The sequence below is a fragment of the Gillisia hiemivivida genome, assembly GCF_007997295.1.
In the GTDB taxonomy this organism is placed as follows: Bacteria; Bacteroidota; Bacteroidia; order Flavobacteriales; family Flavobacteriaceae; genus Gillisia; species Gillisia hiemivivida.
This window is the reverse complement of the sequence record NZ_VORY01000012.1, coordinates 1-95,740: the sequence shown is the minus strand read 5'-3', so window position 1 is coordinate 95,740 and position 95,740 is coordinate 1. Positions and strand designations below refer to the sequence as shown.

Annotated in this window: 81 protein-coding genes and 1 tRNA gene; 55 read left to right on the top strand and 27 right to left on the bottom strand. The window is 34.9% G+C overall.

The window, feature by feature from the left end:
* Window positions 1–202: 202 nt before the first annotated feature.
* A tRNA-Pro gene (locus tag ES724_RS11020) sits at window positions 203–280 on the bottom strand.
* A gap of 328 nt (window positions 281–608) precedes the next feature.
* On the opposite strand from ES724_RS11020, the gene ES724_RS11015 reads away from it, so the two are divergent.
* The 14 genes from ES724_RS11015 (at window position 609) to ES724_RS10950 (ending at window position 16,631) form a co-directional block, all read left to right on the top strand.
* The gene (locus ES724_RS11015; RefSeq protein WP_146932955.1) at window positions 609–1,730 is read left to right on the top strand and encodes a PQQ-dependent sugar dehydrogenase; all 1,122 of its coding nucleotides are present in this window, start codon (window positions 609–611) and stop codon (window positions 1,728–1,730) included.
* A gap of 3 nt (window positions 1,731–1,733) precedes the next feature.
* Entirely contained in the window at window positions 1,734–2,189 is a 456-nt protein-coding gene (locus ES724_RS11010) for a c-type cytochrome (RefSeq protein ID WP_170249883.1), read from the top strand.
* A gap of 117 nt (window positions 2,190–2,306) precedes the next feature.
* A complete protein-coding gene (udk, locus tag ES724_RS11005; RefSeq protein ID WP_146932953.1) occupies window positions 2,307–2,915 on the top strand; it encodes a uridine kinase in 609 nt (202 codons plus the stop codon).
* A 19-nt stretch (window positions 2,916–2,934) separates the two neighbouring features.
* Complete coding sequence (locus tag ES724_RS11000; RefSeq protein ID WP_146932951.1) at window positions 2,935–3,249, top strand: FtsB family cell division protein; 315 nt, start codon at window positions 2,935–2,937, stop codon at window positions 3,247–3,249.
* A 43-nt stretch (window positions 3,250–3,292) separates the two neighbouring features.
* Window positions 3,293–4,669, top strand: coding sequence for a methylmalonyl-CoA mutase subunit beta (locus ES724_RS10995; protein ID WP_146932949.1), 1,377 nt, complete (start codon window positions 3,293–3,295; stop codon window positions 4,667–4,669).
* Window positions 4,670–4,810: 141 nt separating this feature from the next.
* Window positions 4,811–6,940 carry a methylmalonyl-CoA mutase gene (scpA, locus tag ES724_RS10990; RefSeq protein WP_146932947.1) on the top strand — a complete coding sequence of 710 codons (2,130 nt, stop codon included), beginning with the start codon at window positions 4,811–4,813 and terminating at the stop codon, window positions 6,938–6,940.
* Between the two features lie 61 nt (window positions 6,941–7,001).
* Window positions 7,002–7,877: an SDR family oxidoreductase gene (locus ES724_RS10985; protein WP_146932945.1), complete on the top strand. Its 876-nt coding sequence runs from the start codon at window positions 7,002–7,004 to the stop codon at window positions 7,875–7,877.
* Window positions 7,878–8,114: 237 nt separating this feature from the next.
* Window positions 8,115–10,955: a M16 family metallopeptidase gene (locus ES724_RS10980; RefSeq protein WP_246136861.1), complete on the top strand. Its 2,841-nt coding sequence runs from the start codon at window positions 8,115–8,117 to the stop codon at window positions 10,953–10,955.
* A gap of 241 nt (window positions 10,956–11,196) precedes the next feature.
* On the top strand, window positions 11,197–11,961 hold the full coding sequence (locus ES724_RS10975; RefSeq protein WP_026838968.1) for a ParA family protein: 765 nt from the start codon (window positions 11,197–11,199) through the stop codon (window positions 11,959–11,961).
* Between the two features lie 3 nt (window positions 11,962–11,964).
* Window positions 11,965–12,867: a ParB/RepB/Spo0J family partition protein gene (locus ES724_RS10970; RefSeq protein WP_146932943.1), complete on the top strand. Its 903-nt coding sequence runs from the start codon at window positions 11,965–11,967 to the stop codon at window positions 12,865–12,867.
* On the top strand, window positions 12,857–13,450 hold the full coding sequence (locus tag ES724_RS10965; protein ID WP_146932941.1) for a DUF5683 domain-containing protein: 594 nt from the start codon (window positions 12,857–12,859) through the stop codon (window positions 13,448–13,450). The genes ES724_RS10970 and ES724_RS10965 overlap by 11 nt, the downstream gene beginning before the upstream one ends.
* A 2-nt stretch (window positions 13,451–13,452) precedes the next feature.
* Window positions 13,453–14,157, top strand: coding sequence for a 4-hydroxy-tetrahydrodipicolinate reductase (dapB, locus tag ES724_RS10960; RefSeq protein WP_146932940.1), 705 nt, complete (start codon window positions 13,453–13,455; stop codon window positions 14,155–14,157).
* A 274-nt stretch (window positions 14,158–14,431) separates the two neighbouring features.
* The gene (gene lepB, locus ES724_RS10955; protein WP_146932938.1) at window positions 14,432–15,994 is read left to right on the top strand and encodes a signal peptidase I; all 1,563 of its coding nucleotides are present in this window, start codon (window positions 14,432–14,434) and stop codon (window positions 15,992–15,994) included.
* Between the two features lie 19 nt (window positions 15,995–16,013).
* A complete protein-coding gene (locus ES724_RS10950; protein ID WP_146932936.1) occupies window positions 16,014–16,631 on the top strand; it encodes a WbqC family protein in 618 nt (205 codons plus the stop codon).
* A 5-nt stretch (window positions 16,632–16,636) separates the two neighbouring features.
* Here ES724_RS10950 and ES724_RS10945 read toward each other — a convergent pair whose 3' ends face one another.
* The 7 genes from ES724_RS10945 to ES724_RS10915 all read right to left on the bottom strand — a co-directional run bounded on the left by ES724_RS10945 (window position 16,637) and on the right by ES724_RS10915 (window position 22,841).
* Complete coding sequence (locus tag ES724_RS10945; RefSeq protein ID WP_170249882.1) at window positions 16,637–17,662, bottom strand: endonuclease/exonuclease/phosphatase family protein; 1,026 nt, start codon at window positions 17,660–17,662, stop codon at window positions 16,637–16,639.
* Window positions 17,663–18,562, bottom strand: coding sequence for a rhomboid family intramembrane serine protease (locus ES724_RS10940; protein ID WP_146932934.1), 900 nt, complete (start codon window positions 18,560–18,562; stop codon window positions 17,663–17,665).
* Window positions 18,562–19,305, bottom strand: a complete 744-nt coding sequence (locus tag ES724_RS10935) for a rhomboid family intramembrane serine protease (RefSeq protein ID WP_026838976.1) — start codon at window positions 19,303–19,305, stop codon at window positions 18,562–18,564. Before ES724_RS10935 ends, ES724_RS10940 begins: the two co-directional genes overlap by 1 nt.
* A complete protein-coding gene (gene mutL / locus ES724_RS10930; RefSeq protein WP_146932932.1) occupies window positions 19,306–21,159 on the bottom strand; it encodes a DNA mismatch repair endonuclease MutL in 1,854 nt (617 codons plus the stop codon).
* Between the two features lie 6 nt (window positions 21,160–21,165).
* Entirely contained in the window at window positions 21,166–21,453 is a 288-nt protein-coding gene (locus ES724_RS10925; RefSeq protein ID WP_146932930.1) for a hypothetical protein, read from the bottom strand.
* Between the two features lie 110 nt (window positions 21,454–21,563).
* The gene (gene ribH / locus ES724_RS10920; RefSeq protein WP_026838979.1) at window positions 21,564–22,061 is read right to left on the bottom strand and encodes a 6,7-dimethyl-8-ribityllumazine synthase; all 498 of its coding nucleotides are present in this window, start codon (window positions 22,059–22,061) and stop codon (window positions 21,564–21,566) included.
* Window positions 22,062–22,070: 9 nt separating this feature from the next.
* A complete protein-coding gene (locus ES724_RS10915; RefSeq protein WP_146932928.1) occupies window positions 22,071–22,841 on the bottom strand; it encodes a tetratricopeptide repeat protein in 771 nt (256 codons plus the stop codon).
* 145 nt (window positions 22,842–22,986) lie between these two features.
* On the opposite strand from ES724_RS10915, the gene recF reads away from it, so the two are divergent.
* Genes recF through ES724_RS10900 form a run of 3 tightly spaced genes read left to right on the top strand, consistent with a single transcriptional unit; the run spans window position 22,987 to window position 24,777 of the window.
* On the top strand, window positions 22,987–24,066 hold the full coding sequence (recF, locus tag ES724_RS10910; protein ID WP_146932926.1) for a DNA replication/repair protein RecF: 1,080 nt from the start codon (window positions 22,987–22,989) through the stop codon (window positions 24,064–24,066).
* Complete coding sequence (locus ES724_RS10905) at window positions 24,063–24,500, top strand: hypothetical protein (RefSeq protein ID WP_146932924.1); 438 nt, start codon at window positions 24,063–24,065, stop codon at window positions 24,498–24,500. Before recF ends, ES724_RS10905 begins: the two co-directional genes overlap by 4 nt.
* The gene (locus ES724_RS10900; RefSeq protein WP_026838983.1) at window positions 24,481–24,777 is read left to right on the top strand and encodes a DUF721 domain-containing protein; all 297 of its coding nucleotides are present in this window, start codon (window positions 24,481–24,483) and stop codon (window positions 24,775–24,777) included. Before ES724_RS10905 ends, ES724_RS10900 begins: the two co-directional genes overlap by 20 nt.
* A 208-nt stretch (window positions 24,778–24,985) precedes the next feature.
* Here ES724_RS10900 and ES724_RS10895 read toward each other — a convergent pair whose 3' ends face one another.
* The gene (locus ES724_RS10895; protein WP_146932922.1) at window positions 24,986–25,405 is read right to left on the bottom strand and encodes a nucleoside-diphosphate kinase; all 420 of its coding nucleotides are present in this window, start codon (window positions 25,403–25,405) and stop codon (window positions 24,986–24,988) included.
* Between the two features lie 257 nt (window positions 25,406–25,662).
* On the opposite strand from ES724_RS10895, the gene ES724_RS10890 reads away from it, so the two are divergent.
* The 4 genes from ES724_RS10890 to ES724_RS10875 all read left to right on the top strand — a co-directional run bounded on the left by ES724_RS10890 (window position 25,663) and on the right by ES724_RS10875 (window position 29,844).
* Complete coding sequence (locus tag ES724_RS10890; RefSeq protein ID WP_146932920.1) at window positions 25,663–26,922, top strand: choice-of-anchor B family protein; 1,260 nt, start codon at window positions 25,663–25,665, stop codon at window positions 26,920–26,922.
* 209 nt (window positions 26,923–27,131) lie between these two features.
* Window positions 27,132–28,148, top strand: coding sequence for a DHH family phosphoesterase (locus ES724_RS10885; RefSeq protein ID WP_146932918.1), 1,017 nt, complete (start codon window positions 27,132–27,134; stop codon window positions 28,146–28,148).
* Window positions 28,145–28,714 carry a gliding motility-associated peptidyl-prolyl isomerase GldI gene (gldI, locus tag ES724_RS10880; protein WP_146932916.1) on the top strand — a complete coding sequence of 190 codons (570 nt, stop codon included), beginning with the start codon at window positions 28,145–28,147 and terminating at the stop codon, window positions 28,712–28,714. Before ES724_RS10885 ends, gldI begins: the two co-directional genes overlap by 4 nt.
* Window positions 28,715–28,719: 5 nt before the next feature.
* Window positions 28,720–29,844 (top strand): peptidylprolyl isomerase, encoded by a 1,125-nt coding sequence (locus tag ES724_RS10875; protein ID WP_146932915.1) that lies wholly within the window; start codon window positions 28,720–28,722, stop codon window positions 29,842–29,844.
* Between the two features lie 625 nt (window positions 29,845–30,469).
* On the opposite strand, the gene ES724_RS10870 is transcribed toward ES724_RS10875, so the two are convergent.
* Window positions 30,470–31,930: an aminoacyl-histidine dipeptidase gene (locus ES724_RS10870; protein ID WP_146932913.1), complete on the bottom strand. Its 1,461-nt coding sequence runs from the start codon at window positions 31,928–31,930 to the stop codon at window positions 30,470–30,472.
* An 86-nt stretch (window positions 31,931–32,016) separates the two neighbouring features.
* On the opposite strand from ES724_RS10870, the gene ES724_RS10865 reads away from it, so the two are divergent.
* The 8 genes from ES724_RS10865 to ES724_RS10830 all read left to right on the top strand — a co-directional run bounded on the left by ES724_RS10865 (window position 32,017) and on the right by ES724_RS10830 (window position 43,865).
* Window positions 32,017–33,090: a DUF3810 domain-containing protein gene (locus ES724_RS10865; RefSeq protein ID WP_146932911.1), complete on the top strand. Its 1,074-nt coding sequence runs from the start codon at window positions 32,017–32,019 to the stop codon at window positions 33,088–33,090.
* Window positions 33,091–33,171: 81 nt separating this feature from the next.
* Window positions 33,172–36,147, top strand: a complete 2,976-nt coding sequence (locus ES724_RS10860; protein ID WP_146932909.1) for an amidohydrolase family protein — start codon at window positions 33,172–33,174, stop codon at window positions 36,145–36,147.
* A gap of 11 nt (window positions 36,148–36,158) precedes the next feature.
* Window positions 36,159–37,472, top strand: coding sequence for an amidohydrolase family protein (locus tag ES724_RS10855; RefSeq protein WP_146932907.1), 1,314 nt, complete (start codon window positions 36,159–36,161; stop codon window positions 37,470–37,472).
* Between the two features lie 238 nt (window positions 37,473–37,710).
* Window positions 37,711–38,517: a TrmH family RNA methyltransferase gene (locus ES724_RS10850; RefSeq protein WP_146932905.1), complete on the top strand. Its 807-nt coding sequence runs from the start codon at window positions 37,711–37,713 to the stop codon at window positions 38,515–38,517.
* A gap of 93 nt (window positions 38,518–38,610) precedes the next feature.
* Window positions 38,611–39,843 carry a M48 family metallopeptidase gene (locus tag ES724_RS10845; RefSeq protein ID WP_146932903.1) on the top strand — a complete coding sequence of 411 codons (1,233 nt, stop codon included), beginning with the start codon at window positions 38,611–38,613 and terminating at the stop codon, window positions 39,841–39,843.
* Window positions 39,844–39,885: 42 nt separating this feature from the next.
* A complete protein-coding gene (locus ES724_RS10840; RefSeq protein ID WP_146932901.1) occupies window positions 39,886–42,099 on the top strand; it encodes a RelA/SpoT family protein in 2,214 nt (737 codons plus the stop codon).
* 29 nt (window positions 42,100–42,128) lie between these two features.
* Entirely contained in the window at window positions 42,129–42,587 is a 459-nt protein-coding gene (locus ES724_RS10835) for a Fur family transcriptional regulator (RefSeq protein WP_026838998.1), read from the top strand.
* A 6-nt stretch (window positions 42,588–42,593) separates the two neighbouring features.
* Window positions 42,594–43,865 carry an adenylosuccinate synthase gene (locus ES724_RS10830; protein ID WP_146932899.1) on the top strand — a complete coding sequence of 424 codons (1,272 nt, stop codon included), beginning with the start codon at window positions 42,594–42,596 and terminating at the stop codon, window positions 43,863–43,865.
* An 80-nt stretch (window positions 43,866–43,945) separates the two neighbouring features.
* Here the strand turns inward: ES724_RS10830 and ES724_RS10825 are convergent, their stop codons facing one another.
* Window positions 43,946–44,797: a ferritin-like domain-containing protein gene (locus ES724_RS10825; protein ID WP_146932897.1), complete on the bottom strand. Its 852-nt coding sequence runs from the start codon at window positions 44,795–44,797 to the stop codon at window positions 43,946–43,948.
* Between the two features lie 27 nt (window positions 44,798–44,824).
* Window positions 44,825–45,589 carry a ferritin-like domain-containing protein gene (locus ES724_RS10820; RefSeq protein ID WP_211362762.1) on the bottom strand — a complete coding sequence of 255 codons (765 nt, stop codon included), beginning with the start codon at window positions 45,587–45,589 and terminating at the stop codon, window positions 44,825–44,827.
* 291 nt (window positions 45,590–45,880) lie between these two features.
* On the opposite strand from ES724_RS10820, the gene ES724_RS10815 reads away from it, so the two are divergent.
* The 7 genes from ES724_RS10815 to ES724_RS10785 all read left to right on the top strand — a co-directional run bounded on the left by ES724_RS10815 (window position 45,881) and on the right by ES724_RS10785 (window position 55,442).
* The gene (locus ES724_RS10815) at window positions 45,881–47,683 is read left to right on the top strand and encodes an OstA-like protein (protein WP_211362761.1); all 1,803 of its coding nucleotides are present in this window, start codon (window positions 45,881–45,883) and stop codon (window positions 47,681–47,683) included.
* Between the two features lie 5 nt (window positions 47,684–47,688).
* Window positions 47,689–48,876, top strand: a complete 1,188-nt coding sequence (locus ES724_RS10810) for an aspartate aminotransferase family protein (protein ID WP_146932895.1) — start codon at window positions 47,689–47,691, stop codon at window positions 48,874–48,876.
* A 99-nt stretch (window positions 48,877–48,975) separates the two neighbouring features.
* Window positions 48,976–50,373, top strand: coding sequence for a tetratricopeptide repeat protein (locus tag ES724_RS10805; protein ID WP_146932893.1), 1,398 nt, complete (start codon window positions 48,976–48,978; stop codon window positions 50,371–50,373).
* A gap of 159 nt (window positions 50,374–50,532) precedes the next feature.
* Window positions 50,533–51,480, top strand: a complete 948-nt coding sequence (locus ES724_RS10800; RefSeq protein ID WP_146932891.1) for a DUF368 domain-containing protein — start codon at window positions 50,533–50,535, stop codon at window positions 51,478–51,480.
* A complete protein-coding gene (locus tag ES724_RS10795; RefSeq protein ID WP_146932889.1) occupies window positions 51,458–52,474 on the top strand; it encodes a DUF368 domain-containing protein in 1,017 nt (338 codons plus the stop codon). Before ES724_RS10800 ends, ES724_RS10795 begins: the two co-directional genes overlap by 23 nt.
* Window positions 52,471–53,208 carry a shikimate dehydrogenase family protein gene (locus tag ES724_RS10790; RefSeq protein ID WP_146932887.1) on the top strand — a complete coding sequence of 246 codons (738 nt, stop codon included), beginning with the start codon at window positions 52,471–52,473 and terminating at the stop codon, window positions 53,206–53,208. The genes ES724_RS10795 and ES724_RS10790 overlap by 4 nt, the downstream gene beginning before the upstream one ends.
* 107 nt (window positions 53,209–53,315) lie before the next feature.
* Entirely contained in the window at window positions 53,316–55,442 is a 2,127-nt protein-coding gene (locus ES724_RS10785) for a DUF349 domain-containing protein (protein ID WP_146932885.1), read from the top strand.
* A 68-nt stretch (window positions 55,443–55,510) separates the two neighbouring features.
* Here the strand turns inward: ES724_RS10785 and mazG are convergent, their stop codons facing one another.
* The 4 genes from mazG to ruvX form a co-directional block, all read right to left on the bottom strand.
* Window positions 55,511–56,284, bottom strand: coding sequence for a nucleoside triphosphate pyrophosphohydrolase (gene mazG / locus ES724_RS10780; protein WP_146932883.1), 774 nt, complete (start codon window positions 56,282–56,284; stop codon window positions 55,511–55,513).
* 124 nt (window positions 56,285–56,408) lie between these two features.
* Complete coding sequence (locus ES724_RS10775) at window positions 56,409–56,852, bottom strand: DUF5606 family protein (protein ID WP_146932881.1); 444 nt, start codon at window positions 56,850–56,852, stop codon at window positions 56,409–56,411.
* A gap of 58 nt (window positions 56,853–56,910) precedes the next feature.
* Window positions 56,911–57,501 (bottom strand): peptide deformylase, encoded by a 591-nt coding sequence (gene def, locus ES724_RS10770; RefSeq protein ID WP_146932880.1) that lies wholly within the window; start codon window positions 57,499–57,501, stop codon window positions 56,911–56,913.
* A gap of 35 nt (window positions 57,502–57,536) precedes the next feature.
* Window positions 57,537–57,944, bottom strand: coding sequence for a Holliday junction resolvase RuvX (ruvX, locus tag ES724_RS10765; protein ID WP_146932878.1), 408 nt, complete (start codon window positions 57,942–57,944; stop codon window positions 57,537–57,539).
* An 87-nt stretch (window positions 57,945–58,031) separates the two neighbouring features.
* On the opposite strand from ruvX, the gene ES724_RS10760 reads away from it, so the two are divergent.
* The 3 genes from ES724_RS10760 to ES724_RS10750 are packed head-to-tail and all read left to right on the top strand — an operon-like array spanning window position 58,032 to window position 60,971.
* Window positions 58,032–58,847: a 2,3,4,5-tetrahydropyridine-2,6-dicarboxylate N-succinyltransferase gene (locus ES724_RS10760; protein ID WP_026839012.1), complete on the top strand. Its 816-nt coding sequence runs from the start codon at window positions 58,032–58,034 to the stop codon at window positions 58,845–58,847.
* Between the two features lie 30 nt (window positions 58,848–58,877).
* Window positions 58,878–59,936, top strand: a complete 1,059-nt coding sequence (locus ES724_RS10755; RefSeq protein WP_146932876.1) for a glycosyltransferase family 9 protein — start codon at window positions 58,878–58,880, stop codon at window positions 59,934–59,936.
* Window positions 59,937–60,971 carry a CDP-glycerol glycerophosphotransferase gene (locus ES724_RS10750; protein ID WP_146932874.1) on the top strand — a complete coding sequence of 345 codons (1,035 nt, stop codon included), beginning with the start codon at window positions 59,937–59,939 and terminating at the stop codon, window positions 60,969–60,971.
* A gap of 44 nt (window positions 60,972–61,015) precedes the next feature.
* On the opposite strand, the gene ES724_RS10745 is transcribed toward ES724_RS10750, so the two are convergent.
* The 3 genes from ES724_RS10745 to ES724_RS10735 all read right to left on the bottom strand — a co-directional run bounded on the left by ES724_RS10745 (window position 61,016) and on the right by ES724_RS10735 (window position 63,351).
* Window positions 61,016–61,861 (bottom strand): glycosyltransferase, encoded by an 846-nt coding sequence (locus ES724_RS10745; protein WP_146932872.1) that lies wholly within the window; start codon window positions 61,859–61,861, stop codon window positions 61,016–61,018.
* A 71-nt stretch (window positions 61,862–61,932) separates the two neighbouring features.
* Window positions 61,933–62,601: a lipopolysaccharide kinase InaA family protein gene (locus ES724_RS10740; protein WP_246136860.1), complete on the bottom strand. Its 669-nt coding sequence runs from the start codon at window positions 62,599–62,601 to the stop codon at window positions 61,933–61,935.
* A gap of 105 nt (window positions 62,602–62,706) precedes the next feature.
* Window positions 62,707–63,351, bottom strand: coding sequence for a class I SAM-dependent methyltransferase (locus tag ES724_RS10735; protein WP_146932868.1), 645 nt, complete (start codon window positions 63,349–63,351; stop codon window positions 62,707–62,709).
* 493 nt (window positions 63,352–63,844) lie between these two features.
* Between ES724_RS10735 and ES724_RS10730 the strand changes: the two genes are divergently transcribed.
* From ES724_RS10730 to ES724_RS10700, 7 genes are all read left to right on the top strand, one after another.
* Complete coding sequence (locus tag ES724_RS10730) at window positions 63,845–64,606, top strand: DUF5672 family protein (RefSeq protein ID WP_146932866.1); 762 nt, start codon at window positions 63,845–63,847, stop codon at window positions 64,604–64,606.
* A 244-nt stretch (window positions 64,607–64,850) separates the two neighbouring features.
* On the top strand, window positions 64,851–65,960 hold the full coding sequence (locus ES724_RS10725) for a glycosyltransferase family 4 protein (RefSeq protein ID WP_146932864.1): 1,110 nt from the start codon (window positions 64,851–64,853) through the stop codon (window positions 65,958–65,960).
* Window positions 65,950–66,522, top strand: coding sequence for an L-threonylcarbamoyladenylate synthase (locus ES724_RS10720; protein WP_146932862.1), 573 nt, complete (start codon window positions 65,950–65,952; stop codon window positions 66,520–66,522). The genes ES724_RS10725 and ES724_RS10720 overlap by 11 nt, the downstream gene beginning before the upstream one ends.
* A gap of 3 nt (window positions 66,523–66,525) precedes the next feature.
* Window positions 66,526–67,956 (top strand): CCA tRNA nucleotidyltransferase, encoded by a 1,431-nt coding sequence (locus ES724_RS10715; protein WP_146932860.1) that lies wholly within the window; start codon window positions 66,526–66,528, stop codon window positions 67,954–67,956.
* Window positions 67,957–68,188: 232 nt separating this feature from the next.
* A complete protein-coding gene (locus ES724_RS10710; protein ID WP_146932858.1) occupies window positions 68,189–69,214 on the top strand; it encodes a COX15/CtaA family protein in 1,026 nt (341 codons plus the stop codon).
* 25 nt (window positions 69,215–69,239) lie between these two features.
* A complete protein-coding gene (locus ES724_RS10705; RefSeq protein WP_146932856.1) occupies window positions 69,240–69,743 on the top strand; it encodes an IS1096 element passenger TnpR family protein in 504 nt (167 codons plus the stop codon).
* A 104-nt stretch (window positions 69,744–69,847) separates the two neighbouring features.
* A complete protein-coding gene (locus tag ES724_RS10700; RefSeq protein WP_146932853.1) occupies window positions 69,848–70,906 on the top strand; it encodes a nucleoid-associated protein in 1,059 nt (352 codons plus the stop codon).
* On the opposite strand, the gene ES724_RS10695 is transcribed toward ES724_RS10700, so the two are convergent.
* Window positions 70,903–71,967: a hypothetical protein gene (locus tag ES724_RS10695; RefSeq protein ID WP_146932851.1), complete on the bottom strand. Its 1,065-nt coding sequence runs from the start codon at window positions 71,965–71,967 to the stop codon at window positions 70,903–70,905. The two genes, ES724_RS10700 and ES724_RS10695, sit on opposite strands and share 4 nt — an antisense overlap.
* A 91-nt stretch (window positions 71,968–72,058) precedes the next feature.
* On the opposite strand from ES724_RS10695, the gene ES724_RS10690 reads away from it, so the two are divergent.
* The 7 genes from ES724_RS10690 (at window position 72,059) to ES724_RS10660 (ending at window position 81,899) form a co-directional block, all read left to right on the top strand.
* Window positions 72,059–72,961, top strand: coding sequence for an ABC transporter ATP-binding protein (locus ES724_RS10690; protein WP_146932849.1), 903 nt, complete (start codon window positions 72,059–72,061; stop codon window positions 72,959–72,961).
* Complete coding sequence (locus ES724_RS10685) at window positions 72,962–73,798, top strand: ABC transporter permease (RefSeq protein WP_146932847.1); 837 nt, start codon at window positions 72,962–72,964, stop codon at window positions 73,796–73,798.
* Between the two features lie 30 nt (window positions 73,799–73,828).
* Window positions 73,829–75,436, top strand: coding sequence for a T9SS type B sorting domain-containing protein (locus ES724_RS10680; RefSeq protein ID WP_146932845.1), 1,608 nt, complete (start codon window positions 73,829–73,831; stop codon window positions 75,434–75,436).
* Between the two features lie 65 nt (window positions 75,437–75,501).
* Window positions 75,502–77,505, top strand: a complete 2,004-nt coding sequence (gene uvrB, locus ES724_RS10675; RefSeq protein ID WP_146932843.1) for an excinuclease ABC subunit UvrB — start codon at window positions 75,502–75,504, stop codon at window positions 77,503–77,505.
* A 137-nt stretch (window positions 77,506–77,642) separates the two neighbouring features.
* Window positions 77,643–78,854 carry a hypothetical protein gene (locus tag ES724_RS10670; protein ID WP_146932841.1) on the top strand — a complete coding sequence of 404 codons (1,212 nt, stop codon included), beginning with the start codon at window positions 77,643–77,645 and terminating at the stop codon, window positions 78,852–78,854.
* A gap of 914 nt (window positions 78,855–79,768) precedes the next feature.
* Window positions 79,769–81,079: a DUF2254 domain-containing protein gene (locus tag ES724_RS10665; protein ID WP_146932839.1), complete on the top strand. Its 1,311-nt coding sequence runs from the start codon at window positions 79,769–79,771 to the stop codon at window positions 81,077–81,079.
* Window positions 81,072–81,899, top strand: a complete 828-nt coding sequence (locus ES724_RS10660; protein ID WP_146932837.1) for an alpha/beta hydrolase — start codon at window positions 81,072–81,074, stop codon at window positions 81,897–81,899. Before ES724_RS10665 ends, ES724_RS10660 begins: the two co-directional genes overlap by 8 nt.
* Window positions 81,900–82,032: 133 nt before the next feature.
* Here the strand turns inward: ES724_RS10660 and ES724_RS10655 are convergent, their stop codons facing one another.
* From ES724_RS10655 to ES724_RS10630, 6 genes are all read right to left on the bottom strand, one after another.
* On the bottom strand, window positions 82,033–83,862 hold the full coding sequence (locus ES724_RS10655) for a DUF885 domain-containing protein (protein WP_146932835.1): 1,830 nt from the start codon (window positions 83,860–83,862) through the stop codon (window positions 82,033–82,035).
* Window positions 83,863–83,918: 56 nt separating this feature from the next.
* The gene (locus tag ES724_RS10650; protein WP_146932833.1) at window positions 83,919–85,772 is read right to left on the bottom strand and encodes a CocE/NonD family hydrolase; all 1,854 of its coding nucleotides are present in this window, start codon (window positions 85,770–85,772) and stop codon (window positions 83,919–83,921) included.
* 256 nt (window positions 85,773–86,028) lie between these two features.
* The gene (locus ES724_RS10645) at window positions 86,029–88,029 is read right to left on the bottom strand and encodes a protein-disulfide reductase DsbD family protein (protein ID WP_146932831.1); all 2,001 of its coding nucleotides are present in this window, start codon (window positions 88,027–88,029) and stop codon (window positions 86,029–86,031) included.
* Window positions 88,026–89,339 carry a tRNA lysidine(34) synthetase TilS gene (gene tilS / locus ES724_RS10640; protein WP_146932829.1) on the bottom strand — a complete coding sequence of 438 codons (1,314 nt, stop codon included), beginning with the start codon at window positions 89,337–89,339 and terminating at the stop codon, window positions 88,026–88,028. Before tilS ends, ES724_RS10645 begins: the two co-directional genes overlap by 4 nt.
* Window positions 89,340–89,420: 81 nt before the next feature.
* Window positions 89,421–90,725, bottom strand: coding sequence for an aminodeoxychorismate synthase component I (gene pabB, locus ES724_RS10635; RefSeq protein WP_146932827.1), 1,305 nt, complete (start codon window positions 90,723–90,725; stop codon window positions 89,421–89,423).
* A complete protein-coding gene (locus ES724_RS10630) occupies window positions 90,726–91,262 on the bottom strand; it encodes an NADPH-dependent FMN reductase (protein ID WP_146932825.1) in 537 nt (178 codons plus the stop codon).
* Between the two features lie 164 nt (window positions 91,263–91,426).
* Between ES724_RS10630 and ES724_RS10625 the strand changes: the two genes are divergently transcribed.
* Window positions 91,427–92,776, top strand: coding sequence for a DEAD/DEAH box helicase (locus tag ES724_RS10625; RefSeq protein ID WP_146932823.1), 1,350 nt, complete (start codon window positions 91,427–91,429; stop codon window positions 92,774–92,776).
* A 28-nt stretch (window positions 92,777–92,804) separates the two neighbouring features.
* Window positions 92,805–93,692 carry an aldose 1-epimerase family protein gene (locus ES724_RS10620; RefSeq protein WP_146932821.1) on the top strand — a complete coding sequence of 296 codons (888 nt, stop codon included), beginning with the start codon at window positions 92,805–92,807 and terminating at the stop codon, window positions 93,690–93,692.
* A gap of 437 nt (window positions 93,693–94,129) precedes the next feature.
* Here the strand turns inward: ES724_RS10620 and lpdA are convergent, their stop codons facing one another.
* Window positions 94,130–95,536 carry a dihydrolipoyl dehydrogenase gene (gene lpdA, locus ES724_RS10615; RefSeq protein ID WP_146932819.1) on the bottom strand — a complete coding sequence of 469 codons (1,407 nt, stop codon included), beginning with the start codon at window positions 95,534–95,536 and terminating at the stop codon, window positions 94,130–94,132.
* Window positions 95,537–95,740 lie beyond the last annotated feature (204 nt).

Sequence of the window (95,740 nt, the reverse complement as noted above, 5' to 3'; positions counted from 1 at the left end):
TTAAATGAAACAATCAGTTTGCAAAGACGAAAGTCAAATCAGTTAATTGCCTTATGAAGTTACGTAAATATCTGTAATAAAATGATTCACCGAATGATTCACCAGACTTATGTATTTAAATGATATTATTTGATATCATTAAAAACAAAAAACACTGATAATCAAGAGATTAACAGTGTTTTGGTGGGTTTTGATACCCATTTGGTCGGGGTGGCAGGATTCGAACCTGCGGCCTCCTGCTCCCAAAGCAGGCGCGATAACCGGGCTACGCTACACCCCGAATTGGTCATCTATATTTCTTTTTGCTCCTCAATTAAGATTCACTAAAAAGAGTGTGAATATTCATATTTGTCAAATATTGACCCAACAATTAAATTGCGGTCTTCCCGCTGAAGGCGGGACGCGATAACCGGGCTACGCTACACCCCGATGGTTATCTAACTAATAAACAACAAGTGCTTATCTTCATAGCGGCTGCAAATATAAGAATAACTTTTAATCTACCTACACGCAATTAAATTTAAATGAATTATTTTTATCTTATATTAATTCCTGTATTTCTATTAAAATCAGAATTCGATTTTTATTATCATTCAAAAAACATTCTCATGAAATTCAATTTCCTTATAATTAATGTTTTACTCTTAGTCTTTTCTGCCTGTGCACAAAAAGACACCACTATAGAAGCCAGCACTTATACTTATTCTGTTGAAACTGTAGTAGAAGATCTTCAAATTCCGTGGGGATTGGCATTCCTGCCAGATGGGAGTATGTTAATCACGGAAAAAAGTGGGGAGTTGATCCTATTTAAAGATGGTGCCAAACAAGTAATTACAGGTGTTCCCGAAGTTTATAACAGAGGGCAAGGTGGGTTAATGGATGTTGTTTTGCATCCAGACTATAAAAATAATGGCTGGATCTATATCTCCTATGCTTCTCCTGAAGGGAATGGAGATGGAGGAAATACCGCTATTATGCGTGCAAAATTAAATGGAAATGAACTCATTCAAAAGGAAGTTCTTTATAAAGCTAACCCAAATACTACAAAAGGCCAGCATTTTGGTTCTCGAGTTGCCTTTGATAAGGAGGGTTATTTATATTTTTCAGCGGGAGAACGTGGGGAAAGAGATATTAATCCGCAGGATATCACCCGAGATAATGGGAAGATCTATAGATTAAATGACGATGGGAGTATTCCTGCCGGCAACCCTTTCGTTGATGAACCAAATGCCAAAAAAGCCATTTATAGTTACGGACATAGGAATCCGCAGGGAATGATCCTTCACCCAACTACTGGGGAAATCTGGGTACACGAGCATGGCCCAAAAGGCGGAGATGAAATAAACATCATTAAAAAAGGCGCGAATTATGGCTGGCCTGTGGTAACCTATGGACAGAACTATAGCGGAACTTCTATTACTTCAGAAACATCCAGACCAGACATGGAAGGTCCTATTTATTACTGGATCCCATCTATTGCTCCAAGCGGGATGGTCTATGTTACTTCAGATAAATACCCACATTTAAAAAATAATTTGTTAATTGGTTCTCTAAAGTTCCAGTATTTAGAACTTGATATTCTTGAAGACGAAAAAGTTGTGAAAAGAGAACGATTGCTTGAAGGGATTGGAAGAGTGAGAGATGTAAAGCAAGGACCAGATGGGTTTATCTATGTAGCGGTAGAAGGTCTTGGAATAGTAAAATTAATAACCATGGAAACTAAAAAATAATTTATGAAGTTACTGCCTATACTAATTGCAGCAAGCCTATTTGTGTCTTGTAATTCAGGAAAAAAGAAAGATCAATCCAATGTAAATTCAGAGAAAATTACTATTTCTGACTCTCCCGTTCAAAAGAAAGTTTCAGAAAGCTTTAAAAGAGGAGAAGAGGTTTTCTCAAATTTTTGCGTAACCTGCCATCTACCAAGTGGAAAAGGAATACCTGGCAATTTCCCACCATTAGCAGGATCAGACTGGTTAACAGATAAAAGAACAGAAAGTCTTAGAGCTATAAAATATGGTTTATCTGGCCCTATCGTAGTGAATGGAGAAAATTACAACAATGTTATGGCCGCTCAAGGCTTGAGTGATCAGGAAGTAGCAGATGTCATGAATTATATCTCTAATTCTTGGGGGAACACCTCTAAAAAAGAAGTGACAGTAGAAGATGTGAAAGCGCTCTCTAAATAAAATTTTATAATCTATTCACCTATTCTAGATAAACGGGGGAAATCTAAATTCAATAAAAATGATGGACCGCTCCCCTATTTCAAACTAATAATTAACTTTGCGTCAAAATATTTATAGATGCTTATTATTGGAATAGCCGGTGGTACCGGTAGTGGAAAAACCACGGTTGTGAGTCAGATCATTGAAGAATTAAAGAATGAAGAGGTAGCTGTTATTTCTCAAGATTCTTATTATCAAGATACCAGCCATTTATCTTTGGAAGATCGTGTGAAGATAAATTTTGATCACCCTAAATCCATCGATTTTGATCTTCTCGTTTCTCATCTTAAAGAATTAAAAAGCGGGAATTCTATAGAGGAACCTGTATACTCCTTTACAGAACATAATAGAACGGGGGAAACTGTAACAATTCAGCCTAAAAAAGTGATTATTGTAGAGGGTATTCTTATTCTTACTCATGCAGATATTCGTGACATGTTCGATATAAAGATCTACGTGCATGCTGACAGTGATGAGCGTTTAATTAGAAGATTGAAACGCGATATCAACGATCGCGGAAGGGATCTGGATGAAGTTTTATGGAGATATCAAACCACCTTGAAACCTATGCACCAGCAGTTTATTGAGCCTACTAAAGAGTTTGCAGATATCATTATTCCTACCAATAGATATAACAATGTGGCGGTAGATATTGTTCAAACAATCATCAAGGACAGATTAGCGTAATTTTGTATCTTTAAATCTTATGAAACTAAAGGAGCTTCGCAGTAAAAAATGGTTCAAGTTTATTAGCAATAAATACGTGCTGATCTTACTTATTTTTGGGGGCTGGATGCTATTTTTAGATAGTAACTCTTGGATGATCCATAGAGAACTGGATGAAGAAGTAAATAAGCTAAAAGTAAATAAAGAATACTACCAAAAGGAGATCTCTAAGGATAAAGCTATCATAGAAAATCTCAACGATTCTTTTGAATTAGAAAGCTACGCCAGGCAACACTATTACATGAAAAGAGCCAACGAAGATATTTATATCATCCATTACGATACTATAGACTAAGCAACCCCTTGGTTTTACATATTATATTTTTAAAAAATAAATTATGAGTCACACCTTATTCAACGAATTCCAAGAAGTTTCTGCCAAAGAATGGAAGCAGAAAATTCAATTCGATTTGAAAGGAGCAGATTATAATGAAACCCTTATTTTCCATAGTAAAGATGGGATTTCAGTAAAACCCTTTTATACTGCTGAAGATCTAAAAGATCCTATCTCTGTTGCAAATCCAATTTCATGGAATGTCTGTGAAAAGATTTATGTTGCTTCAGATATTAAAAGCAATGAAAAAGCTTTAAGAGTATTAAAAAAAGGAGCGGAGAGTTTATGGTTTGTTATCTCTTCTAAAGAATCAGACTTTAAAGTCCTATTCAAAAATATAGAGCTAAACGCTATTCCTATCTATATTTCATTTGAATTCCTTTCTGAAGAATTCCTTAATTCCTTAATTATATTTTTAGCAGGAAAGGATCATCAGATAAGTTTACAAATAGATATTATCGGAAATTTAGCACGTTCCGGAAACTGGTATCAAGACCTGAAAAAGGATCATGAGATCTTGAACAAAATAGTTGTTAAAGCTGAAGATTTTAAATCGGCAATTAGCGTAGATGGTACTTTATATCAAAATGCAGGAGCGACCATCCCACAAGAATTGGCCTATATGCTGGCACATGCAAATGAATATTTGAATCATTTTGATAATGACGAGAATATTAAAGCTGAAACTAAGCTTCAATTTTTAACTGCTACAGGGTCTAATTACTTTTTCGAGATCGCTAAATTGAAAGCACTTCGCTTATTATATGCAAGTCTAGCTTCAGAATATAAGATTTCCGAAAAATGCAGCATTTTAGCTCAGCCTTCAAAAAGGGACAAAACCTTGTACGATTATAATATAAACTTGCTTAGAACCACCACGCAAAACATGAGTGCCGTTCTTGGTGGTGCAGACGAAGTTTATAATTCTCCTTACGATGCAATTTACCATAAGAATAATGAGTTTGGAGACAGGATTGCGCGCAATCAGCTATTAGTGCTGAAAAACGAAAGTTATTTCGATAAGGTTTCCAATGCTTCAGATGGGGCTTATTATATAGAGACCCTTACACAACAATTCGCAGAAAAAGCCTTGGAGATCTTTAAAGAGATAGAAAATGGCGGTGGATTTTTGAAGCAACTTAAGGAAGGGATTATTCAACGAAAGATTACTGAAAGTGCTGTTAAAGAACAGGAACTTTTTGATTCTGGAAAAATCACACTTGTTGGAACCAACAAATTCCAGAATCCGGATGATAGAATGGCAAATGACTTAGAATTATATCCGTTTCTAAAAATGAATCCAAGGAAAACATTGCTTCAGCCAATTTTAGAAAAACGCATTGCAGAAAAATCGGAGCAGGAAAGACTGAAAACAGAATAATAACAGCGTTTATATAAACTCAGTGGCAAGCCTCCGAGTTAATTCCCGATAAGGATCGGGAAGATAATAGTTTTAAAAATTCAAGTATCCCGATAAATATTGGGACAAAAATTAAACCCTCAATGAGGGAAGCATATTAAAATGTCTAGAAAAAATCTTCAACATATAAAACTTAAGAAAGAGATTTCTCCAAGTTCTTCGAATAACAATTCGGATAGCACTTTTATGACGGCAGAAGATATTCCGCTTAAAAAAGTGTATTCAAAAAGTGATATTGAAGAAGCAGAGCATTTAGATTTTGCAGCTGGAATAGCGCCTTATTTACGCGGACCTTACAGCACTATGTACGTAAAGAGACCTTGGACCATTCGCCAGTATGCAGGTTTTTCTACTGCTGAAGAAAGCAATGCTTTTTACAGAAGAAATTTAGCAGGAGGCCAGAAAGGACTTTCTGTAGCTTTCGATCTACCAACACACAGAGGTTACGATAGTGATCATGAACGTGTGGTTGGAGATGTTGGAAAAGCTGGAGTTGCAATAGATTCGGTGGAGGATATGAAGATCCTTTTTGACCAGATCCCGCTAGATAAAATGTCAGTTTCAATGACCATGAATGGTGCAGTGCTTCCAATTATGGCATTTTATATTGTGGCTGCAGAGGAACAAGGTGTAGATCTTTCTTTATTATCTGGAACAATTCAGAATGATATTTTAAAGGAATTTATGGTGCGTAATACGTACATCTACCCTCCTACTCCATCCATGAGAATAATTTCTGACATCTTTGAATACACCTCTGCAAAGATGCCGAAATTCAATAGCATTAGCATTTCAGGATATCATATGCAAGAAGCGGGAGCAACTTGTGACATTGAATTAGCATATACCCTAGCCGATGGTTTAGAATATATTAGAAAAGGACTGGAAGCCGGAATGGACATAGACAGTTTTGCACCAAGACTTTCTTTTTTCTGGGCAATAGGAATGAATCATTTTATGGAGATCGCCAAAATGCGGGCAGCTAGAATGCTTTGGGCTAAATTGGTGAAACAATTCAATCCTAAAAGCGAGAAATCTTTAGCTTTAAGAACACATTGCCAAACAAGTGGCTGGAGTTTGACCGAGCAAGATCCCTTTAACAATGTTGCAAGAACCTGTATAGAAGCAGCAGCAGCAGCATTTGGTGGGACACAATCTTTGCACACAAACGCTCTTGATGAAGCAATTGCATTACCAACAGATTTTTCAGCAAGGATTGCCAGAAACACTCAATTATATCTTCAACAAGAAACAAATATCACCAAAACTGTGGATCCTTGGGCGGGGAGTTTTTACGTAGAAAGCTTAACTTATGAAATTTCCCAAAAGGCCTGGAAGCTTATTCAGGAAGTAGAAGAATTAGGTGGAATGACCAAAGCAATTGAAGCTGGAATTCCTAAGCTGCGCATTGAAGAAGCTGCAGCAAATAAACAAGCGAGAATAGATAGCGAGACCGATATCATTGTTGGAAACAACAAATATAGATTAGAAAAAGAAGATCCTTTAGTAACTTTAGAAGTAGATAATCAAACGGTCCGCTTACAACAGCTGGAAAGGTTAAAGCAAATAAAAGAAAGCAGGGATCAAGAAAAAGTGACTTCCGCATTTAAGGCCTTAACTAGTGCTGCCAGAAACAAGGATGGAAATTTGCTGGAATTAGCAGTATCAGCTGCTAGAGAAAGAGCTACCTTGGGGGAGATCAGCGATGCTTTAGAGGACGTTTACGGAAGATATAAAGCGAAAATTCAAACCTTTAGTGGCGTTTATTCAAAACAAATGAAAGACAACGTATCCTTTATTAAAGCTAGGGAGCTAGCCGATAAATTTGCGGAACAAGATGGAAGACGTCCTCGTATCATGATTGCAAAAATGGGTCAGGATGGCCATGATCGTGGAGCAAAAGTGGTTGCCACAGGTTATGCCGATCTTGGTTTTGATGTGGATATTGGGCCTTTATTCCAAACTCCTGCAGAAGCTGCAAAACAAGCTATGGAAAATGATGTTCATATATTAGGAGTATCTTCATTGGCTGCAGGGCATAAAACATTAGTACCACAAGTAATTGAAGAATTAAAAAAGCATGGCAGAGAAGATATTATGGTGATCGTTGGTGGAGTTATTCCATCTCAAGATTATCAATTCTTATTCGATGCCGGAGCTGTCGCTGTTTTTGGCCCGGGAACTAAAATAAGTGAAGCTGCCATTCAGCTTTTAGAAATATTATTAGATTAAATAACCAAAAAGTATGCAGTCACAGTTAGCACTGCCAACTGAATACTAAAAACTGAAAAACATGGATTATACTAAAAAAATGCTTCGTGACGATGCCTTGAAAGGGAAAACGATCGTTGTTACCGGTGGTGGTAGCGGACTTGGAAAATCAATGAGCACATATTTCTTAGAATTGGGTGCAAATGTTGTAATCACTTCCAGAAATCTGGAAAAATTAGAAAATACTGCAAAAGAATTAGAAGCTGCAACTGGAGGTACTTGTTTACCCTTACAGTGTGATGTTCGTCATTATGACCAAGTAGAAGCTATGCTAGAAGCATCGGTGGCTAAATTTGGAAAAGTAGATTCTTTGTTGAATAATGCAGCCGGAAACTTCATCTCTCCAACCGAGCGATTAAGCGCAAACGCCTTCGATACTATTATAGATATTGTTTTAAAAGGAAGTAAGAACTGTACTTTGGCTTTTGGAAAACATTGGATAGACAAAAAAGAAGTAGATAAAACTATTTTAAACATCGTAACTACCTATGCCTGGACAGGTTCTGCTTATGTGGTACCAAGTGCAACCGCGAAAGCTGGAGTTTTAGCTATGACGCGATCATTAGCTGTAGAATGGGCAAAATATGGAATTCGTTCTAATGCTATTGCGCCGGGACCATTTCCAACAAAAGGAGCTTGGGACAGGTTATTACCAGGGGATTTGAAAGAGAAGTTCGATCTTGCTAAAAAAGTTCCCTTAAAAAGAGTTGGAGAACACCAGGAACTGGCAAATTTAGCGGCCTATCTAGTGTCCGATTTTTCTGCTTATGTCAACGGTGAAGTTATCACTATAGATGGTGGGGAATGGCTAAAAGGAGCTGGACAATTCAACTTATTAGAAGCAATTCCGGAGGAAATGTGGGATCAACTTGAAGCTATGATTAAGGCTAAGAAGTAAAAACAAATAAGGATTTTTACCATTAAAATAGACTAAGCAGTTTCGGAATTATCTGAAACTGCTTTTTTAGTGGAAAGATTTCATGTTAAACAATTAAAACATACAGGTAATCAACTTATAAACAAGTATTTATATTTAATATTCGAGAAATAAAAAAAAACGTAACTTCCTCTTATTATTTTTCTTAGCTGCCCTACTGGTTAATTTAATTTTATAAAAAAAACAAGTAAAACGAGTATGAAAAAAATTGTGATGAATTCTATCGCTGCCCTTTTGTTCATTTCCGCCGGAAATAGCATAGCACAGGTCGACAGTAAAAATGAAGTAAAAAAACTTCCCTCGGAAAACATTCCTACAGATCCTAATGTAAAAATAGGCAAGCTGGAAAATGGTCTCACCTACTACATCCGGAACAACGGTAAACCCGAGGACAAGGTGGAATTACGCCTTGCCATTAATGCGGGGTCTATCCTTGAAAATGAAGATCAGCAAGGACTTGCTCACTTTGTGGAGCATATGAACTTTAACGGAACTAAAAACTTTGAGAAAAATGAACTTGTAGACTACCTACAAAGTATTGGGGTGAAATTTGGTGCCGATCTTAATGCGTACACAGGTTTTGATGAAACCGTTTATATTCTGCCAATTCCAAGTGATAATCCAGAAACCTTGGAAAAAGGCTTCCAGATCCTTGAAGACTGGGCGCACAATGCGTTAATGACAGATAAGGATATCGACGAGGAACGAGGCGTTGTTATGGAAGAATACCGACTTGGACTTGGACCAGATAAGCGAATGATGACAGAATATTTACCTAAACTTATGTACGGGTCTCAATATGCTGAAAGACTTCCTATTGGAAAACAAGAAGTTATAGAAAACGCCGATTATGAAACGGTAAGAAATTATTATAAAGATTGGTACAGGCCAGATTTAATGGCTGTAGTAGCAGTAGGAGATCTGGATCCCGAAGTGATGGAACAAAAGATCAAAGATCATTTTTCAAAACTTATACCGGTTGAGAACGCTCGGGAACGAAAAGTGTTCGATCTTCCAAATCACGATGAAACTTTTGTTGCAATAGCTTCAGATAAGGAAGCTCCATTTAGCCAGGTACGGGTTTATTACAAAGACCTTGAAAATGCTGAAGATATAGTTACAACCAATGATTACAGAGATCAGTTAGTTAAAAATCTTTTCTCTACCATGATAAATAACCGTTTGGACGAACTTCGAAATAGTGCAAATCCACCGTTTACCTATGGATTTTCAAGCTATGGGGGAACCTATGCAAGGTCCAAGAATGCATACCAGTCATTTGCAATGAGCGGAGCCGGCGAGCAGTTGAAATCTCTTCGCGCTTTACTTGAAGAAAACGAACGTGTAAAACGTTATGGCTTTAATTCGGGTGAACTGGAAAGGGCTAAAAAAGAGTATCTTGCCCAGTTGGACCGTCAATTCAAAGACCGCGACAAGCAGGAAAGTGGTAGGATAGTTGGCTCCTATGTGAGTCATTACTTGTCCAATTCTCCAATTCCTGGAATTGAATGGATTTCTCAATTTGCCAGCGCTAACCTACCTGGAATAAAGCTGGAAGAGGTAAATAAACTTATCAATGATTTTCTTCATGAGGAAAACAGGGTAATCATTCTTACCGGACCAGAAAAAGAAGATATTACTCAGGTAAAAGAGGAGGAAGTTCTAGCCATGCTAAAAGATGTTGAGAATTCTGAAATTGAACCTTATCAGGAAACAGACATTCGCGAGAACTTAATTACCAATGCTCCTAAGGCTGGAACAATTACAAAAGTTGAAAGCAATGATAAAGTTGGATTCAAGAAGCTGCTTCTTAGCAATGGCGCGACCGTAGTGTATAAAAATACTGATTTCAAAAACGATGAAATTTTATTTTCTGCATATAGCCCTGGTGGAACCTCGTTGTACTCAGATGAAGATTATCTTAATACCGGATTTGCCAATAGCGGCTTAGCTGAAGCTGGTATTGCAGACCTCTCTCTAAACGATATGAGTAAAATGATGAGTGGGAAGTTGGTTTCTGTTAGCCCAAATATCGGAAGTATTTCTGAAGGTTTTAATGGATCCTCGACGCCTCAGGATTTGGAAACTTTGTTCCAGATGGTACATTTATATTTTACAGATCTTAATAAAGATGAAGAAGCTTATAATTCATTTGTGACCAAGCAGAAAAATTTTCTTGGAAACTTATTATCCAATCCTAATTTCTATTTTCAAAATGAGCTCGGAAAATTTAGAAACGAAGGAAATCCCCGTTACTTAGGGTTTCCAACTCCTGAAGCTTTTGACAGCCAAGACTATGATCTTGCCTATGAGAAATACAAGGAACGTTTTTCCAATGCCGGAGATTTCACCTTCTACTTTGTGGGTAACATTGATGAAGCAAAATTAAAAGAATTTGCCTCAACATACCTTGCCAGTTTGCCATCCAGTGGTAAAAAGGAAGAATATAAGGTATCGGCATTTAGAGAAGTTAATGAATATCGCAAAAAGGTAATAAATAAAGGTACCGACCCTAAAAGTCAGGTTACTATTTTGTGGAATGGGGAAACAGATTATAACCAAGAAGAAGATTTTGCCCTTGGAGCATTGGGAGAGGTTCTAACCATAAAACTAGTAGAAAAACTTCGTGAAGAAGAAGGTGGAGTATATGGTGTTGGAGCCAGGGGAAATATGTCTAAAATTCCTTATGGATCTTACAACTTCAGCATTTCTTTCCCTTGTGGACCTGAAAATGTAGATAAATTGACTGCAGCCGCTTTAGCTGAAGTCGAAAAAATTAAAAAGGAAGGTCCTTCAGAAAAGGATATGGCTAAAATAAAAGAATCCCTTTTATTGAACAGAAAAGAAAGCATTAAGCAAAACCGTTTCTGGTTAAACCAACTTTCTGCTGCAGATAGGGAAGAAAAAAACATAAATGAACTGTTGCGATTTGAAGAAAAAGTTGCTGCACTCACGGCTAAAGAAGTAAAGGATGTTGCCAATACTTTTTTAAATGAGAAGTATCTTTTAGGTATACTGATGCCGGAAGAAATGGAATAAGAGAATAAAACCTAATTTAAAACCTGACAGGAATAAACCTGTCAGGTTTTTTTGTTCTAGACTGAATGTAAACCAATTACCTTAATTTAAGCCTGTTTAAATCTAAGGGGGCGTAAGTTAATTGAGCCTAGATTTAGGAGAAAATCGCATTCCCTATATATTAATGTATAAGCTGTTAACAAAATCATTTTCTAAACCTGTAATAAATTGTATTTTTACCTTCTAAAATAGAATACAATTAATGGGTAAAATCATTGCTATTGCAAACCAAAAAGGAGGGGTCGGTAAAACGACTACTTCAGTAAACTTAGCAGCCTCCTTAGGGGTTCTTGAAAAAAAGGTATTACTAATAGATGCAGATCCTCAAGCCAATGCAACATCTGGTTTAGGGATAGATGTAGAAGCTGTAGAATTAGGAACTTATCAACTTTTAGAGCATTCTTGCAAAGCCGAAGAAGCTATAGTAAAGACTAATTCTCCCAATCTTGACATCATCCCATCTCATATAGACCTTGTAGCTATTGAAATAGAATTGGTAGATAAGGATGAGCGGGAATACATGCTTAAAAAAGCTATCACCCATTTAAAAGATACTTACGATTATATCCTTATAGATTGCGCGCCTTCTTTAGGTCTATTAACATTGAATGCTTTAACTGCTTCAGATTCTGTGATTATTCCTATCCAATGTGAGTATTTTGCACTAGAAGGTCTTGGAAAGCTTCTAAACACCATTAAAAGTGTACAAAAGATCCATAATGATAAGTTAGATATAGAAGGGCTTTTATTAACCATGTACGATTCTAGATTAAGACTCTCTAATCAGGTAGTAGAAGAAGTTCAGAAGCATTTTAATGAAATGGTATTTACCACAATCATTCAAAGAAACGTGCGTTTAAGTGAAGCCCCTAGTTATGGGGAGAGCATTATAAATTATGATGCTGCAAGTAAAGGAGCCAGTAACTATTTAAGTCTGGCACATGAAATAATTAAGAAAAATAGTTAAGCGATGGCGAAAGCTACCAAAAAGCAAGCATTAGGACGTGGACTTTCAGCCCTTCTGAAAGATCCCGATCACGATATAAAGTCTGCAGAAGATAAAAATGCCGATAAACTTGTAGGTCACATTGTTGAACTGGAACTTACTTCCATAGAAGTAAATCCATTTCAGCCAAGAACAAGTTTCAATGAAGAATCCTTACGGGAATTAGCCTCTTCCATTAAAGAATTGGGAGTTATCCAGCCAATTACCGTTAGGAAATTAGATTTTAACAAATTTCAATTAGTTTCTGGAGAACGAAGATTTAGAGCTTCCAAACTTATTGGTCTAAAAACTATTCCTTCTTACATACGTATCGCAAACGATCAGGAATCTTTGGAAATGGCATTGGTAGAGAATATCCAACGCCAAGACTTAGACCCCATTGAGATCGCAATTTCTTACCAACGATTGATCGACGAGATAAACCTGACTCAGGAACAATTAAGTGATCGGGTTGGAAAAAACAGATCTACCATTGCAAATTATTTAAGATTGCTAAAACTAGACCCGATCATTCAAACAGGAATGAGAGATGGATTTTTATCTATGGGCCATGGTAGAGCAATTATCAATATTGAAGATCCACAAATTCAGCTAGATATTTACGAAAAGATCCTGGAACGTTCCTTATCTGTTAGAGATACAGAGAAATTGGTGAGGGAATTAGCTGGTGGAGACACAAAGAAACCTGCTCCAAAAAGCCCAAATCTTTCTCAGGAATACAAAAAGGGTATTAAAGAGTTTTCTGAATATCTCGGAGCCAAAGTAGATATCAAGATCGCTTCAAAAGGAAAAGGAAAGCTTATCATTCCGTTTACTTCAGAAGAAGATTTTAATAGAATCAAAAAAATGATCCAGGGTGAATCTTAAATATCTATTAACTGCGCTTGTCTTTTTTATGGTGACTACTATTGTAGTGGCGCAAAAAGACAGTTTGCAGATTAACACCAATCAAGATACTATTGTAGAAACCAAAAAGGATTACAAGGAATATAACCCCCTTGCACCAGCTAAAGCTGCATTTTTCTCTGCAATCTTACCCGGCTTGGGACAAGCTTATAACGGGAAATATTGGAAGATCCCTATTGCTTATGCCGGTCTAGGTGTAGGTATTTATTTTTATTTGGAAAACGATAAGCAATATGATAGATACCGTAATGCTTATAAAAGAAGACTTGCTGGTTTTAAAGACGATGAATTCTACGTAAATCCGACAAATCCTAGAGTTTCTACAGATGCTTTGATCAGAGCTCAAAAATTCTACCAACGGAATAAAGAAATTTCCTTATTAGTTACTGCAGCAATTTATGTTCTAAATATCATAGATGCAAACGTAGATGCCCATCTTCAGCAATTTAATGTGAGCGAAGATCTCTCATTTAAACCTGCCGTTAATTTTGATGAGTATTCTGGGAAGACTCGATATGGTTTATCTTTAAATTTTAATTTCTAATTATGAAGATCGCACTTTTAGGTTATGGAAAAATGGGTAAGACCATTGAAAGAATAGCGATAGAAAGAGGGCATTCCATATCACATAAGATAAATGGAGATATAGAAAACATAGACCTTTCTGAAGCCCATGTCGCAATAGATTTTAGCATCCCAAAGGCGGCCTTTACAAACATAAAAACTTGTATAAACAATAAGCTCCCTGTAATATCTGGAACTACAGGATGGTTGGAGAATTACGAGTCTGCAGTCAAACTTTGTGAAGCTGAAAATTCAGCTTTTTTATATGCTTCGAATTTTAGTATTGGTGTGAATTTGTTTTTTGAACTAAATGAGAAGTTGGCTAAGATCATGGATCCTTTTCAGAATTATTCAGTAGAAATCGAAGAAACACATCATCTTCAAAAATTAGATGCTCCAAGTGGTACTGCTATCAGTTTGGCACAACAAATAATTACCAATTCCAGAAAAACGGGTTGGCAATTGGATCACGCAGAAGAAAATGAAATTCCTATTACCGCAAAAAGAGAAGAAAACGTTCCCGGAACTCATACAGTTTCTTACAGTTCAGATATCGATTCAATAGAAATTAAGCATACGGCTCATTCTAGAGAAGGCTTTGCCTTAGGTGCTGTTATTGCTGCAGAATGGATTAGAGATAAAAAAGGGGTGTTTTCTATGAAGGATGTCCTTCAAAATTTGACATAAAGCAAGCACCTCCTTGGCCCGCCCGAACGCTACGGGAGGCCGGCGAGGTATATAAATCAAGAACCTCGGGGCAAGCCCACGAGGTATGACTTGGAAAATACTTTTAAAAATTCGAGGCAAGCCTCGGGGAATTAAACCCTCAATGAGGGATTAAAAAATATTATTAAAAATTGACGCATCCGGATAGCTATCGGAACAGGAGTTTTAACCCACAATAGGGATAAAATGTAACGGTACCGGTTTTTTAGACACTTATACGCTAAACTTAAGATATATGACTATTACGCAGTGGTTCTTATTTTTCCTGATCATTCAGGTGATTCATTTTCTAGGAACTTGGAAATTATATGTAAAAGCAGGACGACAAGCTTGGGAAGCTGCAATACCAGTATACAATGCCGTAATTTTAATGAAAATAATCCACAGACCATGGTGGTGGACTATCTTATTATTTATTCCTATTGTAAACCTGATCATGTTTCCTGTAATTTGGGTTGAAACTATTAGAAGTTTTGGGAAACATAGTTTGATGGATACTATTTTAGTGGTAATTACCTTTGGATTATATATCTACTATATAAATTATTTGGCAGATGTAACTTATATCCAAGATAGAAGTTTACACCCTAGAACTGCTGCTGGAGAATGGATAAGTTCTATTCTATTTGCAGTGATTGCGGCAACTTTAGTCCATACCTATCTTATTCAGCCATTTACAATCCCTACTTCTTCCTTAGAAAAAACATTGCTGGTAGGCGATTTTCTTTTCGTTAGTAAATTCCATTACGGAGCTAGAACTCCTTTAACAGCTGTGGCTTTCCCTATGGTTCATGATACTATTCCGGTTTTAGGAGTGAAATCATATCTAGAAAAACCTCAGATTCCATATTTCAGATTACCGGGCTTCGAAAAAATTGAACGCTCAGATATCGTTGTTTTTAACTGGCCAGTGGATACAATGAAAAACATGTTTTTTACAGATAAATACTATTACAAGCCAATAGATAAGAAAACGAATTATGTAAAACGTGCTGTAGGAGTTGCCGGGGATTCATTAAGAATTGTAGATGGTAAGATCTTTATTAATTCTGATCCACTTAAGTTACCAGGAAGAGCAAAATTGCAGTATAACTATTTAGGAACTTCTAAAGGAAAAGGCTTTGATCCTTACTATCTATATGAACGTTACGATATTACAGATCCTACTAGATACTATCAAAATTCCAATAAGTTTGTGATCAACCTTACAGAAGAGTCTTATAAGAAATTCAAGGATCATCCTAATGTTGAAACTCTTGAACGCATAATCGATTCGGCTGGAAATAGGGAATTAGGTCTTTTTCCCAAGTCTAAAAGTCTATCATGGAATAAGGATAATTTAGGCCCGATCTTTATTCCGAAGAAAGGAGCGACCACTAAATTAAATCTGGAGACTTTACCTTTCTATAAAAGACTTATAGAAGTATATGAAGGATCGGAATTAGGAATTGACAATAAACTGAGCGTAAATGGCACACAGGTGCTGCTTAACGGTCAACCTACCGACACATATACCTTTAAGATGGATTATTACTGGATGATGGGAGATAATCGCCATAACAGTCTTGACAGTCGTTATTTTGGATTTGTACCAGAAAATCATGTAGTGGGAAAACCTGTATTTGTTTGGTTTAGTTGGGATACCAATGGAGATGGTATTATGAATAAGATTCGTTGGGAACGCTTATTTACAACTGTAAGTGGAGACAAAGAGCCTACTTCCTATTTGCCATATTTCTTAATTGGACTTCTTGTTTTATTCGGTTATAATTTCTTCAAGAAGAAAAGAGATTCATAACTAGCAAATAGTAATCCTAATGAAAGAGATCTTAGTAAGTCTTCCATATTTTGGGCCTATCTCTCAGTTTAAGGAATTAGTAAATCCACTTAAAGTTTGGGTTGAGAAAGAAGATAATTTCCAAAAGCAAACCTATCGCAACCGAATCTATATTTATGGAGCGAACGGAAAGTTAAGCTTGAATATTCCTATAAAACACTTGCCAAAAACCAAAGTTAAGGTTCATCAAAAATATAGCGAGGTTAAAATAGATAATGATGACAAGTGGCAAAGTGTACATTGGAAATCTCTGAAATCTGCTTACCAAACCTCTCCCTTTTTTGAATTTTATGAAGATGAACTTTCCCCATTATTTAGGAAAGAATATCTAACACTATATGAGTTTAATAGGGATTGTCTTGAAACCGTGCTGGAATGTCTTCAGGTAGATCTGGATTTTGAATACACTTCTGAATATAATAAACAACCAGAGAAGATAGCTGACCATCGGAATTTGATCAATGCCAAAAGCAGAATATCACTTCCAGAATACATACAGGTGTTTCAAGAAAAACATGGCTTTATATCCAACCTCTGTATCTTGGATCTCCTTTTTAATGAGGGACCAAATGCGGTAGCATTTCTAAAAACTATGTAGTTTTTTTACCAGCTTATAGTTGAAAATATTGGATAATGATCTGATAATTTCACAGGAAACACCTCAAAAGTCTGTGTTGTCAAGCCTTCATCTATCATCATAAAATCAATTCGGAGTGGAAAATAACTTAAGTTGAAGGTCTTCCCAAAGCCACTACCCTCTTCCTGAAAAGCGTCTTTAAATCTATCACCCTTAACCAGCTTGTAAATATAAGAGAATGCAGTATTATTAAAATCTCCCAAGATCAAGGTCTTGTAAGGAGATTTCTCCACTTCGGCCATCATCATTTCTGCTTGTTTTTGCTGAAGCTTAAAACCATAGCCTATTCTTCCAAATAGCTTTTTAGAATCCTCTTTTTGAAGATCGTTTATTCCTGGTTTTATATTTAGGGATTGAAAATGAACATTGAAAATACGCAGCGTATCTTCATTCTTAACAACATCTACAAAGATCGCATTGTTATTTCCGTTTTCGGGAAAATCTACGGAATGGGTATTTATAATAGGATATTTTGAAAAGATCGCGGAGCCAAATTCTGAGCCACCATCTTTCAGCTTTATAAATTTATAAGGATAGCTTTTCACCATTCCGGAAACTCCAACGAAATGTTCTTGCGTCGCTAAGATATCTGGATCTTTTTCAGCAATAAAACTGGTGATCTTTTCTGGGATCTTATCATCTTCTACCCATTTATAGGCATTGAACATCCGCACATTATAACTCATCAAGGAGATACTGTTTTCTCCTTTAGTTTCTGGCTCACTCGAAAATTGGATCCAGGAAAGTACATAATTATAGCCTAGCAATAAAACTATCAAAGAAAGCAATAGCTGTCTTTTAAAACGAATTGCCCAAAAGAGCAAAAAAATGAAATTAAAAAGAATTAGCAATGGCACCCCTAAGCTGAGTACAGAAAGTAAAGGAAATGTTTTTGGAGGTACGTATGGTAATAGGTAAGAGAGCAATAGCGCGAACGCCATAATAGAGTTCAGGATAAATATCAATTTATCCAACAAGCCTAATTTCCTCATTTAATTGTCTTTACCGGCATGAAACAAGAAATCTTTCTCCTGTTTAGTTAAACTATCATACCCACTGGTGCTTATCTTATCTAGAATAGCATCAATTTTTTGTTGTTTTTCATCCTTATTGATGATTGGAACTTTTGTTTTATACGGGCTTGCTCCTTTTTTCTTATAAACAGTTTTCATTATGGGTTTAGACTTTTTTGAGGAGTCAAATAAGGAAACAAACCAATTGATCAATTTCTCGAAGCCACTTCCTATATCATTTCCCATTGCTAATTGCTTGGTATACATATATCCAAAGAAAGCACCTCCTAAATGCGCAAAGTGCCCACCCGCATTACCAAATGGAATTTGAATAATATCTATTACTACCAGAAAAGCAGCGATATACCAGAACTTTATAGATCCTATAAACATCAACCTGATCCTCATATTTGGGACCTTTGTTGCTACCCCAACCAAAACAGACATCACTCCAGCAGAAGCTCCTACTAAATAAGATTTTCCTGTAGCTTCAAAAGCAGGAAATAGGTTATAGCTCAACATATAAACCAAAGCACCAATTATAGCACCAAGGAAATAAAAAGTAAGCAGTTTTTTTGAGGAGAAATAACTAAGGAAATATATACCTGCATAATAAAGAATAAGCATGTTAGAGAGAAGGTGCCAGATTCCTGAATGCAAAAATGAATAGGTAATTATAGACCAGGGTTTAAAAATAAATTCTCCTAGCTCTTTTGGAAAAACCAACCACTCAGTTATAAAATTGGAAGGAAGGTTAAAAAGAAAAGCGATAGTTTTGAGCAGAAAAAAAAGGATAAATACCAAAACATTTATCGCAATCAGTTTTTCAACCACTGTTGCTGTTTGTAATTTATATCTGAATTTATCTGCTGGTCCCATTAATCCCACCTATTTTGTTCAAATTGATTCTTTTTCCAATACCACATCATAATAAACCCAAATAGGGCTCCACCTACGTGTGCAAAATGAGCTATTCCTCCACCAAACAAGGAGTACCCGGTAACCCCGGAGAATAGATCTATTGCAATTAATATAGGGATAAATATCTTTGCTTTGATAGGAACTGGAACGAATAGTAAAAATAATTCAACATTTGGAAATAACATACCAAAAGCGACTAAAACTCCATAAATTGCTCCAGAAGCTCCAACTGCCGGAGTATTATAGGCCGTAAACATACTTTCTAAGGTGTCTTTAGAAACACTACCTAATATAGAGGTATTATACTGCCCGGTTTCCAATAATTGCTGAATGTCCATGGGATTCATTCCCGCATCCACTAATGCATTATAACCAGATTCTACATGAAAATAATTAACTAACGAGTGTATTATTGCAGCTCCAATCCCACAAGAAAAGTAAAAGAATATAAATTTATTCTTCCCTAACATTTCCTCTATAGGACCTCCAAAAGCCCATAATGCATACATATTAAAAAGGATATGCATAAACCCACCATGCATGAACATGTGAGTAACAACCTGCCAAACTCCAAAATTTTCATTTTGAAAGAACCAAAGGGAAAACAATTTATAAGTATAATCTCCGATGAACATAGTGCCAACAAAAAATATGGCATTTATGATAATAAGTATTTTAACGGTATCTGTAATTCTTCCCATTTACATGAATTTTTTTTCCAGTTCTTCCACTGGCAAGGTAATAAAAACAGGTTTGTTAAACGGGGTTAAACTCGGCTCTTTACAAGCAAATAAACCATTAACAATATGCTGTTGTTCTGTAAAATTTAACAAATTCCCAGACTTTACCGCCATACTCTTTGCTAAAGATTTGGCAAGCAGATCTGTATGAGAAAAATTGTTTTCTGGTACTTCATTCTGAAAATCTACCAGAAGTTGTTCCAGTAACATTTCTACTTCACTTTCAGAAATAGAAGTTGGAATCCCTATAATTTCTGCGGAATTAGATGTTATTTCTGAAAATATAAATCCGGTTTGTTCCAGTGAATCTTTAATGCCTTTCAATAATTCAGTTTCCTGTTGATTAAACTGAAGCACCAATGGAAATAATAACTGCTGACTCACAGCTGCTGAAACTGTTATACTCTTTAATAGTTCTTCGTATAGAATTCTAGTATGCGCTCTATGTTGGTCTATTACTAACATTCCATTTTTAAGCGTGCTAATAATAAATTTCTTATTTAACTGAAAAGTAGAGCTTTGTGCTTCCTCAGTTTTAGAAGCACCAAAAAGATTCCCTGTTACTTCCTCACTTTCAAATTCTATTTGGCGAACATCTACATCGTCGTTTCCAATAGTTTCAGATTGTAGGCCAGTGTAAAGACCTTCCCAACTAGAAGATTCCTTTTTGAAATTACTTTTAAAATTAGAAGAAGTTAGAGCTTCATTTTTGAATGGATTAAAACTTCTATCTACTTCTACTTGAGGAGTAGAAGCTCGTTTATTTTCATAATTATATGGCGTATCCAGATTTGGATCTCGCTCAAAATCCAACACAGGGGCAACATTAAATTGTCCCAAACTATGTTTAATTGCACTTCTTAAAATGGCATATAACGCATGCTCATCGTCGAACTTAATTTCAGTCTTGGTTGGATGAATATTGATATCTATACTCTTAGGATCTACCTGAAGGTATAAAAAGTAGCTAGGATAAGCTCTATCCTTCAAGAGACCTTCAAAAGCAGCACTTACAGCATGATTCAAATAAGGGCTTTTGATAAACCGATCGTTCACAAAAAAGAATTGCTCTCCTCTGGTACGCTTTGCATATTCTGGTTTCCCAACGAAACCGGAAATTTTCAAAATTTCTGTCTCTTCGTTTACAGGAACCAATTTTTCATTGGACTTTCCTCCTAAAATATTGGTAATACGTTGCCTGTAATTAGAAGCGGGAAGATTAAATAATTCCCCGACATTATGGACTAACGAAAATGAAATTCCTGGATGTGCTAATGCTACCCGTTGAAATTCATCTATGATATGACGGGTTTCTACAGTATCCGACTTTAAGAAATTTCTTCTGGCAGGAATATTATAAAATAGATTCTTAACACTTATAGAAGTTCCTTTTGCGGTTACACAAACTTCCTGAGAAGTAATTTCGCTTCCTTCAATTTTTATGCAAGTTCCAACTTCATCTTCCTCTCTTCTGGTTTTTAGTTCCACATGTGCAATTGCAGCTATAGATGCTAATGCCTCTCCCCTAAATCCTTTGGTTTGAAGTTGAAAAAGATCTTCAGCTGTTTTAATTTTTGAAGTGGCGTGGCGCTCGAAACTTAATCTGGAATCGGTGATGCTCATCCCGGAACCATCGTCTATCACACTAATAAGGATCTTCCCAGCTTCCTTGATATATACCTGAATTGTAGAAGCTTTCGCATCTATTGCATTTTCCAGTAATTCCTTAATAACAGAAGCAGGCCTTTGAACTACTTCCCCAGCAGCAATTTGATTAGCCACATGGTCTGGCAGTAGGTGAATAACATCGGTCATGGAAAATTACTTCGAAAAGATGGATAAATCAAAATCTATGATCCATAAGAAAATTAATATCAAAACGATAATAATATAGATCACGCGCTTATTAATCTCGCGATTACCTCTGGTTCTACTGGAACTTCGTGCATCTGCCCATTGTGCGCCGAAATCATTAGAATTTGTGGTGTTTTTATATTTGTTGAATTTGGAATCGAAGTCGTAAATATTCCCTGTGTCTTTTCCTTTATAATAACGGGGAGTGTAATTATAGCGGGTGTTCTTCTTGGATTTATAGAGACTGAATTTCAAAATACTCGGTGTTTCTTAATAGAACTTCAAATTTACTTAAAAAGCGAGAGAAAAGAAAGCTTGTTCAAGCAAAAAGAAAAGAACAAGAATAATGCCGAAAGATCTAAGTTTTAAAACTTGGCGTCTATTCTTAATTGTGCCATTTTAATGGCTGTTACTGCAGCTTCAGAACCTTTATTTCCAAATTTACCACCGGAGCGATCTATAGCTTGCTGCATGTTTTGATCTGTTAGCACACAAAAAATTACAGGGATGTCATTTTGAATGTTTAGATCTTTGATGCCCTGAGTTACTCCTTGGCAAACAAAATCGAAGTGTTTGGTTTCTCCTTCAATCACACTTCCAATGGCAATAATAGCATCCAGCATATCGTAGCTTTGCTGCATTTTTTTACAACCATAAATAAGCTCGAAGCTTCCTGGAACATCCCAACGAACAATGTTTTCGTTAATCACTCCATTTTCCTTCAAGGTATCAAAGGCACCTTTAAAAAGTCCTTCGGTAATATTTTCATTCCATTCGGCTACAACAAGACCAAACCGGAAGTTCTTAGCTTCCGGCATTTGGCTTTTATCGTATTCGCTAAGATTTTTTCCTTGTGTTGCCATAGAAAATCTTTAGTTCATTGCTTCCGACTTACCTAAATAGATAGCCACTTGATTTGCTTCTGGAGTATTCGCAAATTCGTTTTTAATTCTATTTAAATATTCAGCAGCTTGTTCACCTTCACCCAACTGGATAGCAGTAATTGCAGCTTTTAGTAAAAATCTAGGCGTAGTAAATTCGTTAGAACGCATTGTTGCAGCCTTCTCGTAATAATTTAAAGCTTCTTCAGGCTGATCTAACTGAAGAAATGCATCTCCCATACCACCAACTGCTAAAGCAGATAAGATCTCATCGTCACCATCAAAATCTTCTAAATGATCTATAGCTTCCTGATACTTATTGGTGTTCAAATATGCAAATCCAGCATAGTAATGTGCAAGATTTCCTGCATTTGTGCTTCCGTAGTTATCTATGATATCAAGGAAACCATATTTTCCTTCACCACCATTTAATGCCATAGTATACAAAGAATCACTCTCTGCACCTGTTCCAGCTAAAGCAGTGTCAAAATATTGTTGAGCTTGAAACATTTCGTTAGAAGCTTCTAATTCTTTAGGCTCTTGAATAAAACGTTGCCATCCTAAATATCCTAAAGCAACAACAGCTGCCAATCCTACAATAATATAGATCCATTTTTGATTTTTTGCAACCCACTCTTCTGTTCTACCAGCACCTTCATCTAAGGTGTTAAAAACTTCTGCGGTTGTAGATTCCTCCTCTACTTGATTCTTTCTTTCTTCCTTAGTAGACGGTTTAGAACCTTTTTTCTTGTATGTAGCCATAAAATTGGTTTAATGAGTCGCAAAAATAAAATTTTTATTCTTATTTGAAAGGGAAATTATTTCTTATTTTTTAATAGTTTCTGTGTGTTTCTATTACCTTTATAAAAATATAATTAATAATTATTAAGCTGAATACCAGCATTTTATGTATCTAAAAACGCTTTCCCTAGTCAATTATAAAAATTTAGATTCCTCCAGTTTTGATTTCGACTGCAAAATAAATTGTTTTGTAGGTAGAAATGGCGTTGGAAAAACCAATATTTTGGATAGTATCTATCATCTATCTTTTGGGAAGAGTTATTTCAACCCAATTACCAGTCAAAACATCAACCACGACGCCGACTTCTTTGTTATTGAAGGCTCCTTAGAAAAAAATGAGCGGGAAGAGCATATCTTGGTAAGCGCCAAACGCGGACAAAAAAAGGTGATCAAAAGAAATAATAAACCATACGAGAAATTTAGTGAACATATAGGTTTTATTCCTGCCGTAATGATCTCTCCTGGCGATCGCGACCTTATTATTGAAGGCAGCGATACCCGAAGAAAATTTATGGATGGTGTGATCTCCCAAAGCGATCAGCTTTATTTAAATTCATTGATCTCCTATGGAAAAGTGCTCGCCCAGAGAAATGCACTCTTAAAATATTTTGCTGCAAATGCGAAATTCGATAGGGACACCTTGGAGATTTATAATGCGCAACTTACAGAGTTTGGAAATATCATTTTTGAAAAGCGAAAGGCATTTTTAAATGAATTTATCCCGATCTTCAATAAGCGCTATTCAGAAATTGCTAACAATCAGGAGGAAGTAAGCCTAGAATATAAGAGCCAATTATTTGAAAGATCCATTTCAGCTTTGTTGGAAGATAATCTTCAAAAAGACATGCTCCTTCAATACACCAGTGTAGGTTTGCATAAAGATGATCTTAGTTTTGAGATAGATGGGCACCCTATTAAAAAATTTGGTTCTCAGGGCCAACAAAAATCCTTTCTTATTGCATTAAAGTTGGCGCAATTCGACTTTATTAAAAAAGTGAGTAAGGTAAACCCGATACTATTGTTAGATGATATTTTCGATAAGTTAGATGAGCAACGCGTCGCACATATAATAACGCTGGTTGCTACGGATGAACTGGGACAGATCTTTATTAGCGATACGCATGCAGACAGAACCGAAAAAGTGATGATAGAAAGCAACCAAACCTTTAAAATATTTAAACTATGATGAGAATTAGTATGCTTTTAATTCTAATGATCTTTTTAAGCAGTTGTAATAATAAACCTGAAGATCATTTAGAACATATTAATGGCTATTGGGGAATCGAAAAAGTTGAATTCACAAAGGATTCAGTTCGGGATTTTAAGATCAATGAAATAGTAGATTATATAGAAATCGTTGATAGCGTAGGATTCAGAATAAAAGTGAAACCACAATTTGATGGTACTTATATCCCGGCCGGAGAGCCAGAAGACATACAAGTGAAAATTGAAGATGAAAAAGTGGCACTATATTATTCTACCCCTTTTAATGAATGGAAAGAAATTATTGTAGCTTCCAAAGAAGACGAACTTAGTTTAAAAAATGAGCGAGGATTTATATACCATTACAAAAGGTATAAACCTTTAAAATTAGATCTGGATGAAAAAGAGAATGAATGAGAATATGAAGTTGAGTGAGGCATTAGAAAGTTTTGTCTCTTCAAATAAGCTTCAGAAAGGATTAGATAAAGTAAACGTAAAAGATGTTTGGAATGACCAAATGGGACCTGCAATTGTAAAGTATACCACCGCCATAAAGCTAGAAGGCAGCACCTTATTTATTCAACTTAGTTCTTCTGTATTGAGGGAAGAGTTGAGTTACGGAAAAGAGAAGATTATTAAGAACTTGAATGAAGCTCTTAAAAAGGAATTGATCACCAAGCTGGTGCTTAGATAAGTATGAAATAATTATGCCACCCTGAGACCCGTTTTTGAAATAATTTATCTAGCGTAGGAAATTGACGTATGAAAGATGCTGAAACTCCAGATGCTTCGGGACAGCATGACGGAAGTTAAAACCAGTATCGAGAAAATGATTTGAAATATATAAAGCAAAAAAGCCGTTTCATTTCTGAAACGGCTTTTTAAATTCTATCTAAAAAGTTCTAGAATAATTCTCTTCCTGCAAAGTGAAAAGCAGCTTCAATATTAGCATTCTCATCGCTATCACTTCCGTGAACTGCATTTTCTCCAATAGAAGCAGCATATTTCTTACGGATAGTTCCTTCTGCAGCTTCAGCTGGATTTGTAGCTCCAAATAAAGTTCTAAAATCTTCTACAGCATTATCTTTTTCCAATACAGCAGCAACAATAGGTCCTCTTGTCATGTATTCTACTAATTCCCCAAAAAATGGACGTTCGTTATGAACAGCATAAAAAGTTTCAGCATCTTTACGAGACATCTGAGTTAATTTCATTGCAACAATTCTAAATCCTGAAGTATTAATAAGTTCAAGGATCGCACCGATGTTTCCGTTTTCAACTGCATCGGGTTTAAGCATTGTAAAAGTTCTATTCTTAGCCATGTTATGGTTTTTAAAATTTTTGCAAAAGTACGCATTTGAACACTTTATGCAAGATTATCTTTTTCTTTTATGATTATTATAGATTTTTATCTCTCCATAACCTTGGTGTTTAATATTTGTGCCAGTATTAATAGTTTTCCTCGATAAGGTACTATTATTGATGTATCTATAAACCTTAGGTTTGCGGAATCTCTTAATGCCTTTATCATTAATATTTAAGAAGACTTACTTTTACAATTTTAAAAAACCCTTAATAAATGAATATTAAAACCCCAATAAATCAGGTCTCCCTAACAAAGTCCACTTTAATTTTCTTTCTCAGCTTTTTATTGTTTTCATGCTCTAATGATGATTCCTCAATCCCATCAGAAGAAACTGAAGAAATCATAGAGCCTCCTTTAATTCCAACTGCCTCATGTGAAAATGGAATGGCTGGAATTTATCCTTGCAAGGATTATGATCTAATGGCACATATGAGTCTTTCTGAATTTGATGCTATCTCTGCAAACGATTCCTGGGGATGGACAGATCCTAGCACAGGGAAAGAATATGTTTTAATGGGGCTTGGAAATGGTACTGCATTTATAGATATATCCAATCCTACAAAACCCGTTTATCTAGGGAAATTGGTTTCTCAAACACCTCCTGCTTTGCATCGGGACATCAAGGTATATCAAAATCATGCCTTTGTTGTAAGTGAGTCTGAAGGTCACGGATTGCAGATCTTTGACCTAACTAAACTAAGGAATGTTGCTAATGCCCCTGCTACGTTTCAAGCAGATGCTACTTATAATGAATTTGGACATGCACATAATATTGTGATCAACGAATCTACAGGCTTTGCTTATGTCGTAGGCTCTGATACTTTTGCTGGTGGCCCACACATTATTAATATCCAAAACCCATTGAATCCAACCTTCGCGGGAGGTTATGCCTTAGATGGATATAGTCACGATGCACAAGTTGTTACTTATAATGGACCAGATACAGATTATATTGGTAAGGAAATCTATATTGGAAGCAATGAAAATGAAGTTGCTATTGTAGATATTACCGATAAATCCAACCCGAAAAATATTTCATCAATTACTTATGAAAATGTGGGATACACCCACCAAGGTTGGTTGACAGAGGATCAGAAATTCTTTTTAGTGGGAGACGAGTTAGATGAATTAAAATTTGGAAATAATACCAAGACCTTCATTTTAGATTTCACAGATTTAGACAATCCAAAATCACATACAAACTATACGGGTTCCTTACCCGCTATAGATCATAATGGATATGTTAAAGACAATTTGTTTTATCAGGCTAACTATACTGGAGGAATGCGAGTATTAGATATTTCAGATATTGAAAACAAAAACATAAGCGAAGTAGGGTTCTTTGACAGTTACCCTTTAACTAATTCTAATGATTTCAACGGAGCATGGAATGTTTATCCTTTTTTTGAAAGTGGAAACATAGTAATAAGTGATATAGATAATGGTCTTTTTATTGTGAAGAAAAAGAAATAGATGTATTAATCTCTTTATAATATCACAATTTCAAATAGCACTATCATCATCATTTTATAAAATATATATTTTGTAATTTCACCATCAAATTTAAAGTTTGCATCAGCAGTTTTTATAATAGAAAATTTCTCAACGAGTTTGATTTTTTTTTGAAATTGGAATAGAATATTTCACCTTTGCTGTAATTGCGCTTTAATTGGAATTAAAATATGATTGAACAAAGCATTTTAGAGATCACCTCGGACCTATCAACGGCCAACAACATTGTAATAGTACCGCATAAAGGACCAGATGGAGATGCTATTGGATCTTCACTTGCAATGTATCATTTCCTAAAAGGAAAAGGACACGACGTTACAGTGATTGCTCCTAATGATTATCCAGATTTCCTAAAATGGCTGCCGGGACAGGAGGACATCATGATCTTTGAAAAGGATTATATGCTATGTAAACCCCTGATCGCTAACGCAGATATTATCTTCACCTTAGATTTTAACGATCTTTCAAGAACCGGTGATATGCAGGATTCTTTAATAGAAGCTGAAGCCACCTTTATAATGATAGATCACCACCCAGAACCTTCTACATACGCACATCACACGTACAGTGATGCTACTATGAGTTCTACTTGCCAAATGGTGTATCAATTTATAGACAAATTAAGAGCTGTCAAAAGTATCACCCCAGAAATTGCGACCTGTTTGTATACTGGAATAATGACAGATACAGGATCTTTTAGATTTAGATCTACTTCTAGTGAAACCCACAAGGTAATTGCAGATCTTATTAAAAGAGGTGCCGATAATGCCAAAATTCATCAGCAAATCTATGACACTTCTTCTGAAAGCAGATTGAAGTTATTGGGTGTAGCACTTCAAAACCTAAGAGTAAATAAAGAATTAAGAACAGCTTACATAACCCTTTCTCAGGAGGAATTAGATCAAAATAACTTCAGAAAAGGAGATACCGAAGGTTTTGTGAATTATGGATTATCACTAGAAGGAATTATTTTTGCTGCCATATTTATAGAACATAAAGTAGACGGAATTATTAAAATAAGTTTCCGTTCTAAAGGGAGTTTCAATGTAAATCAATTTTCCAGAGCTCATTTCCAAGGAGGAGGTCACATAAATGCTGCAGGTGGAAAAAGCGATATTTCTCTAGAAGACACCATTGTTAAATTTAATAGCGTGCTTCCAGAATATAAAGAAGACTTAGGTTTATGAAGCTAAAACTTTTATATATAATAGCATTAATACTAGGTGTAATGGGATGTAAATCCCCGGAAGCCAGAAGACCTGTTACCCAAAATTCGGGTTCATTTATCAATGAATCTATCCAAAGAAATAAAAAACTGGTCGCGAAGGAAGAAGCGATTATTCTCAAAATGATCCAACAGGATTCTACTCAAGATTATATTGCTTCCAGCAATGGTTTCTGGTATTACTACAACAAAAAATCTACAGATTCTTTAAATGTTGAAATGCCGGAATATGGTGATGTTGTTAGATTCGATTATAATATAAAAGCCTTGGATGGAAATTATATCTATGATGTTGGGGAAATTCCCACAAAAAGATATGCTATGGATAGGGAAAATCTTTTCGGAGGTTTAAGAGAAGGTTTAAAACTTATGAAGGAAGGCGAAACCGTCACTTTTATCTTCCCTTCTCACAAAGCATTTGGTTATTATGGTGATAAAGATAGAATTGGTACCAATATCCCTATAATTACAGAAGTAACATTACATTCGATTACCCAAGAAATAAATACTAATAAATCTGATAATTAATTAATATGAAAAGATTAAGCATGCTTTTGGTTTGTGCCATTCTACTTGGCCTAGTAAGTTGTAAAGAGGATTATCCAGACCTTAAAGACGGTCTTTATGCCGAATTCAACACTAATAAGGGTTCTTTTATAGCTGAACTCTATTATAAAGCAACACCTACTACAGTTGCCAACTTTGTTTCTTTAGCCGAAGGCGATAGTCATAAAATGGTAGACAGTACAGCTAAAGGTAAAAAATATTACGACGGTCTAATTTTTCACCGCGTTATAAAAGACTTTATGATCCAAGGTGGAGATCCAACCGGAACAGGAAGTGGAGATCCTGGTTATAGATTCCCAGATGAAATAGTAGATACTTTAAGTCATACTTCAAAAGGAACATTATCTATGGCCAATGCAGGACCTGGCACTAATGGAAGTCAGTTTTTTATCACCTTGGCTCCCACTCCTTGGTTAGACGGAAAACATACTATTTTTGGTGAAGTTATGGAAGGACAAGCGGTTGTGGACAGTATCGGAATGGTTAAGACTGTTGCCAGTGACAAGCCAGAACAAGATGTAGTTTTAGAAAGCGTAAAGATTATCCAAAAAGGAAAAGATGCTAAAGATTTTAAAGCTGCGAAAACATTCGAATCTAATTTGGCAGACGCTAAAGTTAAAGAAGAAGAAGTGGAAGCTGCTAGATCTGAAATGAAAAAAGAGAACACTTCAAAATTTATGGCTCTAAAAGAAGAAGCTAAAGAATTGGAAAGTGGCATTAAAATTCATTACCTAGAAAAAGGAGAAGATGTGAAAATTCCAGAAGGATCTATGGTAATGGTAAATTATGCTGGATATTTTGAGGATGGTACTTTATTTGACACCAGCTGGCAAGATGTTGCTGAACAAAATGGAGCACTCAATATTGCTAAAAGAGATCAAGGCGGATACCAACCAATGCCTACAAAATATGGTCCAGATGCACCTATGATACCTGGATTTCGGGATGGTATAGCTGCGATGAATGTTGGAGACCGTGCATTGGTTTTTATTCCTTCCCATTTAGGATATGGAGAAAGAGGAGCTGGCGGAGTAATTCCTCCAAATACTGATCTAATTTTTGAAATAGAAATAGTAGAAATTCAGAAATAAACTCTGATTTTCATAATATTAAAAATCCCGCTTCCAATATGGAGTGGGATTTTTTTTGTATCTCATTGTCATAAGCTTGTCATTCCGACGAAGGAGGAATCTCATTCAAAACTATGTACTTCGTTGAGATTCTTCAATTCGCTACGCTACTTTCAGAATGACATTTTTTGTCATTCCGACGAAGGAGGAATCTGAATGCAAACTATAAACTTCACTGAGATTCTTCAATTCGCTACGCTACTTTCAGAATGACATTTTTTGTCATTCCGACGAAGGAGGAATCTGAATGCAAACTTTGAACTTCACTGAGATTCTTCAATTCGCTATGCTACTTTCAGAATGACATTTTTTGTCATTCCGACGAAGGAGGAATCTCATTTGAACTATGAAGTTCATTGAGATTCTTCAATTCGCTATGCTACTTTCAGAATGAAATTTTTTGTCATTCCGACGAAGGAGGAATCTCATTTAAACTATGAAGTTCATTGAGATTCTTCAATTCGCTACGCTACTTTCAGAATGACAGGTAAAAGCAATTGTCATATTGAACTTGTCGAAATATGAAATCAAACCCTTTACTGATAAAAGGTTTCGACAGGCTCAACCTGACATCTGTACTTACTAATTATTTCTTCGGAATATTTTTAAGGATCTCTAAAACGAATTTCCAATATTTCTGTGAAGAAGAAATACTAGCACGCTCATCTGGAGAATGCGCTCCTCTAATGGTTGGACCAAAAGAGATCATATCCATTTCTGGGTAGTGACTTCCAATTATTCCACATTCTAATCCTGCATGACATGCAGCCACATCTGCTTTTTCATTGAATAATTTAGAATACAAATTATCTAATACTTCTAAAATATCAGAATCTCTGTTTGGTGCCCAGCCTGGATAATCACCAGAAAGATTTACTTCACAGTCAGCAAGTTCCAAACCGGCTCTTAAAGAGTTTGTAAGATCGTCCTTAGAGGACTCTACAGAAGATCTTGTTAGGCATTTAAGGTTTATGCCTCCATCTTTAATTTCAACTTTTGCTAAATTATTAGAAGTTTCAACTAAACCTTCAATCTCTGGACTCATTCTAAATACCCCATTGTGTAAGGCATAGATAGCTTTTAAAATGGTTTCCTGAGTATCTGGATCCATAACCTTCATTGAAGTCTCTACCTTAACAAGGTCTAACTTCATATTTGGTTCCAGCTTTGCGAATTCAGTTTTAATAGCTTCAAAATCCTCCATTAATTCAGACTCGAAAGCTTTGATCTGGAAATCATCTATTAATACCACAGCTTCACTTTCTCTGGGGATAGCATTTCTAAGTCCTCCACCTTTTATTTCAGCGATACGAATTCCGAAGTTCTCAGAAGCATTGTACAACAAGCGATTCATCAATTTATTGGCATTTCCCAATCCTTTGATTATGTCCATTCCGGAGTGTCCACCTTGTAAACCATTCAAAGTGACCTTAAAAGCACTCATATCTTCTGGAGCATCTTCTTGGGTATACTTCCTAGTTGCAGTTACATCTACTCCACCTGCACAACCTATTCCTATTTCATCATCCTCTTCAGTATCCAGATTTAAAAGAATATCTCCTTTCAACATTCCTGGTTCTAAACCTTTAGCACCCGTCATTCCAGTTTCTTCATCTATAGTAAATAAAGCCTCGATAGCAGGATGTTCTATTGTATCACTTTCTAGTATCGCCATAATAGTAGCAACCCCTAACCCGTTATCTGCACCTAATGTAGTTCCTCTTGCTCTTACCCAATCTCCATCTACATACATTTCGATTCCCTGAGTATCAAAATCGAATTTGGTATCATTATTTTTCTGATGCACCATATCTAAATGAGACTGCAATACCACCGCTTTTCTATCCTCCATTCCTGCGGTTGCCGGTTTTTTAATTATCACATTCCCAACTTTATCTACAAGCGTTTCTAATTTGAGTTTATTTCCAAAGCTTTTTATAAACTCTATTACCCTTTCCTCTTTTTTAGACGGTCTGGGAACCTCATTAAGATCGGCGAATTTATTCCATAAAACTTTAGGTTCTTGTGCTCTTATTTCTTCATTCATAGTATTAATATTTGGTATATTCACAAAGATATTGGTAATTCACAAACCACGAAATTTTTAGCAGCATATTAGAATTTATTTAGGAAGTGAAAAACAAAACAAGCCTCATTTTAGCCATTTTATTGCCAGTACAAATTATTGCTATTAAAATAATTTCGGCGTATCCAACTTTTGTAGAGACTTGGTACAGCACAGGACTCTATCCTTATATCGCTAAAATAATGCGATTCTCTCTTGGGATTTTCCCTTTTTCTCTTGGTGATTTGCTTTATACATTTTTTATTATCTCCATATTCCGATGGATATATCTCCGATTTAAAACTAAGTTCAAAGATTTTAGAAAATGGTCTTTAGACCTACTTGCTACTTTTTCTATTATCTATGCTTGTTTCCATATTTTTTGGGGCTTCAATTACTATAGGCTTCCACTGCACCGCACCTTAAAGATCAAAAACACTTATACTACAGAAGAATTGATTCTTTTAACAGAAACCTTAATTAAAAAATCGAATCAGGTACATACTGGTTTAGTGGATAATGATTCTCTTAAAGTTGATTATAAATTTAAAAAGACAACACTCTTCAGAAAAACAATTGAAGGCTATGAAAGTTTAGGAAAAGATTTTCCAAAATTAACCTATCAAGGGAAAAGTTTGAAGCGTTCCTTATATAGCATTCCGCTAACATATATGGGTTTTAATGGGTATTTGAATCCGCTTACAAACGAAGCACAAGTTAATACTCAGATCTTAAAATATAAGATCCCTACAACTGCAAGTCATGAAATAGGTCATCAGTTAGGATTTGCCAAGGAAAATGAAGCCAACTTTATTGCCTGTTTAGCCACTATGAATCATCCTGACCCTTATTTTCAATATTCAGGTTTTACTTTTGCATTGCGCTACTGCTTAAACGAGCTTTATGTCCGAGATCGAATAAAGGCAGATGAACTTTTAAAAACAATACATCCCGGTATTTTAGCCAATTATAAAGAAGTGAGGGATTTCTGGGAAATACATAAAAACCCTTTTGAGCCCATTTTTCAAGTTACTTATAATGGTTTCCTTAAAGCCAACAATCAAGTGGAAGGAATGAAAAGCTATAGTTATGTGGTCGCATTACTCGTTAATTATTTTGACGATGTGGAGAATGCTTTCTAAGCCAATTTATCGTTCCACAAATAATCCTTAAATTCCGCTTTCTAATTTTCAAAAGCAAACTACTTTTAAACAACTAATTTTATGAGATTAAAATTCCTACTCTTATGCCTAGTCTTTTCTTCTGGGTTAAACTTGTATGCGCAAGATTACTTTCCAAACAATGATGGTGTAAATTCTAAAAATACCAATTACACCGTTTTCAAAAACGCTAAAATTCATGTAGACCCTAACACTATTATAGAAAATGGGATGATCGCGGTTAGAGAAGGTAAATTGACTGCTGTTGGCAAGAGCATAGCAATTCCTAAAAACAGTATCGTTATAGACCTAAAAGGCAAAGCGATTTATCCATCTTTCATTGAGATCTACAGTGATTTTGGGATGAAAAAACCAACAAAAGCTGAAAGCGCGAACGGACAGCCACAATATAATGCAAGCCGAGAAGGCTATTACTGGAATGATCATATACGTCCCGAAACAAATGCATTGGAGTCTTTTACCTTTGATAAGACCGAAGCAGAAAAATTTCAGAAAAACGGATTTGGAGCGGTGAATACTCATCTTGCTGATGGAATTATGCGTGGAACCGGAATGCTGGTAAGCTTGAATGCTGAAGGGTCTGAAGGAGATCGTATTTTAAAAGACAAATCGGCTAATTTTCTTTCCTTCGATAAAAGTGTAAAATCTATACAATCCTATCCTACTTCTATAATGGGTGCTATGGCATTGTTAAGACAAACCTATATAGATGCAGCATGGTATGAAAAGGGGAATATTTCAAACAAAGATCTGGCATTAGAAGCATTAAATAGAAACAAAACCTTACCCCAGATTTTTAAGACCGATAATTTATTAGATGAATTAAGAGCCGATAAAGTTGGAGATGAATATGGGATCCAATATCTCATTTTTGGAAGTGGAAATGAATTTGAAAGAATTGCTGAAGTAAAGAATACCAACGCCACATTTATTATTCCTTTGGATTTTCCCGAGGCTTATGATCTTGAAAATCCATTTATGGCAAGCAACGTGAGCTTGCAAGATATGAAGCGATGGAATCAGGCTCCAACTAACCTGATGCAGCTTGCCAAAAACAATATCCCTTTTATCTTAACAACACAAAATTTAAAAGATGAAAAGAAATTTAGGGAAAACCTTTTAAAAGCTATTTCTTATGGCTTAGATAAAAAGAAAGCACTTGCGGCTTTAACTACAACTCCAGCAAAATTTCTAGGAGAAGAAAATAAACTTGGGGTAATAAAACAAGGCGCTTGGGCGAATTTTTTAATTACTTCAGGAGATATTTTTGACAAAGAAACGGTACTATTTGAGAACTGGATACAAGGTCAAAAAGTGGTTTTAGAAAACATGAATACCGTAAATCTTGAAGGTAAATATTCTTTGGCAGTAGACGGAAAGAAGTATGATCTGGAAATTACAGGAAAACCAAATTCTCCTAAAGCCGAAGTGAAATTGGGAGATGCAAAGATCAAATCTAAGTTATCTTATACAGATACCTGGATGCAATTATTATTGTCGTCGCCAGATTCAACCAAAACTGAATATACAAGATTGATTGCAAAAGTAACTGATGACACTAATATAATAAATGGCCGAGCTATTTTAAGTAATGGTCAAGAAACTTCGTTCACTGCCTCCAAATCTTTAGATAAATCAAAAGAAAAGGACGAAAAGAAAGAAGATAAAAATGACAGTATTCTTCCAATTGTGTCCCTAAGCTATCCAAATATGGCATACGGTTTCAAGGAACTACCAAAACAAGAAGATATTTTATTTAAAAATGCAACTGTCTGGACCAATACTGAAAAAGGGATTCTGGAGAAAACAGATGTTTTAATAAAAGACGGAAAAATCGCTGAAATCGGAGCAAATATTAGTTCTGGAAAAGCGAAAGTTATAGATGCTTCTGGGAAACATTTAACTACCGGAATTATAGATGAACATTCCCATATTGGAGCTTCTGCGATTAATGAAGCAGGGCAAAACTCTTCAGCAGAAGTAACTATGGAAGATGTTATAGACCCTACAGATATCAATATTTATAGAAATCTTGCCGGTGGTGTTACATCAATTCAGCTATTACATGGTTCGGCCAATCCTATTGGAGGGCGTTCTGCGATCATGAAATTAAAATGGGGCTCAAATGCAAAAGATATGATCTTTCCAGACTCCCCTAAATTCATAAAATTTGCGCTTGGGGAAAATGTAAAACAATCCAATTGGGATAGTAAAAGCAGGTTTCCACAAACAAGAATGGGTGTAGAGCAGGTGTTTACAGATTATTTTAGTCAGGCGAGAGATTATGAAGCAGCTAAGAAAACCGGAAATTACAGGAAAGATATAGAAATGGAAACCTTGATCGAAATTCTGAATGGCGAACGTTTTGTAAGTAGTCACTCGTATGTTCAAAGTGAGATCAATATGCTTATGAAGGTTGCCGAAGCTTTCGATTTTAGAATTAACACGTTCACCCATATTTTAGAAGGATACAAGGTTGCCGATAAAATGAAAGAACATGGTGCGGGAGCATCTACGTTTTCAGATTGGTGGGCTTACAAATACGAAGTAAAAGACGCTATTCCTTATAACGCAGCAATAATGCATAATGCAGGTCTTACTGTTGCTATTAATAGTGATGATGGAGAAATGAGCAGAAGATTAAATCAAGAAGCTGCAAAAAGTGTAAAATATGGAGGGATTTCTGAAGAAGAAGCTTGGAAATTTGTGACTCTTAATCCTGCGAAATTATTGCATATCGACAATCGCGTTGGAAGTATTGAAACTGGCAAAGACGGAGATGTAGTTTTATGGTCTGGAAATCCACTTTCTATTTATAGCAAAGCTGAAAAAACGCTTATTGAAGGAACTGTTTATTTTGATATTGAAAAAGATAAGGAACTTCGAAAAGAAATTGCTCAGCAAAAAAATATGCTAACGGGACAAATGCTATCCGCGAAGAACGGGGGAGCAAAAACACAAGCTGCTACCAAAAAAGAAGATCAAAAAATGGGTTGTGACACTTTGGAAACTTACTAATATTGAAAAAGATGAAAAGATTAAATATATTATTTATACTGGGAATTTTAATAATTACTAGTTCAATAAACGCACAGCAAACTCCTGCTGCTTCACAATCTGAAGCCATCACTATAGTTGGAGCTACAGCGCATATTGGGAATGGAGAGCTTATAGAGAACAGCCTTATAATTTTTGAAAATGGAATCTTAACTCAGGTTTTAGATGCTACCACTACAAAAATGCAATACCGCGGGACTATTATAAATGCTGAAGGCAAGCATGTGTATCCAGGTTTTATTGCACCTAATACTACACTCGGTCTAGTAGAAATTGCGTCTTTGAGACCTACAGACGATGAAGACGAAATTGGTGAAATGTTGCCACATATTAGAAGCTTAGTGGCCTATAATGCTGAAAGTCAGATCGTTGAAAGTATGAGGCCAAATGGAGTTTTAATTGGAGAAATAGTTCCAAGAGGAGGAACTATTTCTGGGACTTCTTCTATTGTTCAGTTTGATGCCTGGAACTGGGAAGACGCTGCAATAAAGAAAGACAATGGATTACATATTAATTGGCCAAATAGCTTTAAACGAGGAAAATGGTGGTTAGGTGAAGAAAGAGGTTTGAAGCCAAATGAAAAATATGCTGAAGACATTTTAAAACTATCACAATTCTTCAATAATTCCAGAGCTTATATGGCGGGAGAACAAAAGCAAGAAAACCTGCCTTTTAAATCTATGGAAACTGTTTTTACCAATGGAAAAAAGGTGTTTGTTCATGTAGATGGAGAACGTGAAATTGTGGATGCTATTCAGTTTAAAAAAGATCAGAATTTAAAAGATATGGTTATTGTGGGTGGATATGATGCAGTAAAAGTTGCAGATCTAATAAAAGCTGAAAATATAGCTGTTTTAGCTACACGTCCTCACAGCACTCCAAACCAGGATGATGAAGATTATGACTATAATTATAAACTGGCAAAGCTACTTAGTGATAAAGGAATTTTAGTAGGATTGGAAAGCAGCGGACAAATGGAACGAGCCAGTACCCGAAACTTGCCTTTTTATGCAGGAACCGTTGCAGCAAGTGGAATGGACAAAGAAGAAGCCTTAAAACTGATCACCTTAAACAATGCAAAAATATTAGGAATAGATGATAGATTAGGAACTTTAGAGAAAGGAAAAGATGCGACTCTTTTTATTAGTGAAGGTGATGCCTTGGATATGAGAACTAATAAGTTGACAAAAGCATTTATACAGGGAAGAGAATTGAGTTTAGAAAGTCATCAAACTGAATTATATCACCGATATTCTGAAAAATATGAAAATCAGAAAAAAGAATAGTTTTGAAAACGTTTCTGAATATTCGAAATTAGAAAAAGGTTGTCATTCAGAGCGCAACGCAGTGGAGCGAAGAATCTCAACGAAGCAAAATCCAACTCAATAAGAGATCCCTCCTAAGGTCGGGATGACAAATAGACATCGGGACAGAATTTAAATTATTTTCATTTTTAATCAAAAACCTCTGATAATTTCAGAGGTTTTTTAGTTGTAACTATCAATAAGTATTTATTTTTACAGGATGATCAAACAAATATCTAGCGCACAGAATCCGGCTGTTAAAAGACTGCTTCAGCTTCAGGAGAAGTCCCGAAATAGAAAAAAAGAAGGTGTTTTTATAGTTGAAGGACTTAGGGAAATTCAGCTTGCTTTTAAAGGAAAATTCATTTGCGAAGAATTCTTTTTTTGTGATTCTTTATTTCCCGCTGAAGGATTGAGAGAACTGAACACGAATACTAAAAACAAGCCTTTGATTACTGAGCTCTCTAAAGATGTTTATGAAAAGATCGCTTATCGTGGTAGCACAGAAGGGGTGATGGCTTTATTTAGATCTAAAGAATTATCTCTGGATTCGCTTCAGCTAAGCTCAAAGAATCCATTATTGTTGATTGCTGAAGCTCCTGAAAAACCAGGGAATATTGGAGCGCTCTTAAGAACTGCAGATGCTGCGAATGTGGATGCTGTAATCATTGCCAATCCCAAAACCGATCTTTTTAATCCTAATATTATTAGATCTAGTGTAGGTTGTGTTTTCACAAATAACATTGCAGTTGGAACTACTTCAGAAATCATCAGTTTTTTAAAGAAACATAAGATCTCTATTTATACTGCTGCACTACAAGCTTCAAAAAATTATTCTGAAATAGATTTTACTAATTCTTCAGCAATAGTTGTTGGAACTGAAGCAACAGGCTTAAGCAAAGAATGGATAGATCATTCTACTCAAAACATCATTATTCCTATGAGTGGAGAAATAGATAGCATGAATGTATCTGTAGCGGCTGGAATTTTAATTTTCGAAGCCAAACGCCAACGAGGTTTTTCCTAGTAAAACTGAAAGTAGCATCATTTATGCTAATTATCGTTATTCATTCAATTATATCACATATATTAATCTTTTTCTCCAAAAAAAATATTCTACGTGAGCGCTGAAATCTTATTTTATATAATTGTTACAATCATTTTAATCGATTTTATAATCGATAAAATTTTAGATTCTTTAAATGCAAGTCGGTTTAACGATCCAATCCCAAAAGAATTGGAAGATGTATATGATGATGCAGAATATCGAAAATCTCAGGATTACAAGAAAGAGGTATATAGATTCGGTGTAGTTTCTTCTGCTTTCTCATTGATTATTTTATTGGGTTTTCTCTTCTTTGAAGGCTTTGCATATGTAAATGAAGTTGCTGGTAGTTTTACTGAGAATCCTATTTATAAAGCCTTAATTTTCTTCGGGATAATCATGTTTGCCAGTGATATACTCACACTTCCCTTTTCCTATTACAGCACCTTTGTGATCGAGGAGAAATATGGATTTAATAAAACCACAAAGAAATTATTTGTATTAGATAAATTGAAATCCTGGGGTTTGCTGATCATCGTTGGAGGTGGAATTTTGGCATTGATCGTATGGTTCTACCAATTAACTTCCACCGATTTTTGGTGGTATTCCTGGATCATGGTTACTGCTTTTATTGTGTTTACCAATATGTTTTATGCAAAGCTCATTGTTCCACTTTTCAACAAACAATCTCCACTTCAAGATGGATCGCTTCGGTCTAAAATTGAAGCCTATGCCCATGAAGTAGGTTTTCAGTTAGATAATATTTTTATAATAGATGGCTCAAAGAGGAGCACTAAGGCAAATGCCTATTTCTCTGGCTTTGGTAAAGAAAAGAGGATCACTCTTTATGATACACTGGTTAATGATCTTAGCGAAGAAGAAATTGTTAGTGTTTTGGCGCATGAAGTAGGACATTATAAGAAAAAGCATATAATTGTAAATCTACTGGCTTCCATATTAACCACAGGATTAACTCTGTGGGTATTGTCCATATTTGTTGGAAATGAGTTACTCTCTCAAGCCTTAGGAGTAGAAAATCCGAGTTTTCATATTGGGTTGATCGCTTTCGGGATTTTATACAGTCCTATTTCAGAAATTACTGGTTTGCTAATGAATTATTTATCTCGAAAATTTGAATATCAGGCAGATGATTTTGCTAAAAACACTTATAATTCAGAATCATTGATTTCCAGTCTTAAAAAATTATCCAAATCTAGTTTAAGCAACTTAACCCCACATAAAGCTTATGTTTTTATGCATTATTCGCACCCAACCTTATTACAGCGAATTAAAAACTTAAGCTCTTAGTTTGTAGTTGTTTCTTTACAATGTTAATCGTAATTTTAAGCTATGACAGAAGCTGCAGTAGTAAAAGAAAATAAAGAAATTGCGCGCCAGTATAAAGAATTGTTACGCATAAGTTACAGATCCCTATCTAAAGAAGATAAAAATTTAATTAGATTGGCATTTGATACTTCTGTAGAGGCGCATAAAGATCAGCGTAGAAAATCTGGAGAGGCTTACATATTTCATCCTATCGCGGTTGCAAAAATAGTTGCTTCAGAAATAGGATTGGATGCTACTTCTATTGCTGCCGCATTACTTCACGATGTAGTAGAAGATACCACGTATTCTATAGAAGAAATTGAAAAGATTTTTGGTAAAACTGTTGCGTTAATCGTAGACGGACTTACCAAGATCTCGCACTTACAGCAACAACAAGATAAAGATGTTTCTCTACAAGCAGAAAATTTCAGAAAAATGTTGCTTACCCTTAATGACGATGTTAGGGTAATCATCATTAAAATTGCAGACAGGTTGCATAATATGCAAACTATGGATGCTATGAAACCGGATAAACAGGTTAAAATAGCTTCAGAAACACTATATATTTATGCGCCTCTTGCACATAGAATTGGTTTATATAGCATTAAAACTGAACTTGAAGACCTCAGTTTAAAATATACAGAACCTGAAGTTTACAATGATATTCTTCAGAAAATTAGAGAAAGTAAACAAGAGCAAGACGCATATATTGATGCATTTACACAGGTTATAAAAGACTCTTTAAACCAAGAGCAATTAGAGTATACTATTAAAGGAAGGCCAAAGTCTATCTATTCTATCTGGAGAAAAATAAAGACTCAAAATATCACTTTTGATGAAGTCTTCGATAAGTTTGCCGTTCGTATAATCTATAAAGGTGATATAGCAAATGAAAAGTTCTTAGCCTGGAAAATATACTCGATAGTAACTGATCACTTTAGACCGAATCCTATTCGATTACGGGATTGGATCTCTTCACCTAAATCTACTGGTTACGAAGCTTTGCACATTACTGTTATGGGGCCTAAAGGAAGATGGGTAGAAGTCCAGATTAGAAGTGAGCGAATGAATGAAATAGCCGAAAAAGGATATGCGGCTCATTATAAGTACAAACAAGGCGTCGAGCAGGAAGAAAAGACCATGGAAGAATGGTTAAACAGATTACAGGAAGCTTTGGAAAATTCTGAAGCCAATGCTGTAGATTTTGTTGAGCAATTTAAACTGAATTTATACGCCAAGGAGATCTTTGTATTTACTCCACAAGGAGATCTAAAATCTTTGCCAAAGGGAGCAACTCCTTTAGATTTCGCATTTAGCATACATACGGCCATAGGCCTACATACTCGTGGTGCGAAGGTAAATAACAAATTGGTACCGCTAAGTCATGAATTAAAAAGTGGCGATCAAATAGAAATCATCACTTCAGACAATGCAAAGCCCAATGTTAACTGGTTAGACTATGCAAGCACGGCTAGAGCTAGAGCTAAGATAAAATCTTCGTTAAGAGAAGAGAAAAAAGAACTTGCAGAAGAAGGTAAAGCTGTTCTTGCAAGGAAGTTAAAATCCCAAAAACTCAGTTTTAACGAGAGTATGATTAATGAGTTGGTGATTCACTTCAAATTAAAAACCAGCTTAGATCTCTTTTATAGAGTTGGAATTGGGAAAATAGATAATAAAAGTTTAAAGGAATTTACAGCCAATAGAAGTAATGCTTTTGTGAGCTACTTTAAAAATAAGATCAGAAAAGCACCTGTAGCAGAAGATCTTAACAAAGAAGAGATCACCTCCAAGTACGATCAGATAGTATTTGGTAAGGAAGAAGAGGTTCTTGATTATAAATTAGCTAATTGTTGTAACCCTATTCCCGGAGATCGGGTGTTCGGTTTTATTACTGTTAGTGAAGGAATAAAAGTTCATAAAAAGGATTGCCCCAATGCCATTCAGTTTCAAAGTAATTATGCCTATCGAATTATTCAGGCAAAATGGATAGATTCGTCACAACAAGATTTTAAGGCGGTCATAAATTTAAGAGGAATAGATAATTTAGGATTGGTTAGTGAGATCACTAAAGAAATTTCAAAAAGCATGAATGTAAATATGCGAAGTATTAATTTTGATAGTGCAGATGGTGTATTTACTGGTAAAATAACTGTTATTGTAAAAAACAATTCGATCTTAGACACACTAATAGAACATCTTAAAAAAATAAGTGGGATAGATAAGGTGTCAAGAGAATAAACCAATACCTTTGCAAACGAAGCAATATTATGAGCAAGAAAAGTGGAAATAAGAACGATCAGGCTGTAGTAAAGAATGTATTTACCAAATTTTTGGAAGATAAAGGGCATCGTAAAACCCCGGAACGTTTTGCTATTTTACAGGAGATCTATAATAATGAAGAGCATTTTGATATTGAGTCGCTTTATATTAGTATGAAAAATAAGAAATATAGAGTGAGTCGAGCCACCTTATATAATACTATAGAATTGCTTTTAGATTGCGGTTTGGTGAGAAGACATCAATTCGGCCAAAATCAATCGCAGTATGAAAAATCTTATTTTGATAGGCAACACGATCATATAATCTTAACTGATACAGGAGAAGTAATAGAATTTTGCGATCCTAGAATTCAAAGTATAAAACAAACAATAGAAGAAGTTTTTAATATTGAAGTTTCTAAACATTCTTTATACTTTTACGGCACAAAAAAACAATCAACTAATTAGATATTTATGGCAGTAGACTTACTACTCGGATTACAATGGGGAGATGAAGGAAAAGGTAAAATTGTAGATGTATTTACCAAAAAATATGACATAATCGCTAGATTTCAAGGAGGGCCAAATGCAGGTCACACTTTGGAATTTGATGGTCAAAAACATGTTCTTCACACGATTCCATCCGGGATTTTTCATAAAGACACCATAAATCTTGTTGGAAATGGGGTGGTTATAGATCCTGTTATTTTCAAAAAAGAACTTGAAAATCTAGATGCTTTCAAAACGGATTATAGAAAAAATCTTTACATCTCAAGAAAAGCTCACTTAATTCTTCCTACTCATAGGTTGCTAGATGCAGCTTCTGAAGCTTCTAAAGGAAAAGCCAAGATTGGCTCTACACTTAAAGGGATTGGACCAACTTATATGGACAAGACTGGAAGAAATGGGATTCGTGTTGGGGATCTTGAACTGGACAATTGGAAAGAAAAATACAGATTATTGGCAGACAAGCATGAAGCTATGATAAGCTTCTATAATGTAGATGTACAATATAATCTAGCCGAATTAGAAACAGAATTTTTTAAAGCTGTTGAACTATTAAAAACCTTGAAGTTTATAGATAGTGAGCAATACTTACAAACAGCACAAGAAGATGGGAAATCTATTTTAGCTGAAGGTGCTCAGGGTTCTTTATTAGATATAGATTTTGGTACTTATCCTTTTGTGACCTCTTCTAATACCACTGCAGCAGGAGCTTGTACAGGACTAGGAGTAGCGCCAAACAAAATTGGAGATGCTTTTGGGATCTTTAAAGCATATACTACCAGAGTTGGAAGTGGCCCCTTCCCTACCGAGCTTTTCGATGAAGATGGAGAAAGAATGGGTAGAATTGGAAATGAATTTGGAGCTACAACAGGGCGTCCAAGAAGATGTGGATGGTTAGATCTTGTTGCGCTAAAATATGCAGTGCAAATAAACGGGATCACTCAATTGATCATGATGAAAGGGGATGTACTAAGTGGTTTTAAAACTTTAAAAATATGCACTTCTTATGAATATAAAGGAGAAGAAATTACACATTTACCTTATAACATAGAACCGGAAAATGTTACTCCTGTGTATACAGAATTCAAAGGCTGGAAAGAAGATCTTACTAAGATGACTGAAGCTTCCGAACTACCAAAAGAATTTATGGAGTACGTGAAATTTTTAGAGGATGAATTAAAAACTCCTATTTCTGTAATTTCTGTGGGACCAGATAGAAAGCAAACTATCCATAGATAGTTTCATTTAATATATTAAATAAAAAAATGCCTTTCATTTCTGAAAGGCATTTTTAATATAAATCAAATCTAGCTTAACTTCTAGTTATCACTATCAGTCTTTATAAACAAGCTTGCAATAGCTGTTGCAGTTTCACCAGTCATTGGCTCATCAAAAGATTGAGATACTGATGTTGCACTAAATCCAGTTGCAGCTACAAGATCTACACCACCTTGTGATATATTCTCTTCACCATCATATACTGCTTGTGTAGCTTCTGGCATTCCTGGTCCTCTATTGTTAAGAGTAATCCATCCTAAAGCATTATCGTTTAAGGTTTCTCCTAAAACAAATGCTCTTAACCTTCTAATTTCAGAAGCATGCTTTGCCTCTACAGAGTGAATTTGTAGCGCAGGTGTTAAAAAAGCAGTTCCCATTAAATTTGGGGCTTGTCCCTTATAAGCTCTTACTCCAGTATCCTCAAAAGCTTGTGCTAATGCCAACAACTGAGCGTAAGCTGTTTCTTGCCCAATTCCATTTTCATTAAATGGATCAAACATTCCACCTACAGTAAAATCAAATTCTGGTGATTCTACAGCAGCATCTCCCAAATTTGTTTTCAAAAATTCTACGTGAGCTGTCTCATGTTTAGAAATCTGGTTGTAAACATCTTCTGGTCTTCCAGCAGGAAGCACTCCAGAATCTAAAGCTCTAATGTAAAATTCAGCTTCCAGATACTCAAGGGTTAATGCAAGGTTTAAGGAATCTATAGGAGTATTCCCATTTGTTTGTGCAAAAGCTTTTCCTGATCCTGCAGCCATTCCAAAGGGAATTGCAGCTAATGCAGCTTTTTTTCCTAAAGAACCAAATGTTCCAAAAACATCTCTTCTAGAGGAGACCTTTTGAGTTAAGCTTTCCGAAGTAAATTCGTCTAAAAATTTTATAATATTCATAATGTTGTTTTTTAAGTTTAAATTAGATTATCCTACCATAGGTGCTGGTAAGTTGTTTGCCGTAAATGGAGTTGTAAGAAATCCTGTTGCTACAACAGCTGCAAGTACATCTGCAGGGGGAGTTGCAGGGTCTAAACCATTTGCATCAATTACATCATCTCCAGCAAATTCTGTATTCCCTGGTAGGTAAATAGATCTAATAGCAGCAGCATGACGCGCCTCTACAGATACGATTTTACCCGCAATTGTAAGGTAAAGTGGAAGTTCTATTCTTGCACCTGCTCCATTGTATGCAGATACTCCTGTATCTTCCAGAACTTGAGCAGTTCCTAAAACAGCATCTCTACTACCAAAATCTACACCACTAAAGTCAAATTCTAATTCTGGTAATACTTTACTCATATCACCGCCTACTGCTCCTGTGATTGCAGCCTTAAAAAATTCACGATGAATTACCTCGTGATCATAAAGATCTTGTAAAATCAATTTTTCTTCAGGATCAGCACTAGCGAAATAAGATCCTGCGATAACTTGGGTATAAAATTCTGCTTCAAGCTGCTCTAATGCATAAGCATAATTTAAAATACCTACATCTCCGCTTCCTAAATCGAAAGGTTCTCCAGGTGTTGGAGTAACAGGGCCTGAAATGTCATCGTCATCGCTACATCCGTATAAAAGTAGGCTGGAACCAACTACTGCCAATCCTCCCATTTTTAAAAATTTTCTACGCGAGTTATTACTTTTTGAGTGGGTTTCCGAAGATACTTCCACTTTCATCATTGGTTTTTTCATAATTAAGTTTTCTAGATTATATCCAAACTTACGGGAGAAAGACAGATTCGGTTTTAAACAGAGAGTTAATATTTCCTTAAAGCAATTTTATAACTATTAATTATAGTTAAAATTTAGAAAAGTTTATGAGTATTAGCTATTCTCTAACATTTCTAGGCATTCCTTTTGAAATCAATTTAATGGGGATCTATTCTTTAAGAATTATTCAAATATCTTCAGTTTAAATTATTTTTAATTAACCAGCTCTATCATTATATGGCTTTTCCTTACTTTTGATTCAAATTATTCAGTTTGAAAAAATCCACCTATTATATAGTTACCTTAATTCTATGTTTTTGCTGTAATGGTAACTTCTATGCCCAAACATCCAAAAAAATAGATTACACCAGTGATAGAACGTTGAAAGATGAAAACAAATATCCCGGCGCCATTATCTTGAGCAAAGTGACCAATCAGGTTCATTTTATTCATGAAGGGATAGAAATATGGTGTGATCAGGCAATTCACTACGACGAAGCGAATTTTTTTAAAGCTTATGGAAATGTGAGGATGCAGCAGGGAGATACCGTTACCATGCAAAGCAAGTATGCAGAGTATAATGGAACTACTCAGTTCGCCTTTGCGAGCGGTAATGTAAAAATGAGCCGCCCCCAATCTTCCATAGAAACAGATACTTTATTCTTTGATAGAGTAAAACAACAAGCCTATTACAGGAGCGGCGGAACTGTTCGCGATACTGCCAGCGTGCTTACCAGTAGAATAGGTAGGTATTATATGGATCAGGATAAGTATTCATTCCTCAGCGATGTAAAAGTAACCAACCCTAAATACACTATAAATTCTCAGCAATTGGATTTCTATTCAGATAGTGGTGCTGCTTATTTATATGGACCAACAACTATAGTAAGTGAAACAAGCACTGTTTATTGTGAGCGTGGATTTTATGACACCAGAGGGGATGTTGGGTATTTTGTAAAAAATTCCAGAATAGATTATGAAAACAGAGTTCTTGAAGGAGACAGCTTATATTTTAATCGAGCTAAAAGTTTTGCTTCAGGCACAAACAATATTAAAGTAACCGATACTTTAAATAACAGTTTAATAACTGGTCATTATGCTGAAGTCTATCGCGAAAAAGATTCTGTCTTTATAACCAAGCGTGCTTTAGCTGCTACAATTCAGGATAAGGATTCTATATTTATTCATAGTGACACGCTAATGATCACAGGAAAACCAGAAAACAGGATCGTAAGAGGTTTTTACAATGTTAAGCTCTTTAAAAGTGATATTAGCGGAAAAAGTGATTCTATTTATGTGAATCAGAAAAAAGGAATCACGAAGCTTTTAAATATTGGGAATGTGCCTTCAACCTCTGTTTCTACAAAACGAACACCAGTAATTTGGTCAGATAATAACCAGATGACTGGAGATACCATTCATATTCTAAATAATCCTGTAACAGAAAAACTTGATTCTCTCAAGGTCTTTTATGATGCATTTCTTATTCAGAAAGATAGTATAGAAGGTTATAATCAAGTAAAAGGAAAAGAACTCACTGGATTATTTGTTAGTAATGAGCTGTATCAGGTAGATATCATAAAAAATACTGAAACTATATATTACAGTAGGAATGAGGAGAATGAATTGCTAGGAATTAATAAAACATTGTCTAGCTCTATAAAGATCCTTTTTGAAGATAAAACAATTCGAGACATCTATTATTACAAACAAGTAGACGGTACTCTTACGCCCCCTGAAGAATTTCCCTCAAATGCAAGAGAACTACCCGGCTTTAATTGGCGTGGAGAAGAACAGTTATTAGAAAAATCTGATCTATTTAAAGGCGAAGAACCCCCAAAATTAACGAAGATCAAAGGCATACCCTTACCCGAGGAGCAAGAGGACTTCTTTGATGAAACTAACGGAGAACCATCCTTATTGAATGAGAATTCCAGATTAACTCCAGATGATCTAAAAGACACCAAAGTTGATAGTTTAGGAGTTCCTATAAAAAAAATTGATTCTCTTTTATTAGACAAGAAAAAAAAATTAGAGAAAAAGAAGAAATCTGGAAAAGGAACTACTAAAATTTAAGATAGTTGAAAGAAGATTTTTTAAAATATCAAGCGCAAACTACTCCGCATCCCTTAGCTATGGAAATATCTCATGCTAAAGGCTCCTATATTTATTCAATACAGGGGAAAAAGTATTTAGATTTTGTAGCCGGAGTTTCGGCATGCAGCTTAGGGCATTGTCATCCTCGTGTGGTAAACGCTATTAAAGATCAAGCCGAAAAATATTTACATGTGATGGTATATGGTGAATATGCCTTATCCCCTGCCGTTGATTTAACCAAACTTCTCGCCAAGAAATTACCAAAATCTTTAAGCAAAACATACCTCACTAATTCTGGAACCGAAGCTATTGAAGGTGCTTTAAAATTAGCTAGAAGATCTACAGGAAGGTCTGAAATAATTGCAGCAAGAATGGCCTATCATGGAAACACAATGGGTTCCCTAAGTTTAATGAGCTTTGAAGAGCGGGTCGCTCCTTTTAGACCTCTTATTGGAGACGTTAGCTTCCTAAATTTTAATGCTGAAGAAGATTTTCAAAACATTACAGAGAATACCGCAGCAGTAATACTAGAAACTATCCAAGGAGGTGCCGGATTTATAGTTCCCAAAAATAACTACTTACAAAAACTAAAATCACACTGTGAACAAGTTGGCGCGTTGTTGATCTTAGATGAAATCCAGCCTGGCTTTGGACGTACTGGTAAATTATTTGGATTTGAGCATTACAATATGGTTCCAGATATTTTAGTAATGGGAAAAGGCATGGGTGGCGGGCTGCCTATTGGCGCCTTTACTGCTTCAGAAAAAGTGATGGATACCCTAATGGACAATCCGAAATTGGGACATATCACCACATTTGGAGGTAACCCTGTAATTGCCGCAGCAGCATTAGCCACTTTACGAGAGATCACAGAATCTGACCTTATGGCAGAGGCTCTTCAGAAGGAAAAACTATTCAGAGAACTCCTTATACACCCACTTATTAAAGAAATCCGTGGAATAGGACTTATGCTGGCTGTGATAACCACTTCAGAAGAAATGGCGACTAAAATTATTTTGAAAGCACAAGAGAAAGGTCTAATTTTGTTTTGGCTTTTATTTGAAAAAACTGCCATTAGAATAACCCCTCCCTTAACAATTACAAATCAGGAAATTAAAGAAGGATGTGGCATTATTATTGACATTTTAAACGAAATTGAAAGTCAATTCTAACTTGTTAATTACTTTGTTAAAAACAATATAGATACCCTTACAGTTCATGTGTTATCCTTTATAACTTTAGTACTGTAGAAATCACGTAATCCCCAGTGTATGCAATTAAGCCATAACGAAGAAAACAATTTCTCACTTACCCGTTTTGAATCTATGCTAAAAACAAACGATGTGTTGTTTTTTGATTCAGAAGAATTTGAGGATATCATTCACCATTATTTGGAGAATGGAAAGATTGCATTGGCTAAAAAAGCTGTGAAATTAGGATTGGCACAACATCCCACTTCCACGAACCTGAAACTATTTAAAGTTGAGATCCTCGTATTTGAGGATAAATTGGACTTAGCAGATGGTCTCTTGAACGAACTACATACTCTGGAATCTTCCAATGAGGAGATCTTTATTCAGAAAGCCAATATTTTTTCCAAAAGAGATGATCACAAAAAGGCGATCCAAATGCTGGAACTTGCCCTTGAAATAACTCTAGATACCGCAGATGTCTATTCCTTATTAGGAATGGAATATTTATTCTTAGAAGATTTTGAAAATGCCAAGCTAAGCTTCATGCAATGTTTAGAGGCAGATGAAGAAGATTATTCTGCGCTATATAATATCATGTATTGTTTCGATTTTCTGGAGCAAAAAAATGAATCTATAGATTTTCTAAATGCGTTTCTTAACAAGAATCCATATTGCGAAGTTGCATGGCACCAAGTTGGAAAGCAATATTTTGACCTTAAACAATTAGATAAGGCTTTAATGGCATTTGATTTCGCCATAATTAGCGATGATTATTTTATTGGGGCTTACCTTGAAAAAGGAAAGGTCTTAGAGAAATTAGGTAGATATAATGAAGCAATAGAAAACTATAACATAACCTTAGATCTAGATGATCCCACCTCTTTTGCTTACTTAAGAATAGGTAAGTGCTTTGAGAAATTAGGCATGGACGAATATGCTTTGGAAAATTATTCCAAAACCGTTCATGAAGATCCTTTGTTAGATAAAGGATGGATTGCAATTACCGATTTTTATTTCAAGAAGAAGAATTATCAAAAAGCACTTTATTATATTAATAAAGCAATTAATATTGACGAGGAAAATGTGCTTTATTGGAAGCGTTTTGCTAAGATCAATAGCAGGCTTAGTTTCTTTGAAGAAGCGGAACGCGGGTATCAAAAAACTATTGAGCTTGGTAATTATGAGCTAGAAACCTGGATTAGACGTTGCGACATACTTATTAATCTTGGCGAATATGAAACTGCAATTCAAAACTTAATGCAGGCAGTAGAATTTTATCCTGATTCTTCAGAAATTGAATATCGATTAGCTGGCTTATATTTTAATTTAAATGAAGGCGATAAAGGATATTTCCATTTAAATAACGGACTTAAATTAGATTCTGAATATTATATTATTATAGAGGAGCTTTTCCCACAAATATTCAGTAGAAAAAGCGTGAAAGAAATTATTAATTCTTACCTAAAGACATCCTGATTTTTTAATTACTTTTGAAAAGAATTTTTTAATCCCTCAATGAGGGTTTAATTACCCGTCCCGATAGCTATCGGGATTCCTAGAAATTTAAAAGTATTTTCTTCCCGAACTATCGGGAATATTTTGTGGGCTTGCCCCGAAGATCTTGATTATATAAAAATGCAAAGAAGCTTAAAAGATTACCTTACAATTACTCTTAAAGGAATGGCAATGGGTGCTGCAGATGTAGTTCCGGGAGTGTCTGGAGGAACTATTGCATTTATTACAGGCATTTACCAGGAACTAATTAATACCATAAGTGGGATTAATTTAGGCCTGATTAAAACTTGGAAAGAGCAAGGTTTTGCTGCGATGTGGAAAGAAGCCAATGGTTCTTTTATAGTTGCTCTTCTCTCTGGAATTTTGATCAGTATATTCACCGTAATGCGTTTAACCAATTATTTATTGGAAGCGCATCCGATAATGATCTGGTCCTTTTTCTTCGGACTTATTCTAGCAAGTATCTGGTATGTAGCTAAACAAATCCCTAAATGGAATTTTAAAATTGTTCTAGCCTTGATAATAGGTGCCGCAATTGCAGTTTACATTGTAACCTTACCTCCTATGGGGACAAATACTAGTCTTTGGTTTTTATTCTTGGCTGGTTCCATTGCTGTTTGTGCTATGATTTTACCAGGTATCTCTGGAGCTTTTATATTGGTGCTTTTGGGATCTTATAAAACGATAACAGAAGCTGCCCACGATTTCGAGTTTAAAACCCTAGGTGTAGTTGCTTTAGGTGCTATTGTAGGACTTTTATCCTTTTCCCGTGTTTTAAAATGGCTATTTGATCACTATAGCAGTATCACTTTGGCTGTTTTAACAGGTTTTATAGCTGGCTCTCTAAATAAAATATGGCCATGGAAAGAAGTTCTAGAATCTAAACAAATAGGAGAAAAGACCATTATTCTCAGGGATGCATCGGTATGGCCAACTAATTATCAAGGTGAATCGCATATAATTGCTGCTATTGCATTAATTCTTGCAGGATTTACTTTAATTCTTATCTTAGAGCGCGTAGCCAACCAAAAACCAATCGCTCAAAATGCAACAAACCAGGACCTTTAGTGACAAAGTATTTCTAGTACTTAAAGGTTTAGCAATGGGAGCCGCAAATAAGGTTCCCGGAGTTTCTGGCGGAGTTGTAGCATTTGTTGCCGGCTTTTACGAAGAATTTATATATTCCCTTCAAAAGATCAATTTTAAAGCTTTTAAACTGCTAATAAATGGCAGATTTAGAAGTCTCTATCATTACGTAAACGGGAAATTTCTAGGTCTTCTAATTCTAGGAATGGTGATAAGCTATTTTAGTGTTTCCCAGTTGCTAGACTTTTTAATTGTTCATTTTGAGCTCTATGTTTGGGCTTCCTTTTTTGGGATGATCATAGGATCCATTTACTACATAAGTAAAGAATTCAAAAACTGGTCTAGACGAAGTATTACCTTTATGATGATGGGTGTTGTTGCAGGGATCGCAATCAGTTTTTTGGAGCCTGCCAGAGAAAATGATAATCTTTGGTTTGTTTTTATTTGCGGAATAATTGGCGTTTCGGGAATGACACTCCCAGGACTCTCCGGCTCTTTTATTCTAATCCTTCTTGGTAATTATGTGTTACTGCTGGTAAATTCTGTAAATGCCTTATATGATACCATAGGAGATATATTACTTATGGATTTCTCCTTTGTAGATAATTCGCAAAGAATACGTTTACTGCAGGTGCTTGTGGTCTTTTCTTTAGGATCTTTAGCAGGACTCGTCTCGCTTTCACATCTGTTAGGATTCGTTCTTAAACGTTATAAAAAAGAAACCTATGCCGTTATCATCGGGTTTATCACTGGCTCTTTAGGGGTGGTTTGGCCTTGGAAAGAAAAGGTCTATAAGCTAACTGCCGAAGGCAACTTCAGGCTAGATATTCATGGAAATAAAGTACTGGATAATTATGACAGATATTTTCCAATATTTACCACTTCAGAAACCTGGATCGCAGTCTTTTTCATTATAATTGGTGTTTTTATCGTTTTAGGTTTGGGTTGGTATGAAAATCGAAATAAAGCAGTATGAAAATCTTTGGACTCATTGGAAAGAATATCGATTATTCATTTTCCAGAACGTATTTTAATCAGAAATTTTCTTCTGAAAAAATCGAAGCAACTTATAAAAATTTCGATCTAACAGATATAACTCAATTCCCAAAGCTTCTTAGCGACAATCCTGGGATTAAAGGTTTTAATGTTACTATCCCATATAAAGAAGCTATTATCCCATTTTTAGATGAAATAGAGATTACTGCAAAAGAAATTGGAGCTGTAAATACAATTAAAATAAAGCCCGATGGAACATTAATTGGCTACAATACAGATTTTTTTGGTTTTTCTGAAGCTCTTAAACCGTATTTAAAACCACATCATACCAAAGCATTGATCTTAGGAACCGGAGGTGCTTCTAAGGCAGTTTCTTATGCACTTCAAAAATTAGGTATTGAAGCAACCTATGTATCCAGATCTAAATCTTCTCACAACCTTATTTATTCAGAAGTAATTCCAGAAATTATGGAGGAATATACGCTGATTATTAACTGTACACCACTGGGAACTTTCCCTAATATCGAGCAGTACCCTCCTATTCCAACACAATTACTTACGTCAAACCACTTGGTTTTCGACTTAATTTATAATCCTTCGCATACAAAATTGATGAAACTTGCGTTACTTCAAAACGCGGAAGTTACAAACGGACTAGCTATGTTAGAGTCTCAGGCAGAAAAAGCTTGGGAAATCTGGAATCAGAAATTTTAACACGCCTATTCTTTCAAGCCATAAAATGATATAAAACCTTGTTAGGTTTTTACGGAGTTGTTATCTTTCAGAAATTAATATTTTGACGAACCTTAACATTGAAAAATATGTCTCAGCAAGAAAATGAAAACATGAAGAATGACGACCTCCCAAAAGAAGATAAAAACACTTCTGAAATAATTGCTTCCGCTAGCAAAGACATTACTTCAGAAAAAAACAAGGAGAGCAATGAAGATGAATCCAAGGAAAATTCATTTTCAGATTCTGAAAAATCCAAACAAACTACTTCAGAAAAGGAAAAGTACGAATTGGAGAACGCAATGGTAGATGAAAGTGAAACTCTTGGCAAGTCCTCTGAAACTAAAGAAAAAGAACACGAACTTAGCAAAGATCAAGATCTGGAAGATGAAGAAGAGGAAACTCCGGTATCAACAGAAAAGAAAAGTGTTCAATCTGAATTTGAAGATTCTGTAGCAGAAGATAGCGAGGACGAAACAACTACGGAACGTCACGGAATTGAGAAGAAGGATTTCCATGCAATGACAAAAGAGGCCTTGGTTGCAGAACTGGAACAACTTATAAAGTCTCAGAAAATTCAGGCAATAAAGGAGCATGTTGAAGAAATTAAAGCTGAATTCAATGCTAAGTTCGATGAAGAACTAGAAGAGAAAAAAGAAGAATTTCTAGCAGATGGTGGAAATATTATAGATTTCCATTATTCTACCCCAATTAAAAAGGAGTTCAATTCTATATATTTTGATTATAAAGAAAAAAGAAACAAGTACTATCAGCAACTAAAACAAGATCTTAATAAGAATCTAAATCTTAGGTTAGAGATCATAGAGGAGCTGAAAGGTCTTTTGGGAGTAGAAGAAAATATAAACACAACCTATAAACATTTCAAGGAATTACAGGACAAATGGCGTACTGCAGGTGCTATTCCTAGAGATAAATACAATACGGTCTGGAACACTTACCATCACCACGTTGAGAATTTTTATGATTTCCTTCATCTCAACAGGGATTTTAGAGATATGGATTTTAAACATAATCTAGAACAAAAATTAAAGATCATAGACCGTGCAGAAGAGTTAACTCTTGAAACAGATACCAATCGTGCGTTAAGGGAATTACAAATGCTGCACAAAATGTGGAAGGAAGAACTTGGCCCTGTTGCAAAAGAATTCAGGGACGATATTTGGGATCGTTTTAGTGAAGCTACACGTAAAATTCATGACCTAAGACAGTCCTATTATGATGATCTAGAAAAGACATTTGAAAAAAATCTTGAGTTAAAACAAGAGATCATAGAAAAGTTAAAGGCAACTGCAGAAACTAATTTTAGTTCACATAACCAATGGCAACAAAAAATAAAGGAGATAGAAGTTTTAAGACAATCCTTTTTTGATGCTGGTAAAGTTCCAAGAGAAAAGAATGAAGCCACTTGGAGTGCTTTTAAACAAGTAGTAAGACAATTTAATCGTAATAAGAATGCCTACTACAAATCCTTGAAAAAGGAGCAATATGAAAATCTCAATAAGAAAAAAGAGCTAATTCAGATTGCAGAAGATAATAAGGATAACGAAGATCTTAAGGCGACTATGCCTTTGATGAAAAAGATACAAACCGACTGGAAAAAGGTTGGACATGTGCCTAGGAAGGATAGTGATAAGGTTTGGAAACAGTTTAAAGCTGCTTGTAATCATTTTTTCGACAAACTTCATAAATCAAGTAATGAAGAAAATGAGGAAGAATCTAAAGCATTCGATCAGAAAAAAGAATTATTAGATTCTTTAAAAGCTATGGAATTTGAGGGTGATAAGAAAAAAGATCTCCCTAAGATAAAAGCGGCTATAGAAGAATGGAAGAATATTGGAAAAGTACCTTATAATAAACGTTTTATTGAAGGGAAATTCAATAAAGTCCTGGATCAATTATTCTCTAAACTGGATGTAGATCATACCAAGGCTGAGATGATGAAGTATGAAAATAAAATTCAGGCTATTAATGATTCCGATGACGAGAAAAAATTGCGAAATGAGCATTATTTCTTGAGCAAAAAAGTGGAAGAAACAAAGGCAGAGATCCGTCAGTTAGAGAACAACTTGCAATTCTTTTCTAATGTAGATAACGATAATCCTTTAGTCCAGGCAGTTCACAAGAATATAGCAGAGCATAAAGAGCAATTAATTATCTGGAAAGAGAAATTACAAAAAGTGAAGTCTTTATATTAACAGAAAATTATTTTATAATTAAAAAGGCGAAGTTTTAAAACTTCGCCTTTTTGTATTTGAGCCTATTTTTAAAGGGACTTAGCTTCTTCCCAAAAAACATCCATTTCTGCCAAACTCATATCGCGTAATGGCGTATTTCTTTCATGTGCTTTGCCTTCAAGATACTGAAAACGTTTTATAAACTTTTTATTAGTACGTTCTAAAGCATTTTCCGGGTTTATATTGAGGAACCTGGCATAATTGATCATAGAGAACAGCACATCTCCAAATTCAGCCTCCATTTTATCTTTATCGGCTACATCCACCTCGTGCTGTAGTTCCTCTAGTTCTTCCTTTAGTTTTTCAAAGACCTGTTGGGGTTCTTCCCAATCGAATCCTACACCGGCTACTTTCTCTTGAATTCTACTTGCCTTTACTAGGGAAGGCAAGGAAACAGGAACTCCTTCTAAAACACTTTTTTTACCCTCTTTTAGTTTTAGTTTTTCCCAATTCTGTTTTACCTCTTCTTCACTTGCTACTTTTACATCTCCATAAATATGTGGATGCCGTTCAATAAGCTTGTCACAGATACTATTTGTAACATCAGCAATATCAAACTCACTTTTCTCGCTTCCAATCTTTGCATAAAACACAATATGCAATAGAATATCGCCCAGTTCTTTCTTTATTTCCTCAGAATCATTGTCCAATATGGCATCGCCCAACTCGTAAACTTCCTCTATGGTAAGATGCCGCAGAGACTCCATAGTTTGTTTTTTATCCCAAGGACATTCTGCCCGGAGCTCATCCATTATAGTTAAAAGTCTGTCTATAGCTTTTAATTGATCTTGTCTTGTATTCATAATGATGCTTTTTGTAAAAATACAATTGTGAATTTATTTCTGAAGAGAAATATTTCAATAAATAGCATAAAAAAGCAGCTTTAAAATATTTAAAGCTGCTTTTTTATATGATAAAATCTGTAATTTATTCCTCCTCGCCAGAAGTAGTTTTTTCTTCTGAAGTTGCTTTATCTTTCTCCTCTACAGAAAAATCGGTAAATCCATTACTGATCAATAAATTATACCATTGGATCACTTTTTTAATATCGCTTTGATATACTCTATCTGAATCGTAATCTGGTAAGACTTCAGAAAAATAAGCTTCTAATTCTTTCTTTGAAGCTTTCGCGCTTATTGCTTCTTTTCCATCTTCCTTTTCAAACATTTTCTGAAAAATAGTACCTAAAGGAACTTCTTCAGTATATGTATAAATAGCGATCTCACTTAATAAACTTACGTTATGCCGCACATTCACTGCGATCTTTTTCTGATCTATAATAGATTTAGCGATAAAACCACCTCTAGTCTGTGCTGATAACTCATATAATCCCGGTTTTCCGGAAATTGATAAAATTTTTTCTAAACCCATATTGTGTTATAAATTTTGGCTGACAAATATCACATCTCTGCTTTTAATATCAAAAGGATTAACGTCCTTTTTTCATAAGTGGAAAATGCATTCTATAATCAGCATGTACTTTTCCTTTTGAGATATTTGTCAATTTTCCTTTAATTAAACGTTTTTTTAGACTGGATAGTTTATCTGTAAACAAGATCCCTTCAATATGATCATATTCATGCTGAATTACCCTTGCTCCTATTCCTTCGAATGTCTTTGTATGAGATTTAAAATTCTCATCCAAATATTCGATTGTAATGGTAGGTTTTCTAAAAACATCTTCCCTAACATCTGGGATACTTAAGCAACCCTCATTGAATGCCCACTCTTCCCCTTCTTCAGCAATGATCTTTGGATTGATAAAAACCATTTTCATTTCTGCGAGTTGTGCATTTTCTTCTTCACTAATATTTTCGTCATCTGCAAATGGTGAAGCATCTATTATAAACAATCGAATAGCTTTATTTACTTGCGGTGCTGCTAAACCAACTCCGGCGGCCTCATACATGGTTTCCCACATGTTTGCAATAAATTCTTTTAATTTTGGATAATCTTCCGAGATCTCAATTCCCTTCTTCCTTAACACAGGATCTCCGTAGGCTATAATGGGTAAAATCATTTTAAAATAAATATTGAAAGTTTGATATTGAATTTTTAAGAATATAAATAAGACTGTAAAATTATGGTTGCGCTTATTTCGTCTACTAAGGCCTTATTTTGTCGTTTTTTCTTTTTTAGTCCGCTATCTATCATGGTTTTAACTGCCATTTTTGATGTAAAGCGTTCGTCCACTCTTTTTAATTGCATCACTGGAAACTTCAGCGTGAACTTTTTGATAAATTCTGAAATTGCAACTTCACTTTGCGAAGCAGAATTATCCATTTGCTTAGGTTCCCCTATAAGAACTAATTCCACATTTTCAGAAATAAAATAAGATTCCAAAAACTTCATTAACTCTCTAGTATCAACAGTAGTGAGACCTGAAGCTATAATTTTCATTTCATCAGAAACTGCAATGCCCGTACGTTTTGTACCATAATCCAAGGCCAAAATTCTTGCCATAGTAAATTTTAAGCAAAGGTAAGGTTTATATCCCTATGCATCCAAAAATTGGTGTGAAGCAGTTATATTTGCTAAAAACTATATACAATGCAATCATTAGAAACTCAAATATCAGAAGCCTGGGAAAACAGGGAGCTATTAAAAGAAGAATCCACTATAAATGCCATTAGGAAAGTGATCAATCTTTTGGATGAAGGAGAATTAAGAGTCGCTGAGCCTACAGCTAAGGGTTGGCAGGTTAATGAATGGGTTAAAAAAGCGGTTGTGCTTTACTTCCCTATTCAAAAAATGGAAACTTTAGAAGCAGGGATTTTTGAATATCATGATAAAATGCCCCTTAAGAGAGGATATAAAGAAAAAGGAATTCGTGTAGTACCAAATGCAGTTGCGAGACATGGGGCCTATATTTCTAGTGGAGTGATCTTAATGCCGAGTTATGTAAATATTGGTGCTTATGTAGATGAAGGAACTATGGTAGATACTTGGGCAACTGTTGGTAGTTGTGCTCAGATTGGTAAGTTTGTTCATTTAAGCGGTGGAGTTGGAATTGGAGGAGTTCTTGAACCTCTACAAGCAGCCCCGGTGATTATTGAAGACAATGCTTTTATTGGTTCGCGTTGTATCGTGGTAGAAGGAATAAGAGTAGAAAAAGAAGCTGTTCTAGGAGCAAATGTAGTACTTACAGGTTCCACTAAGATCATAGATGTTACAGGAACAGAACCTAAAGAAATTAAAGGATATATTCCTTCCAGATCTGTAGTGATCCCGGGAAGCTATACCAAGAAATTTCCTGCAGGTGAATTTCAGGTTCCATGTGCATTAATCATCGGAAAAAGAAAAGAGAGCACTAATAAAAAGACGTCTTTAAATGATGCTTTGAGAGAATATAATGTAGCTGTTTAAAAAAAGATGTTTTCCTCAAAAAATTCCCCAATGAAAATATTAGTGATTCAACAGAAAATGATAGGAGATGTCTTAACATCTTCTATACTCTTTGAAGCACTTAGAAATGAATATCCCAATGCAGAATTACATTATCTGGTTTATGCCCATACTACACCCGTGCTGGAGCATAATCCGTTTATAGATAAGATCCTTCATTTTGATGAAAACACCAAAAAAGCGATTCAATTCACCTCTTTTCTGAAAGAGGTGAAAAAGGAGAAATATGATGCTGTGATAGATGTTTATGCTATGTTGGGATCTGCAATCACCTCTAAATATTCCAGAGCAAGTATTCGAGTTTCTTTTAAAAAGTGGTACACAAAGCCCTTTCATACCCATCATTTCAGTAGAAATATCACATCACAAACCAACGCAGGACCAGCGATAGAAAAGCGCTTAAGGATGTTAGAACCTATTCTAAAAAACATTCCTAAGGAAATTAAGCCCAAGATTTACTTAACGGAAAAGGAAAGATCAAATGCCAAGGAAAGCTTAGCTTCAGCAGGAATTGTTGATCGTAAATTATTATTGATGATCTCTGTATTGGGAAGCACCGATTCTAAAACATTCCCTTTTAAGTATTTAGCTGAAATTTTAGATCTAATAGCAGCAAAAACAGATGCACAATTCCTTTTCAATTATATTCCAAAACAAAAAGAAGATGCATTAAAAGTTTATGAGCTGTGTAATGCTCACACTCAAAAATCGATTTTTTTAAAGAGCTTTGGACACGATCTTAGAGAATTTTTGGCACTAACCTCTCATTGTGATGCCTTAATAGGAAATGAGGGCGGTGCTGTAAATATGGCCAAGGCCTTAAATGTTCCTACCTTTGCGATATTCTCACCAGGAGTTCCTAAAGAAAACTGGAGTATGTATGAAAATGGTACAACAAATATTTCTGTTCACATAAAAGATTATCACCCAGAGTTGTTTGATAAGTACTCCGCTAAAGAAGTGAAACAGAAATCAAAAGAATTGTATAATCTATTTCAGCCTTCCTATTTTGAAAAGAAACTATTAAATTTCATAACCCCTTATCAGTAAATGAATTATCGTTTTTTAATTTATATAAGTCATACTTACGCATTGCCTATAGGTGGTCCACTTCAAAAAGAAATTTTGAGGCAAGGATATGAAGTGAAGTGGTTTTCAGATCAAGAATATACCAAAGTATATTTTCCGGAACAAGGAGAACTGCTAGATTCTATAGAAGATGTGATTTCTTATAAACCGGATATTGTATTAACAATTACCGATAGTTTGGCAGATTTTATACCAGGAATAAAAGTTCAGATTTTTCACGGGTTTTTAGCGAATAAACATAGTTTTAAAAAAGGCCATTTCAGAATTAGAGGATTCTTTGATCTTTATTGTACCCAAGGACCTTCTACCACAGGACCTTTCAAAGAATTACAGAAACAACACAAGCATTTTGAAGTGATAGAAACAGGATGGTCTAAAGTAGACCCATTGTTCCCTATAGAGAGGAATTCTATCGAAAAACCGGTAATATTAATCTCCTCTACCTTCTCTCCTAAATATAGTTTGACGTATGACGAAGAGGTAGTAAATGAAATTGAACGATTATCTAAAATAGGAAAATGGGAATTCAAGGTTGTTTTACATCCAAAACTGGCTAAGGATAAGATTGAAATTTTCAAAGCCATACAGAATGAAAATCTAACCTATTACGATACCACAGATATAATACCCCTCTTTAAAAAGGCAGATATAATGTTTTCTGACACAACCTCGGCCATTACAGAATTCATTCTTCAGCAGAAACCAGTGGTCACTTTCAAAAACAATAAACCCGGTGAACATTTTATTGATATTGCTGAAGTTTCTGAAATTGAAGACGCCATTACCAAAGCTTTAAGCAGACCGCGACCTGTAATGCTAGCAATTCAGAATTATATTGATGTTACTCACCCCTACTCCGATGGAAAATCCAGCCAACGAGTAATAAATACTTGTATTGAGTTTTTAAATAGCGATAGATCTTATCTAAAAAAGAAACCTCTCAATTTGATTAGGAAATTCAAAGTGAGAAAACAGCTAAATTATTTCAAATTATAAATTAAGATAATTCAGCTGCTGAAATTGGCTACTAGCTTAAATAGCTATTTTTTATAAACACCAATATAAGTTTTAAGATCTTTATAGTGCCGCTTAGAAGTAAACTTCAATCTGTTTTTAAAGCTCAGAAATCTCCAAGAATTAAAGCTGATTAAACTTTCAATAATCTCTGCAGTTCTTTCCTTTGAAATATGGAATTCATAGAGTTTTATAGGGTTTACATTACCGTAACCAGAAAATCTGTTCACCTTATTTTTGGAGTGAATAACACTTAACCAAAGTCTCTGATTTTTAATTTTGGTCATGTTTTTCTCATACTTCCAGGAACCATGACGTTCTCTAAACCAAACTGTCTTAAAATCATCCTTCTTTTCTATAAGACTAATAAAAGGATTATTCAATTTCATTAGAACACCCAATCGAGTATTTTTTCCTGTTTCCAAGGTATAGCCATCAATTATATCGAGTGCGTGATGATCTTGTTTTTCAAAATAACTTTGGATAACCTCTGTGTAATTTTCGTGGATACAATCGTCATTATCTAGACGAGAGGTAATAATGTATTCTTCGGAATCGAGTTCTTTTATATTCTTAACGATTTCAGGCAAAAAGTTAGTCATTCCATCAATAAAAAAGGGTAAAAAATTCTCGTAAGACTTTCTATATTCTTCCACTTTTTGCTTGTAAACCTCCGGTGTATTAGTATCAAAAAAGACTAACCATTTAAAGTTTTGATTGGTTTGATTCTTTACAGAACTAAAGCAATAGTTTTCAAAAAGGTCAAAACGCTCTTCTAACCATTCTTCTGTAAGGACTTTGTCATTATTTTTTGTGGTAGTCCAGTCTTCAGCTCTTAAGTTAAAGCGGGTAAGAATATAATGTTGAAACATAACTTTTATTTATAATATAGATTTTGATTTCCTTTTTTAGACCTTCTACAAGCTAAGTCTTTAGGTATACACTATAGTTTGAATTTTTTCTTCAACCTTTTTTTTCTGAGATGATTCTCCTGAAACTTTTTGGTATAGAACCACATTTTCTCAAATACTTCGCTACTATCCTTTTCAATTAATTTCGAATACTCGTTTGCCATAACTTCCACCATTTCCTTTTTTGGAGTTAAACGGGAAAAGTTTTTCATGCGATCATCAAAATTCATTTGTTTAAAATTCATCCTATTCAAATCTACAAGAAAGAAATCATAAGCATTCTCTTTAATCTGAATAAGAGTATTTCCAGGAGAATGGTCTAAAAATTCTATTTGATTTTCATGAAGTTTATAGGTGAAACGGGTAAAGGCACGCAATATCTGCTCATGATCCTCAAATTCTGGATTGGTAACAAGTTCCCTATAAGTTAGGTCGTATTCCAAATGTTCACTTATATAATAACTCTCATTAAAAAGGACAGATGAGTTATTTTCAGCATAAGCGATAGGAAGCGGTGTGCCAATTTTTTTAGATATTAAAGTTTGGGCATAACTAAAAGATCTCTCTGCTTTAGATTTTCTTAAAAACCTATAAACTAACTTATTAATTGCATTTGGAATCTTAAAAGATTTAATATTGATCTTAATTCCAATTAAGTCAAATACTTTAATACTATTACGCTTGCCATCATTGACATGCATACCCTTGCGATTAAAATTTTTAATTAATTGAAGAATCTTATCTTTTGACCCTTGGTAATTATTTGAAATGACAATCTTCATTTTTAAAATTATCTTTTCCGAAAATTATTTACAACTTGCCACGGTGGCATATTGGAGATAACGTATATCCAATTGAGTGAACAAAAGAGGAATATTATAAAGGTAAGGCTTAAGAGATCTACTCTTATTAATTCCCTCGTGAACCTTAACTTTATAACCTAAACGATCATACATTTTTAATATACTTTTACTGGTAAAAAATCGCAGGTGTGTTTTATCCATTACTCCAGATCCCTCATATTCCCAATCCTTATTAAACAATAGTTTAATAATTGCATTATGATAACGTATATTGGGAATGGAACTTATAACAACCCCATCAGGTTTTAGAAGGGTTTTTATTTTTTCGAGAACCGTATATGGGTCAACCAGATGTTCGAGCACATCATTGAAATAAACAACATCAAAATAATGTTTTGGTAATTTATCAAGATGGTCTTCACAAGGACCAAAATAGACTTTATCTAGCACTTTTTCTGCCCTAAGTGCTTCTCCCTTCATGTATTCTATACCCCAAACTTCCGCGTTGGTCCTTTCTTTGATAACTTGGGCAAAAGAGCCGTCTCCACATCCTATATCAATTACTGCATTTGTATCCAGCGGCAAATATTTCAACATTTCAAAACGAATGTTGCTGTAATAACCTTCTGGTTTATTTTCGTAATCCATATCCATTTATAATTAATTCAAAACTAATTTATTATATTCCCTTATCAAGTGTTAAGATTTTAAACACAAAATTTAATTGAAAAATTTTGATTTATCGTCTTTTATATAAAAACCAGTAGTTCTGTAAGCTGCAAACTTAACATAATTAATTAAATCAACATTCGACTTTGCAATATCATAAAAAGGAAACAGTAATTTATTAAGCTTGTTTTTCTCTCTTAAATTATTGATAAAACGGGTTCTCTTTTTTAAACGCATTGTTTAAAAAGATATCTGGTATTTTGAATAATTTTATATCAATCATCATTACATCAAGATCAAAAAGTTTAATTTATTTCTAGCACCTTTCCTTATCCATGCTCCCAAATTAAAATTTTCTAAATAAATTAGATTTCCCCTACGATCCTTAAAAAGCTGTACTAATTTAATTTTCATCCCAAAATTTATACTCCAAATTTAATATTATATTCGTGACCCAATCAGAATTGACAAAATGAAAGTTGCTATTGTAATCCCCGTTTACAAAAATAAATTATCCAAAACTGAAGAATTCTCTCTAAACCAGTGCGTTAAAATTTTAGGTGATTATGATATCATTTTAGCTTGCCCCAGTGGGCTAAATCCAATATATCAAAGATCAGGTGTGAAAATAGAGGAATTCGACCCTGATTATTTCCAAGACATCCAAGGATATAATAAGCTTATGTTGGAAAGCCACTTTTATGAGCGATTTTTAAAATATGATTATATCCTACTTCATCAATTAGATGCTTTTATATTTCGGAATGAGCTTATTTCCTGGTGCGATAAAGGATACGATTATATTGGAGCCCCATGGATTGCTACTAATTCGATTATCTCTAAAATACTTCAACCGTTTAATTCTAAAAGTATAAAGAGAAGAAAACCTATTTTCTTTAAAGTTGGTAATGGAGGTTTGTCTTTACGGAAGACAAAAACTTTTTTTAAAATATCAGAAAAATTAAAAAATGACATTAAGATCCAACTAACTGAAAAAAAACATGAAATTTATGCTATAGAAGACGTATTCTGGTCTTTAAAAGTTCCAACCCTTTTTAGTGATTTCTCTATCCCAAATTATAAAGAAGCTTTGAAGTTTGCGATGGACAGAAAACCAGCTTTGTCATTAAAAATGAACAATAATGAACTACCCTTTGGATGTCATGGGTTCGACAAGCCTAAGGTCACAGATTTCTGGAAACCAATTATTGAACGAGAGTATCAAAAGAAATAGTTCTCAGCTCTATTTAAATTTTCTAAATCTATTTTTAATATTGGCGAATCCATCTTTAATAGCTTCAGCCATAACTATACCTAGCCTATATTTTTCAGTTGTATTTCTAAACATTGAAAAAGAACTTTAATATATTGAGCTTTAAATATGTAATTTTGTAGAAATAGTGACACCTATCTAGATATTTCAAATTGCAGATTCAATTACCGCAGCCGCATTTTACAATACGAAAAGTAAATCTTTCATGAAAATCCTTCATATCTCCGCAGTGAAAAGTTGGGGTGGTGGTGAGAACCATATAGAGAACCTTTGCAATGAGCTTCATCAAATATCTCCTTCAACACAGAATACTATTTTATGTTTAAAAAATGGCCTTTTTTATAAAAAGCTTCAAAATTCAGGAATATCTTTTGAAACTGTTACAATTAATTTCAAAATGGATCTAAGATTCTGTTTTAAATTGATTGAAATCTGTAAAAAGCAAAAAATTGATCTCATACATATTCATGATAGTACGGCCTTAACCTTATGTATTATGGCAGATCATCTATATAATTTGCCCTCATTTATCTTCAGTAAAAAAACCACATTTCCAATAAGGTCACGAAGACAAACACTTTATAAATACAATTATAGAAAAATAAAAAAAATACTTTGTGTTTCTGAGGCTACTAAAGCCATTACTAAAACGAATGTGAATGATCCCAACCTATTAGTATCAATCTATCATGGTACAAATGTCAAGGGTTACAATTCTAATAATACAATAGACTTAAAAGATCAATTTAACATCGAAGCAAATAAACGGATCATTGGAAATATTGCGAATCATAATTGGCCGAAAGATCTAGATACTTTTATTAAAGTTGCTTATAATTTAGTACACGAAAGGGGGATTAAAGACTTTCATTTTGTTCAGATTGGTAATTATACCACAGAAACCCCTGCTCTTATTGAAAAAATAGAAAGATTAAATCTATCTGATTATATCACTTTAACGAATGTAATTCCAAATGCATCTTTTCTAATTCCTCAATTTGATATTTCTTTGGTTACCTCTAAAAGTGAAGGTATTCCACAATTTATTTATGAATCTTTTCTAAACAAAGTCCCTGTAATAAGTACAGATGTTGGGGGTATTTCAGAAATCATAGCGCATGGAATAAATGGATTTTTGGCTCCTTCGGGGAATTACGAAGTACTCGCAAATCACATACTCGAACTATTAAACAACCCAGAGTTGATCGAGAGATTCATAACTATTTCATATAAAAATGTTCATGAAAAGTATACTACTGAAATGATGGCAACAAAAACATTACAAGAATATAAATTAGTTCTCAATGGAAAATAATATAAAACAGGAAATAGAAAACACTCTTGAAGTTTTAAAAAAGGGAGGGTTAATCTTATATCCAACAGATACAGTTTGGGGAATTGGTTGCGATGCAACAAACCCGGAGGCAGTTGCAAAAGTTTACAAGCTCAAAAAAAGAGAGGAAAAAAAAGCGATGATCTGTTTGGTTAACTCTGTGAAGATGCTTGAACAGTACGTAAATAAAATTCCCAATATAGCATATGATCTAATAGATTTCGCGGTTAAGCCTACCACCATCATCTACGATGATCCTATAAAAGTTGCAAATAATCTAATTGCAGAAGATGAAACCTTGGCAATTCGAGTGGTAGCCGATAAATTCTGCGAACCATTGATCTATAAATTCAGAAAAGCATTGGTGTCTACCTCTGCAAATATTAGTGGAGAGCCAACTCCAAAATCTTTCTCTCAAATAAGCCCGGAAATTTTAAAAGGTGTAGACTATATAGTAAATTTGCAGCATTCAAAAACATCAGACCAACCCTCCTCTATTATCAAAATTGGTAAAGATGGAAGTGTTAAAGTGATTCGACAATAAGATATGCCTAAAAATACAAACTACAAGTCAGCTTTAAAACATCCCATTTTTAAGATCATCTCTCAAGCAGCAGAGAATTTAAATCTGGAAAGTTATGTAATAGGCGGATTTGTACGAGATTTTCTGCTTGATCGTGGAGAACCAAAAGATATAGACATCGTTGCGATTGGAAGTGGTATTGATTTAGCAACTGAAGTATCCAAGTTGTTACCCAATAATCCCAAGATCCAGATTTTTAAAACCTATGGCACTGCAATGCTTAGAGCTTTCGATCTAGAGATCGAATTTGTAGGTGCCAGAAAGGAAAGTTATACAGAGGATAGTAGAAACCCGGTTGTAGAAAACGGAAGTCTTGAGGACGACCAGAGAAGACGGGATTTTACTATAAACGCCTTAGCATTGAATTTAGGAGAGGCAAATTTTGGAGACTTAGTAGATCCATTTAACGGTATCGAAGATTTAAAACAACAACTACTTCAAACTCCTCTAGATCCAGATGTCACTTATTCTGATGATCCTTTAAGGATGTTAAGAGCAATACGCTTTGCGACTCAACTTCATTTCAAAATTGAACCGAAATCATTGGCTTCAATTTCTAAGAACAAGAACCGAATCAAGATCATTTCTAAAGAGCGGATTATAGACGAGGTCAATAAAATTCTTCTTTCAGAAAAACCATCTATAGGATTCGCTTTGTTGCATAAAACGGGTCTCTTGCCTATAATTTTTCCGCAGTTAACTGCTTTAGAAGGAATTGAAGAAATTGAGGGGCAAAAACATAAAGACAATTTTTGGCACACGCTGGAAGTGGTAGATAATATTTCTGAAAACACAGATGACCTTTGGTTGCGATGGGCAGCACTATTACATGATATAGGAAAAGCGCCAACCAAGAAATTTCATAAAAAGATTGGATGGACCTTTCATGGGCACGAATTTGTAGGTTCTAAGATGGTCTACAAGCTTTTTAAGCAAATGAAAATGCCATTGAATGATAAGATGAAACTGGTGCAGAAACTCGTTTTAATGAGCTCCAGGCCTATTGTTATTTCAGATGAAAATGTAACCGACTCTGCAGTAAGAAGATTGGTTTTTGATGCTGGTAACGATATTGAAGATCTTATGACACTTTGCGAGGCAGATATCACCACCAAAAACCCAAAACGATTTAAGAAATACCATAACAATTTTAAAAAGGTTAGGGAGAAGATAAAAGAAGTTGAAGAGAAAGACCATATTCGTAATTTTCAGCCACCGGTTTCTGGTGAAGAGATTATGGCTTTTTTCAATTTAAAGCCATCCAGAGAAATTGGAATTATTAAAGAGGCTATAAAAGAAGCAATTTTAGAAGGAGAAATTCCAAATGAATATGAGGCTGCCAAAGCCTTTATGCTAAAAAAAGGAAAAAAGCTTGGTTTAAAATCTGTAGGTTAATTTTTTGAAACTTACTAGTTGATTAATACCATCAAAATAGTTCTTTTGTCAATTAGAGCGCAGCCGAGAACTATTGGGATATAAAATTTAGGTTTCGAATTTATCCTGTATTGAGCGAAGTCGAAATGCTCAACCTGACATTCGAAAGACTAATAAATATTGAATACGAAACTATCGACTGACATCTATGTATAATATTCAAAAGTAACATTTAACGCTTAATTCATATAAAGTGTATAGAAAATTTATAAAAATCTCGCTGATTCTGGTTTACTTGGTAATCGTTGCCGGAGCGATTGTCCGCATGACAGGATCTGGGATGGGTTGCCCGGATTGGCCAAAATGTTTCGGATATTATATTCCTCCAGTTGAGATCACTGAGCTTCAGTTTCAAGCAGATAGAACTTACAAAAAAGGTCAGGTTATCATCGTGGATGAAAGCTTAATGACTGCCGAAACAGATTTCACTACCGGATCTTCATATAACCCAAAGAATTGGGTTAAATATACCAAACACGATTATGCGATTTTTAATCCTTGGCATACCTGGATAGAATATATAAATCGGTTGTTAGGGGCTTTGGCTGGGCTTGCAGTTTTGATCATGGCATTTTTATCTTTAAAATACTGGCGAGAAAACAAGAAGATCACCTTGTTTTCATGGCTATCTGTATTTCTAATGGGTTTTCAAGGATGGCTAGGGGCAACAGTAGTATATTCTGTCCTTTCCCCTGTTAAGATCACCATACACATGGTAATGGCTCTCGTTATTGTTGCGCTCATTTTGTATTTGCTTCATATTTCAAAGGCCAAATCTCAAACTAAAATTGGGCTAAAAAGCTTCAGGAATCTCACGTTTTATGCTGTTATTTTGACATTAATTCAAATAATTCTGGGAACACAGGTAAGAGAATTTGTAGATGAACAAATAAAAATTATTGGTTATAGCATGCCAGAGCAATGGCTTTCCGAACCTTCGGTTATATTCTACATCCATAGATCTTTTTCAATTTTAGTCCTTGTTTTGAACCTCCTTATCTGGTGGCAAAACAAAAAATTAAAATTAGGATTCACTAAAGTAAATTGGGTATTAGCTATTATTGGTTTAGAAATTATCACTGGGATCGCAATGTATAATTTCGACTTTCCAGCTTTATCTCAGCCCTTACATCTAGTAATTGCAACCTTATTATTTGGGGTACAGTTTTATATATTATTGGAAGCTTTGCGTGCTCCTATTCGCATAAAAAGTTTGTAACTTTGCCCCCACAAAAATTATCATAATGGTTTATAGATTTAGAGTTATTTTGGATGCACAGGATGACGTTTTTAGAGATATTGAAATTTTAGAAGAGGACACCTTGGAGGATTTTCATAACTCTATCGTGAATGCTTTTGGTTTTGATGGAAATGAAATGGCCGCTTTTTATATTAGTGACGATGAATGGAATCAGGGTGAAGAAATATCTCAGTTCGATCTTGGCGAAGAACTCGATTCTGTTAGGTTAATGAATGAAACCACTTTAGACAGCGTAGTTTCCAAGAATCAAAGAAAACTGATCTATGTTTACGACTTCCTAAGCATGTGGACTTTCCTTATTGAATTGGCAGATATTGCTGAAATTGAAGATGGTCGTGATTATCCAAACCTAATGTATGTCCATGGACAAATACCTGCCGATGCACCAGACAAAGAATTTGTAGCCGATAAGAATGAGTATGATGAAGACTCCGATTTAGATCTGGATAATTTTGATGACCTGTCTTATGACGATATTTGGAATTAAGCCTTCGGCTAGGCTCAGGGTGACTTTTCTGGCCTAATGTTCACTCAATTACTGAAAACCAAGCACTAAACTTTTCTTTCATTATTAATATCTGAATATTACTTATGATCAATCTATATAATGCGCAAATTGAATCTCTTTCTATTCATAGAGTTGGGAACAAAAGTAGAAACGAAAATATTTTCCTTTCTGGTGCTCCTTTTGAGCTGAATGATGAAATTACTCCATTGATCAAAGAATATTTTTTAAAATCTTTCAGAGAAAAGGAAGAGAATTATTACCAGTTTACTCATGAAACAGATCTAGAATTCAACGAGCTATATAATTTTACAAATCAAATTTTTGATGCTCCAGATACAGTACATGAGGTTTCAAAGAAAATAACAACTTTGTTATTTGAGCAATCTTCCCATCCTCATATCAAAAGTGGAGAAGTGTATGTTGTTTATTTTGAAAATATGCTTTTGGATAATGAAAAGGTTTCAGCAATTGGGATCTTTAAATCTGAATTAAAACATGATTTCCTTCAGTTTCAAGAAAAAGGTTCTTTGTTAGAAATGGTAATTCAGCAAGGGATCAATCTTCAAAAAATGGATAAAGGAGCCTTGATCTTCAATAAAAATAGAGCTGAAGGCTACAAGATCCTTTCTGTAGATTCTAACAGATATGACACTAAATATTGGTTAGAAAACTTCTTAGGGGTTGATGTGTTGGCAGATGAAAATTTCTACACAAAGAAATATCTTAAGTTTTGCCAGAACTTCGCAAAAGATGTAGTTCTTCCTGCTGAAGACAAAAAAGAGGAAGTAATGTTTATGAACAGAAGTGTAGATTATTTTGCAAAAAATGACTCCTTTGAAGAAAACAACTTTTTAAGTTCTGTAATAGATAATCCAGATCTTATTCCAGAATTCAAAAATTACAAACAAGAGAAGGCACCAAAATATAAGATTGAAGATCTTACTGAGTTCCCAATTGCGAATGCAGCGGTAACTTCAGCAAGAAAATCTATTAAGAATACTATCAATCTAGATACCAATATTCAGATTAAAATGGATTTTATCAATCCGGAATCTGCTCAAAAATTTATTGAAAAAGGTTGGGACGAAGAAAAGCAAATGTATTACTACTTAGTTTATTTCAATAAAGAAGAAAAGAGTTAAACTCTTCTCTTCTTTATATTTACATTTTCGTAATTTCTTTTTACAAATTCCAATGCAGTTCTTAAGATTTGCCCCATTGTCTTAGCTCTCTTAAATTTCATATCATTGGTAAATAAATAGAGGTCTTTTCTAAGCATCTTAACATTTTTAGGAGTAGAAACATGATCGTTAATCATACACCTAACCAATTCCTTAAAACGGGATTGTGCATTGATCATTCGCTTAGCAAGTAAGGAGCGCTCTTCCTTTCTATATTGTTCAATAGAACTACTTTCTAATTTTTCGGTTACCAACTCAACCATCTTAAAATTCTCCTTAAAAAATTGCGGACGGTACACTTTTAAATTACCTTCATAACACTGCTGATCGAAATCTATAGCCCGAATAGTATATTCCACATGATCAAAATCGTGGGTTGGGATCACTACATAATTGTAAGAACGCATATCGCCTAACAAACGAATGGTACATCGTTCATTAAATTTCACAAATTGTTTAGCGATCTGGGTTTTGGCGCGATCATTACATAGTGGCAATTTCTCCTGAATAAAAACATCTCCTGGTATTCCAGCAATATGCTCCTCAATTAAGGTTTCTTTATATACCAGAAAATTGATCCTGTTTGGAGAGAGTATGTGTTCGAACTCTAAACCATAAATCCTGGAAGCATCTGCTATTTTTACATAAAAATAAGTAAAACTATCATTTAGAGTATTTCTTACCCGAATTCTGAAGGGTTTAGAATTTCCAAAAGTGCAATAATCTATAGCATCAATATTTAGATAAGGCAAAGAATCGTCACTCCCATCGGAATGCAAAATGGTATAAACTTGCTTTAAAGATTCATCAATTTCTACACGCTCGCTATCAGAATAATAGCAACGCACCCAAAGTGTATCTTCATCATTTTGATCGTAAACAACAATGGATCCAGAAAATCTAAGCAGATCGTCATAAAAAACATGGATTGTAGTAGCTCTGTTATATTTCTCCAAATATTTATGTAAACGGTCATTTACAGGAAAGGAAGGTTTTTTCCTGGACATTAACTTTTCTTCCATTCTTAGGATTTTTTCAAAAATACATTATCTGTTTCACTTCTGAAGTAACAAAACGTTAACTTCGACGTCCTATTAAAAAATTCATAATAATTTGGAAACAATTCTTACTATAAATCAGCTTACCAAAAAATATGGAAGTTTAACTGCGGTAAATAATCTCTCCTTTACAATTAAGAAAGGGAATGTTTATGGCATTTTAGGACCAAACGGGAGTGGTAAATCTACAACCTTAGGAATGGTTCTAAATGTAGTAAACAAGACCAGTGGAGATTTTCATTGGTTTGACGGATCTGATTCTACCCACACAGCATTAAAGAAAGTAGGAGCCATTATAGAACATCCTAATTTTTATCCATATATGACCGCCTCACAAAATCTTGCATTGGTATGTAAGATCAAAGGGGTATCCAAAAATAAGATCGATGAAAAACTCGAGATAGTTGGATTGCTGGAACGTAAGGATAGTAAGTTCAAAACTTTTTCTTTAGGGATGAAACAGCGCTTGGCCATCGCTTCTGCCCTATTGAATGATCCTGAGATATTAATTCTAGATGAACCTACCAATGGATTAGATCCTCAAGGGATCCATCAAATTAGAGAGATCATCAGGAAGATCGCATCTATGGGAACCACTATTCTCTTAGCATCTCATTTATTGGATGAAGTAGAAAAAGTTTGTTCTCACGTAGTGATCATTAGAAAAGGAATAAAACTGTATAGCGGAAGAGTTGATGAGATGAATGCCAGTCACGGCTTTTTCGAGCTAAAAGCAAATGACCTTGTTAAGCTTCAGCAGTTATTGGAAGAACATCCTTCTATTGGAAAGATCACGCTAAACGAAGATTTATTGACTGCCATTTTAGAAGAACCTATGGGAGCTGATGATTTAAACTCATTTCTTCATCAAAGAGGTATGGTACTTTCCTATTTGGTAAAGAGAAAGGAAAGCCTAGAAGAACAATTTTTACAATTAACCAACGAAACTGCACTTTAAATGTTACGATTATTAAATATAGAATTACATAAATTAAAATATAGCAGATCGGCTAAGATCCTTATTAGCACCTATTTTATTTTAATCACTTTCATCGCTTTGATCGCTTCTATTGAATTTGATTTGGGGCCTATACATTTTAGATTGGCTGATCAAGGGATCTTTAATTTTCCTTTTATCTGGCATTTCAATAGTTATATAGCGGCAATTTTAAAGCTCTTTCTTGCAATAGTAATAGTTTCTATGATGTCTAATGAATACAGCCATAGAACTTTGAAGCAGAACCTTATTGATGGGTTGAGCAAAAAAGAATTTGTCTTATCAAAATTTATAACTGTTCTTTTGTTTGCTGTGATTTCAACCTTTTTCCTAATGATTGTTTCACTTATTCTAGGATATTCATTTTCAGATTTCACAGAATTGTCCATAGTTTTTTCAGACATGGAATATATAGTGGGCTATTTTATTAAGCTTCTTGGATTTTTTACATTCTGTATGTTTATAGGAATTTTAATTAAACGATCCGCTTTTGCTTTAGGTTTTCTATTTATCTGGTGGATCTTTGAAAATATTCTATATGGAGTATTGAATTTCAGATTGTTCAGAGATAGTGACATTCCAGAAAACATTATGCAATTCTTTCCGCTTACTGCAATGAGCAATATAGTGATTGAGCCATTTTCTAGATTAAATTTTATTAAAACAGCAGCTAGTCAAATTGGAGAAGAATTAGATAAAGATTATGGCGTGCATTGGTATCAATTGTTGATCGTAATTGTATGGACAGTTATCTTCGTCTATTTATCGCTTGCCTTACTAAGAAAACGAGATTTATAAATAATTAACTCGGTTTTTTTTGATTGAGCTATGAGAAAAGGCATTTTAAACTTCGTTTTTATTTTGTGCTGCACATTCAATTTGTGGTCGCAAGCCAGCATAAATGATTGTAGTGGTGCCATAAAAGTTTGTGGAGATGGAGCATTAAGCACCAATGCCAATGGAGTTGGGATCCAGGAAATAAGTGGTTTAAATTCTTGCAGCAGCCAAGAAAATAATAGTATCTGGTTAGAAATTGAAATCACTAAAAGTGGAACTCTAGGTTTCGACTTAATTCCCACCCGATCTGATATTAACGTGGATTATGATTTCTTTATATTTGGTCCGAATGCAACCTGTGGAAATCTAGATTTTGCTATACGTTGTTCTACTACAAACCCTCGAGCTGCAGGCCTCACGGATAATCATACCGGTATGCGTGAAGATGAGGTCGATACCAGTGAAGGTCCTGGTGAATTGGGAAATAGCTATGTAAAGTCCTTAAATGTTTTGCCCGGTGAAACCTATTTTATTGTAATTGATAGACCAGAAGGTTCGAGTCCTTTTAATTTAAACTGGACAGGAAGTTCAACTGTTGGATCATTCCCTTTTCCTGAGGGTCCAGATGTTAATTCTGCTTCAGATTTAGAAAAGTGTAATGCCAGCGGTATAGAAAGTTTTGATGTTTATACTACTCAACAGGAAATAACTACTCAAAATCAAACAAGCACAAGCTATCATGAAGACTTGGCAGATGCAATAGATAACTCCAATCCCATTACCGGTTTATACACTAGTTCAACACCAAGAAAAACCATTTACGCTCGCGTAGTAAACGATTTGACAGGTTGTTATAAAATAGTAGACTTTGATCTAATTATAAATGATGGTCCAATAATAACTCCAAGCTACGATTTGCAATTATGTGATCTCGATTTTAATGGAGAAGAAAATGTGCAGTTATTATCCTTAAATAGTGAAATTTTAAATGGTCTCCCTAATAGTGATTTTGCTATCAATTATTTTGAAAACATTAGCGATGCTAGAAGTAAATTGGATGCATTACCAAATAACATAACAACACCCGGGCAACAAATTTTCGCGAGAGTTGAAGAAATAAATAATGAAGAATGTTATAATCTTTCTGAAATAAATCTAATTCTGAATACCCCACCACAAATAGAAGATTTTAATATTGCGCAAGCTCAGGTTAATGCAAACAGCAATACGATAAGCTTAAATCTTGGTAATTCTGAAGGTTATGAGTATTCCCTAAATACTATAGCTGGCCCTTATCAAACGAGCACTATTTTTCAGAATGTAGAATCGGGCTTTGTAACTCTTTACATACGCGATAAAAAGCAATGTGCCATTATTTCTACCAGTATTGCAGTGCTAGGTTACGATAACTTTTTTACGCCTAATAATGATGGCATTAATGACCTCTGGTTAATTAAGGGAATAAACAAACTAACAGAAGGAAATGATTATATTTCTATATTTGACCGCTATGGCAAACTCCTTAAGCAGTTAGGTGGAAATGAAATTGGTTGGGATGGAACCTCCAATGGTTACGATTTACCATCTGATGATTATTGGTTTAAAGCTACCCTGAGAAATGGTCAAGAATTTAGTGGCCATTTTAGTCTTATAAGATAAGAGCATGACACCTATTTGAATAGGCAAGATTTTTGCTTATTATCGTGAAGCTAAGAAAAAGATTCATGAAATTCGAAATAAAATCAGATTACAAACCTACGGGAGACCAACCTCAAGCAATAGAAAAGTTGGTTTCTGGTTTAGATAAAAATGAACAATATCAAACCCTTTTAGGGGTTACAGGTTCTGGAAAAACCTTTACAGTGGCTAATGTCATTGAAGAAGTTCAGCGGCCTACCCTTATTTTGGCACATAATAAAACCTTGGCTGCACAACTTTATTCAGAATTCAAACAATTCTTCCCGGATAATGCTGTGGAATATTTTGTTAGTTACTACGATTATTACCAACCCGAAGCATTCATCCCATCCTCAGGAACTTATATAGAAAAAGATCTCTCTATAAACGAAGAACTTGAAAAGCTTCGATTAAGTACTACTTCTTCTCTATTGAGCGGAAGACGGGATATTATAGTTGTAGCATCAGTTTCCTGTCTTTATGGTATTGGAAATCCTGTTGAGTTCAAAAAGAATGTTGTTTCTATAGAAAAAGATATGCATATCTCCAGAACTAAATTACTTCATCGATTGGTACAAAGTTTATATTCCAGGACCGAAGCCGATTTTAATCGTGGGAATTTCAGAATAAAGGGAGATACTGTAGATGTCTTTCCTAGTTATGCCGATAATGCTTTTAGAATTCACTTTTTTGGAGATGACATCGAGGAAATTGAAGCATTTGATCCACAAACCAATGAGGTTTTGGAGAAATACGAAAAATTGAATATCTATCCGGCAAATATGTTTGTTACCTCTCCAGATGTGCTTCAAGGTGCTATAAGAGAGATTCAGGATGATCTTGTTAAACAAGTCGATTATTTCCAAGATATTGGAAAACATTTGGAAGCAAAGCGGTTGGATGAACGAACGAATTTTGATCTTGAAATGATTCGGGAATTAGGTTATTGTTCAGGAATCGAGAATTACTCCCGTTATCTGGATGGAAGGCTACCAGGCACAAGGCCTTTCTGCCTTTTAGATTATTTCCCAGATGACTTTTTAATGATAGTAGATGAAAGTCACGTTACTATACCGCAAGTCCATGCTATGTATGGTGGTGACCGTTCCAGAAAAGAGAATCTGGTAGATTATGGATTTAGATTACCCGCCGCAATGGATAACCGACCTCTTAAGTTTGAAGAGTATGAGGCTTTACAAAATCAAGTTATCTATGTGAGTGCTACTCCTGCCGATTATGAATTACAGAAAACCGAAGGGGTTTATATAGAACAGGTAATTAGACCGACAGGACTGTTGGATCCAATTATTGAGGTTCGTCCGAGTCTCAATCAGATTGACGATCTAATTGAAGAAATTCATATTAGAACAGAAAAAGATCAACGGGTTTTGGTTACCACCCTTACCAAAAGAATGGCTGAAGAGCTTACAAAATATCTTACCCGTATAAATGTGAGATGTAGATATATTCATTCTGATGTAGATACTTTAGAACGTGTAGAGATCATGCAGGATCTAAGAAAAGGGATCTTCGACGTACTTATTGGTGTAAACTTGTTAAGAGAAGGTTTGGATCTACCAGAAGTTTCTTTGGTAGCTATATTGGATGCAGATAAGGAAGGTTTTTTAAGAAGTAATAGATCATTGACTCAAACTATTGGACGTGCTGCAAGGCATTTAGAAGGAAGAGCTATCATGTATGCAGATAAGATCACTAATAGTATGCAAACAACAATAGATCAGACCAACTACAGACGGGAAAAGCAAATTGCATATAATACCAAACATAATATTACCCCAACGGCATTGGTAAAAAGTATAGAAAGCTCTCTGGTTAAAAATAAACTAGATCCTTATGTAATAGAAACTGCTCCTACTCTAAAAGCAGCCGAAAAAGAAACAGAATATTTCAGCAAACCTCAGTTGGATAAACGTATACGAACCAAACGAAAGGAAATGGAAACGGCCGCTAAAGACTTAGACTTTATGACCGCTGCTAGACTTCGAGATGAAATTAAAATGCTACAAGATAAAACCAAAGCGTTGAGTTAAAAATGACATTTGGGATAATCTTTATTTTTTTTATCAATTCTTTTGTAAAATACTAAATATCAATCACTTAATTTAATATCTTTAAAATTCATTCTTCAGATTAACCCTATTTATTCTGGCGGTTAATTGTGATACAGATGAAATATTATGTCTTTTTTCTATTGTTTATGCCTTTTTTTGCTGTTTGCCAAGTCGGTATAAATACTTCTTCTCCCAAAGCTCAATTAGATATCGTTTCAAATTCCCCTGATTCTCCACTGGGAATTGACGGAATATTGATTCCAAGGATATATAAATTCCCAACAGATTCTCCCACTAAAGACCAGCATGGTATGCTAGTCTTTTTAAATTCTACATTACCCATTCCAAAAAGTGGGTTTTACTTTTGGAATAATGATTTGCTAAAATGGGAAGCTTTATCTGGAAATGCTTCAGAAAATTTCTATAAACCAGCTACAACAGCAAGTCCTAATAACATTACTGATCCACTTTTTAGAAATGGAAATGTTGGAATTGGAACCCAAGATATTACTTCAAAATTACAAATAGCCTTAAACTCTTCCGCAGATGCAGCAATTAAGAAAGGACTGGAGGTAGATAATAATAATCCAACTGTAGATAATCTTACAACCTATGGAATAATTAGCGACAATCGTAGTGCAACGAATGGAAACAAATATGGGTTCAAAAACAACGTAGGTGGAGTTGGGAATGGGATTCATTATGGCTTTTTTAATGAAACTTATCAAAATACAGGAACCAATGATATTTATGGGATCTTCAACAGGGTGGGAATGACTTTGGGTGCTAAAAGCAGCAATTTTGGGATCTATTCCATTATAGGGAATGAGACAAGTCTTGGAACCATTTATGGCTTATATAGTGTTGCAATAGGAAGCAGTACTGCAAAAGTTTTTGCGGGTTACTTTGTGGGAAAAGTCGGAATTGGAATGACTCCACAGGACGAGTATATTTTCCCGGCTACAAGAGGAAGTAATCTTCAAATTTTAGCTTTGGACAATACAGGGAACTTAAATTGGACATATCCGCATTTTGAAAATTATATTTCCACAACAAGTACTATAGGGGACTATGTTATTACAGATGAAGTTGGCACTTTGAGAATAAACAACGATGTCAATCAGTTACTAATTCCCCCTGCAAACATTAACAAAGGAAGAATTATAAGATTGATGGGGTGGGATGGGATAGGCACTAAAAATCTGATCTTTTCTAATGCAGATAATTTGTATGATGTTAAAACAAATTCAACAATTACAACGATTGGCGCTAACCAACTGTACACCATTCAAAGTGCAGGGAATAGGTGGATCTTACTGGATAGATAAACAGGCTTCGAAGGGGTAATTGATATAATCTAGATATAAAATCTTACCATTTCCTGCCCTCACCAGTTTTCTAAATGTTCTGCGCAGAATTTTTGACTCCTATAATTCCAACATTGAAGCTTTCTAATTCCGATTGAATTTAAATAAATGAGCAAAAAAGATAGTAGCCTTTGATCATCATTTCATTTAATTAATTTCAAATATGATATCCCACAAAGTATCATGTTTTTAACGTCACGCTGAGACCCGTGATAAAAAAATTCATCTAGCGTAGGTTTTGACATATTATGGTTCCTAGTAGGTTTATCTTCTTAAGAAATTCTTTTTTGCAAGTGTAGTAGTTCCACGGCGTAAAATTTTCGAAGCCTTGGAGAAAATTTAGCCGTGGAAGTACGGTTCTAATTATGCGGCAGCATAATTAGAAACACCTACAAAAAAGTGTCCTTTTTTTGGTTCGTTTTTTTGGACACGCAAAAAAATGAACAATCTTAAAAATTAAACAGATGTTTACCGACCAGAGGGAGTGTATTCCAGATTCTCGGAATTACGTCAATGGTAACTAGTTTCAGGGTCTCTTATTTGGGGTTACGAAAAATACGCCAATGGTAATTTGATTCAAGGTCTCATCATAAAGTTGTTTCTATTCAATAACAAAACGAGATACTGAATTATTCGGTGCTTAGGTTCTAAGAGACCAACCTCGCTTTGTTACTAATCGCGGATATACAATAATTCAAAAATTAAATATGAAATTAAATATGAAATTAAATTCGTTTTCCATTTTTCAAACCGAATTAAATATCAGCGAATTAACAGGCTTTTTGCCATTATGCTATATGTAAAGTTTAAATTAATGTGAAGTATGTAAGAGTCTAATTCTTAAAATGCTATTTTTAAATTTTGAAAACTAGCTTATGAAAAAACTATATTATCGTAGCCTTTCCTTTTTCAATATAATGGAAAGCAAAATTGCTTTTTACCCTACAGTACTAGCTTTATTCGGTATCCTTTTCGCCTTTTTATTAATGTATTTAGAGAGTTTAGGAATTTCCAAATACCTATTGAAAGCAGCTCCAGTTTTAGTAGTGAACAATGGAAGTACAGCCTTGACAATGCTATCTGCATTTATTTCAGGGCTTATTTCGGTTATAGTTTTTAGCTTTTCCATGGTGATGCTCTTATTAAGTCAAGCCTCCAGTAACTTCTCCCCAAGATTATTGCCCGGACTAATATCAGATAAAAAACACCAAATTATTTTAGGAACCTACCTATCTACAATCCTTTACAACATCTTTATTCTATTTTCAATCCAACCTACTGGAAATAAATATCAAATTCCCGGATTTTCTGTGCTAGTGGGGGTTATAGGTACCGTAATTTGTATCTATGCCTTCATCTTTTTTATTCACAATATTTCTCAGTCCATTCAAATAAGCAATATATTAAAGATGATTTACACAAAATCTAAAAATAGATTGGACGAAGTGATTGAAAAGGAAGGCACACATTTGGCTCCTTTCCCGGATAGTGAGGACTGGTATGAATACGAGTCAGAAAAAAGTGGTTATTTACAGAATATCTCTTATACAAATATGATTGATTTCAGTATAGAAAATAACACTCAAATTCATTTTATACCCTTTAAGGGCAACTTTATCTTGAATGGGATTCCGTTATTTAGATCCAAAATTGAGCTCAAAAAAGAGCAAGTGGAACAAGTTTTAAATAATATAAGTTATGCTAGAGAAGAATTGGTAGAAGACAATTATATTCTAGGTTTCAAACAATTAACTGAAATTATTTTAAAAGCAATGTCTCCAGGAATCAACGATCCTGGAACCGCAATAAATGCCATAGATTATCTTACAGAATTATTTGCCCTAAGAATGCAAAAAAAAGATATCAATATAATTAGAAGAGATGAAATTCCTTATATAAAGGTTAAAACAATAGATTTTAAGGATCTTCTTTATCAAGTTATGGTGGCACTTAGAACGTATTGTAAGCATGATGTTATACTAAATCAGAAGCTATTGGTGATGTTGCATTATTTACTTCATCAGGAAACCTATAATGAGGATTACTATGACTTTATAAAGGACGAAGCCACACTCCTGTTATCCGACGCCAAGAAAGCCATTACAAATTCTGTAGATATTGAAAGACTTACTAGTTTAGCTGAATCTTTTACATTCCAATTAAATGAGGCTGCTGAAGATGAATAAACAATTTTACTTAGGATACATTTTTCTTGTTATTCTTTTATTAGTTGAGGTTCCAACTCAGGCCCAATCCTCAGCATCAAAAAATGTCTCTACTTTTTTAATAGAGCCACCACAGCTGGATACTCTAAAAAAGATATGGGTTTATTTACCAAAATCCTATACCTCCCAAACTAAAAAATATCCTGTGTTGTACCTTCAAGATGCTCAGAATTTATTCGATATCTCCACTTCTTTTGTTGGCGAATGGAGAGTAGATGAAACTTTAGACAGTTTAGGTTTAGATCTTATTGTTATAGGCATAGAGCACGGCAATGATAAGCGTATTGATGAATTAACACCTTTCCCGCACCCAGAATATAAGGGAGGTCATGCTGATGCTTATTTGCGGTTTATTACAGAAACCTTAAAACCAAAAGTGGATTCCCTATATAATACTTCAACAACTACTGAAAACACTTTTATTGGAGGAAGCTCTTTGGGTGGCCTTTTCTCCTATTACGCTACTTTAAGACATCCAGATGTATTTAGTAAAGCAATAGTCTTCTCCCCTAGTTTTTGGTATTCTGAAGATGTTTTCAGTTATGTTGAAAGTATAGAATCTGAAGACATTGAGGATTTACAATTCTATTTTAGAGCTGGAGAAAATGAAAGTGAAACGATGCTGCCACTCATGTTTAAAATGAAAAAATTGCTTTCTTCTAAGCTAGCTTCAGACACACAAATAAATATCGATTCTATTCCGGATGGGGAGCATAATGAAAAACTCTGGGCAAAATCGTTTCCTGATGCTGCACTTTGGCTACTAGATTTAGAAAAGTGATTTGAAAGATTTAATAGATATATCAAAAAAGCCACTAATTCACGAATTAATTAAATTTAATTCGTGAATTAGTGGCTTATATTTTATAAGATGAAAGTTAACTTATATGAATCTCATTAACTTTAAGGCAAAATTATGCCTTCTTAGATTTCACCCATTCTTGCACCATTTCTTCTAAAACATTCAATGGTACTGCACCATTAGTCAGTACTACATCGTGAAATTCCCTAATGTCGAAATCTTCACCTAATTGAACCTTGGCTTCTTCTCTAAGCTCTACGATCTTATTCATCCCGATCTTATAGGCAGTAGCCTGTCCTGGCATTACAATATGTCTTTCCACCATTTTCACACAATCGCTTTCTGCATTTGGTGTATTCTCTTTATAATAAGCAATACCTTCTTCTCTGGTCCACTTTTTAGCATGAATCCCAGTATCTACTACCAATCTACATGATCTCCATAGTTCCATGGCCAATCTTCCAAAATCTGAATATGGATCTTTATAAAAGCCAATTTCTTTGGGAATCAATTCACTATATAATCCCCAACCTTCTGTATATGCTGTATAAGATGAAAATTTCCTGAACATTGGGATGCTATCTAATTCCTGGGCTATGGCTATTTGCATATGGTGCCCTGGAATTCCTTCATGAAAAGCCAAAGCTTCCATTTGATAAGTTGGCATTGCACTCATATCATACAAGTTTGCATAATACGTTCCAGGTCTGGAACCGTCTATAGCTGGCTGCTGATAAAATGCCTTCCCTGCACTCTTCTCCCTGAATGCCTCCACCGCTTTTACTACAATGTCTGCCTTAGGTTTTGTTATGAAAAGCTCATTTAATTCACCCTTCATATTATTTATTAAGCTTGTAGCTTCTGCCAAATAGCGTTTTTTGCCTTCGGCAGTATTTGGATAGTAAAATTGCTTATCTGTTCGCATAAATTCAAAGAAATCTTGTAGAGAACCTTTAAATCCGGTAGCTTTCATGATCTCTTCCATCTCTCCATGGATTCTGCTAACCTCACTTAAACCAATCTCATGGATCTCGTTTGCCGTTAGGCTAGTGGTAGTGATCCTTTTAAGCCGATTGTTATAATAATCTTCTCCCTTAGGAAACTTCCATGCTCCATGATCTGTTGTAGCACGTTGTTGTTGATCTTCTAGTTTTGCAATTAAATTTTCGTAGCCTTTTCTTACAGAAGTATTCAGAGCATTTTCTGCCTTATTAATAAGAGTTAATTGTTCTTTCTCTGTTAGTTCAAGGTTTTTCAACTTGCTTTTAAAATCTTCCAATAAAGTACTTACTTCCTTAGAGTTTGTAAAAGGCTTTCCCTCAATTACATTTCGAGAATCCTCAATCACTTTTTCAAAAACAAATTTTGGAGGTACGATCCCATTTTGTTCTCTCACTTTTAATCCTTCAACAATTTGCTCCATCACTTTGGGTATACCATTCAACCTTTCTATATATGCTTCAGCATCTGCCAAAGAATCTATACGGTGCATATTGATTAAGAAAGCTGGGATTTCAGAATGATATCCGTGCATTTGATTTATAGGGTAATTATAAAAACGGTAGTCATAATCTGCAATTTCTTCTTTCAATCCCTGCTTAGCAAGTCTATAGCTCAATTGCGTGCTTTTATCTAAACTAACCTGATCTACATTTTTCTCGAGATATTCTAGACGCTTTTTAGCTTTCTCTAAATCATCTGTATATTTTTGAGAAGAAAAATCATCCCATTTACCATAATCGGTTTTTCTACCTAACATGGTTTGCATCATAGGAGAATCTGCTACATCTTTTTCGAATTCGGCATCGAAATATGCATTTAATTCAGCTGAACTCTTTTCAATTTCAGAGTCGGTTATATCTTTATCTGAAGCATCTTCTTTACAAGAAACCATTACTAATATAGACAAGAGAAGTAATATACTTTTTATTCTAAATTTCATTCAATCAAAATTAAAGTGATTTGTAATTTATTTTATAATGGAAAAATCCTTGATTTCTATTCTTTCAATACCATAAATTCAACATAAGAATCTCCGAAAACAGTATGTGTTTGCTTTTTAAAATCTTCAGCTTTTGCTTTAAAAATATTTGGAACAAAAGTTTGAGGGTTTAGATCTATTAAAGGAAACCATGTGCTTTGAATTTGTATTTGAAGCTTATGTCCCTTTTTGAACGTGTGATTCACATCTTGTAACATAAAAGAAACTTCCGTCTTTTTATCTGCTTCAAAAGGCTCCGGATTTTCAAAACTATTTCTGAATCTTCCTCTCATAACTTCACTACGCACCATCATATGATAGTTGCTCATTTTAAGATAGGCCTGAGTTTCTTCTGTATCTTCAGCATCTTCGGGATACACGTCAATCACTTTTACTACCCAGTCTGCATCTGTTCCTGTTGTGGCAACATTTAAATGGGCCTGAATTGCTCCAACTAAACTCATATCTTCTTCTAGAATTGGAGTTTCAAATACCAAAACATCTGGTCTTCTAGCAGCAAACCGCTGATCATCTGTCATATATTTTCTTGGTGTGAACACCATTTTAATATCTTCAGAATATGGAACTGGCTTTTTAAGATCGCTCACAAAAGATACTTCAGTTTCTGAAGCAGATTCTGTTAGCGTTTCATCTGCACCTAAATACAACTTTTTGGTAGTCGTTTGTTTTGGAGGCCATACTTCAAAACTATCCCATTGCATGTTTCCAGTATCATACACATAAGCTTCGGGTAAACCAGAATCTTTGGTGCCAGATCCTTTAAGAAAGTGATTAAAGAATTTAGTTTCAATATTCTTCTGGAAATTTTCAGAAATATTATCTCCAAAATATACATTTCCAATTGCCTGTCTTTCAGTTTGTCTGGCCCAATCTCCATGGCTCCACGGTCCAAACACCATAGTATTATAGTTATTACTATTTGCTTCAATATTTTTATAAGATTCAAAAGGACCATATAAATCTTCAGCATCAAATAATCCACCCACTATCATTACCGCTGGTTTGATATCTTTTAAATGCTGAATTAATCCTCTGGATTTCCAGAACTCATCATAACTAGAGTGATCCTTTAATTGAGTCCAGAAAACATTATCTTCCTTATAGTATTTATCTAAATTGGTAAGCGGACCATTATCTAAAAAGAACTGATATTGATCTTTAGATTTCAACTCTGGAAATTTATACCAGGCAGTATCTGAAGGGGTTGATTTTTCATATCCAAAAACAGCTGTTGCTCGCCAGTAGCTCAATAAATAAGCCCCGTTATGATGAAAATCATCAAAGAAAAAATCTCCAATTCCGGCTTGTGGTGAAACCGCTTTTAATGCTGGATGTGCATCTAAAAGTGAGTACAAAGCATAATATCCAGGATATGAAATTCCCCAAGTTCCTACTTTCCCAGTATTGTTTTTTACGTTTTTAACAAGCCAATCTATAGTTTCATAAGTGTCACTGGCTTCATCTACTTCTTTTCCTTTTTTCTTCGGAATATAAGCACGCATATTATCATAAACTCCTTCGCTCATCCATCTTCCGCGAACATCCTGATATACAATGATGTTCCCTTCTTTCATAAGGAATTCGTTAGGCCCAATTTTAGATCTGAATTGATCTTCCCCATAAGGTTGAGAGCTATATGGAGTACGTTGCATTATAATAGGATACTTTTTAGATGTGTCCTTTGGGGAATAAATAGTGGTATGCAGCTTAATACCATCACGCATCTTAATCTCTACTTCTTGTTTTGTGTAATGATCGGCTACTTTGTAATCTTCTTCAGTTTGAGAATAAACGGAAAGGGATAGAAAAAGGCTTATTATAAAAATAAGCGGGGAAAGGGTTAATTTCATCTGGTTATATTATTTTGTTATTAATAAGACATAAGCGATTCGCCAATAATATTTTGGTTATAAACCAAAAAAAGCAATTGCTCAATTCATAGTTTCAGATTTTAAAACCTAAATATAGAGAATAAAAACCTCGGGACAAGCCTACGAGCATTGAATGGAAAATTACTTTTGCAAATTCGATGCATCCCGATAGCTCCCAGTAAGAGAAAATGAACCCTCAATTGGGGAATAACTCCGAACCAAAAGAATCTAAATATTACTCTGTTTCAACTTTTTGGACACCTTGATTTAGCCAGGCTAAATATTCCTTTTCATTAGGAGTGTAGCCAATAGGAGAATTTAATAGATTTAGATCTGTATCCAAAAGCACATAGAACGGCTGTGAATTATTTTGAAAGTTCACGGTTTGGAATGTCGCCCATTTATCACCTATTGTCTTTATCTTTTTTATACTTCCGTTAGCTCTAACATAACTGAATTGCTCCTGTTGAGGCAGATCTTCCCTATCATCTACATACAAAGAAATTAGCACATAGTTATTCTTTAAAACTTCATAAACCGCAGGATCGCTCCATACCTGTTCTTCCATTTTTCTGCAGTTTACACAAGCCCATCCTGTAAAATCTATCATTATAGGTTTATTCTCCTGTTTGGCAATTTCTAAGCCTTTTTCCCAACTCTTATAAGCTTTTAGACCTAATGGACCCTGAGTATCCTTTTCGTAGATACTATAGAACAACGGTGGTGGAAAACCGCTTAGTAACTTAAGGTTTGCAAAGGATGAGTTGCTTAAGCCCGGGAATAGATATAGCACAAATATGAAAGTTAGTGCTCCAAAACCAAATCTTGTTTTAGTTAACTTCTTCTTAGGCCCGTCATGCGGGAATCTTATTATACCAAATAAATAAAGCATTAATCCTATTGCTACTAAGATCCAGATCCCAATAAAGATCTCCCTTTTTAAGATACCCCAGTGTTCAACGAGATCTGCATTAGATAAGAATTTGAAGGCTAAACCTAATTCCAGAAACCCTAAAACTACTTTTACCGTATTTAACCAACCTCCACTTTTAGGTAAAGAATTTAGCCAATTTGGGAATAATGCAAACAAGGCAAATGGTAATGCCAACGCAAGACCGAAACCACCCATTCCAAAGGATAATTGAGTTGCTCCTCCATCACTACTTAAAGATCCTCCCAACAAGGAACCCAGGATTGGCCCTGTACAAGAGAAGGACACCAAAGCAAGCGTTAAAGCCATAAAAAAGATCCCGACAACTCCGCCTATACTGGACGCTTTATCGTCCATCTTACTACTCCAGCTAGTTGGTAATGTTATTTCGTAATACCCAAAAAATGAAAAAGCGAATATTATAAAGATCACAAAGAATACAATATTCAGTGTAACATTGGTGGATATATTATTTAAGATCTCCGGCGCAAGACTATCCAATAAATGGAAGGGTAAGCTGAGTAATAAATAGATCAAAAAGATAAAGAGACCATACAAAATGGCATTCATTAATCCTTGCTTTCTGGTTTTAGCTCCTTTTGTAAAAAAAGAAACTGTTAAAGGGATCATAGGAAATACGCAAGGAGTAAGTAAAGCGATCAAACCTCCTAAGAATCCTAAAAGAAAAATGTTTAAAAATCCATCCTTATCTTCTACTTCAGGTTTATACGCATCCCATCCTTGTAGATCTAATGTAAGATCCTTAGTTTTTTGAATATCTAAAGGGGTGATCTCTTCGTTAGCATAGCCTTTATTTACAGAATTATCTGCGACAGAGAATTGAAATGGCACTACATCTGGAGGTAAACATTTGCTATCGTTACACACCATAAATTCAACCTCTACTTCTATCACTGCATCTTTGTCCAGTACTTTAATAGTTTGAAAGAATGTTGCTTCATCTTCAAAATACTTGATCTCCATGCCAAATACCGCATCAAAAATGGTTGGTACATTTGGTTCTGAAGTTTCTCCAACCAATTCAAAGGCTACCCCAGGATTAGTGAATGTGAAATTTGTTGGAATTGGCCCTCCTTCTTCAATATCCTGTGCATACAAATGCCAGCCCTTTTCTAATTTAGCGGTAAAACTGATTTTATAAATACTATCATTTTCTTTTTCCAAATGAGAATCCCAAGAAATAGGCTCTTCAAATTGAGACTCTTCATCTGCAGAGGTAAATACTTGGGAGAAAGAAGAAAGGGAAACGGCTAAAATTAGAAGTAGTGACCAGAAATATTTCATACAGTGAAGGTGATTTTTAATATTTTTTGAGATGGATCGGTAATGGCAAACCTGTTGTCTGCTCTTCTATTTACAATCCAAACAATATCTTTTCCAGAGCAAAGCAACCAAGTACTTTCCTTCTCGGGTAAAGATAATTTATTGTCGTTAAAAAAGTCGCTTATCTTTTTCTTTCCTTTCATTCCAAAAGGAAAGAAAATATCGCCGGTGTTCCATTTTCTTAAGACCAGCGGAAAAGTGAGTTTTTCTTTATTTAAGTAAACACAATTGGGGGCAGTTTTAGAAATTTCTTCAACTTCAGAAAGTGAGAATCTTCCAATGGGTAGCATTACAATATCTTCACCTTCTTTTATTAGATATTCCACTTTTTTCTGTTCAGATTCTTTTTCAGTAAGGATCAAAACATCTCTATCCTTTATCAATCTATGGGACTCAGAATAAACTAGCTTCCCAGGTTGTGCATCTAATAACTGGTAAACATCTTCCCATTCAGTAAAACCGAAGGTCTTCAGCAATTGATACATTACTGCTTTGGTATTGGGCAGTTTCTTAAGAAAATTTATATTGAGATTATACCCATACATCGTCTTCGAAACTACTTCAGGATAGATCAAACCTATATAATCCTCAACAAGATTTAAACTATCATTCAAATGAGACTGCGTATTGGCAAAACCATCTAATAACTGCGGATTCAATTCTTCCAGCACAGGAACAATATCATGTCTTATCTTGTTCCTAAGATATTTATTAGATGCATTGCTACTATCTTCCCTCCATTTTATTTTATGCTCTTCAGCATAAGCTTCTATTTCCTTTCGTGAAAAAGGTAAAATTGGACGGATCACGCTGTTGTTAACTGCTTTTATCCCCGTAAAACCTTCTAAGCCACTTCCCCGAACAAGATTAATAATAAAGGTTTCCAGATTGTCATTAGCATGGTGAGCCGTTAAAATATAGTCAAATTTTAATGAGGTTCTTAGTTCCTCAAACCAGTGATATCTTAGTTCTCTGGCTGCCATTTGTATAGAGATCTTATTATCTTCAGCATAAGCCATGGTATCAAAATTCTCAATAAACACCTCTACCTCTAATCTTTCAGCCAGATCCAGAACAAATTCTTCATCGGCATCACTTTCAGCATCACGAAGATTGAAATTGCAATGGGCAATGGAAAAGTTCAATTTTGCCAGTTTGCAAAGATGAGCCAAAACCACGCTGTCTACTCCCCCACTTACTGCCAGCAAAAGTTTGCTTTGACATAAAAACGGGAATTCAGATTTCAGGAGATTTTTAAAAGCTTTTTCCATAGAAATCAAAGATAAGAAATAAGCCTGTTTTAAGACTTGGCAAAAAGAGAACTTTTGAGAAGATACTAGCTAAGCAGGTTTTTAAGACCCAAGAGCTTGCAGCATTGCCTTTGCCTTTAACTGACATTCCTCGTATTCCTGCTCTGGAATAGATCTAGAAGTAATTGCACCTCCTACAGAAAAAGACACATATTTTGAGCTTGCATTGTAAAGGATACTTCTAATTACCACATTAAAGTCAAAATCGCCTTCTGGAGTAAAATAGCCCACGGCCCCACTATAAAGTCCGCGTTTACTTTCTTCTAGGTCCTCTATAATTTTCATTGCTGAAATTTTTGGAGCTCCTGTCATGCTTCCCATAGGAAAAGTAGCCTGAAGAACTTCTACAGGAGTGCAACCCAATTCTAATTCTGCTGAAATAGTGGAAATTAGCTGATGCACCTGTTTAAAGGAATACACTTTACAAAGTTCATCTACTTGTACACTTCCTTTTTTGGCTACTCTGGAAATATCATTGCGAACCAGATCTACGATCATTACGTTTTCTGAAAGTTCTTTTGGATCTTTAGACAACATTTCAATAATCTTGTTATCCTCCTCTTCATTTTCAGCTCTTCGGGCAGTTCCCTTTATGGGTTGGGAGATCACTTTGTTCCCCTGCTTTTTTATATATCGTTCCGGAGATGCCGAAAGCAAATAGTAATCTTCAAGTTTTAAAAATGAAGCAAATGGCGGGGAAGAAATTTCATTTAGATTCTGAAAGACCTTTGCAGGATCTATAGCTCGATTCTTAGCAAAATATTCCTGACAAAAATTAGCTTCATAAATATTGCCGCGATGAATATGTTCCAGCATTTCTGAAACTTTTTTGATATATTCATCTTTTGAAATTCTTGGTTGGATAGGCGAAGCTTCTTTTTCTTCTTCAGAAGTGATACCGTTTGAATCCAGTTTTAACTGAAGTATTTCTTCATAATCTGAAACCATCTCATCATCAACCATTTTAAGGTATCGGAATTCAACTTTATCCTTCCCCACCAAAATTAATTTTTGGGGCTGAAAAAAATAGAGATCAGGAAATTCCAAACCATCGAAGTTTTTCGAGCTTAAATTCTCCAGATCATTTTTGAGATCGTAGGAGAGGTATCCAAAGATCCAATCTTTGGTGATCTCTTGATATTCTTTTAATTGTTCAAAAGCACCATGATGATCAGTTTTTAAAGCGGTAAAAGCCTCCACAGCAAGTACTGCTTCAAAGTTGGAGGCAGTTTGCGGATAATTATTACTGTCTAACCAAGCTATTTCGTGGAATTGGGAACTCCATTGAAAAAGCTTCTGTTTGAATGATGATGAATCTTCTAATATAAATTCGGTTGTAGTACGCACTTAGTCTTCAATTTCATGCGCAAAGGTAGTCAAGACATCTTCAATCCCCATATTCAACACTTCATTTTGAACAGAATCGTTGTCAAAATTATCGTTGAAAGAAGGAAAACTAAAGCTCTCAATTACTTGACCTCCGAATCTTGAAAGGATCCCTTTAGTATATTCCAATGAGGAAGCTGCACCACGAGCTCCGGGAGAAGTACTTACCAAGAGAATTTTTTTATCTGCTAGGAAGTTTTTATCCAAACGGGAAAGCCAATCCAGAATATTCTTAAAAAATGCTGAAACAGCTCCATTATGCTCATTTACAGAGATCATCAAGGCATCATGTTCAGAAATCAGATTCTTTATAACCTGAATATCCAGAGGAAAGCCATTGGCACTTTCTTTGTCTACACTGAACATCGGGATATCATACTCCATTAATCGAATTATCTTTATATCATGTCCATTTATTCTATTGGCGATATGTGTAATAAATTCATGATTTATAGATGTACTGCTATTAGAGCCTGCAAAGGCCAAGATCTTTTTCATAAGTGAGTTATAAGATTATCAAAAATACCTAAATTAAAGGGATAGTTTAAAAATGAAGTGCGTTAAAAAACTGTTTATTATCCGTTAAGAGTATTTCCATAGCTTTTTTATCTTATTCCTTAGCTGCAAAAGGTATCTTTGCAGCTAATTAAAACAAACTCAAGTTGACTTTTCAGGATCTTAATTTAAATACCCCATTATTAAATGCGTTAGAAGATTTAAAATTCGATACGCCTACACCTATCCAAGAACAAGCATTTTCTTCTATAATGTCTGGGAAAGATGTAGTTGGGATCGCACAAACGGGAACTGGTAAAACATTTGCATATATGTTGCCTATTCTTAGAATGCTAAAGTATTCTGAACAAAAAAATCCGAGGGTTTTAATTTTAGTGCCAACCAGAGAATTGGTGGTACAGGTAAGAGAGGAGATAGAAAAGTTAACCGCCTACATGAACACGCGTGTTACGGGTATTTATGGGGGAACCAACATCAACACTCAACATTCAGATCTGTTACAAGGTTTAGATATTATTGTTGCTACTCCTGGTAGATTATACGATCTTATCTTACGCCGAGCAGTACAAATGAAATCTATTCAGAAATTAGTGATAGATGAAGTAGATGTAATGTTGGATCTTGGGTTTAGATTTCAAATAAATAATATTATTGAATTGCTTCCGCAGAACAGACAGAATATTATGTTCTCTGCAACCATGACTGAAGCGGTTGAAGAAATTATTGACATTAGCTTTAAGCAACCTATTAAAATTTCGGTTGCAATTAGTGGAACTCCACTAGATAATATAGAGCAACGTGGTTATAAAATAGCGAACTTTCATACCAAGGTGAATTTCTTAAAAGATCTTTTGAAGGACAAAGAAACTTATACCAAGGTACTTATTTTTGTTGCCTACAAACGTTTGGCAGACAGGTTATTTCAAAGTTTGGCAGAAGAGTTTCCAGAGGAATGTACTGTAATCCACTCCAACAAAACCCAGAATTATAGATTGCGAAGCATCAAACAATTCGGCGAAGGTTTTTGTAGAGTTCTTGTTGCAACAGATGTAATGGCACGTGGACTGGATATAGAAAATGTTTCTCACGTAATCAACTTTGATACTCCAGAATATCCAGAAAATTATATGCACCGAATTGGTAGAACCGGGCGTGCAGAAAAAGAAGGAATTTCTTTTCTTTTATCTACAGAAAAGGAACAAGACAATTTAGAGAAGATCGAGAACCTTATGAATATGCAGGTGCCTCAATATGAGCTGCCGGAAAATATAGAGATATCAACTGTTCTTATTCCAGAAGAGCAACCTAAAATCTTCGAGATCAACAACCCAAATAAAAGAGGTGATGAAGATGCACCGGGTCCTGCTTTTCATGATAAGAGTGAGAAAAACAGTAAGGAAAATCTTGGAGGATCTTATAGAAGAGAGATCGCTAAAAAGTATAAGAAACCTCAAACCAGAGGAGATAAGGGCGCTAATAGACGTCATAAAAAATAAGAATTTAACTTTTTAATGATCTGTTTTTATGAAAAATGTAGCAATACATAGATTGGAAAATGAATTATTAAGCGTGAATGTAAAATCTATTGGTGCTGAACTTTGCAGCATAGTAAATAAACTTAATGGCAAGGAATACATTTGGCAAGGAGATCCTGCTTTTTGGGCAAGCCATGCTCCTATTCTATTTCCTATAATTGGGGCGCTTAAAGACGACACCTACTTTTTTGAAGGAAAAGAATATCACTTACCAAAACATGGTTTTTTTCGAAATAATAATGCTGTAATTCTTAAACGTGAAGAAAAGGATGAGCTCACTTTTAGCCTTAAGTTTTCTGAAAACACCTTAAAAAGTTATCCCTTTAAATTTGAATTGGAAATCAGTTTTTTACTGAAGGGAAAATCTTTGGAAGTAAAACATGAAATCTTTAATCTGGATACAAAAGAAATCTATTTTTCCATTGGAGGGCATCCCGCATTTAACGCACCTCTATTTCCCGGAGAAACTTATGAAGATTATTATCTGGAATTCGACCAAAACTTAGACCTTGAAACCCATTTTTTGACTGCAGATGGTTTGATCTCCAACAAATCTGAATCTGTATTAAAAGATGAAAATAGGATTAATTTAAGAAAAGACCTTTTCGATAATGATGCCCTAATTTTTAAAGAAATTGCTTCGAAAAAAGTCAGTCTTCGTAGCGAACATTCAGGAAAGATCTTATCGGTGGAATATTCAGATTTTGAGAATCTAGGGATTTGGGCTAAACCCAATGCCCCGTATGTTTGTATAGAACCTTGGCTGGGAATTGCAGATTTTGCAGATACCGATCAGGATCTAAAAAATAAAGTAGGCATTAATAAATTAATGCCTACTCAAAGTTTTTGTGCTAGCTATACTATAGAGATAGCCTAATGCTATGTTTTAATTTCTGGTTTTCTTCTTTGCAGCTTTAGCAGCACGCTTTTCTTTTAAACTCAACACAGGTTCTTTCTTTGCTGAATTTTTTGAAGGGGATTTTTCTTTAGCCATGATTTCTTGTTATTATGAATAATAGAATAAAAGTAACAAAAGTTTTGTTAGGTTGTATCACTAATTTCCTAAGCCTTCTATTTTCATCCAGATGTTAGTCTGGACTTGTCGAAGACTAATTCATTCGACACTTCTATCGACAAGCTGAACTTGTTTCAGCTTCTAACTTAATTTAATCTTCACTCGTGGAAGATCCTGAAATAAATTCAGGATGACGTTTTGGTTTATTTTTTCAAGCTCAATGTGACAAAAACGTAAACCAAAAAACCCTAATAATCCAAAGATCATTAGGGTTTTTAATATTTAAATGAACTTAGCCTTTAAACATGCAAAGCTCTATCTCCTGTAGCTGCTAGCGCCGCTTCTTTCACTGCTTCCGCATATGTTGGATGCGCATGACTCATTCTTGCTATATCTTCAGCAGAAGCTCTAAACTCCATTGCTGTAACCGCTTCAGTTATAAGATCGGCTACACGAGCACCTATCATATGTACTCCTAAAACCTCATCGGTCTTAGCATCGGTTAATATCTTCACAAATCCATCTGTATCTCCACTTGCACGAGATCTACCTAAAGCTCTCATTGGAAATTTCCCTTCTTTATAATCTACACCAGCTTCTTTTAATTCTTCTTCAGTTTTACCAACTGCAGAAACTTCTGGCCAAGTGTAAACAACACCAGGAATTAAATTATAATCGATATGTGGTTTTTGACCAGCGATCAATTCAGCAACCATAGTTCCTTCTTCTTCCGCTTTGTGGGCTAACATGGCTCCACGCACTACATCTCCAATTGCATAAATATTCTTCACATTGGTCTGTAAATGATCGTTCACGGCAATCATTCCGCGATCTCCCATTTCAACTCCCGCAGCTTCCGCATTCAATCCATCTGTAAATGGCCTACGTCCCACAGAAACTAAACAGTAATCTCCTTTGAATTCAACTTCATTTCCTTTCTTATCATCTGCTTTCACAACGATCTCATGGCCATTGCGCTCTACAGATTTTACTTTGTGGCTTACATTAAATTTCATCCCTTGCTTCTTAAATACTTTGGTAAGCTCTTTAGACAAAGCGGAATCCATACTTGGGATTATTCTATCCATATATTCTATAAAAGTAACTTCAGATCCTAATCTGCTATATACTTGACCAAGTTCTAAACCTATAACTCCACCCCCAATAACGATCATATGTTTTGGGATCTCCTTCAGTTTTAATGCCTCAGTAGATGTAATAACACGTTCCTTATCTAAATTGATAAATGGCAAATTAGCTGGTTTAGATCCTGTCGCAATAATGGTATGCTTGGCTTCTAAAGTTTCTTGTCCGCCTTCAGTTTTATCTACAATAATATGAGTAGCATCTTTAAAAGACCCCACTCCTTCAAAAACATCTACCTTATTCTTATCCATTAAAAATTTCACTCCATCACAAGTCTGAGAAACTACAGAAGATTTTCTCTTCATCATCTGCTCTAAATTCACCTTAACTTCACCTGTGATCTCAATTCCATGCTCTTCAAAATGCTTCACAGCATCTTCATAATGGTGTGAAGAATCTAATAAAGCCTTGCTAGGAATACATCCTACGTTTAAACAAGTCCCCCCTAAAGTGGAATATTTTTCGATAATCGCAGTTTTCATTCCTAGTTGTGCGCAACGTATGGCAGCCACGTATCCTCCGGGACCAGATCCAATTATTACTACATCATATGTACTCATAAATAAGTTTTTTAATGGTTTTTTTTAATCGGAACAAAAGTACGACTTAAAATAGCAATGACCAATATGGAGTGAAGAGTTAGCAGTTAGCAGTTAGCAGTTAGCAGTTAGCAGTTAGCAGTTAGCAGTTAGCAGTTAGCAGTTAGCAGTTAGCAGTTAGCAGTTAGCAGTTAGCAGTTAGCAGTTAGCAGTTAGCAGTTAGCA

What these genes read in the sequence shown, in the direction of transcription:
- ES724_RS10970 (WP_146932943.1), top strand. Translation starts at nt 11,965, where the DNA reads ATGGCGAAAGCTACCAAAAAGCAAGCATTAGGACGTGGACTTTCAGCC.
- ES724_RS10630 (WP_146932825.1), bottom strand. Translation starts at nt 91,262, where the DNA reads ATGAAAAAGATCTTGGCCTTTGCAGGCTCTAATAGCAGTACATCTATA.
- ES724_RS10720 (WP_146932862.1), top strand. Translation starts at nt 65,950, where the DNA reads ATGGAAAATAATATAAAACAGGAAATAGAAAACACTCTTGAAGTTTTA.
- uvrB (WP_146932843.1), top strand. Translation starts at nt 75,502, where the DNA reads ATGAAATTCGAAATAAAATCAGATTACAAACCTACGGGAGACCAACCT.
- ES724_RS11015 (WP_146932955.1), top strand. Translation starts at nt 609, where the DNA reads ATGAAATTCAATTTCCTTATAATTAATGTTTTACTCTTAGTCTTTTCT.
- ES724_RS10980 (WP_246136861.1), top strand. Translation starts at nt 8,115, where the DNA reads ATGAAAAAAATTGTGATGAATTCTATCGCTGCCCTTTTGTTCATTTCC.
- ES724_RS10735 (WP_146932868.1), bottom strand. Translation starts at nt 63,351, where the DNA reads ATGGATTACGAAAATAAACCAGAAGGTTATTACAGCAACATTCGTTTT.
- ES724_RS10935 (WP_026838976.1), bottom strand. Translation starts at nt 19,305, where the DNA reads ATGGGAAGAATTACAGATACCGTTAAAATACTTATTATCATAAATGCC.
- ES724_RS10905 (WP_146932924.1), top strand. Translation starts at nt 24,063, where the DNA reads ATGATGAGAATTAGTATGCTTTTAATTCTAATGATCTTTTTAAGCAGT.
- ES724_RS10685 (WP_146932847.1), top strand. Translation starts at nt 72,962, where the DNA reads ATGTTACGATTATTAAATATAGAATTACATAAATTAAAATATAGCAGA.
- mazG (WP_146932883.1), bottom strand. Translation starts at nt 56,284, where the DNA reads ATGAATACAAGACAAGATCAATTAAAAGCTATAGACAGACTTTTAACT.
- ES724_RS10800 (WP_146932891.1), top strand. Translation starts at nt 50,533, where the DNA reads ATGCAAAGAAGCTTAAAAGATTACCTTACAATTACTCTTAAAGGAATG.
- ES724_RS10890 (WP_146932920.1), top strand. Translation starts at nt 25,663, where the DNA reads ATGAATATTAAAACCCCAATAAATCAGGTCTCCCTAACAAAGTCCACT.
- ES724_RS10795 (WP_146932889.1), top strand. Translation starts at nt 51,458, where the DNA reads ATGCAACAAACCAGGACCTTTAGTGACAAAGTATTTCTAGTACTTAAA.
- lpdA (WP_146932819.1), bottom strand. Translation starts at nt 95,536, where the DNA reads ATGAGTACATATGATGTAGTAATAATTGGATCTGGTCCCGGAGGATAC.
- ES724_RS10860 (WP_146932909.1), top strand. Translation starts at nt 33,172, where the DNA reads ATGAGATTAAAATTCCTACTCTTATGCCTAGTCTTTTCTTCTGGGTTA.
- ES724_RS10790 (WP_146932887.1), top strand. Translation starts at nt 52,471, where the DNA reads ATGAAAATCTTTGGACTCATTGGAAAGAATATCGATTATTCATTTTCC.
- dapB (WP_146932940.1), top strand. Translation starts at nt 13,453, where the DNA reads ATGAAGATCGCACTTTTAGGTTATGGAAAAATGGGTAAGACCATTGAA.
- udk (WP_146932953.1), top strand. Translation starts at nt 2,307, where the DNA reads ATGCTTATTATTGGAATAGCCGGTGGTACCGGTAGTGGAAAAACCACG.
- ES724_RS10660 (WP_146932837.1), top strand. Translation starts at nt 81,072, where the DNA reads ATGAATAAACAATTTTACTTAGGATACATTTTTCTTGTTATTCTTTTA.
- ES724_RS10665 (WP_146932839.1), top strand. Translation starts at nt 79,769, where the DNA reads ATGAAAAAACTATATTATCGTAGCCTTTCCTTTTTCAATATAATGGAA.
- ribH (WP_026838979.1), bottom strand. Translation starts at nt 22,061, where the DNA reads ATGGCAACACAAGGAAAAAATCTTAGCGAATACGATAAAAGCCAAATG.
- ES724_RS10985 (WP_146932945.1), top strand. Translation starts at nt 7,002, where the DNA reads ATGGATTATACTAAAAAAATGCTTCGTGACGATGCCTTGAAAGGGAAA.
- ES724_RS10850 (WP_146932905.1), top strand. Translation starts at nt 37,711, where the DNA reads ATGATCAAACAAATATCTAGCGCACAGAATCCGGCTGTTAAAAGACTG.
- lepB (WP_146932938.1), top strand. Translation starts at nt 14,432, where the DNA reads ATGACTATTACGCAGTGGTTCTTATTTTTCCTGATCATTCAGGTGATT.
- ES724_RS10995 (WP_146932949.1), top strand. Translation starts at nt 3,293, where the DNA reads ATGAGTCACACCTTATTCAACGAATTCCAAGAAGTTTCTGCCAAAGAA.
- ES724_RS10855 (WP_146932907.1), top strand. Translation starts at nt 36,159, where the DNA reads ATGAAAAGATTAAATATATTATTTATACTGGGAATTTTAATAATTACT.
- recF (WP_146932926.1), top strand. Translation starts at nt 22,987, where the DNA reads ATGTATCTAAAAACGCTTTCCCTAGTCAATTATAAAAATTTAGATTCC.
- ES724_RS11000 (WP_146932951.1), top strand. Translation starts at nt 2,935, where the DNA reads ATGAAACTAAAGGAGCTTCGCAGTAAAAAATGGTTCAAGTTTATTAGC.
- ES724_RS10785 (WP_146932885.1), top strand. Translation starts at nt 53,316, where the DNA reads ATGTCTCAGCAAGAAAATGAAAACATGAAGAATGACGACCTCCCAAAA.
- ES724_RS10830 (WP_146932899.1), top strand. Translation starts at nt 42,594, where the DNA reads ATGGCAGTAGACTTACTACTCGGATTACAATGGGGAGATGAAGGAAAA.
- mutL (WP_146932932.1), bottom strand. Translation starts at nt 21,159, where the DNA reads ATGACCGATGTTATTCACCTACTGCCAGACCATGTGGCTAATCAAATT.
- ES724_RS10915 (WP_146932928.1), bottom strand. Translation starts at nt 22,841, where the DNA reads ATGGCTACATACAAGAAAAAAGGTTCTAAACCGTCTACTAAGGAAGAA.
- gldI (WP_146932916.1), top strand. Translation starts at nt 28,145, where the DNA reads ATGAAGCTAAAACTTTTATATATAATAGCATTAATACTAGGTGTAATG.
- ES724_RS10620 (WP_146932821.1), top strand. Translation starts at nt 92,805, where the DNA reads ATGAAAAATGTAGCAATACATAGATTGGAAAATGAATTATTAAGCGTG.
- ES724_RS10705 (WP_146932856.1), top strand. Translation starts at nt 69,240, where the DNA reads ATGGTTTATAGATTTAGAGTTATTTTGGATGCACAGGATGACGTTTTT.
- ES724_RS10900 (WP_026838983.1), top strand. Translation starts at nt 24,481, where the DNA reads ATGAAAAAGAGAATGAATGAGAATATGAAGTTGAGTGAGGCATTAGAA.
- ES724_RS10825 (WP_146932897.1), bottom strand. Translation starts at nt 44,797, where the DNA reads ATGAATATTATAAAATTTTTAGACGAATTTACTTCGGAAAGCTTAACT.
- scpA (WP_146932947.1), top strand. Translation starts at nt 4,811, where the DNA reads ATGTCTAGAAAAAATCTTCAACATATAAAACTTAAGAAAGAGATTTCT.
- ES724_RS10820 (WP_211362762.1), bottom strand. Translation starts at nt 45,589, where the DNA reads ATGAAAAAACCAATGATGAAAGTGGAAGTATCTTCGGAAACCCACTCA.
- ES724_RS10745 (WP_146932872.1), bottom strand. Translation starts at nt 61,861, where the DNA reads ATGTTTCAACATTATATTCTTACCCGCTTTAACTTAAGAGCTGAAGAC.
- ES724_RS10945 (WP_170249882.1), bottom strand. Translation starts at nt 17,662, where the DNA reads ATGAGGAAATTAGGCTTGTTGGATAAATTGATATTTATCCTGAACTCT.
- ruvX (WP_146932878.1), bottom strand. Translation starts at nt 57,944, where the DNA reads ATGGCAAGAATTTTGGCCTTGGATTATGGTACAAAACGTACGGGCATT.
- def (WP_146932880.1), bottom strand. Translation starts at nt 57,501, where the DNA reads ATGATTTTACCCATTATAGCCTACGGAGATCCTGTGTTAAGGAAGAAG.
- ES724_RS10885 (WP_146932918.1), top strand. Translation starts at nt 27,132, where the DNA reads ATGATTGAACAAAGCATTTTAGAGATCACCTCGGACCTATCAACGGCC.
- ES724_RS10645 (WP_146932831.1), bottom strand. Translation starts at nt 88,029, where the DNA reads ATGAAATATTTCTGGTCACTACTTCTAATTTTAGCCGTTTCCCTTTCT.
- ES724_RS10950 (WP_146932936.1), top strand. Translation starts at nt 16,014, where the DNA reads ATGAAAGAGATCTTAGTAAGTCTTCCATATTTTGGGCCTATCTCTCAG.
- ES724_RS10750 (WP_146932874.1), top strand. Translation starts at nt 59,937, where the DNA reads ATGAATTATCGTTTTTTAATTTATATAAGTCATACTTACGCATTGCCT.
- ES724_RS10680 (WP_146932845.1), top strand. Translation starts at nt 73,829, where the DNA reads ATGAGAAAAGGCATTTTAAACTTCGTTTTTATTTTGTGCTGCACATTC.
- ES724_RS10975 (WP_026838968.1), top strand. Translation starts at nt 11,197, where the DNA reads ATGGGTAAAATCATTGCTATTGCAAACCAAAAAGGAGGGGTCGGTAAA.
- ES724_RS10655 (WP_146932835.1), bottom strand. Translation starts at nt 83,862, where the DNA reads ATGAAATTTAGAATAAAAAGTATATTACTTCTCTTGTCTATATTAGTA.
- ES724_RS10895 (WP_146932922.1), bottom strand. Translation starts at nt 25,405, where the DNA reads ATGGCTAAGAATAGAACTTTTACAATGCTTAAACCCGATGCAGTTGAA.
- ES724_RS10695 (WP_146932851.1), bottom strand. Translation starts at nt 71,967, where the DNA reads ATGGAAGAAAAGTTAATGTCCAGGAAAAAACCTTCCTTTCCTGTAAAT.
- tilS (WP_146932829.1), bottom strand. Translation starts at nt 89,339, where the DNA reads ATGGAAAAAGCTTTTAAAAATCTCCTGAAATCTGAATTCCCGTTTTTA.
- ES724_RS10775 (WP_146932881.1), bottom strand. Translation starts at nt 56,852, where the DNA reads ATGGGTTTAGAAAAAATTTTATCAATTTCCGGAAAACCGGGATTATAT.
- ES724_RS10870 (WP_146932913.1), bottom strand. Translation starts at nt 31,930, where the DNA reads ATGAATGAAGAAATAAGAGCACAAGAACCTAAAGTTTTATGGAATAAA.
- ES724_RS10730 (WP_146932866.1), top strand. Translation starts at nt 63,845, where the DNA reads ATGAAAGTTGCTATTGTAATCCCCGTTTACAAAAATAAATTATCCAAA.
- ES724_RS11010 (WP_170249883.1), top strand. Translation starts at nt 1,734, where the DNA reads ATGAAGTTACTGCCTATACTAATTGCAGCAAGCCTATTTGTGTCTTGT.
- ES724_RS10760 (WP_026839012.1), top strand. Translation starts at nt 58,032, where the DNA reads ATGCAATCATTAGAAACTCAAATATCAGAAGCCTGGGAAAACAGGGAG.
- ES724_RS10875 (WP_146932915.1), top strand. Translation starts at nt 28,720, where the DNA reads ATGAAAAGATTAAGCATGCTTTTGGTTTGTGCCATTCTACTTGGCCTA.
- ES724_RS10650 (WP_146932833.1), bottom strand. Translation starts at nt 85,772, where the DNA reads ATGAAATTAACCCTTTCCCCGCTTATTTTTATAATAAGCCTTTTTCTA.
- ES724_RS10835 (WP_026838998.1), top strand. Translation starts at nt 42,129, where the DNA reads ATGAGCAAGAAAAGTGGAAATAAGAACGATCAGGCTGTAGTAAAGAAT.
- ES724_RS10755 (WP_146932876.1), top strand. Translation starts at nt 58,878, where the DNA reads ATGAAAATATTAGTGATTCAACAGAAAATGATAGGAGATGTCTTAACA.
- ES724_RS10740 (WP_246136860.1), bottom strand. Translation starts at nt 62,601, where the DNA reads ATGCATGTCAATGATGGCAAGCGTAATAGTATTAAAGTATTTGACTTA.
- ES724_RS10725 (WP_146932864.1), top strand. Translation starts at nt 64,851, where the DNA reads ATGAAAATCCTTCATATCTCCGCAGTGAAAAGTTGGGGTGGTGGTGAG.
- ES724_RS10940 (WP_146932934.1), bottom strand. Translation starts at nt 18,562, where the DNA reads ATGGGACCAGCAGATAAATTCAGATATAAATTACAAACAGCAACAGTG.
- ES724_RS10840 (WP_146932901.1), top strand. Translation starts at nt 39,886, where the DNA reads ATGACAGAAGCTGCAGTAGTAAAAGAAAATAAAGAAATTGCGCGCCAG.
- ES724_RS10715 (WP_146932860.1), top strand. Translation starts at nt 66,526, where the DNA reads ATGCCTAAAAATACAAACTACAAGTCAGCTTTAAAACATCCCATTTTT.
- ES724_RS10700 (WP_146932853.1), top strand. Translation starts at nt 69,848, where the DNA reads ATGATCAATCTATATAATGCGCAAATTGAATCTCTTTCTATTCATAGA.
- ES724_RS10670 (WP_146932841.1), top strand. Translation starts at nt 77,643, where the DNA reads ATGAAATATTATGTCTTTTTTCTATTGTTTATGCCTTTTTTTGCTGTT.
- ES724_RS10805 (WP_146932893.1), top strand. Translation starts at nt 48,976, where the DNA reads ATGCAATTAAGCCATAACGAAGAAAACAATTTCTCACTTACCCGTTTT.